This window comes from Cytophagales bacterium (assembly GCA_033344775.1).
In the GTDB taxonomy this organism is placed as follows: Bacteria; Bacteroidota; Bacteroidia; order Cytophagales; family Cyclobacteriaceae; genus JAWPMT01.
In genome coordinates this window covers 1,960,833-2,076,175 of the sequence record JAWPMT010000004.1, presented here as the reverse complement: position 1 = coordinate 2,076,175, position 115,343 = coordinate 1,960,833, and the positions used below count along the sequence as shown (strand labels likewise).

General features: G+C 43.7%; 107 protein-coding genes, 2 tRNA genes and 1 riboswitch (2 of these 110 cut by a window edge). Of the genes, 49 read left to right on the top strand and 60 right to left on the bottom strand.

What is annotated here, in order from left to right:
* On the top strand, window positions 1–1,912 hold the 3' portion of the coding sequence (locus R8G66_17665; protein MDW3194206.1) for a TonB-dependent receptor. It extends 1,289 nt beyond the left edge of the window; only the last 1,912 of its 3,201 coding nucleotides appear in the window; its start codon lies beyond the left edge, outside the window; its stop codon occupies window positions 1,910–1,912.
* Between the two features lie 350 nt (window positions 1,913–2,262).
* Window positions 2,263–2,709: a hypothetical protein gene (locus R8G66_17660; GenBank protein MDW3194205.1), complete on the top strand. Its 447-nt coding sequence runs from the start codon at window positions 2,263–2,265 to the stop codon at window positions 2,707–2,709.
* Between the two features lie 141 nt (window positions 2,710–2,850).
* Here R8G66_17660 and R8G66_17655 read toward each other — a convergent pair whose 3' ends face one another.
* A complete protein-coding gene (locus R8G66_17655) occupies window positions 2,851–3,852 on the bottom strand; it encodes a glycosyltransferase family 2 protein (protein MDW3194204.1) in 1,002 nt (333 codons plus the stop codon).
* 34 nt (window positions 3,853–3,886) lie between these two features.
* On the opposite strand from R8G66_17655, the gene R8G66_17650 reads away from it, so the two are divergent.
* Window positions 3,887–5,512 (top strand): ATP-binding cassette domain-containing protein, encoded by a 1,626-nt coding sequence (locus R8G66_17650; GenBank protein ID MDW3194203.1) that lies wholly within the window; start codon window positions 3,887–3,889, stop codon window positions 5,510–5,512.
* 373 nt (window positions 5,513–5,885) lie between these two features.
* Here R8G66_17650 and R8G66_17645 read toward each other — a convergent pair whose 3' ends face one another.
* The 3 genes from R8G66_17645 to R8G66_17635 are packed head-to-tail and all read right to left on the bottom strand — an operon-like array spanning window position 5,886 to window position 9,423.
* Window positions 5,886–7,016: a P1 family peptidase gene (locus R8G66_17645; protein MDW3194202.1), complete on the bottom strand. Its 1,131-nt coding sequence runs from the start codon at window positions 7,014–7,016 to the stop codon at window positions 5,886–5,888.
* 4 nt (window positions 7,017–7,020) lie between these two features.
* Window positions 7,021–8,646, bottom strand: a complete 1,626-nt coding sequence (locus R8G66_17640; protein ID MDW3194201.1) for an amidase — start codon at window positions 8,644–8,646, stop codon at window positions 7,021–7,023.
* Between the two features lie 60 nt (window positions 8,647–8,706).
* On the bottom strand, window positions 8,707–9,423 hold the full coding sequence (locus R8G66_17635; protein ID MDW3194200.1) for an HAD family hydrolase: 717 nt from the start codon (window positions 9,421–9,423) through the stop codon (window positions 8,707–8,709).
* A gap of 126 nt (window positions 9,424–9,549) precedes the next feature.
* On the opposite strand from R8G66_17635, the gene R8G66_17630 reads away from it, so the two are divergent.
* Window positions 9,550–10,143 (top strand): porin family protein, encoded by a 594-nt coding sequence (locus R8G66_17630; GenBank protein MDW3194199.1) that lies wholly within the window; start codon window positions 9,550–9,552, stop codon window positions 10,141–10,143.
* A 90-nt stretch (window positions 10,144–10,233) separates the two neighbouring features.
* Here the strand turns inward: R8G66_17630 and R8G66_17625 are convergent, their stop codons facing one another.
* Window positions 10,234–10,542 (bottom strand): NIPSNAP family protein, encoded by a 309-nt coding sequence (locus tag R8G66_17625; GenBank protein MDW3194198.1) that lies wholly within the window; start codon window positions 10,540–10,542, stop codon window positions 10,234–10,236.
* 289 nt (window positions 10,543–10,831) lie between these two features.
* Between R8G66_17625 and R8G66_17620 the strand changes: the two genes are divergently transcribed.
* Window positions 10,832–11,350, top strand: a complete 519-nt coding sequence (locus R8G66_17620; protein MDW3194197.1) for a hypothetical protein — start codon at window positions 10,832–10,834, stop codon at window positions 11,348–11,350.
* Window positions 11,351–11,379: 29 nt separating this feature from the next.
* Window positions 11,380–11,901 carry a hypothetical protein gene (locus tag R8G66_17615; GenBank protein ID MDW3194196.1) on the top strand — a complete coding sequence of 174 codons (522 nt, stop codon included), beginning with the start codon at window positions 11,380–11,382 and terminating at the stop codon, window positions 11,899–11,901.
* A gap of 325 nt (window positions 11,902–12,226) precedes the next feature.
* Here the strand turns inward: R8G66_17615 and R8G66_17610 are convergent, their stop codons facing one another.
* The 6 genes from R8G66_17610 to R8G66_17585 form a co-directional block, all read right to left on the bottom strand.
* On the bottom strand, window positions 12,227–12,919 hold the full coding sequence (locus R8G66_17610; protein MDW3194195.1) for a DNA alkylation repair protein: 693 nt from the start codon (window positions 12,917–12,919) through the stop codon (window positions 12,227–12,229).
* A complete protein-coding gene (locus R8G66_17605) occupies window positions 12,916–13,377 on the bottom strand; it encodes a YkgJ family cysteine cluster protein (protein ID MDW3194194.1) in 462 nt (153 codons plus the stop codon). The genes R8G66_17610 and R8G66_17605 overlap by 4 nt, the downstream gene beginning before the upstream one ends.
* 109 nt (window positions 13,378–13,486) lie before the next feature.
* Window positions 13,487–14,200 carry a hypothetical protein gene (locus R8G66_17600; protein MDW3194193.1) on the bottom strand — a complete coding sequence of 238 codons (714 nt, stop codon included), beginning with the start codon at window positions 14,198–14,200 and terminating at the stop codon, window positions 13,487–13,489.
* 350 nt (window positions 14,201–14,550) lie between these two features.
* Window positions 14,551–15,153, bottom strand: coding sequence for a superoxide dismutase (locus R8G66_17595; protein ID MDW3194192.1), 603 nt, complete (start codon window positions 15,151–15,153; stop codon window positions 14,551–14,553).
* Between the two features lie 63 nt (window positions 15,154–15,216).
* Window positions 15,217–15,672, bottom strand: a complete 456-nt coding sequence (locus R8G66_17590) for a nucleoside deaminase (protein MDW3194191.1) — start codon at window positions 15,670–15,672, stop codon at window positions 15,217–15,219.
* Window positions 15,672–16,232, bottom strand: coding sequence for a hypothetical protein (locus R8G66_17585; GenBank protein ID MDW3194190.1), 561 nt, complete (start codon window positions 16,230–16,232; stop codon window positions 15,672–15,674). Before R8G66_17585 ends, R8G66_17590 begins: the two co-directional genes overlap by 1 nt.
* 178 nt (window positions 16,233–16,410) lie before the next feature.
* On the opposite strand from R8G66_17585, the gene aspS reads away from it, so the two are divergent.
* Both aspS and R8G66_17575 read left to right on the top strand, forming a co-directional pair.
* A complete protein-coding gene (gene aspS, locus R8G66_17580) occupies window positions 16,411–18,156 on the top strand; it encodes an aspartate--tRNA ligase (protein ID MDW3194189.1) in 1,746 nt (581 codons plus the stop codon).
* 56 nt (window positions 18,157–18,212) lie between these two features.
* Window positions 18,213–19,112: a glycerophosphodiester phosphodiesterase family protein gene (locus R8G66_17575; protein ID MDW3194188.1), complete on the top strand. Its 900-nt coding sequence runs from the start codon at window positions 18,213–18,215 to the stop codon at window positions 19,110–19,112.
* 1 nt (window position 19,113) lies between these two features.
* Here R8G66_17575 and R8G66_17570 read toward each other — a convergent pair whose 3' ends face one another.
* Together R8G66_17570 and R8G66_17565 are read right to left on the bottom strand one after the other, a co-directional pair.
* Window positions 19,114–20,115 carry a tetratricopeptide repeat protein gene (locus R8G66_17570; GenBank protein ID MDW3194187.1) on the bottom strand — a complete coding sequence of 334 codons (1,002 nt, stop codon included), beginning with the start codon at window positions 20,113–20,115 and terminating at the stop codon, window positions 19,114–19,116.
* 46 nt (window positions 20,116–20,161) lie between these two features.
* Entirely contained in the window at window positions 20,162–21,751 is a 1,590-nt protein-coding gene (locus R8G66_17565) for an amidohydrolase family protein (GenBank protein MDW3194186.1), read from the bottom strand.
* Window positions 21,752–21,917: 166 nt separating this feature from the next.
* Between R8G66_17565 and panB the strand changes: the two genes are divergently transcribed.
* Window positions 21,918–22,736: a 3-methyl-2-oxobutanoate hydroxymethyltransferase gene (gene panB / locus R8G66_17560; protein MDW3194185.1), complete on the top strand. Its 819-nt coding sequence runs from the start codon at window positions 21,918–21,920 to the stop codon at window positions 22,734–22,736.
* A gap of 70 nt (window positions 22,737–22,806) precedes the next feature.
* Window positions 22,807–25,026: an NADP-dependent isocitrate dehydrogenase gene (locus tag R8G66_17555; protein MDW3194184.1), complete on the top strand. Its 2,220-nt coding sequence runs from the start codon at window positions 22,807–22,809 to the stop codon at window positions 25,024–25,026.
* Between the two features lie 139 nt (window positions 25,027–25,165).
* Here R8G66_17555 and R8G66_17550 read toward each other — a convergent pair whose 3' ends face one another.
* The 3 genes from R8G66_17550 to R8G66_17540 form a co-directional block, all read right to left on the bottom strand.
* On the bottom strand, window positions 25,166–25,417 hold the full coding sequence (locus R8G66_17550; protein ID MDW3194183.1) for a hypothetical protein: 252 nt from the start codon (window positions 25,415–25,417) through the stop codon (window positions 25,166–25,168).
* 555 nt (window positions 25,418–25,972) lie between these two features.
* Window positions 25,973–26,443 (bottom strand): hypothetical protein, encoded by a 471-nt coding sequence (locus R8G66_17545; GenBank protein ID MDW3194182.1) that lies wholly within the window; start codon window positions 26,441–26,443, stop codon window positions 25,973–25,975.
* A 112-nt stretch (window positions 26,444–26,555) separates the two neighbouring features.
* Window positions 26,556–27,416: a TIM barrel protein gene (locus R8G66_17540; protein ID MDW3194181.1), complete on the bottom strand. Its 861-nt coding sequence runs from the start codon at window positions 27,414–27,416 to the stop codon at window positions 26,556–26,558.
* Between the two features lie 252 nt (window positions 27,417–27,668).
* Between R8G66_17540 and R8G66_17535 the strand changes: the two genes are divergently transcribed.
* Both R8G66_17535 and R8G66_17530 read left to right on the top strand, forming a co-directional pair.
* Window positions 27,669–29,369, top strand: coding sequence for a GMC family oxidoreductase (locus R8G66_17535; protein MDW3194180.1), 1,701 nt, complete (start codon window positions 27,669–27,671; stop codon window positions 29,367–29,369).
* Between the two features lie 11 nt (window positions 29,370–29,380).
* The gene (locus tag R8G66_17530; GenBank protein MDW3194179.1) at window positions 29,381–29,965 is read left to right on the top strand and encodes a gluconate 2-dehydrogenase subunit 3 family protein; all 585 of its coding nucleotides are present in this window, start codon (window positions 29,381–29,383) and stop codon (window positions 29,963–29,965) included.
* Between the two features lie 135 nt (window positions 29,966–30,100).
* Here R8G66_17530 and R8G66_17525 read toward each other — a convergent pair whose 3' ends face one another.
* Window positions 30,101–30,568, bottom strand: coding sequence for a hypothetical protein (locus R8G66_17525; protein ID MDW3194178.1), 468 nt, complete (start codon window positions 30,566–30,568; stop codon window positions 30,101–30,103).
* 163 nt (window positions 30,569–30,731) lie between these two features.
* Between R8G66_17525 and R8G66_17520 the strand changes: the two genes are divergently transcribed.
* The 7 genes from R8G66_17520 (at window position 30,732) to R8G66_17490 (ending at window position 36,368) form a co-directional block, all read left to right on the top strand.
* Window positions 30,732–31,361 carry an LON peptidase substrate-binding domain-containing protein gene (locus R8G66_17520; protein MDW3194177.1) on the top strand — a complete coding sequence of 210 codons (630 nt, stop codon included), beginning with the start codon at window positions 30,732–30,734 and terminating at the stop codon, window positions 31,359–31,361.
* Window positions 31,362–31,399: 38 nt separating this feature from the next.
* Window positions 31,400–31,867: an NADH-quinone oxidoreductase subunit A gene (locus tag R8G66_17515; protein ID MDW3194176.1), complete on the top strand. Its 468-nt coding sequence runs from the start codon at window positions 31,400–31,402 to the stop codon at window positions 31,865–31,867.
* Entirely contained in the window at window positions 31,867–32,397 is a 531-nt protein-coding gene (gene nuoB, locus R8G66_17510) for an NADH-quinone oxidoreductase subunit NuoB (GenBank protein ID MDW3194175.1), read from the top strand. The genes R8G66_17515 and nuoB overlap by 1 nt, the downstream gene beginning before the upstream one ends.
* A gap of 1 nt (window position 32,398) precedes the next feature.
* Window positions 32,399–32,881 carry an NADH-quinone oxidoreductase subunit C gene (locus tag R8G66_17505; GenBank protein MDW3194174.1) on the top strand — a complete coding sequence of 161 codons (483 nt, stop codon included), beginning with the start codon at window positions 32,399–32,401 and terminating at the stop codon, window positions 32,879–32,881.
* 86 nt (window positions 32,882–32,967) lie between these two features.
* Window positions 32,968–34,182 (top strand): NADH-quinone oxidoreductase subunit D, encoded by a 1,215-nt coding sequence (locus R8G66_17500; GenBank protein ID MDW3194173.1) that lies wholly within the window; start codon window positions 32,968–32,970, stop codon window positions 34,180–34,182.
* Between the two features lie 150 nt (window positions 34,183–34,332).
* Window positions 34,333–35,826 (top strand): NAD(P)H-hydrate dehydratase, encoded by a 1,494-nt coding sequence (locus tag R8G66_17495; GenBank protein ID MDW3194172.1) that lies wholly within the window; start codon window positions 34,333–34,335, stop codon window positions 35,824–35,826.
* 158 nt (window positions 35,827–35,984) lie between these two features.
* Window positions 35,985–36,368: a T9SS type A sorting domain-containing protein gene (locus tag R8G66_17490; GenBank protein ID MDW3194171.1), complete on the top strand. Its 384-nt coding sequence runs from the start codon at window positions 35,985–35,987 to the stop codon at window positions 36,366–36,368.
* 321 nt (window positions 36,369–36,689) lie between these two features.
* Here the strand turns inward: R8G66_17490 and R8G66_17485 are convergent, their stop codons facing one another.
* Together R8G66_17485 and R8G66_17480 are read right to left on the bottom strand one after the other, a co-directional pair.
* Entirely contained in the window at window positions 36,690–37,277 is a 588-nt protein-coding gene (locus R8G66_17485; protein ID MDW3194170.1) for a lysophospholipid acyltransferase family protein, read from the bottom strand.
* A 263-nt stretch (window positions 37,278–37,540) separates the two neighbouring features.
* The gene (locus tag R8G66_17480; protein MDW3194169.1) at window positions 37,541–38,122 is read right to left on the bottom strand and encodes a DUF2911 domain-containing protein; all 582 of its coding nucleotides are present in this window, start codon (window positions 38,120–38,122) and stop codon (window positions 37,541–37,543) included.
* Window positions 38,123–38,314: 192 nt separating this feature from the next.
* Between R8G66_17480 and R8G66_17475 the strand changes: the two genes are divergently transcribed.
* Genes R8G66_17475 through R8G66_17465 form a run of 3 tightly spaced genes read left to right on the top strand, consistent with a single transcriptional unit; the run spans window position 38,315 to window position 40,930 of the window.
* Window positions 38,315–38,980 (top strand): spondin domain-containing protein, encoded by a 666-nt coding sequence (locus tag R8G66_17475; GenBank protein ID MDW3194168.1) that lies wholly within the window; start codon window positions 38,315–38,317, stop codon window positions 38,978–38,980.
* A gap of 1 nt (window position 38,981) precedes the next feature.
* Complete coding sequence (locus tag R8G66_17470) at window positions 38,982–39,911, top strand: hypothetical protein (protein ID MDW3194167.1); 930 nt, start codon at window positions 38,982–38,984, stop codon at window positions 39,909–39,911.
* A gap of 38 nt (window positions 39,912–39,949) precedes the next feature.
* On the top strand, window positions 39,950–40,930 hold the full coding sequence (locus R8G66_17465) for a hypothetical protein (protein ID MDW3194166.1): 981 nt from the start codon (window positions 39,950–39,952) through the stop codon (window positions 40,928–40,930).
* A gap of 3 nt (window positions 40,931–40,933) precedes the next feature.
* On the opposite strand, the gene R8G66_17460 is transcribed toward R8G66_17465, so the two are convergent.
* Entirely contained in the window at window positions 40,934–42,376 is a 1,443-nt protein-coding gene (locus R8G66_17460) for a DASS family sodium-coupled anion symporter (protein ID MDW3194165.1), read from the bottom strand.
* Window positions 42,377–42,468: 92 nt separating this feature from the next.
* A complete protein-coding gene (locus tag R8G66_17455; protein ID MDW3194164.1) occupies window positions 42,469–45,018 on the bottom strand; it encodes a M14 family zinc carboxypeptidase in 2,550 nt (849 codons plus the stop codon).
* Between the two features lie 126 nt (window positions 45,019–45,144).
* On the opposite strand from R8G66_17455, the gene R8G66_17450 reads away from it, so the two are divergent.
* Together R8G66_17450 and uvrB are read left to right on the top strand one after the other, a co-directional pair.
* On the top strand, window positions 45,145–45,891 hold the full coding sequence (locus R8G66_17450; protein MDW3194163.1) for a shikimate dehydrogenase: 747 nt from the start codon (window positions 45,145–45,147) through the stop codon (window positions 45,889–45,891).
* A gap of 6 nt (window positions 45,892–45,897) precedes the next feature.
* The gene (uvrB, locus tag R8G66_17445) at window positions 45,898–47,919 is read left to right on the top strand and encodes an excinuclease ABC subunit UvrB (GenBank protein ID MDW3194162.1); all 2,022 of its coding nucleotides are present in this window, start codon (window positions 45,898–45,900) and stop codon (window positions 47,917–47,919) included.
* Here uvrB and R8G66_17440 read toward each other — a convergent pair.
* The 7 genes from R8G66_17440 to R8G66_17410 all read right to left on the bottom strand — a co-directional run bounded on the left by R8G66_17440 (window position 47,903) and on the right by R8G66_17410 (window position 56,442).
* Window positions 47,903–48,634, bottom strand: coding sequence for a diphthine--ammonia ligase (locus R8G66_17440; protein ID MDW3194161.1), 732 nt, complete (start codon window positions 48,632–48,634; stop codon window positions 47,903–47,905). The genes uvrB and R8G66_17440 overlap by 17 nt on opposite strands.
* Window positions 48,627–49,709, bottom strand: coding sequence for a hypothetical protein (locus R8G66_17435; protein MDW3194160.1), 1,083 nt, complete (start codon window positions 49,707–49,709; stop codon window positions 48,627–48,629). The genes R8G66_17440 and R8G66_17435 overlap by 8 nt, the downstream gene beginning before the upstream one ends.
* Entirely contained in the window at window positions 49,693–51,645 is a 1,953-nt protein-coding gene (locus R8G66_17430; GenBank protein MDW3194159.1) for a TonB-dependent receptor, read from the bottom strand. Before R8G66_17430 ends, R8G66_17435 begins: the two co-directional genes overlap by 17 nt.
* A gap of 35 nt (window positions 51,646–51,680) precedes the next feature.
* A riboswitch (cobalamin riboswitch) is annotated at window positions 51,681–51,885 on the bottom strand.
* Between the two features lie 453 nt (window positions 51,886–52,338).
* A complete protein-coding gene (locus tag R8G66_17425; protein ID MDW3194158.1) occupies window positions 52,339–53,160 on the bottom strand; it encodes an alpha/beta hydrolase in 822 nt (273 codons plus the stop codon).
* Between the two features lie 10 nt (window positions 53,161–53,170).
* The gene (locus R8G66_17420) at window positions 53,171–53,866 is read right to left on the bottom strand and encodes an SDR family oxidoreductase (GenBank protein ID MDW3194157.1); all 696 of its coding nucleotides are present in this window, start codon (window positions 53,864–53,866) and stop codon (window positions 53,171–53,173) included.
* 78 nt (window positions 53,867–53,944) lie between these two features.
* A complete protein-coding gene (locus R8G66_17415) occupies window positions 53,945–55,819 on the bottom strand; it encodes a tetratricopeptide repeat-containing sensor histidine kinase (GenBank protein MDW3194156.1) in 1,875 nt (624 codons plus the stop codon).
* A 17-nt stretch (window positions 55,820–55,836) separates the two neighbouring features.
* Window positions 55,837–56,442, bottom strand: a complete 606-nt coding sequence (locus R8G66_17410) for a hypothetical protein (GenBank protein ID MDW3194155.1) — start codon at window positions 56,440–56,442, stop codon at window positions 55,837–55,839.
* Window positions 56,443–57,455: 1,013 nt separating this feature from the next.
* On the opposite strand from R8G66_17410, the gene R8G66_17405 reads away from it, so the two are divergent.
* Window positions 57,456–58,505: a 6-bladed beta-propeller gene (locus R8G66_17405; GenBank protein ID MDW3194154.1), complete on the top strand. Its 1,050-nt coding sequence runs from the start codon at window positions 57,456–57,458 to the stop codon at window positions 58,503–58,505.
* A gap of 287 nt (window positions 58,506–58,792) precedes the next feature.
* Here R8G66_17405 and R8G66_17400 read toward each other — a convergent pair.
* Window positions 58,793–58,866: transfer RNA gene (locus R8G66_17400), tRNA-Asn, on the bottom strand.
* A 277-nt stretch (window positions 58,867–59,143) separates the two neighbouring features.
* On the opposite strand from R8G66_17400, the gene R8G66_17395 reads away from it, so the two are divergent.
* From R8G66_17395 to R8G66_17375, 5 genes are all read left to right on the top strand, one after another.
* The gene (locus R8G66_17395) at window positions 59,144–59,578 is read left to right on the top strand and encodes an Hsp20/alpha crystallin family protein (protein ID MDW3194153.1); all 435 of its coding nucleotides are present in this window, start codon (window positions 59,144–59,146) and stop codon (window positions 59,576–59,578) included.
* A 165-nt stretch (window positions 59,579–59,743) separates the two neighbouring features.
* Window positions 59,744–61,249, top strand: coding sequence for a Do family serine endopeptidase (locus tag R8G66_17390; protein MDW3194152.1), 1,506 nt, complete (start codon window positions 59,744–59,746; stop codon window positions 61,247–61,249).
* 131 nt (window positions 61,250–61,380) lie between these two features.
* Window positions 61,381–62,916 carry an aldehyde dehydrogenase family protein gene (locus R8G66_17385; protein ID MDW3194151.1) on the top strand — a complete coding sequence of 512 codons (1,536 nt, stop codon included), beginning with the start codon at window positions 61,381–61,383 and terminating at the stop codon, window positions 62,914–62,916.
* Window positions 62,917–63,375 (top strand): 3-oxoacyl-ACP synthase, encoded by a 459-nt coding sequence (locus R8G66_17380; GenBank protein MDW3194150.1) that lies wholly within the window; start codon window positions 62,917–62,919, stop codon window positions 63,373–63,375.
* Window positions 63,376–63,507: 132 nt separating this feature from the next.
* Window positions 63,508–67,149: a PAS domain S-box protein gene (locus R8G66_17375; protein ID MDW3194149.1), complete on the top strand. Its 3,642-nt coding sequence runs from the start codon at window positions 63,508–63,510 to the stop codon at window positions 67,147–67,149.
* A 130-nt stretch (window positions 67,150–67,279) separates the two neighbouring features.
* Here the strand turns inward: R8G66_17375 and R8G66_17370 are convergent, their stop codons facing one another.
* The 3 genes from R8G66_17370 to R8G66_17360 are packed head-to-tail and all read right to left on the bottom strand — an operon-like array spanning window position 67,280 to window position 69,255.
* Window positions 67,280–68,044, bottom strand: coding sequence for a LytTR family DNA-binding domain-containing protein (locus R8G66_17370; GenBank protein ID MDW3194148.1), 765 nt, complete (start codon window positions 68,042–68,044; stop codon window positions 67,280–67,282).
* Window positions 68,045–68,068: 24 nt separating this feature from the next.
* On the bottom strand, window positions 68,069–69,061 hold the full coding sequence (locus R8G66_17365; protein MDW3194147.1) for a histidine kinase: 993 nt from the start codon (window positions 69,059–69,061) through the stop codon (window positions 68,069–68,071).
* Complete coding sequence (locus tag R8G66_17360; GenBank protein MDW3194146.1) at window positions 69,061–69,255, bottom strand: hypothetical protein; 195 nt, start codon at window positions 69,253–69,255, stop codon at window positions 69,061–69,063. The genes R8G66_17365 and R8G66_17360 overlap by 1 nt, the downstream gene beginning before the upstream one ends.
* A gap of 188 nt (window positions 69,256–69,443) precedes the next feature.
* On the opposite strand from R8G66_17360, the gene R8G66_17355 reads away from it, so the two are divergent.
* The 3 genes from R8G66_17355 to R8G66_17345 are packed head-to-tail and all read left to right on the top strand — an operon-like array spanning window position 69,444 to window position 71,228.
* A complete protein-coding gene (locus tag R8G66_17355; protein ID MDW3194145.1) occupies window positions 69,444–70,142 on the top strand; it encodes a hypothetical protein in 699 nt (232 codons plus the stop codon).
* 42 nt (window positions 70,143–70,184) lie between these two features.
* A complete protein-coding gene (locus R8G66_17350) occupies window positions 70,185–70,622 on the top strand; it encodes a YHS domain-containing (seleno)protein (protein MDW3194144.1) in 438 nt (145 codons plus the stop codon).
* Window positions 70,623–70,628: 6 nt separating this feature from the next.
* Window positions 70,629–71,228 (top strand): YdeI/OmpD-associated family protein, encoded by a 600-nt coding sequence (locus R8G66_17345; GenBank protein ID MDW3194143.1) that lies wholly within the window; start codon window positions 70,629–70,631, stop codon window positions 71,226–71,228.
* On the opposite strand, the gene R8G66_17340 is transcribed toward R8G66_17345, so the two are convergent.
* From R8G66_17340 to R8G66_17310, 7 genes are all read right to left on the bottom strand, one after another.
* Window positions 71,229–72,128, bottom strand: coding sequence for a DUF368 domain-containing protein (locus tag R8G66_17340; GenBank protein MDW3194142.1), 900 nt, complete (start codon window positions 72,126–72,128; stop codon window positions 71,229–71,231).
* A 14-nt stretch (window positions 72,129–72,142) separates the two neighbouring features.
* A complete protein-coding gene (locus tag R8G66_17335; protein MDW3194141.1) occupies window positions 72,143–72,907 on the bottom strand; it encodes a phosphosulfolactate synthase in 765 nt (254 codons plus the stop codon).
* 54 nt (window positions 72,908–72,961) lie between these two features.
* Entirely contained in the window at window positions 72,962–74,365 is a 1,404-nt protein-coding gene (locus tag R8G66_17330; GenBank protein ID MDW3194140.1) for a tetratricopeptide repeat protein, read from the bottom strand.
* 94 nt (window positions 74,366–74,459) lie between these two features.
* The gene (locus R8G66_17325; protein ID MDW3194139.1) at window positions 74,460–75,176 is read right to left on the bottom strand and encodes a CpsB/CapC family capsule biosynthesis tyrosine phosphatase; all 717 of its coding nucleotides are present in this window, start codon (window positions 75,174–75,176) and stop codon (window positions 74,460–74,462) included.
* Window positions 75,176–77,581 (bottom strand): polysaccharide biosynthesis tyrosine autokinase, encoded by a 2,406-nt coding sequence (locus tag R8G66_17320; protein MDW3194138.1) that lies wholly within the window; start codon window positions 77,579–77,581, stop codon window positions 75,176–75,178. The genes R8G66_17325 and R8G66_17320 overlap by 1 nt, the downstream gene beginning before the upstream one ends.
* Before the next feature lie 8 nt (window positions 77,582–77,589).
* A complete protein-coding gene (locus tag R8G66_17315; protein ID MDW3194137.1) occupies window positions 77,590–78,276 on the bottom strand; it encodes a polysaccharide biosynthesis/export family protein in 687 nt (228 codons plus the stop codon).
* A 148-nt stretch (window positions 78,277–78,424) separates the two neighbouring features.
* A complete protein-coding gene (locus R8G66_17310) occupies window positions 78,425–79,534 on the bottom strand; it encodes a glycosyltransferase family 4 protein (GenBank protein ID MDW3194136.1) in 1,110 nt (369 codons plus the stop codon).
* Window positions 79,535–79,640: 106 nt separating this feature from the next.
* Between R8G66_17310 and hflX the strand changes: the two genes are divergently transcribed.
* Window positions 79,641–80,786 carry a GTPase HflX gene (hflX, locus tag R8G66_17305; GenBank protein ID MDW3194135.1) on the top strand — a complete coding sequence of 382 codons (1,146 nt, stop codon included), beginning with the start codon at window positions 79,641–79,643 and terminating at the stop codon, window positions 80,784–80,786.
* A 121-nt stretch (window positions 80,787–80,907) separates the two neighbouring features.
* On the opposite strand, the gene R8G66_17300 is transcribed toward hflX, so the two are convergent.
* The 8 genes from R8G66_17300 to R8G66_17265 all read right to left on the bottom strand — a co-directional run bounded on the left by R8G66_17300 (window position 80,908) and on the right by R8G66_17265 (window position 85,238).
* The gene (locus R8G66_17300; protein MDW3194134.1) at window positions 80,908–81,183 is read right to left on the bottom strand and encodes a hypothetical protein; all 276 of its coding nucleotides are present in this window, start codon (window positions 81,181–81,183) and stop codon (window positions 80,908–80,910) included.
* A gap of 350 nt (window positions 81,184–81,533) precedes the next feature.
* Window positions 81,534–81,605 (bottom strand) — tRNA-Arg (locus R8G66_17295).
* A 410-nt stretch (window positions 81,606–82,015) separates the two neighbouring features.
* The gene (locus R8G66_17290) at window positions 82,016–82,396 is read right to left on the bottom strand and encodes a rhodanese-like domain-containing protein (GenBank protein MDW3194133.1); all 381 of its coding nucleotides are present in this window, start codon (window positions 82,394–82,396) and stop codon (window positions 82,016–82,018) included.
* A gap of 4 nt (window positions 82,397–82,400) precedes the next feature.
* Window positions 82,401–82,973, bottom strand: coding sequence for a hypothetical protein (locus R8G66_17285; GenBank protein MDW3194132.1), 573 nt, complete (start codon window positions 82,971–82,973; stop codon window positions 82,401–82,403).
* A 65-nt stretch (window positions 82,974–83,038) separates the two neighbouring features.
* A complete protein-coding gene (locus R8G66_17280; GenBank protein MDW3194131.1) occupies window positions 83,039–83,419 on the bottom strand; it encodes a hypothetical protein in 381 nt (126 codons plus the stop codon).
* 51 nt (window positions 83,420–83,470) lie between these two features.
* Window positions 83,471–84,346: a sterol desaturase family protein gene (locus R8G66_17275; GenBank protein MDW3194130.1), complete on the bottom strand. Its 876-nt coding sequence runs from the start codon at window positions 84,344–84,346 to the stop codon at window positions 83,471–83,473.
* A gap of 3 nt (window positions 84,347–84,349) precedes the next feature.
* Window positions 84,350–84,793: a peptide-methionine (R)-S-oxide reductase MsrB gene (msrB, locus tag R8G66_17270; protein MDW3194129.1), complete on the bottom strand. Its 444-nt coding sequence runs from the start codon at window positions 84,791–84,793 to the stop codon at window positions 84,350–84,352.
* A gap of 82 nt (window positions 84,794–84,875) precedes the next feature.
* Window positions 84,876–85,238, bottom strand: a complete 363-nt coding sequence (locus R8G66_17265; GenBank protein MDW3194128.1) for a hypothetical protein — start codon at window positions 85,236–85,238, stop codon at window positions 84,876–84,878.
* A 206-nt stretch (window positions 85,239–85,444) separates the two neighbouring features.
* On the opposite strand from R8G66_17265, the gene R8G66_17260 reads away from it, so the two are divergent.
* The 5 genes from R8G66_17260 (at window position 85,445) to R8G66_17240 (ending at window position 93,011) form a co-directional block, all read left to right on the top strand.
* On the top strand, window positions 85,445–86,014 hold the full coding sequence (locus R8G66_17260; GenBank protein MDW3194127.1) for a TetR/AcrR family transcriptional regulator: 570 nt from the start codon (window positions 85,445–85,447) through the stop codon (window positions 86,012–86,014).
* Window positions 86,015–86,142: 128 nt separating this feature from the next.
* Window positions 86,143–86,868, top strand: coding sequence for a hypothetical protein (locus tag R8G66_17255; protein ID MDW3194126.1), 726 nt, complete (start codon window positions 86,143–86,145; stop codon window positions 86,866–86,868).
* Complete coding sequence (locus R8G66_17250) at window positions 86,861–89,632, top strand: carboxypeptidase-like regulatory domain-containing protein (GenBank protein ID MDW3194125.1); 2,772 nt, start codon at window positions 86,861–86,863, stop codon at window positions 89,630–89,632. Before R8G66_17255 ends, R8G66_17250 begins: the two co-directional genes overlap by 8 nt.
* Window positions 89,632–90,807 (top strand): DUF4249 domain-containing protein, encoded by a 1,176-nt coding sequence (locus tag R8G66_17245; protein MDW3194124.1) that lies wholly within the window; start codon window positions 89,632–89,634, stop codon window positions 90,805–90,807. Before R8G66_17250 ends, R8G66_17245 begins: the two co-directional genes overlap by 1 nt.
* Complete coding sequence (locus R8G66_17240) at window positions 90,795–93,011, top strand: hypothetical protein (GenBank protein MDW3194123.1); 2,217 nt, start codon at window positions 90,795–90,797, stop codon at window positions 93,009–93,011. Before R8G66_17245 ends, R8G66_17240 begins: the two co-directional genes overlap by 13 nt.
* On the opposite strand, the gene R8G66_17235 is transcribed toward R8G66_17240, so the two are convergent.
* Window positions 93,008–93,925 carry an AEC family transporter gene (locus R8G66_17235; protein MDW3194122.1) on the bottom strand — a complete coding sequence of 306 codons (918 nt, stop codon included), beginning with the start codon at window positions 93,923–93,925 and terminating at the stop codon, window positions 93,008–93,010. The two genes, R8G66_17240 and R8G66_17235, sit on opposite strands and share 4 nt — an antisense overlap.
* A 262-nt stretch (window positions 93,926–94,187) precedes the next feature.
* Here R8G66_17235 and R8G66_17230 point away from each other — a divergent pair, with 262 nt between their 5' ends.
* The gene (locus R8G66_17230; protein MDW3194121.1) at window positions 94,188–95,396 is read left to right on the top strand and encodes a hypothetical protein; all 1,209 of its coding nucleotides are present in this window, start codon (window positions 94,188–94,190) and stop codon (window positions 95,394–95,396) included.
* Window positions 95,397–95,739: 343 nt separating this feature from the next.
* Here R8G66_17230 and R8G66_17225 read toward each other — a convergent pair whose 3' ends face one another.
* Complete coding sequence (locus tag R8G66_17225) at window positions 95,740–96,210, bottom strand: Lrp/AsnC family transcriptional regulator (GenBank protein MDW3194120.1); 471 nt, start codon at window positions 96,208–96,210, stop codon at window positions 95,740–95,742.
* Between the two features lie 205 nt (window positions 96,211–96,415).
* Here R8G66_17225 and R8G66_17220 point away from each other — a divergent pair, with 205 nt between their 5' ends.
* Window positions 96,416–98,485, top strand: a complete 2,070-nt coding sequence (locus tag R8G66_17220) for a thiamine pyrophosphate-dependent enzyme (protein ID MDW3194119.1) — start codon at window positions 96,416–96,418, stop codon at window positions 98,483–98,485.
* A 60-nt stretch (window positions 98,486–98,545) separates the two neighbouring features.
* On the opposite strand, the gene R8G66_17215 is transcribed toward R8G66_17220, so the two are convergent.
* Window positions 98,546–98,908 carry a hypothetical protein gene (locus tag R8G66_17215; protein MDW3194118.1) on the bottom strand — a complete coding sequence of 121 codons (363 nt, stop codon included), beginning with the start codon at window positions 98,906–98,908 and terminating at the stop codon, window positions 98,546–98,548.
* Between the two features lie 50 nt (window positions 98,909–98,958).
* Here R8G66_17215 and R8G66_17210 point away from each other — a divergent pair, with 50 nt between their 5' ends.
* Both R8G66_17210 and R8G66_17205 read left to right on the top strand, forming a co-directional pair.
* Window positions 98,959–99,516, top strand: coding sequence for a Uma2 family endonuclease (locus R8G66_17210; GenBank protein MDW3194117.1), 558 nt, complete (start codon window positions 98,959–98,961; stop codon window positions 99,514–99,516).
* A gap of 3 nt (window positions 99,517–99,519) precedes the next feature.
* Entirely contained in the window at window positions 99,520–100,083 is a 564-nt protein-coding gene (locus R8G66_17205) for a Uma2 family endonuclease (protein MDW3194116.1), read from the top strand.
* On the opposite strand, the gene R8G66_17200 is transcribed toward R8G66_17205, so the two are convergent.
* The 6 genes from R8G66_17200 to R8G66_17175 form a co-directional block, all read right to left on the bottom strand.
* Window positions 100,080–101,156 (bottom strand): glycosyl hydrolase, encoded by a 1,077-nt coding sequence (locus R8G66_17200; GenBank protein MDW3194115.1) that lies wholly within the window; start codon window positions 101,154–101,156, stop codon window positions 100,080–100,082. The two genes, R8G66_17205 and R8G66_17200, sit on opposite strands and share 4 nt — an antisense overlap.
* 3 nt (window positions 101,157–101,159) lie before the next feature.
* Window positions 101,160–101,432, bottom strand: coding sequence for a MoaD/ThiS family protein (locus R8G66_17195; GenBank protein ID MDW3194114.1), 273 nt, complete (start codon window positions 101,430–101,432; stop codon window positions 101,160–101,162).
* A 12-nt stretch (window positions 101,433–101,444) separates the two neighbouring features.
* Window positions 101,445–101,861 (bottom strand): molybdenum cofactor biosynthesis protein MoaE, encoded by a 417-nt coding sequence (locus R8G66_17190; protein ID MDW3194113.1) that lies wholly within the window; start codon window positions 101,859–101,861, stop codon window positions 101,445–101,447.
* A gap of 2 nt (window positions 101,862–101,863) precedes the next feature.
* Window positions 101,864–102,106 (bottom strand): MoaD/ThiS family protein, encoded by a 243-nt coding sequence (locus R8G66_17185; GenBank protein ID MDW3194112.1) that lies wholly within the window; start codon window positions 102,104–102,106, stop codon window positions 101,864–101,866.
* A gap of 17 nt (window positions 102,107–102,123) precedes the next feature.
* Window positions 102,124–102,555, bottom strand: a complete 432-nt coding sequence (locus R8G66_17180) for an iron-sulfur cluster assembly scaffold protein (protein ID MDW3194111.1) — start codon at window positions 102,553–102,555, stop codon at window positions 102,124–102,126.
* 63 nt (window positions 102,556–102,618) lie between these two features.
* Window positions 102,619–103,851, bottom strand: coding sequence for a cysteine desulfurase (locus tag R8G66_17175; GenBank protein MDW3194110.1), 1,233 nt, complete (start codon window positions 103,849–103,851; stop codon window positions 102,619–102,621).
* Window positions 103,852–103,946: 95 nt separating this feature from the next.
* Here R8G66_17175 and moaA point away from each other — a divergent pair, with 95 nt between their 5' ends.
* Together moaA and R8G66_17165 are read left to right on the top strand one after the other, a co-directional pair.
* Window positions 103,947–104,927: a GTP 3',8-cyclase MoaA gene (gene moaA, locus R8G66_17170; GenBank protein MDW3194109.1), complete on the top strand. Its 981-nt coding sequence runs from the start codon at window positions 103,947–103,949 to the stop codon at window positions 104,925–104,927.
* A 1-nt stretch (window position 104,928) separates the two neighbouring features.
* Window positions 104,929–106,119 carry a molybdopterin molybdotransferase MoeA gene (locus R8G66_17165; GenBank protein MDW3194108.1) on the top strand — a complete coding sequence of 397 codons (1,191 nt, stop codon included), beginning with the start codon at window positions 104,929–104,931 and terminating at the stop codon, window positions 106,117–106,119.
* A 27-nt stretch (window positions 106,120–106,146) separates the two neighbouring features.
* Here R8G66_17165 and R8G66_17160 read toward each other — a convergent pair whose 3' ends face one another.
* On the bottom strand, window positions 106,147–110,178 hold the full coding sequence (locus R8G66_17160; protein MDW3194107.1) for a two-component regulator propeller domain-containing protein: 4,032 nt from the start codon (window positions 110,176–110,178) through the stop codon (window positions 106,147–106,149).
* Between the two features lie 163 nt (window positions 110,179–110,341).
* Between R8G66_17160 and R8G66_17155 the strand changes: the two genes are divergently transcribed.
* Window positions 110,342–110,833: a LacI family DNA-binding transcriptional regulator gene (locus R8G66_17155; protein MDW3194106.1), complete on the top strand. Its 492-nt coding sequence runs from the start codon at window positions 110,342–110,344 to the stop codon at window positions 110,831–110,833.
* Between the two features lie 5 nt (window positions 110,834–110,838).
* On the opposite strand, the gene R8G66_17150 is transcribed toward R8G66_17155, so the two are convergent.
* Genes R8G66_17150 through moaC form a run of 3 tightly spaced genes read right to left on the bottom strand, consistent with a single transcriptional unit; the run spans window position 110,839 to window position 112,991 of the window.
* The gene (locus R8G66_17150) at window positions 110,839–111,426 is read right to left on the bottom strand and encodes a nucleotidyltransferase family protein (protein ID MDW3194105.1); all 588 of its coding nucleotides are present in this window, start codon (window positions 111,424–111,426) and stop codon (window positions 110,839–110,841) included.
* The gene (locus R8G66_17145; GenBank protein ID MDW3194104.1) at window positions 111,419–112,498 is read right to left on the bottom strand and encodes an NTP transferase domain-containing protein; all 1,080 of its coding nucleotides are present in this window, start codon (window positions 112,496–112,498) and stop codon (window positions 111,419–111,421) included. Before R8G66_17145 ends, R8G66_17150 begins: the two co-directional genes overlap by 8 nt.
* A 13-nt stretch (window positions 112,499–112,511) precedes the next feature.
* A complete protein-coding gene (gene moaC, locus R8G66_17140) occupies window positions 112,512–112,991 on the bottom strand; it encodes a cyclic pyranopterin monophosphate synthase MoaC (GenBank protein MDW3194103.1) in 480 nt (159 codons plus the stop codon).
* Between the two features lie 95 nt (window positions 112,992–113,086).
* Between moaC and R8G66_17135 the strand changes: the two genes are divergently transcribed.
* The 3 genes in view from R8G66_17135 to moeB are tightly spaced (at most 33 nt apart) and all read left to right on the top strand, a layout consistent with a single transcriptional unit that may run on beyond the window.
* Window positions 113,087–113,833 carry a hypothetical protein gene (locus R8G66_17135; GenBank protein MDW3194102.1) on the top strand — a complete coding sequence of 249 codons (747 nt, stop codon included), beginning with the start codon at window positions 113,087–113,089 and terminating at the stop codon, window positions 113,831–113,833.
* Window positions 113,830–114,837, top strand: a complete 1,008-nt coding sequence (locus R8G66_17130; protein MDW3194101.1) for a S41 family peptidase — start codon at window positions 113,830–113,832, stop codon at window positions 114,835–114,837. The genes R8G66_17135 and R8G66_17130 overlap by 4 nt, the downstream gene beginning before the upstream one ends.
* Before the next feature lie 33 nt (window positions 114,838–114,870).
* Window positions 114,871–115,343, top strand: the 5' end (the start) of a protein-coding gene (gene moeB, locus R8G66_17125; GenBank protein MDW3194100.1) for a molybdopterin-synthase adenylyltransferase MoeB. 664 nt of this gene lie beyond the right edge of the window; only the first 473 of its 1,137 coding nucleotides appear in the window; the start codon lies at window positions 114,871–114,873; its stop codon lies off the right edge, out of view.

Here is a 115,343-nt window from a genome sequence, read left to right as displayed (position 1 = left end):
AGGTGGGACAGTAGCTGATATGACATTGGCTGATTATCAATCGGCCGCAAGTGGTTTGAGTTATCTGGGGGCTGATGTGCTTACTGAGATTGCCGGTTTGGATGTGGCCAATGCAGATGATGTAACGCGGTTGCGTGAATTGTTGGGTACGGATGTAGATGAAGCGGAGCTTGCTGCCCGTGGCCTGACCCGAGAAGATTTCAGATTCAAAATTGGTACAGCGCAGTTGCGTGAAGGAAAAGCCTTTGCGAACATGTCGCTTCCCATTGGTGACAATGGAACAGAATTCTATGCTTTCGGGGGAATCGGCTATCGCCAGGGATTGGCTTCAGGGTTTTATCGTAGACCAGCACAGGGAGATGGACGAGCCAATACTCCGGCGTTCCCGAATGGGTTCTTACCAGGTATTCAATCGGATGTGTTAGATCAGTCTGTGTCCGTCGGGATCAAGAGTAAAATCAATGATTGGAAAGTCGACTTTTCCAATACGTTTGGCAGCAACACTTTTGATATTACCGTCGTGAATTCCAGCAATGGAACCCTGGGGGTTGCGACACCAAGAGACTTTAGGGCTGGGGGATTTGGCTTCAGTCAGAATACTACAAATCTGGACGTTTCTAAATACCATGATAGCATCCTTGAAGGATTCAATGTGGCTTTCGGGGCAGAGTATCGGGTAGAAAACTTCCAGGTTACTGCCGGAGAGGAAGCTTCCTGGGCGAACTACGATGTGAATGGCAACATCATCAATGCCGCCACAGATGATGCTTTGTTGGTGAGAAATAATTTTACCGGAGCGACTCTAGGTGGTGGCTCACAAGTTTATCGTGGCTTTACTCCTCAGAATGAAGTCAATCAATTTCGGAACAGTATCGCTGGCTACTTCGATTTTGAAGCAGATGTTACCGAAGCCTTGATCTTATCTTTCGCCACGCGTTTCGAATCTTATTCTGATTTCGGAGAGACGTTCAATTACAAAATTGCAGGTCGATATCAATTCTCAGAAAACCTGGCGATCAGAGGTGCTCAATCCACAGGTTTTAGAGCCCCTTCCTTGCATCAGAAGTTCTTCAGCCGAAGCAGCACAGTCTTTGTGAATGGAGAGCCGAACGAAATCGGAACTTTTTCGAATGACAGCAGGGCCGCACAATTGCTCGGGATTCCAAATTTGAAGGAGGAAACTTCTACCAGTTCCAGTGTCGGTTTGGTGGCTTCTTTACCTGGCGCAGGGCTCACGTTGACCGTGGATGCTTATCAGATTGATATCGAAGATCGCATCGTAATCTCAGGGAGCTTCAGTGCAGGTGATGACCCTGAGTTACAGCAGATTTTTGAGGCAGCAGGTTCTACCTCAGCGCAGTTCCTGACCAATGCGATTGATACCAAGTCACAAGGACTGGACATTACACTGTCGCAGGTATCGGAATTTGGGAACGCAACATTGAAAAATGATTTTGCAGCCACTTTCTCGAAAACAGAGCAAGTAGGAGACATCAATACGACACCTTTATTGGCTGGGCAAGAGAGCACTTTCTTTGGGGCGAGAGATCGGTTATTTCTGGAAAGAGCGCAGCCCAGGACCAAAGTTTCCCTGACCAACATCTATACGATGAATAAAGTGACTGGCTTGCTGAGAAACGTTTATTACGGATCGGTAATTGATCCTGATTCTCATGCCGATGATGCTTTAGTCGAGTATGGTGGAAAATTGGTTACGGACCTTTCTTTCCGATATGGTTTTTCCGATGTGTTGAGTGCAACGATCGGGGTGAACAATCTATTTGATATTTATCCTGACGAGAATCGGGAAGCCAGTACTTCCGGGGATCAATTTGTGTATTCCAGAAGAACCTCACAGTTTGGGTACACGGGTAGATTCATGTTCCTGAAAGTAAACTTTACTTTGAAGTGAGAGCCAGGTGAATAAATAAGAAAAGGCACTTCAGGGTGCCTTTTTGTTTTTTCAGGGGATGATGAACTGAATCAAGCAACAAGCAAAACTCCCTCATTGTACCCCAGACCAAGTAATACTGTTTTATCTCTTCTCGTTTCCCAAAGGAAAGTGATGGTTCTTTGAATAGCGCATTCCCCCGAACAAAATATACCGTAAAGTAGGTATGTGAAACCTATGAAATGATCAATAAATTGCTTTCCTCAATGAGCAAGGAAAATAGGAAAACGATTGGAAATGGGTAATTGGATTATTGAAGAGAATATGAGATAATCCTACCCTGATATTCGGAACTCTAAAATTATTTGTTGATGAAAGATAATTTAGGTTACAAAATAGCTATATGGCTCTCCTTCAGTGTTTTGATCATTGGAAGTATCGTTATTTATTTTTTAATGAAAATGACGGTTGACTATTTCGAAGCTCTTGATAAGGTTTTGAATGCCCCCTTGTTTCTGGGATTAGCGAGTATTTCTCTCGCAATCGCTACTTTCTTAAAAAATCAGAAAGCAGATATAAAAAATAACGTTAAGAAAATTAAGAAACTTTTAGATACTGTCAAACTAGCCAATAAAGACTCAAAGTATATCAGAAAGGAAGGGATCGACTCTCTTCTAAAACCAAATGAAAAGTTTGAAAAGACAACAAAAGAACTTGATCGAGTTGTTAATCATCTCATCAATGCTTGTATGCTGTTCTTTCTAGGGCTGGTCGAATCTCTTACTTTAGATTTACTGATCAATTCAGTAATCAATTAAATCCTCTGGTAGTAATTGAGTTGGTCGTAGGGTGCGGGCTTATGATTTTCGGATTGATCAATTTGATGAGAGGAGTGTTTGGGTTAAGGTCTGAGGTTCAATTGTAGCCACATAAATCGATAACATAAACATGATTTCTAGTTAAGCGACGAGTAAAAAGTCAACTCCCTCTTTGTAGCCTTTCTCCAATAAGTATTGTTTTATCTCTTTTCTTTTCCCGCGATTAGCTACATAGGAAAGAATGAAGAGCGCTCCAGGTTCTGGGATGTCTTTAAAATCAATGCACGGCAATACTAATTGTCGAGGTTTCACATCGATGTATCCTTTGATTTGAATCCCATGGTCTTCCAGGAGGCTACTCCGTCTGCGACTTAGTTTCCCCGCTCCCCAGATCCAGATGTCTTTGCTTGGTGCTTCTTTTGTCAGCCAACTCGCCAGATATTTGGCTTTTACTTGATAAAAGACTGTATCAGAATATCGGGTATCCGTCCGAGTCAATCGTTCGGGATGGTCATTCCATTTCAGTACTGGACTTTCAATTTTCCCCATTTGCACACCCTTTTCCATCCAGCGTAAGATCATTTCATAGTCCTCAGGAAAGTCTCCATCGGTATACCCTCCATGTTTTTCGAATAGGTGTTTTCGGAACATGATCGTTGGATTCACAATGGGGAGCTCTACAAAACGATTTGTGAAAATGTCATTCGCCTGGATTAAGCTATTGCTCCAATCGACGTAATGACGAAATCCCTCATTGGCATCCGCACCGTGATATTCAACCTGTCCACCCACCAGACCAATGATCGGATGCGCATTTAGGAAGTTAACTTGTTTCTCCAGGCGATCTGGAAGCATTTCATCATCGGCATCCATACGTGCAATCAGGGGGGCGCTGGCCAATTCAAAACCGTGATTGGAGGCATGGGCCACTCCTTGTCTTTTTACTGGTTTTAGACGTACCCGATGATCAATGCTTGCGAAACGTGAAGCTATTTTCTCTGATCCATCAGAACTGTTATTGTTGATCAGGATCAGTTCAAAGTCCTGAAAGGTTTGATTTAGGATACTTTCGATGGCCCTTGCTAAAGTTTTTTCAGCATTGAAATAAGGAAGTACAACAGATATTGCTGGTGTGGGTTGCATTCATCTACCTTTGCGCCCTCAAAATAAGGCAGAAATGATCAGTGCAAACAATGTGTCCCTCCAGTTTGGGAAGCGTATCCTATTCGACGAAGTAAATATCAAGTTTACGGAGGGCAATTGCTATGGTATAATCGGGGCCAATGGCGCCGGGAAATCTACTTTCCTGAAGATCCTCGCGGGAGACATCTCTCCCAACCGGGGGAATGTAACCATGGATCCGGGAGAGCGCATGGCAGTTCTTCGTCAGAATCACTTTGAGTTTGATGAAGAGACCGTGCTGAATACCGTACTGAGAGGCCACGAAGAACTTTGGTCCATCATGCAGGAGAAAGATGCCATCTACATGAAGCCCGACTTTTCGGAGGCGGATGGGATCAAAGCTTCGGAACTGGAAGAGAAGTTTGCGGAAATGGACGGCTGGAATGCTGAACCTGAAGCAGCGGCTTTGTTAAGTGGCCTGGGGATCGTAGAGGCTGACCATTATCGTCAATTACAAGAATTGGATGGTACCCAGAAGGTACGTGTGCTTTTGGCGCAAGCTTTGTTTGGAAACCCGGACATCCTGATCCTCGATGAGCCTACCAACGATCTGGATCTGAAAACTATTTCCTGGTTAGAAGATTTCTTACTCGATTTCAAAAACACCGTGATCGTCGTTTCTCACGACAGGCACTTCCTCGATACGGTATGTACGCATATCGTGGACATTGACTTTTCGCAAATCAAAATGTTTACAGGAAACTACAGTTTTTGGTACCAGTCCAGTCAATTGGCATTACAGCAGCGAAGTTCGGCCAATAAGAAAGCTGAAGAAAAGAAAAAGGAACTACAGGAATTCATTGCGCGATTTGCAGCCAATGCCTCTAAATCAAAACAGGCGACCAGTCGAAGAAAGCTGTTGGATAAAATCAATGTTGATGACATTCAGCCATCTTCACGTAGATATCCGGCCATTATCTTCTCCCAAAACCGTCAGGCAGGTGATCAGATCCTGAATGTAGAAGGATTGAGTAAATCAGTGGACGGCAATGCACTTTTCAACAACCTCGACTTTCGGGTGAACAAAGGGGATAAGATTGCCTTTTTGAGCGACAGCAGCTTGGCTACTACAGCCTTATTCCAGATTTTGATGGGTGAGTTACAAGCGGATGGCGGTGAATTCAAGTATGGACAAACTATCACCACAACCTACCTGCCCAATGAGAATGAGGAGTTTTTCGATGTAGATCTCAACCTCATTGATTGGTTGCGTCAATTTGCCGAAGGCGAGGCGGATGATGTGTATATCCGTGGATTCCTGGGCAAAATGTTATTTTCAGGTGAAGAGACTTTCAAGAAAGCCAATGTGCTGTCAGGTGGAGAAAAGGTACGGTGCATGATCAGCCGCATGATGCTCGGTGAAGGAAACTTGTTGATCCTGGATGAACCGACCAATCACCTGGACCTGGAGTCGATCACGGCATTCAACAATGCCTTGAAGGACTTTCCGGGGACTGTTTTATTTACCTCTCACGATCACGAATTCACACAAACCATTGCTAATCGAATCATTGAGATTTTCCCGAATGGGCAGATGGACAAATTGATGGATTATGATGAATATGTAGGTAGCGACAAAGTTGCCACACAACGCGAACAATTATCTGGACAGGGTGCCTAACAACACTAAATCAGAATGAGATAAAAAATAAAAGGGCTGACTACTTGTCAACCCCTTTAATCTCATTAAGAACCAGCTATGGAAAATAGATACTCACTATTTCTGCCTCTAAGATATATCAAATGATATAAAACACAAAAAAATTATATCATTTGATATAAAAAAGTTATTTGATATAAAGAATTGGAAGTGGGGGAAGAGGCTTTTTTCAGGACCGAAAGCCCAAAAAATTTGCTTGCGAATTTAATAACTATTGGCGGTTCGATCAATTTATTTACCCCGCTTCACACCGACTTTTTTCCGTTTCAGTTATTAGAAAGAGCGAATGGTCTTCATTTTTGTGGCTTAGAGCCACAAATAGGGTAAAAAATCATCATTTAATTTTTCCGGCGGCCTTCAGAAAATCCAGTACTTTATTGACCGGAAGTGCTTCTATTTTGTGATTGTCTCTGCCGATCGTGGTTTCTGCTGCGAACAAAGAATTGATGATGGCTTCTTCCGTGGCTTCAATGGTGGCCAGGAACAAATAGGAGATGTCATCGTTTCTCAAAACATCCCAGGTTTCTTTAGTTCCTTCTGTTTCGTACGCTACAAAATTTTCATTTGCCGTCGAAAAGGCCACGACATAATCTCCAGAGCCATTCGATGCGATTCCTCCGGTTTTTGCAAGGCCCAGCATGGCACGTTTGGCCAGTCGTTTCAAGTTGTGTGGCAGTAAGGGCGCGTCGGTGGCCACCACAATCATGCAAGATCCATCTGCACTTTCAAGCCCAGGACCTCCCCAGGGATAGCCTTCCAGATTTTTAGCCATGGAGACTCCATTGACCTCCAGGGTGCCACCAAAATTGGTTTGTACCAATACTCCTACCGTGTAGCCTCCAAAATCTTCAGGAAGCTTTCGCGAGGAAGTGCCAATACCTCCTTTGTATCCAAAACACACCGTTCCGGTACCTGCGCCGACATTACCTTCAGCTACTTTTCCACCAGTTGCGGAATTAATGGCTTCTAATATGTGATTTTCCTTTACATGTCTGCCCCGGATGTCATTCAAATACCCATCATTGGTTTCACCCACTACGGCATTGACCGAACGTACCTCAGTATTTTTCTCCAAGGAGTACGAGATGACCGCATTTATGGCATTGGCCACATTTAGGGTATTGGTCAGAACAATGGGGGTTTCAATGTTTCCCAATTCTTCGACCTGGGAATATCCTGCCAGCTTTCCAAAGCCATTACCGATATAGATGGCGGCTGGTACTTTCTGTTGAAAAACATTACCAGGATGTGGAATGATTGCGGTTGCTCCGGTTTTGATATGAGCTTCTGAATCAAGTGTGGTGTGCCCAACGGCAACTCCTGCCACGTCAGTTATGGCATTGTTGGATCCTGGGGAAAGAATACCGATTTCAATGCCCAGATCACGAGGACGCTGCTGGGCCACAAGCTGATTGACCATGATAAATGAGAGTATAAAAAAGGCTGATTTCTTAATGAGGTTCATGAGGCTAGAATTTTACCGAGTCGATGAATTCGGGTGCTTTTCGAAGTTGGGTCGCCTGTTCAAAAGCATAAGCGATACGAATGAGCTCGCCTTCAGACCAGGCAGTACCGAAGAAAGAAAGACCTACCGGTAGGCCATGGACATATCCAGCTGGTACGGAAATGTTAGGATATCCTGCCCAGGCCGCAGGAGAGGAGCTGCCGCCACCAAAGTTGTCACCATTGATCACATCGATGCACCATGCAGGACCACCTGTAGGTGCAACAATGGCATCCAGATTGTATTTCTTCATCGTGTTGTTGATGCCATTGCGGGCCCTGTTCTGAACAAGTTTCAATGCGTTTAAATATTCTTTTTCGGTAAGGTCGCCACGTGCTTCTGAAGATTGAAGAATTTCCATTTTGAAAAATGGCATGGCTTGAGCTTCGTTGGCCTCATTGTAAGCGATCACATCAGCAAGGGATTTTACTCCTGTAGTAGGAGTAGCACCTTCGAGGTATTTGTTTACGCCATCTTTGAATTCATATTCCAAAATAAGTCCTGAAGGTCCCCACAACTCGTTCATATTATCGATGATTTCATCCAGATCGATCAATTCTGCTCCTTGTGCTTCCATCGCCGCAAGTGCTTTTTCCAGCTCTGCGTCTACTTGTTCATGAAAGCCAAAGCGACTTCTCCAAACGCCAATCTTTTTGCCCTGTAGTCCATTGGCATCCAGATATTTTGTGTAGTCCGTTTCATAATTGCCTTCACTCTCCAGGGATTTACTGTCTTGCTCATCCACTCCTACTAACGCTCCCAGAAAGATGGCTGCGTCCGTTACGGTTCGGCCCATGGGACCCGCAATGTCCTGAGAAAAGGAGATGGGGATCACGCCACTACGACTGACCAGTCCTACGGTAGGTTTAATGCCTACGATGCCATTGGCCGTGCTGGGACAAACAATGGATCCATTGGTTTCGGTGCCAACGGTAACTGCGCAGAGGTTTGCCGATACAGCCGCACCTGATCCTGCACTGGAACCGCAAGGATTTCTATCTAGCACATAAGGATTGCGTGTTTGCCCTCCTCGACTGCTCCAGCCAGAAGAGGAGCGAGTGGACCTGAAGTTAGCCCATTCACTGAGGTTCGTTTTGCCAATGAGCACCGCACCACTTGCGCGAAGTTGCTTTACAAGGAAAGCATCTTCTGCCGCGTAATTGCCATGAAGGGCTGCAGCTCCGGCAGTGGTCATCATTTTATCTGCCGTATTGATGTTGTCCTTGATCATCACAGGTATACCATGCATGGGGCCACGGATATTACCCTCAGCACGTTCGGCATCCATGCTACGGGCAATCTCCAGTGCGTCCGGATTGACTTCAATCACTGAGTTGAGCTGAGGGCCTTCCTCATCGATGGCCTTGATGCGATCCAGGTAGAGTTGAACTATCTGTTCAGAAGAGAGTACCCCACTATCCATTTTCGCCTGCAGCTCAGGGATGGTCATTTCCAATAAGGAGAATGCATTTGGGTCTGAAGTTTCAGTAGTTACTTCAGGCTCTTGTTCCGGCGCGGTGCTGCAACTACTCAACAGAGCGACAAGTATGAAAATGCTACAGAAAAAATTGAGAGACTTGTAGTAGGTCATGGGATTTTTATTAGCTCAATCTCAAATATACTTTCAATGGGTTCAAATAGGCAGGAGTTCTTATCCCAACTGTCGAATAAAGTCGGGGACTAACGAAATGTCAGATAAGTGGTCATATTTGATGCCATCCAGTTGTTCAGCTGTCACCTCCTCGTGCACCCAGGTAACATGAAAAGGAATGTGAATGGCTTCACAGCCTAGTTTACGCATGGGGAGGATGTCCGATCTAAGTGAATTGCCAATCATTACCACTTCATCCGGTAAAATGGAATGAGCGGTTAAGATCTTTTGATAAGAATCCTCATTCTTTTCACTGACGATCTCTATCCATTCGAAATGTTCCGCTAATCCCGATCGGGCGATTTTTGTTTCCTGATCGAAGAGATCTCCTTTTGTAATGATCATCAAGATATAATCTTCTTTCAGGTCTTTCAGTGTTGCTTCTACATTAGGCAATACATCGATGGGGTGGTCCAGCATCCACTTCCCGAGGTTGATGATCTGTTGGATCTCTGAAGCAGTCACAGATCCCTGGGTGATCTCAATAGCCGTTTCGATCATGGATAGGACAAACCCTTTGACCCCATATCCGAAGTGTTTGATATTCTTTATTTCAAATTCGTACAGTTTTTTCTCCAGATCTTCTACAGAAATGTAGTGGGCCAGGTTTGATTTATAGGTCTGATGTGCTTCCTGGAACATCGACTCATGCGCCCATAAGGTGTCGTCTGCGTCAAAAGCAACGTATTGGATTTTTCGATTATTGGTGATCACCATGAGCCTAAATCTAGCAGGTTTTCTACTTATCCGTCGAGATTACCTATTTTTGGTGCATCGGGACGGTGGATTCTTTAATACAATTATTTTCACCAGCTATTTTGTTCCGGTCAAAAACAGAGGAATATGAAAAAAATTACATTATTACTTGCTTTGGCTTTCGTCGGAGTTTGCGGAGTACAAGCACAAGAATTGAAAGCAGGCCTTAAAGTTGGGTTGAACTTCCCCTCCGCGAGTGCCTTTGGTTTGGATGACTTGAATGTAGGCAACGCCAATGATAAGGCATCAGGTTATCTGGTAGGTGCTTATGCAAGCTTTAAATTCACAGCTTTTGCTGTACAGCCTGAAGCACTTTATTCTTTCACCAGATTTACTACAGTTAATAGTGATAACCTGGATCTGACTTATATCAATATTCCGGTAATGGTTAAGTTTTATCCATTGCCTTTGATTCCTTTGAATGTGCAGGCTGGTCCTCAATTTGGATTGCTGGCTGGAACAGTAGGGAGAATTAACGGGGACAATGCTAGTGATACCTTGAAGGATTCTGATTTGAGTATCGCGATTGGGGCTGGTTTCGATGCGCCTTTTGGTCTCGATATCACTGCACGATACATCATAGGAGTATCTGATAATAATGACGTATCTGCCATTTCTGAATCTATCAAGAACACAACATTCCAATTGTCAATTGGATATGCTTTCCTGAAGAAAGGATAAGCGTTAATTAAATAAGAATATCAAGAGCCTGTCCTGGCCCCATCCCGATAACCATCGGGAATCGGGATGTCGGGACAGGCTTTTTTATTTCTATTTGTTGTCAAGCGGCTTGAGAAAACTACGCTCATAGCTGATGATGCAATTCGTTTCTTCCGCATATTGATAGGCAGCGATACAATCAGGATCTTTCATGCTGTCTGTTCGATACTTTTCATAAGTTGCCAAGGAAGGAAAATTGAATAGGGCATATCCAATATTATTGGCGCCTTCATGTGGCAGGAAATAACCCAGATGCTGGCCGCCAAACTTGTTGACGAGCGGTATCCACATTTCGCCATAGGTCTCAAAATCGTTGATCATAGTGGGATCAAGGACATACTTTACAAAGCAGGTAATCATGTCCTGTCAACATAATGTGAGAAGGAAAAGATTCCCATTGGAGGACATTTACTTGTTAAGCTTGGCAAAGCGGGAGGTGAAAAGATAAAACCGTTATCCTTTCATTGGCAAATCCGTTACTTACATGAAGTTTTTTGATACGTTCATGAAGTTGTAGGTGAAATAGTCTGGTAATTAGCGGAACTTGTGAGTGTATTACACAAAACCGCATGTTACCGACCAAATCAACTAATGTAATCAAGCCCTCTTCGGTGTTATCACCAAAAGGTTTTTTGAAAGGCCCTCTTTTGTGTCTCCACAAAAGATTTTATTCCTGCTAAGTCTCTTATTGATAACCAACTTCACCACTGCCCAAACCACCACCCAGAACTACGTCCAGACCCTGACGGCCAGAGATACGATCTCTGGTGCACTGATCCATGAGCAGAACTATCCTCAAATGGTGCAAACGGATGTGGTGTACGTCGATGGACATGAAGAGGCTCATGCCAGTAGATTTGATGCTGGTGAAGTTTCAAAAATTGATAATAGTAATATTGATTTTTTAAATGATTCTCCTGAAGAAATTACTAACAAGCTCAATGAAAATCTTGAACAACATCTCATCAATGAAGAAAAAGAAGCCTCTCATGTAGAGAATATAATCAGAGCAGAGTATGATCCAAAACAGAAGCGTTTTGGTCTTAGAAAAGTATATTCAAATATTCCTAAATCAAGAGTAGTGAACGGAGTACCAACTATTTCAACACATCCTCCAGTTAATGTAATTAAGGATGGTTATCGTTATTACAAAAAGAAAGGTAATTAGGTATGGTTTTATTAAATATTGTTTTGTTTTTGAATGTATCATTATTCAGTTCTGAAAGTGAATGTAGGATTTTAGAATTAAAGGAACCTATTGTCTTAAATTCCAAAAACTTCAAAGAGTTTGACGAAAAACTGGATGATTTTGCTCAAAGTAAAAGAGACTTAGATATTCTTGTTTTTGAAATTCGATCTGGTAAAACTAATAGGCTTATTAGAGTTTATTCTGAAGACGATGGATTGGTGTTATTTAATTCACAACGAAGTAATTCAGAGCACTTGTTAATTGACAATAAATGTCAGGATAAAGTGCAGAAATTAATCTCTACTATAGACTCTAAAAACTATATGGTTACATGTTTGGACTATTCAAGTTCGATCAAACTAACAGTTTTTATGATAAAGAAAAAAGGCAACAACTTTTTTAGTTTAAGTATAAACTCTGATGATTTTCTGTATAGCCAAGATGGAGCAAATCGAGAAGTAATATTTGACGAAATTCAATTACTGAAAGCGATATATGGAATTGCAAACAAGGACAGAGCAACTAATTAACCTTTCTCTATACATTAAGTGGGAAGCCTCCGATTCACTCAGGGGCTTTTTACATGAAATAGGTCTACCTTAGTATTAATCCTAATAAATACCGTACCCTTAACAAATGCACTCTAATAAAGATTTCAGATAAGTAGTTCAACTGGTTCATAAGTAGTTCACTGGCCAAAATGAACCACCTATCAGTCTTTACAGCTGAAAATCTTGTAATCGCTCGGCTACCAAGGCCGAGTGATGTCTATTTCTAGGGATTGCAGCCGGAAAAACCAGCTCGATCATGACTATCTTGGAAATCAGTTGAGTCGGGTCGAAGGCTCGAACTGAGCTATCCTTCCTTTCTCTCCAATCTTTCTAATACTTCCTTTTTCATCAATTCTCTCCTTACATCACTGATGATCCATATGACGGATTTGCTGGTCGGGTGTTTAGTTGCTATTTGATCGCATTTTTCGAGGATAGTTGTTCTCAATGTCAGGTTGCGTTTGCCTTGGCTTCTCAATAACCAGCTAACGGCTTTCTTGACAAAGTTCCGTTCATCTGTGACGTATGGAGTAGCAGCTTCAATGTATTTTAACAACCATTCGTTGCTGGCCTTTTTATTGTGGATGGACAAGGAGGTCATCAACACCAGACCGCATCTCCTGACAAATTCACGATCATCCATGACCCATTGATAAGCAACCTCTTCAGCCAATGGGCTCCTTCGGAACAAGTGCATGCATAGGTTGTCACAGAGGTCCCAGGAATAAACCTGGCTTGCCCAATGGTCCATCAATTCTTTCGTCAATAGTTTAGGTTCGGCCAGAAAGGCGGTGATCAACTTGGCTTCGTGGTGCGGTTCTTCAAATAACTGTACAGCTAATTCATGGTTCTTGCCAATTTGTTTGGCCAGCTTTTGGATGTCCGGACTTTTTACGCCGAAGGCTTCTGATGCAACAATTCCGAAGCGTGCGAATTGGTTGCGGTGGTGCTCTGTCCCCAATGCTCGGAGTGCCTTGATGACTTCTTGGGTTGTCATGCGTATACCTTTTCAAGCTTACCTAAAATCTCGTCAACCGCCGGGCAAATAGTGGAATTTTTCAGGGTCAGGTTCAGGATCTGATGCATGCGCTTACGATTGGTGTGCGGATATTCGCGGCAGGCTTTAGGTCGAACATCATAGACTTCACAGGTGTTGTCATCTAATAGGAAAGGGCATGGGGCCTGAGTCAATACAAAATCACCATCTTCATCTGTTTTCAAATAGCGATCATGAAATTCCGCAGGTCGAATCCCTAATCTTTTAGAGACCCTTGAAATATCTGTGGGTAAAAAAATAGGGCTGGTCGTTTTGCAGCAGTTGGCGCAGGTCAGGCAGTCTGTTGTTTCAAAAACCTCATCGTGCAATTCACTGAACTGATCATCCAGGTCTTTTGGCTTTTTCTTTTTTAGCCGCTTAATGAGTTGCGTATTCCGTGAAAGGTTTTCGTTTGCCATATAACAGCAAAATTACGAACACCAAAAGGGAAAGGACTTATCACAATGGCGATAAGTCCTGATTAACTCACCCTGTTATTTCAAGTATTTGAGTTAGACTGACATGTGATTAATATGACCAGCCTTTCAATGATGAAATCCAATCATTGAGGTCACGAACGACTGGAGTAACGTTTCCGTTCGCGCTGATTTGGTACCCGATGAGCACATGATGAAGGTTGCTAATATCAGATCGAAACGGATATTCCCCTCCGAAAAAACATGAATGCTCGAAAATGTGCAACTCAGATCTATTGCCTAGACGAAAAGAGGAAATTTGATCATTGTCGTTGCCTAGCCATTGATCCTGAAAGTATCGGGTATTTGTCTTTCGAAGTGCTACTAGCTCGTCGACAAAATTTATGTGACGGTAGAAGTTATAAGAAGCTGTTCCCGGATCGAACCAGTCCGTACACTCCATTCGGCCAGAAATAGTACCTTCATCTTTTCGCTCTGAGGCAGCAATGTATTTGAAATACACTTCTTTCCCATTAGCGCTTACCTGCTCTACCACCAACAGACCTCCTTCGTCCTGTTTGTAGAATTCTTGAAAGCTTTTAAGTCCTTCAGAATCACTATGAGCACTCAATACCTGATGCTCATTATTCAATTCATAGACTATAGAATATATATTGGAATTGAATTCATAGTGATGAGTGACTTCATAGATGTCCGAAGGTTGGTCCAGTATTTCACTGTCTTCGCAGGCAGTGAAAATGGTTGTTAATACAATCACAGCCAGCACTTTTATGCTCAGCTTTTGTTTTCTTAATATTCGTTCCATTTTGATAAATGTGTTTTAGGTTATTTATAGTCAACTATTAGCGTTACAAATAATAATAGATGACTTAGGAACGAAATAATGGAAACTGCACGGGATGCGGACTTCCTAATTTCTGAATTGCATACAGTAGTTTCCTAAAACCAGATCTGGACTGCTAAAGCCGTAAACATGTTCCTGCTGATTAATCTGAGACAGAAAACCTGTTCGATTGAAATGGTACTAGGTGATTACTCATGCTGATTAAAGTACTCTTGAATGAAGCTCAAACCGACAACAAATAAAAACCCAACCCGATATCCCGATAGTGATCGGGATTGGGTTGGGATTAAAATATACTTTACGAAGTGTGCTTACAGCGCCGCCTCGTATCTTTTGGTTACTTCTTCCCAGTTGATCACGTTGAAGAATGCTCCGATGTAGTCAGGTCTTCTGTTCTGATAGTTCAGGTAGTAAGCATGCTCCCAAACATCCAGTCCTAGGATAGGAGTTCCTCCGCAACCGATGCCTGGCATCAATGGATTGTCCTGATTAGCTGAAGAACAAACTTCCAGTTTGCCATCTACTACACAAAGCCAAGCCCAGCCTGAGCCGAATCTTGTTGCAGCAGCGTTGCTGAATTGCTCTTTGAAACCATCGAATGATCCGAATGCAGCATTGATTGCGTCAGCTAGTGCACCAGTCGGTTCACCACCGCCATTAGGGCCCATGATGCTCCAGAATAAGGTGTGGTTCCAGTGCCCACCACCATTATTTCTAACACCTGCATGATCAGTGTTTTCTTTCATCAAGGTGTCCAGGTCTTTGCCTTCCATGTCGGTGCCTGCGATGGCCGCGTTGAGTTTCGATACGTAAGCCGCGTGGTGCTTATCGTGGTGAATCTCCATGGTTCTTGCATCTATATGAGGCTCAAGCGCGTCGTTTGCGTATGGAAGAGAGGGTAATTCAAATGCCATAGTTTTAAGTTATTAATTGCTGATATATGAATTGATATGTGAAGTTAAAATACATCCTGAGAATTAATCCTTATTTCTCATTCTTTGGAAAAATCCGGTGATCAATGACTCACACTCTCCTTTCAACACATCCCATCGCACATTGGTTTTCGGATGGATCAATAATTCTTCATGTCGGGAATATCCGCGCTTTTCATCCCGAGCTCCCACGATAAGCTCGCCGATTTGTGACCAGTACAAGGCACCTGCACACATGACACACGGTTCTAAAGTGACGAACATCCGGCAATCAGACAGGTATTTTGCACCGAGATAGTTCTGTGCAGAAGTCAATGCAACCATTTCCGCGTGTGCGGTAACATCCTGAAGCTGCTCTACCTGATTATGAGCCTTGGCAATGATGCGATTATTAGCGACAATGACCACTCCGACGGGTATTTCACCCGTTTCGCTCGCTTTTTCTGCTTCAAGCAGGGCTTGCTTCATGAAATGTTCATCGCTATGGACGCCTAGTGCCATTACTTTTTGATTCGAATGCTATTCATCATGTCCCTCGCCACCGGTTGCCAGGCTTGCCGGTATCGGAAAGGAGCCGAAAAGTTGAATAAGAGTACCCGTTCTTCTCGTATCGTATAGAGAATGTAAGTGTATTTGGCAATGGGTTTTCCCAATCCCCTGTCATCTACCACTTTGGAATTGAACTCAAAAGCAATGAAAGAACGACCATCAATTTCAATTAACTCCTCCTGAATAAAAGCAACTTCGGTATATAAACTGAGGATATTGGCTTTGTAAAAGTCTTTCAAGATCGCGAGATCACCTGTACTCCAAAGGCTATTGGTTTCGTTGATCCCAAGGTCTACCGTGCGGTCATTGTTGGTATACAATGCAATCGGTTCTTTCGTCGAAAGGTACTTTCGGTTGCGTTCACTTTCCACCATCGCTATGAAATCTGATGGGATCATCATGGAGATTTTGTCCGTGATCTTTTCACGCTTGAGCGGTCCTTGTCCCAGCGTGCTAAAACAGATATTGCAAAAGAAAAAGATGCCAATGCACCGAATAAAATTGTAGGTCATCAACTTGCAGGTCTTGCCTCGCGAATTTAGCAGGTTTCTAACAGGAAAAGGACAATTGTGATGAATGCAAAACAGCTCAATGAAAAACTCCTTTCACAAAAGTGGCTCATGGCATTTTACAAGAACACAGGTTGGATAACTTTGCAGCTGATTTTTAAAGTGCCATTGAGTAGATATTATGTTGAGGACACACAATTGCGGTGAGTTAAGGATTTCAGATCAAGGTAAAACGGTGAAGTTATGCGGTTGGGTACAGCTGTTACGTGACAAAGGAGGGATGGTCTGGATTGATCTTCGAGACAAGTATGGGATCACACAATTGATGTTTGATGAAAGTACTTCTGATGCTGCGGCCATTGCTCAGGCAAGAGAAGTAGGGCGTGAGTTCGTATTGCAAGCTGAGGGAGAAGTGATTGAACGCGTGTCGAAGAATGATAAAATCCCTACCGGAGAAATTGAGATCAAGGTAAAAACATTGACCGTGCTCAATCCGTCTATGGTTCCTCCTTTTTTGATCAAGGATGATACCGATGGAGGCGAGGACCTTCGCATGAAGTACCGGTACCTCGATTTGCGAAGGGCGCCGGTAAGAAAGAACCTGGAGTTACGTCACTTGTTGATGAAAAAGACCCGGGAGTATTTGGATAGCCAAAGCTTCACGGAAGTCGAAACGCCTTACCTGATCAAATCTACACCCGAAGGAGCCAGAGATTTTGTGGTGCCTTCCAGAATGAATCCAGGGCAATTTTATGCCTTGCCACAGTCGCCACAGACATTCAAGCAATTGCTGATGGTTTCGGGTTTTGATCGCTATTACCAGATCGTGAAATGCTTCAGAGATGAAGACCTTCGAGCCGACCGTCAACCTGAGTTTACCCAGATAGACTGTGAAATGTCCTTCGTAGAGCGAGATGATGTGCTCAATCTGTTTGAAGGCATGGTCAAGTTCTTCTATAAAGAAATCAAAGGAATCGAATTGTCTGACTTCCCACATATCACCTATGCAGAAGCCATGGAAAAATATGGATCGGACAAACCCGACCTGCGATTTGATATGGCCTTCACGGAACTGAATGAGATCGTTCAATACAAAGGATTCAATGTCTTTGACCAGGCAGAGTTGGTAGTGTCCATTGCTGCGCCAGGTTGTGCTTCTTATACGAGAAAGGAGATCGATGGCTTGACTGATTTTGTGAAAAGGCCTCAGATTGGAGCGAAGGGACTGGTTTATGTCAAATGCAATGAAGATGGGTCTTTCAAGTCTTCTGTAGATAAATTCTACGATCAGGATCAGTTAAAAAATTGGGCAACAGCTTGCGGAGCTAACCCGGGCGATTTGATTCTTGTTCTTGCAGGAGACAAAGATGCCACCCGCAAGCAAATGAATGAATTGCGATTGGAAATGGGTTCAAGGCTTGGTCTGAGAGATAAAGATAAAGTAGCTGTTGCGTGGGTCGTTGACTTTCCATTGTTGGAATGGGATGAAGAAACAGGACGCTATCACGCCATGCACCACCCATTTACTTCTCCGATACCTGCAGACCTGGAAAAGCTGGAAAGTGACCCGGGCAATGTAAATGCCAATGCCTATGATCTGGTGATCAATGGGGTAGAAGTAGGTGGTGGATCGATTCGGATCCATGATAGTAAAGTGCAATCACGCATGTTCAAAGCATTGGGTTTCACAGAGCAAGAGGCCCAGGACCAGTTCGGATTTCTGCTAGGAGCATTCCAATACGGCGCACCTCCTCATGGTGGTATTGCCTTCGGTTTTGACCGATTGTGTGCGCTATTTGGAGGACAGGATAGCATAAGAGATTTTATCGCGTTCCCAAAAAATAATTCTGGTCGTGATTTGATGATTGATTCCCCATCGGATATTGCAGGAGATCAATTAGAAGAGCTGCACATTAGCCTGAAATAATTGCTTTGTAAGTGATTGCCGGTTTTTAGTAAATTTAAGGAGGTAATTTCCGATTTATGACTAAGAAGTTTCTGCTTTATTCAACGCCTTTCATGCTGATTTTCATGGCATTGGCGCTATTTGAGCCCATCATTTACCAAAAAATATTCGCTAGTACGGATATTGATGGACTTAAGGGGAAGGAATTTGAGATCATTGCTCACAAAGGAGCCTCCGGGATCGCACCGGAAAATACGTTAGTTGCTTTTCAGAAGGCGCTTGACCTGGGAGTGGATATGATCGAATTGGATGTTCGTCATACCAAAGATGAGGAGATCGTGGTTTTCCATGATTCTACTTTGGAGCGCACCACCAACGGAAGAGGCCTGGTGGAAGAAAAAACGCTGGCTGAAATCAAGGAACTGGACGCGGGTTCCTGGTTCCACCCGGATTATGAAGGAGAAAAAGTGCCTACCCTGAAAGAGGCACTGGACCTGATTGACGGGAAAAGTAAAGTGCTGATTGAGATCAAACACATGGATCATCCGCATTATCATGATTTTGCGGAGAAACTGATTGAGATCGTAAAAGCAGAGCGAAATGGATTCGAATGGTGCATTTTGCAATCGTACGAGGACCGTTATATTGAGGAAGCGCATGCCTATGATGATCGAATACAGACCAAGAAGCTTTTGATCGGAGAGGATTCGGCACCTCTAATTGCTTTCTATGTCGAAACGAGAGTACACCTGGGTCGTTCCAAACATGAATCTCGCCTCAATGCCTTAAACCCGCATTACGAAACATTGAGTCCAAGAAGGGTATTTCGGATGCATGCACGTGGGTATGAAGTGTATACTTATCCAGTAAATGAGCGAGATGATATGATCAAAATGCTCAACATGGGTGTGGACGGGATCATTACCGATTTTCCCGGAAGGCTGATGAAGCTTCGTAGAGACATAGAAGCGCTTTAGATTATAAAGGAGCTACATCGAGGTTAGACCTTTCTACCTCACTGGCAATGTATCCGAAAGAATCCCAATTTCCACTGGAAAGTACCTGATCAAAAGTTTCAGTGGCTACCGCGACATCTCCATTCAACACGTACCAGTTACCCAGTCCGTAACCAATGGTAGGGTCGAGGCTTTCATCGCGACGAGAAGCCAGTTCCCTGATGCGTTGAGGGGTCACCTCGTTTTTAAATAACATCAAGATATTGTGGTAAGACCGACTTTCCACGATGCGCATGCCAGGATCAATGGTTTCCAACAGGCGATCTGCTTCTTCCATGTTCCCAATTTGAAAATAGGTACGATACAGCCAGGTGGTGGTAGCGACCTTAAGGTCGTCATTGTCACTTACCTCCATGCATTTTTTGTAGGCAGAAATCGCTTTGTCGAAATTTCCCTGGAGATAGTAGGTCAAACCTAAATGATACCAGATATTGAACTTTGTGCTCCTCAGTGGCTTATTCAGTCGGTTGGGTTGCCCGTCAGGTTCTGGTTCATTCGGTGCTTCTCTGGAGAAGAAGACGGCTTGCTCAAGGTCCTGTCTGGCTTGAGCAAATTGACGAACGGTAATGTGTGCTTCTCCTCGATGGCGTAAGAGTTTATAGGAATTAGGGAAAATCCTTAGTCCATCCGTATAGATGTCCACGGCATCGTAGTACAAACCCAGGTAGCCGAGTCTTCGTCCATACCATATGATGGCTTCCAGGCTGTCAGGATTATTTTCGTACAATGCACGCGCTTCTTCGAGCTGACGTTCACGTTTCTGTCTTTCCTGTCCTTCAAAAGATTTGGGGGGCAATCGCTCTCCGGAAAAAGATAAAATAACCCGATTCCTTTCCGAAGAGAGCGTACTTTGCTGTGTGTCAACCGGCGGTTGCCCATCACTGGACTCTGTCTTGATACACCCGCTCAACAGCGAGATCAAAACAAAGGATAGAACGATATGTGGGTGTATACCTCGATTCACCTCAATTACTGATTGTTTTGATAAATATTTTACGAGGGTATAAAAGCTATTGCTTCCAGTTCGGATACCCCGGTGAGACCAATTCACCAGATTCCTCTTTGGCCGCTTTGACCATCTCCCTCACATCTTTTAATAATGCTTTTGCATCAAAAATAATTCCATCTTTGATGGTATACTTAACTCCTCCAACGCGTTTTACTTCATTCTGTTCTGTTAATTTGATGGCACCCGTGCCATAAAGTGATTTTAGATTCTGCAGCGGGTTCTCTTCTACGATTACTAGGTCGGCCAATTTGCCTACTTCGATGGTTCCGATTTGATCATCCATCTTCAAAGCTTCGGCACCCATCAACGTTGCGGCACGGATTACTTCCAAAGGATGAAATCCTGCTTCTCGCAGCAATTCAAGTTCCCGGATATAAGCAAATCCATAAAGTTGATAGATGAATCCGGAATCAGAACCTGTGGTAACACGGCCACCCCTGTTTTTATACTCGTTGATGAAGGTCATCCACAGGTCATAGTTCTCTTTCCAGGCAACTTCCTCTTCTGTCCCCCAATAATGCCAGTAGCTGCCGTGTGATACTTTACTGGGTTTGTAGAATTTCCAGAGCGAAGGTAAGGTGTAATCTTTGTGCCAATCTGCGTTCATAGAGCGCATCAGGTCCCTACTTGCTTCATAAATATTTAAAGTTGGGTCGAGAGTGAAATCCAGCTCTATCAGCCGATCCATTACTTCATTCCATTTTTCGGTGTACGGTTTTGCAGCTTGTTGCCATAACCTCCCAGCCTCGCCAAAGCGATGTTGTTCATTTTGATAGTTGTAATCTAAAGGATAGTCCTGTACCACCCGGTCGGTAAACATGGCTTCAGGCAAACCATACCAATGTTCCATGGAAGTCAGGCCAGCTTCCGCGGAGTGCATCACATTCCACCACCCTACGTTTAGCTGTGCGTGGTGGCAAGCACTTCCGAGGCCTAATTTTTTGTTCTCATCCAAAGCAGCCGTCATGATGTCGGGACGGGCTCCGAAGAATTTGATGCCATCAGCTCCGGCTTCTTTATTTTCACGTACCCATTTTCTGGCCTCTTCTGTGGAATTGATGCCGTCACTTCCTTGCCCAAAGAACGTATAAGCCACAATCCGAGGTGCCGTTATTTTATTTTTAGCACTTTTCTTTTTATGATCCAGCGTCCAGTCTCTTCCATTGCCAGATCCGGGTTCCCGAATGGTGGTTACGCCATGAGCCAGCCATAGTTTGAATACGTACTCGGAAGGTGTACCCTGACTCGCTCCCCCGATGTGTCCATGCATATCCACAAATCCAGGAAGCAGATACATGCCATTTGCATCCACTTCCTTTCCTCCTGATTTTAGTTGAGGTCGGCGATCATCATCGATTTCAACCCCAGGATAGCCAACGATCCTGATTTCGGAAATTTTGTTTTCTTCCACCACCACATCTGCTGGTCCGATCGGAGGGGCCCCATTCCCATTGATGATGGTCACGCCTCGAATGATCATTTGATCGAAAGGCCCTTCACCTTCAGCTCTATCAGGAGCCGGTTTTACGCCATCCTGGGCAATCAAGGAAGTAAAGCAGAATAAAAAGCAGAGGTGGAAAAAGTATTTCATGAACTAGGTTTTTCTAAATGCACTTATATAAAGTGCGGATCTTAACAAAAATATAAAATACTCCGGGTATGCGCCTGAAGGTAGGATTTCCTTACATGATCGGTCAATTTTACTTCAGTTGCTTATTTGTTATTTTTCCGCTCCTTTATTGTCACCCGCAAAAGCTATGAGTACCGCAAAAGGCCAGTTTAAGAAGATTACCACACATAGGCTTCAAGAGATGAAAGCCAAAGGCGAGAAAATTGCCATGCTCACGGCCTATGATTATTCCATGGCAAAAATCATTGACAAAGCAGGCATTGATATCATCCTGGTAGGTGATTCTGCATCCAATGTGATGGCAGGGAATGAAACGACGCTTCCGATCACACTGGACCATATGATCTGGCATGCGACCTCTGTGGTAAAAGCCGTGGATCGTGCTTTGGTAGTGGTTGATGTGCCTTTTGGAAGCTATCAAGGGAATTCTTCCGAAGCGCTTCGGTCTTCCATTAGGATCATGAAGGAATCCGGGGCACATGCCGTGAAAATGGAAGGGGGTATGGAAATTAAGGAAAGTATCGAGCGTGTATTAACCGCCGGTATACCGGTCATGGGCCATCTGGGGCTCACCCCACAATCCATTTACAAATTCGGTACGTATTCCGTACGGGCCAAAGAAGAAGCAGAAGCCAACAAACTGATTGAAGATGCCCAATTATTGCAAGAGATCGGTTGTTTCTCTCTGGTACTTGAAAAGATCCCGGCTACATTGACTAAAAAAGTAGCCGAATCAGTGGATATCCCTGTCATCGGTATAGGGGCAGGTCCGGATGCCGATGGGCAAGTTTTAGTTGTTCATGATATGCTGGGCATTACACAAGACTTTAAACCTAGATTCCTCAGGGCCTATGCTGACTTGAATCAGGTCATCACTGGAGCGGTTGAAAATTACATTCAAGATATAAAAGATCGGACTTTTCCTAACGAGGAGGAGAGTTATTGATCAAAATTCCATTATTTCGCGCTTATTGGGCTAAGCGCTCTTGTTGAACCTTACATTTCATTATTCTTTCATGACGCAGACAGCAAAGATCATTTACACCAAGACGGACGAAGCGCCAGCCTTGGCTACCTATTCTTTTTTGCCCATTATCAAGGCTTTTGCTAAACCTGCAAATGTCACGGTGGAAATTAGTGATATTTCCCTGGCGGGAAGGATCATTGCCAATTTTCCGAATGCCGTAACGGATGCACAGCGTATCCCTGACCACCTTTCGATCTTGGGTGAATTAACTCAGGACGCTGCAACGAACATCATTAAGTTACCGAACATCAGTGCGTCTATTCCACAGATCCATGGAGCGGTAAAAGAATTGCAATCACAAGGTTATGCCTTGCCTGATTACCCTGAAGAGCCTAAGACCGATGAAGAAAAAGCCATTAAGGCGACTTACGATAAGGTGAAGGGTAGCGCTGTAAACCCGGTATTACGAGAAGGGAACTCTGACCGAAGAGCGCCAAGAGCGGTAAAAAACTACGCCAAGAAAAACCCACATTCGATGGGAGCGTGGAGTGTAGACTCCAAATCACACGTGTCTAGCATGTCTGGCGGTGATTTTTACGGAAGTGAAAAATCGTTTACCATTCCTGCTGCCACCTCAGTGGATATCATTTTTGAAGGAGCTTCAGGAGCAGAAGTATTGAAAAAAGGAATTGCGCTTGAGGCTGCTGAGGTAATCGATGCTTCGGTAATGAATTTCGAGGAATTGAAATCCTTCCTGGAAGCGGAAATCGAAGATGCCAAGGCACAAAATGTATTGCTTTCTGTACACATGAAAGCCACTATGATGAAAGTGTCTGATCCGATTATTTTTGGTGCTGCAGTTGCGGTTTACTACAAAGATGTCTTTGAGAAATATGCAGATCTTTTCGCTGAATTGGGTGTAAGCCCCAATAATGGTGTTGGTGACGTTTACGCCAAAATCGCAGGCCATCCTCAGGAAGAAGAAGTAAAAGCAGCAATCGATGCGGTATATAAAACACGGCCTGCCATGGCGATGGTGAATTCTGACAAAGGAATCACCAACCTGCATGTGCCTAGTGATATCATCATTGATGCCTCCATGCCAGCTGCCATCCGAACTTCGGGCCAGATGTGGGGACCTGACGGCAACTTGAAAGACATGAAGGCGATCATCCCGGATCGTTCATATTCTGGCGTTTATCAAGAAACTATCGACTTCTGTAAAAAACACGGAGCCTTTGATCCTACGACGATGGGAAGTGTGCCTAACGTTGGGTTGATGGCCAAGAAAGCAGAAGAATATGGTTCACATGACAAGACCTTCCAAATGAGTGGAGCTGGTGTTGTGAAAGTGGTAGATGCTGCTGGTAATGTTTTGATCGAGCAATCCGTGAGTACTGGAGATATCTTCCGTATGTGCCAGGTGAAAGACGCTCCGGTACAGGACTGGGTGAAGCTGGCTGTGAGCAGAGCAAGAGCTACTGGGTCACCCGCTGTATTCTGGTTGGATAAAAACCGGGCGCATGATGCAGAATTGATCAAGAAAGTAGAGGCTTACTTGCTTAATTACGATACCGATGGACTTGAGATTCACATCAAGTCTCCTGTAGAGGCGACAAAATTCTCTCTGGAGAGAATCAAAGACGGATTGGATACCATTTCTGTAACGGGTAACGTACTGCGAGACTACCTGACTGACCTTTTTCCAATTTTAGAATTAGGGACCAGTGCTAAGATGTTGTCCATCGTTCCGTTGATGAAAGGTGGAGGATTGTTCGAGACAGGAGCCGGCGGTTCCGCGCCTAAGCACGTTCAGCAATTCGAAAAAGAAGGTCACTTACGATGGGATTCACTGGGTGAATTCCTGGCATTGGCAGTTTCTTTCGAGCATTTGGCAAACAGTTCCAATAACGATAAAGCCAAGTTGCTAGGTGAAACATTGGACGCTGCTACGGAGAAATTCCTGGCGGAGAACAAGTCGCCATCCAGAAAGGTAAATGAGCTGGACAACCGAGGTAGTCATTTCTACCTGGCCATGTATTGGGCAGAAGCTCTCGCAGCACAGGACAAGGATGCTGATTTGAAAGCTACTTTCGGACCTGTGGCAGCAGCCTTGACTTCCAATGAAGTGACCATTGTTCAGGAATTGAATGATGCTCAGGGAAGTGCCATGGATATTGGTGGATATTACAATCCGGACGAGGCGTTAGCATCTAAGGCCATGCGTCCAAGTGCTACGCTAAATAATATCATTGATGCTGTAGACTGATCACTAGTCTCAGAAGTAAACATACAAAAGGTCGTTTCGGGTAATGAGACGACCTTTCTTATTTATTGTTGATAGCTATTTGAATTCAGCTTTAATAAAAGTGTGCAAAAAAACGAACGGGCAAGTTTTTCGACATTTCCTAATTTGGCCCATTGATCCCATCATTCTCTGATTCGGTTACGTCGCCGCTAGTTGGTCCTGAAACTACGCCATCGGCCATTGGACAAAAGTTGCTGCGATCGGTTCCTCCGGTATTATTACCAGTGCGTTGCATGCAGACTTCACGTGTATTGGTTTCCAGCCCTTCGGCAAAATCTGGTGTGCAGCTAAATATGGCTATCCCCAATACAAATAGAAATGAGAGTCGTTTGATGTTTTGAAATTGCTTCATATGAATTTTTATGTTTAATAATGTAAGATTAGCTGATTTGTGTGAGGCTTAACAAGGGGCTTTTCGAATTACCCTTATGTTTTTATAGACATTGATATTTCGGATCAAGCAATTTTTCTGGGGAGCCCCTTAACTAAATGTAATTTTCAAGATCAAATATTGAGTTGTCCCACTTGAATAACTTTCTAAAGGACCATCAAAGCAAGAAGCATCGTCTTTCCTCCCACTTTTCCATCGATGAAAAGTGGCAAAAACCTAGGCCAGGATTCATTTTTTCACGCTTTTTGACTCAAAAGAACAGGAACAAAATAAACTCGCCATATTGTCTGTTGACTGAAAATAGTGATTTCTAGGCTCGAACAGAATTTTGTTCTTTTCGCTCTTTATTGAATCAAAAACCTAAAATGAATCAAGGCCATTCCTAGAAGGCAACTCCAATTAATACAAGTAATCCACAGGTTTTTGGATTGATCCGATATTTCTCTAGAAATATTAGAAAGCATAAAAAAAGCCAGCACCTAAGCGCTGGCTCTCCTTTTGTATTCGATTTTAGATTTACAAGTTTGAAAAGGCAATTTCGTCGCCAATCAATTCGTGTGGTTGTTCACCATTTCCTTCTCCTTCGCTTGTACTAGCTTGTCGGAGGAAGGTGCAAACAACTAGATTATCTTTTTTCGGAAGATCAGTTAATTCAGCAGAGAATGACAACTTTTCAGTAGTTTCTCCTAATTCGATTCTCGTGATTTCCACATTAGGATCATTGGCATCGTACCACATAAAGCCATAAGTGACCAATATGGGTTCCTTCATTTCAATGATCTCCCCTTTGAATTCTACTTTTTCTTCCTGCACATCAGGATTATAAGTAGTTACAAAAAGGCTGCTGTAAAAAGTCTCTCCACTTACAACGTCGAGGACTTCTCCAATTCCTTCTCCCAATTCGTTGATTTCTACATCAATCTGATCGGAACAAGCGATAAAAACAAAAACGGCTAGACCTAAAAATAATTTCGCGGTAGTTCTCATGAATAGGTGTTTTAGTTGGAAAAACGCAAATGCACTTCTTTTTTTAATGGCATTAGGTGGGGTTTCCAGTTAGTATAGTAATATACAGTCTTTTGAGCAAAAACCCTACCAATTACACATCACATATTTCTACGGCCTTTTTCAATGAGTCCAGTGGCTTGTCTGATTTGGGAATAAATTCCTGTGCTACAAACCCATCATACCCTGTCGCTACAATCGCTTCCATGATGGCTTTGTAGTTCAATTCCTGGGTATCGTCAATTTCATTTCGGCCTGGAACACCCCCGGTATGATAATGGGCTATGTATGGTTGATTGTCCCTGATGGTTCGGATCACGTCACCTTCCATGATCTGCATGTGATAAATATCGTAGAGCAATTTGAAATGTTCGCTCCCTAATTTTTCAGCCAAAGCCGCTCCCCATGAAGTGTGGTCGCACTGATAATCTTTATGATCAATCTTGGAGTTGAGCAGTTCCATACAGAGTGTGATGCCATGCAGCTTTGCAAGTTTCACCAATGGATCAAGTCCAATGGCGCAATTTTCGAGTCCTTCCTCATCCGAAAGTTCATTTCGATTTCCGGAAAAGCAAATGATCTTGGAGAGTCCTGCTTCTGCAGCCTGAGGGATCACTTCTTTGTATACCTCTTGTAGTTCCTGATGTTTGGATGGATCGTTAAAGCCTTCTGTCAGGGAAAATGTCTCCGGATTACCCATGGCACAGTTGAGTCCGTATTTCTGAACAATTGGCCATTCTTTGGGACCTAATAATTCAATGGAAGTGATTCCAAAGTCCTGCGTTTTCTCGCACATTTCTTCCAGAGGAATATCTGAGTAGCACCATTTACAAACGGAGTGATTGACTTTTCCTGCCAGTAAGGTGTTTTCGGTTTCGGAGGAAAAAGCAAGGTTAGGTAAGAAAGGAAGCAGTGAAGCTCCCGAGATTTTTTTAAGGGCATCTTTCCGATTCATCGGGCAGGTGTTTTTATTAAGGATCAAGTAAAATCTCAATCAATCTAATAGAATATTTTCAAAAGCGTGCAATTGAAATCGATTGCAGTTTCCCTTGAAACAATAGCCCTCCTATTTGGTAACAGAAATTCATTAGCTTGGAGTGACTTCTCAGTAAGATTGTGATAAGAAGTTCCGATATACTGAGAATTGGAAATTCTGTTTCGCACGGATCACAAGGATCGGTGCCAGTGAACGCTACTACTTCTACGAATGAATTTAAATATCAAAGCGCAACAGCAACAGACTTATGATGCCATCGTCGTTGGAACCGGTATCAGTGGGGGCTGGGCTGCAAAAGAGTTAACCGAAAAAGGATTGAAAACCCTGGTGTTGGAAAGAGGACGTCAGGTGGAACACCTGAAAGATTACCCTACCATGAATACGCCACCCTGGGAATTGCCTCATGGGGACCGTGTGTCTGCGGAAGAAGCGCAGCACTACCAAAAACAAATGCGTACTGGTTACACGATCAAAGAGTCGACCAAACACTGGTGGGTAAAAGATACAGAGCATCCTTACACGGAAAAGAAACGATTTGACTGGATCCGAGGCTACCATGTGGGTGGCCGGTCCTTGCTTTGGGGACGACAGAGCTATCGCCTTAGTGAGATGGATTTCGAGGCCAATGCCAGAGATGGGGTCGCTGTGGATTGGCCGATCCGATACAAAGACCTGGCGCCATGGTATGATTATGTAGAGTCTTTCATTGGAGTTAGTGGACAGAATGAAGGATTGCCGCAACTTCCGGATGGTAAATTTCTGCCACCTATGGGCATGACTTGTGTGGAAACACACTTGAAAGACAAGATCGCTGAAAAGTACAACGATCGGATCATGACCATAGGTCGTACTGCGAATTTGACACAAGACCATAACGGTAGATCGAAATGCCATTATCGTAACATGTGCATGAGGGGTTGCCCATTTGGGGGATACTTCAGTTCACAGGCTTCTACACTGCCTGCGGCCATAGCTACCGGAAACATGACACTTCGTCCCAATTCCATCGTAACAGAAGTGATTTACGATTCGGAAACGAGGAAAGCCAAAGGAGTACGTGTACAGGATGCTGAAACGGGTGAGGTTCAAGAGTTCTTCTCTAAAATCGTATTCTTAAATGCGTCTGCTCTCGGATCTACCTGGATTCTCATGAATTCGAAGAATGCGGATCATCCGAATGGTATGGGTAATGCATCTGGCGAACTAGGTCACAACCTCATGGATCACCATTTCCGTGTGGGAGCTTCTGGTACTGTTGATGGTTACGAAGATCAGTATTACAAAGGAAGACGGCCAAATGGTATTTATATACCGAGATTCCGCAACATCAAAGAGAAGCACCCTGACTTTTTGAGGGGATATGGTTACCAGGGACGTGGAAGTCGCGAAGACTGGAAAGCAGGTGTGCGTGAGTTAGGCGTTGGTCCTGAACTGAAAGAACAGATCACTACGCCCGGAGAATGGAGAATGGGATTGATGGGATTCGGCGAGTGCCTTCCTTATCATGAGAACAAAGTAGAACTGAATCCAGAAAAACTAGATAAACATGGCCTGCCTACGTTTACCATGGATTGTGAGTTCAAGGAAAATGAACTCAACATGCGCAAAGACATGAAGCAGCAAGCTGCGGAAATGTTGGAAGTAGCCGGATTCAAGGACATCAATACTTACGATGATATGGGAGGTCCCGGATTAGGGATCCATGAAATGGGAACTGCACGTATGGGAAGAGATCCTAAAACTTCCGTATTGAACAAATGGAATCAATTGCATGAAGTGAAGAATGTTTTCGTCACGGACGGAGCAGCAATGACCTCAGCGGCTTGTCAAAACCCATCGTTGACCTATATGGCAATGACGGCCCGTGCGGCAAATTATGCAGTTGATCAATTGAATAAGAATAACCTGTAAATCACTCAGAAATGGCAATTAACAGAAGAGAAGCGATCAAAAAAGCGACGTATTTCATGGGGGGCACTTTGTCTGCTCCGGCTATTTTAGGTGTGTTGAATGGATGTGCTCCAGATCCCAAGCCGGGATGGACACCCACTTTCTTTGATAATGAGCAAGCGCTGACTATTCAGGAACTTGCGGAAACCATTTATCCAGCCACGGATACCTTAGGAGCCAAAGATTTGGGTGTACCCAGATTCATTGAAGAAATGGTGTCTACGGTTTATGATGAAGAGGCCAGAAACAAGTTCGTGCAGGGCTTAGCGGCTTTCATGGAAGAAGTGGTCGATAAAGAAGGCAAAAGTTTCCGGAAACTGGAAGCTGCCCAGAAGTTAGCTATTGCTAAGGAAAAGAATGATTACATCAATAGTCCTGAAGGGCAAGCGAGTGATGGCCCATTTTTCTGGAGCGTAAAAGAATTAACCCTGTTAGGTTTTTTCACTTCAGAATACGGTGCCACCAGAGTGATGCAATACGAATTGGTACCTGCCGTTTGGGAACCCTGTAAACCCTTGTCTGAAACAGGCACAGGCGTGACCTGGGCTACGAGTTGATAGAATTAAAAGCGTCATTCCGGAATTTTTAGTCGTAAATTTTCGAATGGCTAAAAATATCCGGAATCTCTTTTTTGCGCTTTTACAAAGAGATTATGAATTGTAGCCTGAACTGTTGCCGGCCAGGCAGGATGGCTACTCCTTCCTCACCTTCAGCCCCAATTTTTTTCCAATAGAAGCAGCCACTGTCATCCCATCCTCACTATTATCACGGCTGATGACAAAAACCTCATTTCCATCTTCAATTTTCAAGAACACTTTCCAGGGATAATTTCCGGGCGATTTTTGTTCATGGCCCATTCTTCGCAGGATGATTGCTGTTCCTTTTCCATGCTCCGTACGATGCTGCGCCTTGAAACTGAGTAACCAATAGTAATGATTGAAAGTCGCGGTATTGTGATCATATGCAAATACCCTGCGTGTACTCCAAATGGCATGCACAAAGGTTGATCCTACGACTATAGCAAGGGTGAAAACAAAATTCGGATTTTGTGCCTGATCCATCAGATAGATGATCAATGCAACGATTGATCCGGTGATGAGCAGTCGGGGCAACATGGGAACTACTCTGCCCTGATCTATTTTTATTTGCTTGTTTTCCATCTCAAAAGCGAATGTACCTTAGTTGATCAGTACTCGAAAACTTGAGGATCAGAATGTGTGAAACCTTGATCCATTCGGTATGTTTGACCCTTATTGTCAGGAACAACAAGGAGAAAATTTTGAAATTGCGAAACTTCATGAACAAGAAATGGTTTAGACTAACATGGAAGTAGAAATTCCACTTTTTCCTTTGAACCTGGTTGCTTTTCCGGGGGAGCAGTTGAATCTGCACATTTTTGAGCCTAGATATAAACAACTGTTAAAAGACTGTTTGGAACACCAAATGAGTTTTGGTATCCCTTCTTATGTGCTCAACAAAATTGATTACGGTACAGAGGTAGAGATTGTGGATGTGGTGAAAATGTATGAGGACGGTCGCGCTGACATCAGTGTACAAGCCACTCAGGTATTTCGAGTACAGGAATTTAAAAACCCATGGAAAGACCGGGATTATGCGGGAGGAAGCGTGGAGTATGTGGAAATGGACTTTCATGAAGACATGGAGTTGAAGCTACGAATGCTCGACTTATGTCAGGAGCTTTTTTCCTGGTTGCAGATGGAAGATCGAGTACCCCTTGATCAGGACACTACTGTTTTTACGGTAGCCCATAAAATCGGGCTCAAACTCGAAGAAGAGCTTGAACTGATCAAACTGCCCAGAGAAGTAGATCGGCAGCACTTCATTATCAACCATTTGAAGAACATTTTGCCTGCTTTGGAGCGAGCAGAGCGTGCAAAGGAACGAATTAGGCTCAATGGTCACTTTAAGCACCTTGATCCACTGAAATTCTAACGGGATCAGTTGTATCTTCGAACCGGAATTAATTTTTTATGCCCGAGATATCTGGTTACGGTATTATTCTACTCTTTTTGATCGGCGGATTGGGTTTCATTCTGGCCACGGTTTTCGCTAGTTGGGTGTTGCGACCTAGTAGGCCCAATGCAGAAAAACTAGCTACTTATGAATCTGGAGAAGAGCCTGTTGGCTCAGCCTGGGGAAATTTCAATATCCGGTTTTTTGTCATTGCCCTGGTCTTTCTGCTTTTTGAAGTGGAGTTGGTATTTCTCTTTCCCTGGGCCACGGTTTTTGCGAATGAGGAACTCAATACTACGACTCAGGGGTTATGGGGGAAATTTGCACTGATAGAAACCTTCATCTTTATCGCGATCCTGGCCATTGGGTTGGTCTATGTATGGCGAAGAGGCATGTTGGATTGGGTGAAACCAGAGCCGAAATCATCTGATTATCAATCTAAAATACCAGAAGAAGCTTACCAGCAGATCAACAAAAAATACTAATGGGACTACTGGATCAGGAATTTACCAAAGGGGGGGTGATCGTCACCAAAGTAGATGATGTGATCAACTGGGCAAGACTGTCCAGTATCTGGCCGATGGGCTTTGGTTTGGCTTGTTGTGCGATAGAAATGATGTCCACCATGTCCACAGGCTATGACCTGGACCGCATGGGCGTATTCCCACGATTCTCGCCGAGACAATCTGATGTGATGATCGTTTCCGGAACGGTGACCTTCAAAATGGCGGATCGAGTTCGGAGGTTGTATGAGCAAATGGCTGAGCCACGATATGTCATTTCCATGGGATCATGCTCCAACTGTGGAGGTCCCTATTGGGAGCACGGCTATCATGTCGTAAAAGGGGTAGATCGGATCATTCCTGTAGATGTGTATGTGCCAGGCTGTCCCCCAAGACCGGAGGCTTTGATCGGAGGCATTATGAAATTGCAGGAAAAAATCCGAGGCGAATCCCTGATGAAACCCACTGCCATTCAGAAGTTGTTGGAGGAAGAAAAAACAGAAACAGTCTAGTATGACTCCACAAGCACTAAAATCACTACTAGAAGCCGAAATTTCAGAACTTGTTCTCACAGAGCGTGAACAAAGTACGCCTGTTGCTTTTGTGGTTCCAGTTGATCGGCTGAAAGAGGTCATGATCTTCCTGCACCAGGACTCCCGATGCTATTTTGATATGCTGTCCTGTTTGACGGGTGTTGACCTGGGAAAAGAGGCCAATCAAATGGAGGTAATCTATCACCTTAATTCAATACCTAAAGGAATGAGCATCGCTGTGGTGGTGCAGCTGGAGCGTGAAAACCCGGTGGTAGTGACAGTTTCCGATATTTGGAGGACTGCAGATTGGCATGAACGGGAAACGTATGATTTATTGGGCATTCGATTTGAAGGACATCCCGACTTGCGGCGAATTCTTTTGCCCAATGACTGGGAAGGGCATCCGCTACGGAAAGATTATAAAGAACAGGAATACTACCACGGCATGAAAGTGGAATATTGATAGGAGCAGTTCGGCTTAGGGATCGTTGGCAGTGCGCTGACTAGTGTGGAGAGCCCGGCCGGAGGCAAGCCCCAAAAAGACATAGATTGAAAGAAGTACAATACCAATATCACCCGGATCATCTCCAAAACTCAGAACCGCTGAAATACAGTGCAGAGAACCTGAATAGAGGCGAAATGATCATCAATATGGGCCCTCAGCACCCGTCAACGCATGGTGTGCTACGTCTTGAAATTGTGACGGATGGGGAGATTGTACGAGAGGTCGTGCCGCATCTGGGCTATTTGCACCGGTGCTTTGAGAAGCATGCCGAATCCATGCCATACAATCAGGTGATCCCATTTGTGGATCGCATGGACTACATGGCAGCGATGAACAATGAGCACGCTTATGCCATGGGAGTAGAGCGTATGCTAGGGATCGAAGGAGACATCCCGAAACGCATCGAATACATACGGGTGTTGGTGGCCGAACTCAATCGGATCGCTTCGCACTTTGTGGCCATTGGTACTTATGGGTTGGATATAGGTGCAATGACACCTTTTTTCTGGGTGATGCGTGACCGTGAACACCTGATGCGCTTGCTGGAATGGACCTGTGGTGCAAGGATGCTTTACAATTACATTTGGGTTGGTGGCCTGTTCTATGACCTGCCAGTAGGTTTTGAAGAGAAGTGTACGGAATTCATCAACTACCTGAAGCCCAAATTAGATAACCTTCAGGACTTGCTGATTTCTAATCAGATATTCATCGATCGTACCGCTAATATTGGTGTACTACCCATGGATTTGGCGATCAATTATGGCGTTACTGGACCCATGTTGCGAGCAAGTGGCCTGAAGTATGATTTGCGCCGTGTAGATGGATACAGTGTCTATCCGGAATTGGATTTCGACATCCCGATCGGAACGGGTGAAGTAGGTACTACTGGCGATTGCTGGGACCGAACCTGGGTGCGGATGCAGGAGTGTAGGGAATCGGTGAAGATCATCGAACAGTGCCTGAAACAACTCAAAGGGGATCACAAACGGACCCGGGATTTTGATCCTCGGGCTGTGGTGCCCAAAAAGATCCGTCCGAAAGCACAGGATTTTTATGTGCGTGCAGAGAACCCGAAAGGAGAATTAGGCTTCTTTTTTCGTGCGGATGGACGCTCAGATCAACCATTCCGTTGCAAAGCCCGAGCTTGTAGCTTTGTCAATTTGAGCGTTTTGCCTGAATTGAGTCGAAATGTCATGATCTCTGATCTGGTCGCCATTGTTGGGTCATTGGACCTGGTGATGGGAGAAGTGGATCGTTAAATTCATTTTCCTGGTTTGTGCGCGACTCTGCCTTAGTTACGTGACCTTAGTGACTTTGCTCTGCCGACTATTGTATTGCGGTCGAAACCTTTAAGGCATTTTTAATGCCAAATCCATATCAGACTTAAGTAAATTGTACATCTGAAAACTATGAAAATCTTAACGGCTGAACAGATCCGTGCTGCGGATGCATATACCATTGAAAATGAACCCATTTCTTCTATCGACCTGATGGAACGGGCTTCATTGGCTTTCGTGAATTCTTTTTGCGAGTACTACGATGAATCCTGTGCCGTGACCATCTTTTGTGGTACTGGTAATAATGGTGGAGATGGGCTGGCCATTGGGAGGTTGCTTCATGAAAAGCAATACGAGGTACAAGCATGGGTTGTCGGAAATGAGGAGAAGGCCAGCATGGATTTCAAGCTGAACAAGCTGCGGGTTCAGTATCCTATAAAACAGCTAGAGGAGATTTCTGAGATCCCGAAATTTTCTGAAAATACCATCATCATCGATGCGATGTTTGGCTCAGGGCTCAATCGGTCGTTAGCGGGGTTCCCTGCCCAGCTAGTGACTTTTTTGAATCAGTCCGGAGCTGAGATTGTTGCTGTGGATATTGCTTCTGGGCTATTTTCTGAGCAACCTATGAATGATACGGAGGCCATTCGCCCAACCAGAACCATCAGCTTTCAAGTGCCAAAATTGGCTTTCTTTCAGACGGAATTGGCTATGTATGTGGGAAATTGGGAAATTCTGGACATTGGACTGGATGAAGATTTTATTCAACAACAGCCTTCTTTTTTCCAGCTTACCGGATCAGTTGATATCGAATTATCGATACGATCACCTTTCATGCATAAAGGAGACGCAGGTAGAGTTCAACTCTGGGCCGGAGCCAAAGGAAAAATGGGTGCGGCGATCCTGGCGGCGAAATCCTGTCTTCGAGCGGGGGCAGGGCTGCTATACATGAAATCTCCTGCTAAAGGAACACCTATTCTACAACAGACGGTGTTGGAGGCCATGGTTACAGAAGATGAAGGTGAAACGGAAATCATTTCTTCTACCTATTTGGAAATTGCGGATGTCATTGGGATTGGTCCTGGGATCGGAACGGCTGAAGCCACTCAGCAAGCTGTAACCGAATTACTGACAAATCATGACCATCAAAAGCCCATGGTATTTGATGCAGATGGGTTAAACATACTTGCAAGTAATCCACATCTCCTCGAAAAATTACCCAAAGGGTCGATCCTGACACCACACCCGGGTGAGTTCAAAAGACTGGTCGGTGCCTGGCGTGACGATTACGACAAATTGCAAAAACTTCAAGCATTGTGTCAAAAGTATCAATTGAATGTGGTTTTAAAAGGCGCCTTTTCGATGGTTTGCAATGAGCAGGGAGAGGTGTTTTTCAATCCGACAGGTAATGCGGGTATGGCCACAGCAGGAAGTGGGGATGTGCTTTTTGGATTGGTATGTGGATTGTTGGCTCAGGATAAAAATCCTTTCGATTCATTGAGGAGTGCGGTGTATATCCATGGCCTTGCAGGAGATTTTGCAAAACAAGACCTGGGGATGCGAAGTATGATGGCCTCAGACCTGATTGAGTACTTGCCAGAGGCTATTCAGTATGTGGAGAGTTAACTATTTATAAATCAATACTTTATTGAAATAGTAATATCGTCTTGAATTGCCATTTGTTATAGCAATTAACCATGTTAACCGTTTTTAACGTTCAATTCACCGAAAAATTTTATGATGTTTATCAAACATTGAGAAAAATTTTACGTACTTTGTAATCAATGAAACACCGTCTGTCCATATTGTTACTTGGATTCCTGTTCGCAGGAACCTTTGCCTTTGCGCAAGAGGGTAACAATACGCCTAATCCAGACGAGAATGACATCATCGTTCAGGACTTCCTGGACAAAGCGAATCGCATTGATGTTTATCCAAACCCTGCACAGGAATTCTTGATCGTTCAAATCTCGAACAGCAATGTTCAGGAATTGAAATTCGAAATCAGAAGTTTGTTGGGCCAAAAGATGCTTGTCGTTCCTGAAGATTTAGGTAATGGAAAATACCGATTCCCGGTCAAAGACTTTGCTGTCGGTTATTATTTCATGATTGTGAAAGACAATCAGGGAGTGGTTAACGTAGCCAAAAAATTCCTCAAGGCTAATTAGGCCCAATTCAATTCCTTAATTTCATGCGTTTTCTTATCAATTACTTGATTGGTTTAATGCCTATTACATCTTGACGAAATCGTTCTTTGGATCATTACAATCATAGCACTTACCAAGATCAACAGGTCAAATCGTATTGCTGAGAATTATCGAATGTTAATCTTAAAGATGTAAGGTTGTATTTAGTCGGGTGATCTCTCACCAGAGCGTTGCCATATTCTTTTTCAAAACAGACGAACCAAATAACTTATTAACTCTATCACCAAGGATCATTGAGTTAATATTATCGCCGTTCAGTACTTCTGCATGATGCATTTTAGCTTAACCCTCCTTCAACGCAAGCATCGATGCTTTGGTACTGTCCATGAAACTTTGGACATCTGAGAAATCACTGCTGGATATGGGCGTCCCGATGGTCATTTGAACTTTACCCGGTTTTATGCTCAACGAGTCACTGGGCATGACATGATTGGTGCCTTCCAGGTGAACAGGAACTACGGACAAGCCTGAATTATACGCCAACATAAAGGCTCCCTTTTTAAAAGTCTGAAGCGACCCTGTACGGCTTCTGGTTCCTTCGGGGAATACGAGGACAGACTTTCCTTTTTTGATTAATTCCCCTGCACTGTTCATGCTATTGATAGACTTTTGACGACTACCGCGATCCAGAAAGATCATTTTGGTAGCCATCATGAAAATACCTACAAAAGGAATTTTCTTCACTTCCGCTTTCGCGATGAAATAAAGATTGACAGGTAGTCCGGCAAACAGACATGGAATATCCATGTAAGAAGAATGATTGGCGACATAGATCCTTGGTTGGCTGAAGTCGAGCTCAGATTGCCCTTTAATGGAGAGCTTCAAGCCAGCGATCCACAAGATCACTTTGCCCCATTGATTTCGGGCCATGATCAGTGGAATTTTATGATTCAGGAAAATGAATCTAAGTATTAACGATAAGGGGACCATGAGGCCGGTCCAGATAAAAATGAGTACAATCCTTATTACAGGCATGATCTTCGAAAAGGCTTGTTTGGTAGTATTGAAGCTCTGTAAGCCGCAAAGAAATAGAAAAGTACTGATTTGGCTGCCTCAAATGTTTTTTGGTGGTTTTCAAATGAAAAAGCCCGGACTGTAATAGCCCAGGCTTATTCCTATAGTTAAGTTCTTGCTTAGAACTGAAAAGGTACACGCACCATGGTGTTGTCCCACCCGATGACCATATCAGCACCAGCATCACTCTTTTCAAAGAAGATACCTAATGACTCAACGGTTTCAGCAGTAGCTTGTGTTTTCACGGAAATGCTTGCCACAGAAGTAGATGAGGGATCATTTCTGAAGTTGTAAGAACCCCAGCTATCCAGTTCTGTACTGAAGTGGATTTCCCAGGCATCTTTCTCGATTTTTGCATGAACGCTGTATCTACCTGCTGCCAATTTGGTACCATTCACGGTAACATCTTTGAGCAACAGCAACTCAGTTGCCTCATTCGCTCCGATTCTCCACCAGGTTCCGAATTTTTCCAGGCCACCGAAGATATCTCTTCCTTTTTTCTGTGGTCTTGAGTACAAAACTCGCATAACCGGCTCTCCGGCTTTCTTTTCAGCATCAGTTTCAGCAAAATATCTGAAAGCAGCTCTTGGTGGGTAGTAGGCAGCATCCATGGGACTTCCGTCCGTTTTAGGAAAATCCTGTGAATAAGATGCGCTTACAAAAAGGCACATGATAACTGCGCTTAGTAATAAATTTTTCATAAGTGGGGATTTAATTTCGTAGTGATAATAGGTTTACATTCGAAAATGTTCAAACCTAAAACGTTGACAAAAAGTTCCCGTTGAAAAAAAATGGATAAGAAAGCGGTAATTGAGGATAAACGGAAGCAACCGACAACTATTCGCTGCCGGTAAAGGGAATTATACTTAAATTTTGGGAAGTGTTGATTTATTATGCACAAGACCTACATATGGATCATTGTTTTGTTGTGCTTCGCTGGATGCGAAGGGATTCCTGATACCCGGGCGGAATTTACCGTCACGATCGAGAATCTGTCGGGAACAGAAGCAGCCCCGGAGGTGATACTGTCCAGAGGAGTATTTATGACCCACCGAGGAGGTCATCCTTTGTTTTTCAATTTTTCATTTGAATATGGTCAAGGACTGGAAGAACTCGCCGAAGATGGCATCAATGATACATTGTTTAATAACCTCTCGGTAAGAAGAGACGTGATTGAAACGGGTGTTTTTCCTGATATCCTGCCAGGAGAGTCTGTATCATTCAGTTTTTCTGCTTCCTACGGAGATTCATTCAATCTGGCGAGTATGTTTACCGAATCCAACGATGCTTTCTATGCCTACAATGACGATGGTATAAGCCTTTTTCACCCGGATGGGGAACCCATTTCAGGGGACTTTACGCGGAAAGTATTCCTCTGGGATGCCGGTACAGAGTTGAATGAAGAGCCATATGAAGGCCCTAACCAACCTGCCAGGCAAATGAATTTGAATCAAGGAGAATTCACTGCTTTTGAACGAGTACGGTTGATTGATGATGGATTTTCTTATCCTGCGAAAACGTCAGTTCTTCGGATCACTTTTTCACCTACTACCCGTTGATATGCGCGTAATTCTAATCTTGTTTATGTGGGTAATTTCCTTGAATGTTTTTTCGCAAGGATGTAGTGATGCCGGGTTTTGTACGATGGGAGCGATGAAGCCGGACCAGAGCTTCAGCCGCCAGATTAACTTCAAGTTACGGAGCGTTGAATTTAGCTATTATCGGGGCACGTCTACTTTATCTCCGGTGATCTATTCGGTTACGGCAGATCTTAACTTTGGGATCAACGACCGGCTGGGCTTTCAGGTCAAGGTGCCCTACCAATGGGTGAAAGGAACCCTGGGAAATACGCAAAGTGTCGGAGATATTTCATTTAGCGTGACTCAGAACCTCTATCGTACGGAGCAGATCGATCTAAATTTCACCCTTGGTGGAAAGATTCCCACTAACAATTCCACACATGCCAATGCCAATGGACTAGACCTGCCGATGTATTACCAGACTAGCCTTGGGAGTTATGACGTAATCGCCGGATTTTCGATGCTAACAAAAAAATGGCTGGTGGCTTTTGGATACCAGCAAGCTCTAACTTCGAACGATAATGAGTTCCGATATGGCGAATGGATTCGGTTTCGAGATCAGGAATATGTTCGTAGTTATGACTCTGGCGTTGGTTTACGTCGAGGAATTGACCTGATGCTTCGCACAGAGAGAAGCTGGCGATTTATCAATTATTCCTTCAGTTTGGCAGCGTTGCCCATTTATAGAATTACACCTGACAGGGGATTGCAGATAGCCGCGAATGAAGATCGGGGTGAGGTAAGGACCACAGGTCTTGCATTGTCTGTATTGGCTGGTTTTACCTATCACTTAAGTACCTCGTCGGGTTTCAAAGTACTATATGGTTATAAGCTGTTGGATAGAAAAACAAATCCCGATGGACTAACACGTGATGATGTTTTTACCATGGCATACTTATTGAGGTTTTAAGAAAGTTGCTGATTTTTGCCTAAATGTTTGGATCTGCTATGAATTTGCTCAGGATGATACTGCTGATGGCGGTGGCTTTTGGCATGCTTTGGTTGCAGGGCTGCAGAAGTGATGACGATGATGTGAGTGAAGTCGCTTTTCTTGAATTCAGAGAAATTACGGCTATTCAGGGAACCAATCTGCGTCAGGCCACTGGCTTTCTTGGTTCCGCCGAGGAAAATGCGCTTTTTATTGCACATCGGGAAACCAATCCACAAACCGGATTTCTATCTGAGAAGATCATACGTTATGATTTGGCGACCGGTACAGGGATATTTCGGTATTTTGATCGGGAAGATTATATCACGAAACGCCTGCATATCAGAAACAATGAATTGATCGTGATCGGAGGTAGTTTTCTCAATACCTATTCCATTGATTTAACAGAAAACCTTACGAATGTCATTCACGGACTATCACTGACACGCTTTGGCAGCGCGCTATACAATGATGAGATCTACGTTTGGGGGGGTGACATCAATGCTGAAAATTCGGATAAGGTCTATCGCTGGAATGAAGCGGATCAGGCATTTGATATTGTGGCTACCTTGCCTGGACCTAAGGCCTGGGCAGAAGGAGAAATCATAGATGGCCACCTATACATATTCGGTGGGCGCGATGAGTTTGAGAGTGAGAATATCCAGGATGAGATTTACATTGTGAATCTGGCTACCGGAGCTACCAACATACAGCGGCTTCCGGGACCGATATCAAGAACCTTTACCATCAATAATAATGGTGTAATCTATGTTTCCGGGCAAACCTCAGATAGTGATCCGGCTACTCAGGATTTCAATATCTTCTTTGGAATCTATAACCCAAGTTTGGGCCTCTTCAATGAATTTACGACCAGTCTAAACGATGATGGCTTTCTTGCCGTCAATGCCATGACCAGGATCAATGATAAGGTTTATGTGCTTTATGGGCACGCCCTGGATGATGAGGCATTGATGAGTATAATGGAAGCAGATCTTCCCTGATCATTAAAAGACCAGCGGGATCAATGTCCAACTCATGATGACCAGTAAGACAATGGCCAGTAAATTCAGGATAATGCCGACCTTCACCATTTCAAAAACCTTAATGTAGCCACTGACAAAAACAATGGCATTGGGTGGTGTTGCCATCGGTAACATGAAAGCACAGCTTGAGGCCAAAGTGATAGGGATGGCCAGGTGAAGAAACTCCATACCAAGACCTTGCGCGATACCCGAAACCATTGGTGCAAATACAGCAACGAGCGCCACATTACTCATGAGTTCAGTCATAAACAACATGACAGAGATCAAAAATGGAGAAGTCGTTTGCTGGCTGAATTGCTCTTGCTCCACATATTGACCTATGGCGTCAATAATTCCTGTCTGAGAAAGTCCTTTTGCGAGGGCCAAACCCCCTCCGAATAAGATCAATATGCCCCATTGCAGTTTCTGAGTGTCTTCCCATTTGATTGCAAAGTCGCCTTTCCCAAGGCTGACCGGGACCGTAAATGTCAGTAGTGCACCAATGATTGCAATTTGCGCATTGCCCAGATTAAGATTGAGCAGATCATTGACGTAGGGACGGAAGATCCAGAGCAAAGCCGTCAAGGAAAAACAGATCAGTACAAGATTTTCTTTCTGACTTCTTTTTCCCAATTTATCCAGTTCCGAGGTAAGCACTTCTGATGAAATACCCAGATTACCAAGTCCGTTTTTATAAAATCTGGTGAGCACAAAGTAGGCAACAAACAGCATGACCCCCGCAAAGGGAAAGCCGATACCTGCCCATTTGATGAAATCCATTTCAACACCGTATTCGCTTTCCAGAAAGCCGATAAGCACCACATTTGGAGGCGTGCCGATCACAGTGGCCGTACCACCGATGTTGGCAGCATAAGCAATGCCCAGCATGGTGGCCAGGGCGAAGTTTCTGCTTCCTTTCTCATCAATGACCCGGTCTTTGATCAGGAAATCGATCATGGTCAAGGCGATGGGGAGTATGACCAAAGCAGTAGCTGTATTGCTGATCCACATACTCAGTAAGGCTGTGGCCAGCATGAAGCCCAGGATCACGCCATTGGCACTGCTACCTGTCAACTTGATGATGTTGAGTGCGATGCGTTTGTGAAGGTTGACCTTCTCCATGGCTAATGCCAATATGAACCCTCCGAAGAAAAGAAAGATGATCGGGCTTCCATAATTTACGGCGACATCAGCAAAAGTCATGATGCCCAGCATAGGAAATAAAAACATGGGCAATAAGGCCGTAACAGGAATATCTACTGCTTCGGTAATCCACCAGGAGACCATCCAGGCCGCGACGGAGATTACCTGCGTTGCTTCTTCACTAATGATATGAATGCCCGAAATATTAATCAGTATGAATATGATCGGACCGGCCAACAAACCGATTTTTTTGGAGATGGGATAAGAAGGAGTTCTTGCCATGGGTTAATTTCCTATGGTCATTTAATTCATAAAAGAAAGCAAGTAAACAAAAGGCCATCAATTGACGGCCTTTTTCTTATCTATTTCCTTCACTATTTGGTAGCACGTCGATCAATCAGATCACCGAAGTAAATGGCGTTTAGGAACAGGCGGTTGGTGCCGTACCAGAAAGCACGAAAGTTCGGGTTGAAAGACATGGAAACTATTTTTCCAGCTCCCATTTGGGAGACAATCACTGCTGCTTTGTCTTTAATCCTCTCATAATTTTCCTCACTGACGTAGCCACTCATGAGTGGATCGCTGGTGAACTGTACCGGATAGGCATATGGATTTTCGGTCACTTCGAAGAACGTGTTGCTATTGACGAATATGGGTAGACTCCTGTCTCTATAGCCATACCCCAGCGGATTCGTGATGTCGATATTTGTTTCGAATATGGTACCTCCGGTCACTTGTGCTCCTCTTACATTCGACAGGTTGGAATAATCATCTCTGCCGTCCTTAGGAGTTTTGGAGCGACTAAAATCCAGCTTGATAAATTCCTGGCTATTCAGCCAGTTGTTCGCGCTCTTCATGGCGATGATGTTACCGCCATTTCGAACCCACGTTTTCAACTGTTCTACTTTATTGGAATTAATGTCCGAATAGCCGCCATTGACCAGAATGATGGTATTGTACCGTCCCAGGTCTATGCGATTGAAGATGCGCATAGGTACAAGGCTAAGAGAGATATCAAATCGATTGTCCAACAAATGCCAAACTTCTCCGACATCATATTGACTAGTTCCTCCTTCTACCACAATCGCAATCTCAGGCTTTTCGATGCTCCTGACCGTAGGACTGCCAAGATTTACACCCATGCTGTTACCCGTACTTGAAGCATAAACATTTACAGGAACATCTTTCTGAGTATTCTGAAGTATCGCGAATAAAGCATCTCCATCCATGTCTTGTATTTGAGTAGGAACAATGATCGTTCCTCGATCAAAGGATGCCCCATTCAATTGAAATGGTGTTGTAGCTACTTTGACACGAACTTCAGATTCGAACAGACGATTCAGGAATTTTGGTGCCATATAATCGTCCCAACGAAACAAATAGGCATATTCAGCTCTTTCAATGCTTACTACCGGACGATCATCAATTACATGCAGGTCTCCTTTCGAGACAGATGCGGCTTTTCTGGCGTCAACATAGGTGAATTCCAGGTCAAATGCCAGAGGAAGTGTCCAGGCTGAAACATCATAAAACAGGCTGTCCTGAAATTTTGTGACCTTTTCGAACATGATGTGTGCCAGCCTTGCTTGCGCTTGCTCCGTGGGTACAAAATAACTGGTGCCTGCTTCAAAACTCTGACCATTGGCGCTGGTGTTATTGGTGACAGGATAAACTTCGATCTCGTGACGGGTCATCACATTGGCCAATTCCCTGGCTCTGTTCTGATCACCTTTACTACCAAATAACAGACCTTTTTGACTATTCTTTTTTGCATCGGCAATCGCATCTTTGAAAAACTGTCTTTGATGGGAAAGTAGGTCTTCTCTGAGCGCCACTGCGGCTTTAGCAGTAGATAAAATCGTGGTGAATTGATTTCTGATCGTGAAAGGAAACTTCAATATGCCATTGACACTTTCTTGCGCATGGCCTCTGGAACTGGCCTGCTCAAATAGAATGCCAACTGCGCCATTGATGTCCGGGAAGGTAGAGCCTTTGCCATAGTAGAAGTCATCAAAACTTTCTTGAGAATAGTATAATGATCCAATTTCATCGAATGCAGCTTTATGATACTCCGCGATTCTTTCGGTCAATCGGGTGTTGTTTGCAGGTGTGTTTGGGTTATTCCTTGAAGGGATTCCGGGCTGAAAGAAGAAAGTGGAATTGGTGCCCATCTCGTGATGGTCGGTCAGGATGTTTGGTTTCCAACGATGGAATTGGTCAATACGATTTTTAGATTCCGGTTGTTGTACCGGTAACCAATCTCGGTTCAAATCAAAATGGTAGTGATTGGTTCTGCTGCGTGGCCAGTATTCATTTTGTTCCCGGTTATTAGGGTCAGCGACCAAGTTCTTGGATCGATTGCTGTTGGCCCAGTTGGCGAATCGGTTAAAACCATCAGGATTGAAGCTTGGATCGAGCAGGATGATGGTATTGTCCAATATTTCCTCGATCTCACTCCCTTCGGCCGCTGCATAATAGTAAGCAGCGAGTACGGAAGCATTACCTCCACTGGGTTCATTGCCATGGATACTAAATCCTTGCCATACGACCGCCGGTAGATTCGAGATGTCCACCTGATCCGAAACATTGGGATCGGTTAGTTTTTTGTGTTCTACCCTTAGTTCTTCGAGCCGAGCCTGATTAGCTTCAGACGTGATGGCAAGCAAAAGTTGCGGGCGGTCTTCATGGGTTTTTCCATTTTCGATCAAGGTAACACGTGGCGAAGCTGCGGCCACGGCACGCATGTAATAGACCAATTTGTCATGGGTAATGTGCCATTCACCGATTTCATGACCAATGATGGCGACGGGAGTAGGTATATTTGAATTGTAGGTTCCTTCAGGAAGGTAATAATCGAGTTGGGTTTGCCCCATGGATGATAAGGAGAAAACCAGAAAGAGTATGAACGCGCTTGTTTTTTTCATTGATCAGTTGATTTAACCGAGACCAAAAATAGCAGAAGTACCATGTCAGCTAGACTATTATTACTTTTTCGGTTTAATTTCGTTTTTGATTCGAACCCACTTTGATACGTAACCCCGTACGCACGCATGAATAGGTATGGTTTGATAGGTTTTCCGCTTGAGCACTCTTTTTCGAAGAAGTACTTCGCTAAGAAGTTCAAGAAAATGGGACTAAGCGGTACACATGTCTACGAGTTATTTGAAATTGAATTCCTGAAGAACTTCCCGTCCATTTGGGACAGGTATCCGGATTTGAGAGGAGTGAATGTTACAATTCCTCACAAGATAAATGTCATGAACTTTCTGGATCAGCTTGATAACAGTGCTCACAAAGTGGGGGCCGTAAACGTCATCAAGAAAAAAGGAAATAAGCTCATCGGCTATAATAGTGATTACTACGGATTTAAAAAGTCACTAAAAAATTGGATCAAGGGCCAGAAACCGGAAGCTTTAATTTTAGGTTCAGGGGGTTCGTCACAATCTGTTCAGGTGGCCCTGGATGAATTGGACATTGATTACGACGTGGTTTCTCGAAGAAAGGACAAAGGAGATCTCTTGTATACACAATTCTATAAGGACGAAACATTATTCGAGCAATACAAATTGATCATCAATACCACTCCAATTGGTATGTTTCCTAATGTTGATGATGGTCCTCCGATTCCTTATGAGTCCTTTCATGAAGGGCAATACGTTTATGACCTGATCTATAACCCGGAAAAAACATTTTTGCTATCAGAGGCCGAAAAACGAGGTGCTAAGATCAAAAACGGCGCTGAAATGTTGGAATTTCAGGCAGAACGCGCCTGGGAGATTTGGACAACTCAGGATTAATAACAGATGGAATTTGGACTTACTGCAGCCTATCAGCCGACGGGCGATCAACCACAAGCCATAGTGAGCCTGGTTGAAGGGATCAATAACAATGAGCCGTCTCAGACCCTTTTAGGGGTAACCGGTTCAGGAAAGACCTTCACCATGGCCAACGTGATCAAAGAGGTGAATAAGCCAACTTTGGTACTAAGCCACAACAAGACGCTTGCGGCCCAATTGTACGGTGAGTTCAAGAGCTTTTTCCCTGAAAATGCGGTTGAGTACTTCATTAGTTACTATGATTATTACCAACCGGAGGCTTATATCCCAACGACCAATCTCTACATTGAGAAAGACCTTTCGATCAATGATGAGATCGAGAAACTTCGTCTGAGTGCAACGTCGGCACTGCTATCAGGAAGAAGAGATGTCGTAGTGATCGCATCTGTTTCCTGTATCTATGGTATTGGCAATCCGGAAGAATTTGGGAAGAATGTGATCAAAATTCAGGAAGGAGATGTGATTCCCCGCAATAGATTCCTGTTTGATCTGGTAGATATTTTGTACAGCCGTACAGAAGTGGAATTCAAGCGCGGGAACTTCCGTGTCAAAGGGGATACGGTAGATGTGTTTGTGGCCTATGCGGACTTTGCTTACCGCTTCATTTTTTGGGGCGATGAAATTGAGGCCATCCAGCGTGTAGATCCGATAAGTGGTGCCAAGATCAGCGATGAGCGTATTGTGACCATCTTCCCGGCCAACTTATTTGTGACAGGAAAAGACCTGCTGAATACGGCCATTCATGAAATTCAGGATGATTTGGTATCGCAGGTACAATTCTTTGAGGAAGAACGTCGGTTCATGGAAGCCAAGCGCCTGAAAGAAAGAACGGAGTTTGACCTGGAGATGATCCGGGAAATTGGCTATTGCTCTGGAGTCGAGAATTATTCCAGGTACTTCGATCGTCGTGAGCCAGGTATGCGGCCCTTCTGTTTGCTGGACTACTTCCCGGATGATTTCCTGATGGTGATCGACGAAAGCCACGTGACTATTCCACAGGTTCGTGGCATGTGGGGGGGCGATCGCGCACGCAAAGTCAACCTGGTAGATTTCGGCTTTCGATTGCCTTCTGCCATGGATAACCGACCACTGTCTTTCAATGAATTTGAAGAGATGCTCAATCAGGTCGTATTTGTCAGTGCGACCCCAGGTGACTATGAATTGCGAAAATCGGAGGGGGTAGTTGTGGAACAGCTGATCCGGCCAACAGGATTGCTTGATCCGATCATTGATGTGCGGCCTAGCCTCAATCAGATAGATGATCTGATGAATGAGATCCAGGAGCGCATTGAAATGGAAGATCGCATTTTGGTGACCACCCTGACCAAGCGCATGGCGGAGGAATTGACAAAATACCTGCAACGTGCGAATGTGAAAACCAAATACATCCATTCGGAGGTGGATACATTGGACAGGGTAGAGATCCTACGTGAGCTGCGACTAGGCGTTTTTGATGTGTTGGTGGGCGTTAATCTACTCCGTGAGGGACTTGATCTGCCAGAAGTGTCTTTGGTGGCGATTCTGGATGCAGACAAGGAAGGTTACTTGCGTAACGAGCGTTCTCTCGTGCAAACAATCGGTCGTGCAGCACGAAATGATCGTGGAAAAGTGATCATGTATGCGGACAAGATTACTGGTTCCATGCAGAGTGCGATTGATGAGACCAATCGAAGAAGAGCGATCCAGGAGGAATACAACGCCGAGCATGGTATTATACCGAAGACGGTGAAGAAGGACAAAGAGGCCATTCTCAAACAAACGGGAGTGGCAGACAAGAAAAAAGGTGCTCGTCCTTATGTGATGGAAGAAGAGCATACGTTAGCGGCCGATCCCGTAGTAGCTTACATGGATAAAGATCAGCTCAAGAAAATGGCCGATGAGACTAAGCGGAAAATGGAGAAAGCGGCCAAAGACCTGGACTTTATGGAGGCTGCTAAACTCCGGGATGAGTTCATGGAGATCGAAAAGCTGATCAAAGAGAAGAAGTAGTGGTTTCGGCCATATTTACTTCTACAAATTCCATTCGGCTGGTCTGTTCATTGCCCTGATTATCTTTGAATTGATATTCGTGCACTTCGACCTCACCAAGCGTAATTTTTAAGGATTTTTTGTAAAGCGGTCCATCATAAACAAAGGAATGGAATTCTCCATTTTCCCCGCAAGCATCTACGTCAATTGGAAATTGATCCAGTAGTTCTTTGCTGTAGTTTTTTCCAGCTACATGAAAATCAAATTTGTCTGGATTCGCAGCACAAATGAGCGTCTGAAAACTCAGATCCAGGAATTGATGGGCCAGCTTCAGAGTGTCTTTTTGCCAAAGTGGGTAAATCCCATCAAGACCGTGTTCCGACAATAGTTCATCGCGATACTTTTTCAGGTCTTCCAGAAAAATGTCACCAAACAGGACATGATGGATATCTCGGTCCTTTAGGCTTTGATAGTAGGCTCCAGTGACTTTTTCAAAGCTGGCATTAGAGGTATCCTTGTTCAGCTCCAGGAAATGAACAGGCAAGCCTAATTGGTTTGCCTGTTGTTCAATGAGTGTTTTCTGGATGCCATGGAGGCCTACACGCTGTGTGTCTTTATTGATCAACGTATGAAGTTCAATTACCTCGAACTGCGTGTCTTGCAATATGTGCCACAGTGCCAGCGTGGCATCTTTGCCTCCGCTCCAACTCACACTTATGGGAATCTTCTTACTCAAATGCGCAACCATTGGGCCCAATACCTACCGCGTAAGAAGCCGTTTCGTTTCCTTCAGAATCGTAGAAGATCATATTTCCTGCAGCACTAAAGTCAGGCGCCTGCAGGCCAATCAATTGACCGTTTTCAGGATCAACCGCAAAACCATACAGTGACTGCTCCACGAATCCACTTGCGGGCAATTGGGTGTCACTGACGCTCATGCGATAGACCTCTCCATCGTAGGTGAAGTAAAGGGTATTACCAGCCGAATTGATGTTTAGGTTACCAGCATTGCTAAAGGTGATTTCGGGAAAGTCCAGTTGGAATTCCACTTGATTATTGCTGATTTTACTTAATGAGGAAGGAGTACTTTCTTCAACGATTAGGTTGAATTCGGCATCAAAGGCAAAGGCTCCTGCAGACAAGACCCAAAGTGCACCTTGAGCATCCTGAACAAGGCCGATCGGGTTGTCGCCTACGGTGATTTCACTGGTAACTTCGTCAGTATTCGTGTCAATGATGCTCACGGTGTTGTCAGTTCCAAAGCCGCCGCGATTGGCGACATACAATTGCTCACCTACGAGTAACATTTGATTGGCTCCGGCTCCTGTTTCAATGGTTTTAGTTACCGTGTAAGAATCCAGGTCGATAACTTTTACAGATCCTGAAAACCCATCTCCCCAATCGGAAACGTATCCTTTTGAAATGTTCAGTCCTACAAAGTATCTGGGGCTGGAGATACCATCTTCGATGGTGGCCAAGGAAGTAAAATCTTCTACGTCGATCACTTCAACCTTGCCGGAGTTTTGTACCTGAATGAACCCTTCTCCTTCGAATATGGCCATGGATTGTGTCTGATCACCCAAAGGTCGTCCGTTTACTGCTTGAAAGACATTGTTACTGATCGTCATATTCTCTTCATCGAAATAGGAAAGCGAGGTGTTTGAATTACCAAAACCTCCTTCATTTACGATGAAAAATCCATTGAGCGAATTGTCAATCATTGGTTCATCTTCCGAGCATGAAGCCAGGAAAAGTACGCTCGCACAGATGGTTGTGAAAACTAGTGTTTTGAATCTAAAAATTTGTTGCATGTTGAGAAAGTTTCAAATTAAGTCCGAGATTGATATGAAACCCAGGCATAGGATAGCCCGCCCGGGCAAAATAATGCTGGTCCAGTAGGTTGTTTAATTCTAACCGCACAGACCCGTGTATTTTATTGAGAGTCCCCTCATAGGAAATTCTCATATTGGTAATCCAATAAGGATCAATGGAAAGAAATGGGTTGTTGTCTCCTGTAGTAAATTGTTCACCTACAAAATTCATCTGATACAACACTTCAATATCAGTCCATCGGGTGATCAGAGAAGCCCCACCCTGATGTATGGGCGTATAGATCAACTGCTGATCTAATTCTTGTGTATTGCCAAACTCGTTAATGATTTCGTTGGTAGATCGTGTGTATTGATAGCTACCGTTGACTCTCACTTCCCAAAGTTCACTCCGCAATAAGGTAGATCGAATTTGAACCTGAGCACCTCGCGACCATACTTCCTTGATGTTGTCAGGCGACCAGATGGATGCAGTAATAGGAGCCCAGAGAATCCAATCATTGATGTGACTACTGAATAGTGACAGAGAAACATTGAGACGATCCTGATTTGGTATCATTTCCCAGTCCCCCCCGATTTCCCAGGACCAGCCTCGTTCAGCTCGAAGGTCAGGATTACCCTCTCCACCAGGGCCATTCCAGAAGAGGTCATTGAATGTAGGAACGCGGTACACCCTTGATGCATTGGCATTGATGACCAGATTCGGTTGGAATGCTTTAATCAATACCAGTGAAGGGATGATCGGAGCCCATAGATTACCTACCCGTTCCTGTCGGATGTCAAAGGTGTATTTGAATAAATCAGGTATATTTTGTTGGAGGCTGACATGTGCACTGGTGCGATGACGATTGGCTGATTGCCCTCCTGAAAACCCAGTGGAGGTGACCCACTCATAGCGATGAGAAATTGAGCTTTTAAGATTGACCTGGCCGGAGGAAAAATTTCCCTGTATCTCATTGTGCCAGTTATAAAAGTCGGTTTCTGAAATCAGAAGGGCTCCTGGATCCTCGTATAGGAGTTGATTGGAGATCAGTGCTGTATTGATCTTGAAAGTTTGGTGCTTTTGTTTCTTATCCCAGGAAAGTAAAACACGATCAGACAGGTCTTGTTGCGTGGCTTCCCCTGGAGCAGAAACGGTAGCCGGATTAGGGATTTCCAAATGATTATCCTGATGCCACCACAATAGCTTCAATTGAGAAGACCTGGGCCGATAAATATAACTTGCAAGAAACCCTTGTCGATCAATAGCTGCATGTTCCCATTTTTCTTCAGGGGCTCCTCTTCTTGCAGTATTGTTAAAAATAAAATCATTGTCCGCGTGCTCATCGAACCATGAAAAACTCCAGAAATGATTTTTGGTTGCATACTCTGCTTTGTAATGCTGATATTGCCTTCCAAAACTACCCGCCAGTAGGCTCGCTGTAATTTGGTAACCAGAATCCAGGTTAGGTTGGTTGTTGAGATGAAGCGTGCCTCCAATGGCTCCGCTGCCAAAAGTGCCTGCGGATCCTCCAAATTGGATGGCGACATTATCCAAAAGACCAGACGTAATTTGACTCAGGTCGGTCGTGCCATTCGAAGGGCTTTCGAGGCTGATCCCATTCCAAAGAACTGCTGTGTGTGAAGAGCCCGTTCCTCGAAAATTTGCTGTAGCAAGACCGGATGCTCCATAGGTTCGTATGCTTCCCGGAGCTTGCCGACTCAGTAACTCTGTGAAGGATACCCCTTCGTTGGTCCGCAATTCTTTGGATGTAAGCCGATGGGTTTGATAACCCAATCCCTGGTCAGGGTAAGTAACTTCCTCGACCAAAATTTCATTCAGCCATATGACCGGGTCTCGATAGACGGAATCACGGTCTTGCGCGATAGTCCAAATGCTCCATAAAAGAGCCCATAAGAAGATAAACTGCTTTTTCAATTCTTCACGATTTGTGTGTTCTATTCCCGGAACACGCCATCCAAACTTGTATTGGCAGGTCTCCTGACTTTCCTTTGTTTTTCAGCCTTCCCAATCTTGCAATCAGTGGCGCGAGGGAGAAAAACACTCCTTTCGGATCGAGGATTTACAGTTGCGGGGACAGTTCCGGATTTTCACCGGATTCCCTTTTAATCCAGGCCAAAAAATCTTTGACCCGGAACCAAAATACGAGGCAAAGCTAGCCAAATATTATTTGGTGTGATTGCAAATTCTGTTTTTTCAGGAATAATGTTTTGATAAATATCTGATAACTATACTGGCTATCAGGCAGTTACTTTTTAGGGGGAGCACGCGGTATGTATACGAGATTAGTTGACTTTGGACTTTTTGTGTTGATTTGGATGGTTCAATTGATAGCCTATCCAAGCTTTAGGTACTTTCAAAAATCCGATCTGTTTGTTTGGCATGAATACTATACCAAGATGATCACGCTGTTTGTTGTGCCGCTCATGTTTGGTCAGCTTGGGTTGCATTTACACGGCATGATCAGGTCAACTTTCGCGTGGACACAGGTATTGGCTTTTTCTATGATCATAGTTGTTTGGCTGATCACCTTTTTAAAAGCAGTTCCTCTACATGCTCAGATTGATTCAGGTGAAAATTTGCAGGCATCGATCGAAAGTTTGATTCGAGTCAATTGGATGCGGACGGTGCTATGGACCCTGGTTTTTTTGATATCCCTCTGGAAGCCCCAAGGAAATCTATGACCAGTCGATTGAAAAATTTTGGCTTTTCTATGTTGCAAATGTGTCCGGTAGCAGGAATTTCAACCAACTGCGCATTGCCATGGAGTCGCTTATAGTCCCGGGCTCCTTTTAGAAAGATATAATCATCTTTTCCCATGACAATCAGGGTAGGAGTAGGGAAGGCAAATCGGTAAAATCGACTAAGCAATCGGAAGAATTCTCCATAAAGGCCGATCCACTTCAGGTACTCTTGTTGTGTTAACTTTTGAGATTGGATTTGATAGATGCGTCGTGCTTTTTGGTTGCGTTTTCTGGGCATGAGCAGGTAGGAAAACATCCGATACATCTGCGAGTAAGTGAGAAATAGATTGAATACCCTTGCCAGCTGGACAAACGTACGGATCATTAAATTCCCTTTGAAAATGCCACCGGCCATCACAATATGCAAGAGGAGTCCTGGGCGTTTCATGGCCAGGTCTTGCAACAATACGCTGCCAAAAGACAGAGTGATGAAATGAGCTTCCTGAATTTTGAGATGATCGATGACTTGAAGAATGTCAGAGGTAATATGTGCGAATTTGTAAGAATCATGTTCAGGTTCCCGGTTTTTGGAAGAACCATGATCCCTGAGATCGATGAGGAGTAAATTAAAATGATGGGCAAGGTCTGACCTTTGATAACCCCAGCTTTTCATAGAGCCACCAGCCCCATGAATGAAAACTACCCATGTTTTGTTCTCTCCGAGTATGTCGGTTTCGTAGTTAAGCATGGATGTTTGCTTACATCATTTTCACAGAAGAAAGACCTCCATCAATGTGCAAAACCTGGCCAGTTATCCATTGTGACTGATCCGATAGCAGGAAGGACGTCATACCTGCAATATCTTTAGGTGTGCCAACACTGGCCAGTGGATGTCTTTTTGCGGAAGCCTCGATTTTTTCAGGAGTGGATAACAGTTTACTAGCTAGTGGCGTGTTAACGATAGAAGGGGCAATACAATTGACTCGGATTTTCGGAGCCAGTTCTGCAGCTAATGACCGGGTCAATCCTTCTACAGCACCTTTGGCCATTGCAATGCTGGTATGAAATCCCATGCCCTGACCTACTGCGACCGTGCTAAAGAAGACTATGGTAGCTTCTTCCGCTTTTTTCAAAAAGGGTAAAACTTGTTGTAGGATTTCGACAGCTCCCAGGACGTTGATGTCCAGATCAGCTTGAAAGTCCACCCTTTTCAATCGGTGAAAGGGCTTCAGATTAATAGAACCAGGACAATAAACGAACCCGTCAATTGCGTCGGTTTTTAATTCAATAGGTTTTGGTTCATTAATATCATAGGAGATAAAATTTACCTTTTTAGTCCAATTGCCCTCCGTTCTTGAAAGGGCAGTCACTTGATGACCTTGTTCCAGAAGGTCATTGGTAAGTTGTAAACCTATTCCGGAGCTCGCCCCTACAATCAAATAATGCTTTCCCATCTATCCGTTTTTATGACTCCAATAACTCCAAGGTGACAGGAAATGTTTAGAAACAAGTGTTGGAGAGGTGGATACGTCTTATTGCTGGTGAAGTGGCAGTTCCACGGTGAAAGTAGAGCCTTGACCAACAGTACTGGCCACGGCGATTTGTCCTTTGTTGATGTTAACAAAGTCATTGACTAATTGTAAGCCCAGTCCAAGTCCGGATTCCCCGGAAGTACCTTTTGTTGATTTGCCCTCATTAAGTTCGAACAAGTGTTGTACTTTATCCTTAGGCATACCAACGCCACTGTCTTGAAACATGATGTGCCCCATATGCGAGCCATTTAGTTCAGCGGTCACCGAAACTGTTCCACCTTTTGGGGTGAACTTGATCGCATTGTTCAGTAGGTTTCTGAAGATAGCAGACGAAGTGTTTTTATCAACGTAGATATCAAAATCTTCGGCCACGTTCACATCGAGTTGGATGTTTTTAGAAGCGGCCATGTCGGTAAAGATGTCTTGTGCATCTGAGAGTAAGGATTTTACGCTGTAAGAGTCCGGCACATAAGGGAAGTGCCCTTGTTGTTGGAGTGCCCAATGCAGCAGGTTGTCCAGCAATTTTACCAATCGGTCAACAGAGTGCTCCATTTTATCCATCATCTCCCGGAGCTGATCCGTTTTCTTATCATCGATGAAATACTTCGTGATGCTGACTAGACCACTCAATACACCTACAGGTCCGCGTAGATCATGAGAAATGATCGAGAAAAACCGATCCTTCGTATTGTTAAGTGAGATGAGCGAGTTTTTCTGCTCTTCCAGTTGTGTATTCAACTTTACCTTGGTCTTATAATAGATAAAGACAATGATCACCAGGCAAATCACGATAAACAAGGTGATGCCACCGATCACCATGATCATTTGATTGCTACGTCGTTGTTGGAGCAAGAGATCAACTTCGCCTTGCTTCTGGCCTACTTCAAACTCTGTCCGCAGATTCGCGATTTCCTGAGTAGTTTCCAGGTTTTGAATACTGTCTCGATAGGCGTAGTGCTGAATCAGATAGTCTGCAGCCAATTCATGTTCGCCAACACTGCGATTCAGTTGAAATAATAGAAAAGAAGCATCTCTAACTTGTTCTTTAAGTCCTTCTTCTTTCGCCAGTTCTAATCCTTTAGTTGTGAATTTGATCGCCTCTATTTCATCTCCTTCTTCCTGGAAAATGTTGCCCAATTGATTGTAATAATCTGCCACACCATATCGGTCTCCAAGAGGTTCGAGCATATCGATGGCTTTGAATAAATCTTTCTTAGCGATCTCATTGTTGCCTTGTTTCCAAAACACCAAAGATCGATTTCCGATCACATAAGCCAACCCCAATGTCATGTCGCTTTCCTGAAGAATGGATTCTGATTCATTGTAATAAGCCATGGCCGAATCATAGTTCTCAATCAGATAGTAATCGTACCCGAAATTGAGGAGGGTAAGTGCAAGTTGATTCGTCTTTCCAAGACTTCTTAAAATTTGGATGGTCTTGGAGCCATATAATAGTGCATTTTCCGAATCACCATTTAACGTGTAGCAGGTCGAAATTTCAGCGTAAATTGTGCCTAAAAGAGAAGTATATTTTTCTTTCTCAGAAGCTACATTGGCTCCATCGAATAATGATGTAAGTGCAAGTCTTAAATTGCCCTGTAGCCTCTGACCAACTCCTAACCTCAAGAATCCCCTAATGATGTACTCTTCGTTTTGAAGTTGTCTTGCAAGTTCCAGAACTTTCTCACTTGAAGAAATCATTTCTTCAGGTGAACTAGTGTTCTCAGATAAAATAAGATGCGATATGAGGGCTTGTTCTTTGTCAAGACTGCCCTCTTCTACTAACTTTCTAACACTGTCGGCCCTGGATTGATTTTGTGATAATCCAACAGTAACTACACTAATAAAAAGATAGAGGCTGACTACAATTCGCATTAGCGATGGTCAACATTTTATATTGATGGAGGTACGACAACAACTTTTGGGTCCAGTCGGATCGGACCTTCACCATCGTTTCTGATATCGTAAACAATGTCGTACTTGAGTGTCACGTCTTCTGGTACGGAAGGAGGAATAAAGGTGATCCACCAGTAATTTCTCCAATATTCAAAATTATTTGCAGCGCCAATCATGTTACGTGAAGCTTCATCGAACTCGATGGCATTGAGTGCTAATAAACCACTGCCTCTGAAGTGACAAATGATCGTATTGGGTTTGACGATTGCCGTAACTTCTTCTTCCGTAACTTCAATGTACCCTTGTCTACGTTCATCCCAGGCATTGTAGAGTAATTTTCTCCCATTATTCCCATTGCCATTTTTAAATTTGTATAGAATACACAAGACATCAGGTTTTTCCCATTCAGACCGGGACACTTCAGGAACCGTAGCTTCCAGATCGGAAACATATTGATCAGCTTGGGCTAATGCTGTATTCAACAGGGCTTGATCATTCTGTTGATCTAATGTGCTTACCTGTGTTGATTCTTGACACGAAACAAATACAGTGAGAACGATCAGGAAGATCGTAGGGATGGATAAATAGCGGTGGTGTTTCATTTCTTTCTTGTGGTTGTGACCTCTAGTATATCTACCATCAAATGATAAATATCCCTCTAAAATACTATCAAATGATGAATTCTAAAAGTATTTGTGGCAATAAGTCACGTGGCGAAAAGGCTACGTTAGATTGTATTAAAGGATGGTTGAATCATTGCAAAAAATGGTCGCAATTAAATGTGAATTGAATACGTGAATGTCTTGAATGAGGAGTGTTATTTTTAATTAATATCTCATAAAATACTGATAATCAAATATATATAATTCAATGGGATCAATCAAAAGGTCATGTTAACCACAGGGTGTTTCTTGCTTAAAGTGGAGGCATTTGTTGCTCACAAGATGAACATTTTTTATGATATTCATTAGCCTTACGGTCATTCAGTAGCAATCTGTGTTTTCGACAAAAGCGCGATTTTCGTCGTTTACCTGACATGCATGTGATGTCAGTAAATATTAAGTTAACTGACTGCATGGTGCTTTGTTATAAAACTCCGCAAAATATCAGATAACCCTTTGAGTGAGCGACGGTATATTATTCTGTGAAGATGTTTCTGAAATGCAGGGTAGTGACACTTAGTTCGTGCTGTTTATTGCATCAATACAGCGTATCATTCCGGATTGATGCTGGAAAATAGTAGTACCTGAGGCTGCTGATAAATGGAATTTAGTTACTCCTCTTCCTGGGCTTTCATCCATCCATCGGGATAAACTTCTCGTCCATCGATTATAAATGCAAAAACCCCGACATACGTGGTGAAGTCCATATTAAGAGTCTAAATTCAACTCAAACCGTATATTCGGACTGTGCAGTGGCCACGATTTATCATTCCTGGGGGAATTAGGAAGGCCATATAGATGCTACCTCAAAGTTTGAAAAAGTCAGGACAATGAATTCAATGTATAAAACTAATCATAAGCTGGTGCCGGCCACAAGCTCCTTGTTAATATTGGTAGCTATAGTGCTTTGCGTAAGTAGGTGCAGTACAAAAGATACGAGGACATTTTCAGAGGTGCCGGACCCCATTCTCATCAATGTAGGTGATGTTGGGGCTAATTCATTGCATTCATATTTTGAGGTTGATGCAATTCCACTCGAAACGTCAGACAACTTACTGGCACAGATCAGTCGGTTAGAAGTGTTTTCAGAGCGCTACTATATTCTGGATGATAAAAAAAAGACTGTAAGTATTTATGGCGATGAAGGCGAATATCTCGGGATTGTCGGGAGCAGAGGCACAGGACCAGGAGAGTACTTAATGCCGACGGACCTTCAGGCAGACAAAGATGGCATTCACGTTTTGGACAATCGAAGCATTTCTTTGATCTCATATGACCATGATGGTCAGTTTTTGTCTGCGATGAGATTTAGAGATCAGTATCCCCAATACTTCAGAAAACTGGGCCTCAATTATGCCACATACGTAGGCTTTAACTCTGACACTCACAACCTGAAGATTTTGGATGCGAATAGTAGTTTAGTCCAGGAGCTATTTCCTTATGATCAAGAGAATTACCCGGTGAGTTTCGCCATGACAGGAGGTTTGAGGGAAGGTCACAACGGGTTGCTGTACAGTAACGTTGCGGATCCGAATATCTACTTTCTCAATGAATCGGGCAATCCATACAAGAAGTATACTTTTGATTTTGGAAGCACAACCTGGCCCGAAGGACGGAAGGAGGATATTGATGCATTTATCGCATCCATGCACGAATTTAAGACCTCATTTCTTTCGGAGCAGTTCTATGAAAATCGGCATGCGCTCGCATTTGGTCATGCGGATCCAAAAGGTGGAGGGTTCGGCATTTACCTTAAGCAGCAGGATATGGTGCTAAAGAAATTTAGTCTGGACGAAACATGGACAAACTATTTGATAGGCCCTATAGGAGTAGATCAAGACGGCTTCTATTTTTATATCAATGCTCCACGAAAGAATGATACGAAAAAAGCGAATGCCTTGAAAGATGAGAATTCCAGGGTTTACCAGGATTTGATAGGAAAGTCTCTGGAGGAGAACAATCCAACGATCATATATCTTAAAATAAAAGAAACCCTGCTATAAGTTCCTGTTCGCTGCCGCTTTCGTCCTGAGGGCTGGCGGAGGTTGTTACATCATGTCCGGCAAGTTAGCTACCCTCGAATTTCTTTGAAAATAACCGTCTTCTAGGAGCTTGTCTTCTTGGGGCGGACGGCTAGCCCTCGAACCGGCGTGTGCCCCAAGTGTAAATACAAGATAAAACTGGTAAAAACCGGCTTAATTGCTCCTCTTTCCGGGCTTCCTTCCATCCGTCGGGATAAACTTCTCGCTGGAATGCATAAAAAAAGCCACGACGAATCGCGGCTTATGGGCTCCTCTTCTTGGGCTCGAACCAAGGACCCTCTGATTAACAGTCAGATGCTCTAACCAGCTGAGCTAAAGAGGAATTTTTATTTGTTTTTCCGGGCTTCTCTCGGAAAAGGATTGCAAATGTATTTGGTCTCTATTGAATCTGCAAAACAAGCTGCTGAATTTTTTTTCAAAGTTTGAGTTTATTCCAATTTACAATCTGTATAAGACAAAATGACATATAAATCCAGTAAATAATTGCAAAACATGCCAAAGTGACAGTTTTATTCTTGTAAATGAAAGGTTTTTGGGGTTGGCACAGAATTCGATCAATGCCTTCCTGAATTTAATGTTCGACTTAAACAAAAAGAATCATGGCATTAGTTAAATATAACCCCTCGAATTATTCACCTGTAACTTTCAGAAGTTTCGTTGATCGTTTTTTCAATGAGGACATTTATAATGGAGGAACAGCTCCTTCTCAATTCGCTCCTAAAGTGGATATAGCCGAAACTGATCAACAGTTCGAAATTGATTTTTATATCCCTGGTGTTAATAAAGATCAGGTGAACATCGACCTCAATGACGGAAGATTGACTGTAAGTGGCGAAAGGAAACTCGAAAAAGAAAATAATGGCAAGAATTATCGTTCGGTAGAAAGTAGCTACGGTTCCTTCACCCGATCGTTCCAATTGCCTGATAATATTGATCAGGAGGCAGTGAGCGCCTCTTTTGAGAATGGCGTTTTGCGTATCACAATCCCAAAAGATGAGAAGAAAATCGCCAAAAGAAGCATTGCGATCAAGTAATAAGTGAGTGATAGATTGAATAGTGAGGAGCGGGATGAGAGTCCCGCTTTTTTCGTTAAATGATGTTAAGCATGAACACCCGGAGGGCTTTCGTACGTTAATCTAATCAACTACGCTCGGGAACACCATCCCGAAGGGGACGTTATAAGGATAAACTCGAAATAAATGAAAACAAGGAATTTAGTATTGGCAATGATCTTTTCCTCAGTAATGGGTGGGGTGATCGCCATTTCAGGATACTCAATTTTTGTAGGAACTGACGGAGGTAAGGATGTCCTACCGGTAAACTACACTTCACCAAATCCGGTGAGCTTTACGAATTACACCGTTGACACAACTGATATTGCAGTATCGGGAGGGTTGAATTTTGTACATGCTGCAAAGCTTTCTACACCTTCCGTGGTACACATCAGGACGACCTATAGTTCGGCAAGGTCCAGAAACGCGGACAATCCGTTTGAGGATTTTTATAGGAGATATTTCGGAGAGCCCGCTCCACGGCAGGATAACCAGCCTTATTCCAGAGGCTCCGGTTCAGGGGTGATCTTCACGGAAGATGGGTATATCGTTACGAATAATCATGTGATTGAAGAAGCCGATGAAATTGAAGTGCTTCTCAATGATAATCGTACTTATATAGCAGATGTAGTAGGCGTAGACCCTACAACGGATTTAGCCGTGATCAAGATCCAGGAACGTGGATTGCCACGAATCTCATGGGGTGATTCAGACAATATTCTGATAGGAGAGTGGGTGTTGGCGGTGGGAAACCCCTACGAATTTCGCTCTACAGTAACTGCAGGTATCGTGAGTGCGAAGGCCAGAAGTATCAACATACTTCGATCAAGAAATCGTGGTTCGAATCTGTCTATTGAAGCTTTCATTCAAACAGATGCAGCAGTAAATCCTGGTAATAGTGGGGGTGCATTGGTCAATCTGAAAGGTGAATTGGTAGGGATTAACACTGCCATTGCTTCGCCTACCGGGACATTTGCAGGATACTCATTTGCAGTTCCCGTGACTTTGGTTCAAAAAGTAGCACGTGATTTGGTGGAATTCGGGACGGTACAACGGGCCTTGCTTGGGGTAAGTATCGTCACGGTAAATGCAGAGTTGTCGGAACAGGAAGACCTGGGAGTATTAAAAGGAATTTATGTGGCTAATGTGCAGGGCAATAGTTCGGCGGAGGATGCCGGAATTGAAGTAGGAGATGTTATTGTAGCGGTGGATGGCCGTGAAGTAAACAGTGTTTCCGAGTTACAGGAGCAAGTGGCACTTAATCGTCCTGGTGATCAGGTGGAAGTGACCTACCTGCGGGATGGTCGACGAAAGACTACCCGAGCTACTTTGAAGAATTCATTTGGCACCGAAGAAGTAGTAGCTGCTAATGTGGATGTATTTTCTACAGAAGGCGCTGTGTTTGTCGAGTTGACAGGTGAAGAGAAGGAAGATTTGGGAATTGAAAATGGCGTCCGATTGGAAACGCTTGGAGATGGAAAATGGAAAGATTCCAATGTCAAAGAAGGATTCGTGATTGTGAAGATCAATCGTGATCCGATAGAAGACCTGGAAGATCTGAAATTGGCGTTAGCACGTTCTTCGAGCGAGGGAATGTTGATAGAAGGATATTATCCTGACGGTGAAAAAGCCTTTTATGGTATAGGTTGGTGACGGTGAAAGTTTTTCATCTTAAGGAGGCCGCTCTTCAATCGAGGAGCGGTTTTTTTATTTGTCATAACATGTATCACCCGCTCGCCTTTGGTTAGCTTTGCGCGAAATTTATAATTGCAACTTTTTTACCCATGAGTGTTGATAACTCTTTCTTAAAAGAACTTGATATTTTGCCTGATAATCAGGGCGCAGCCATTGGAGGTAAATGGCTCAATTCAAGTGGAGCTACCATCGAATCCCGATCACCCGTTGATGGTCAGCTAATCGCAAGTGTTACATTGGCCGATGAGGCTGCTTATGAATCAGTGATTGAGGCAGCACAAAATGCTTTCAAATCATGGAGGTTAGTTCCTGCTCCTAAAAGAGGAGAAATTGTTCGTCAGTTGGGTGAGGCACTCCGAAGGAAGAAAGAACCACTAGGTAAGTTGGTTTCTTATGAAATGGGTAAATCCCTGCAGGAAGGCCTGGGTGAAGTACAGGAAATGATCGATATCTGCGACTTTGCAGTAGGGCTTTCCCGACAGCTTTACGGATTGACGATGCATTCTGAGCGCCCCTCTCACCGAATGTATGAGCAATGGCATCCCTTAGGAATCACGGGGATCATTTCCGCGTTCAACTTCCCGGTAGCCGTATGGTCCTGGAATGCGGCCATCGCCTGGGTATGTGGAGATGTTTGCGTTTGGAAACCATCCGAAAAAGTGCCTCTCTCTGCCATAGCCTGTCAGAATATCGCTCAGGAGGTATTCGAAGCAAATGGTGTTGATGGTGGTATCTGCGGTTTGGTTGTAGGCGATGCCGAAATAGGCAAGCGCATGGCTGATGATGGACGTGTGCCTTTGGTTTCAGCTACAGGATCTACCCGAATGGGAAAAGCTGTTGGCGAAGCAGTAGGTCGCAGATTGGGTAAAACCATCCTCGAATTAGGAGGAAACAATGCGATCATTGTTTCTAAAAATGCGGACCTGGATCTGGTAATCCCCGGTGCAGTTTTTGGAGCCGTAGGAACAGCTGGTCAGCGATGCACTTCGACCAGAAGACTCATCGTCCACAATGATATTTTTGATCAGGTACGTGACCGTTTGGTAAAAGCCTATGCACAACTCAAAATCGGTAGCCCTTTGGATGAGAACATGCATGTTGGCCCACTGATCGATACCGATGCAGTAGCCATGTACGAGCGTGCTTTGAAGAAAATTGAAAATGAAGGTGGTGAGGCCATCATTGAAGGCGAGGTACTTAGTGGCGAAGGTTATGAATCAGGCTGCTATGTGAAACCTGCGATCTACGAAGTACAGAACGAATACGATATTGTGTGTAATGAGACCTTTGCACCAATCCTTTATTTGATCCGATACAATGAGCTGGATGAAGCCATTCACATGCAGAATGATGTGCCTCAAGGGCTTTCTTCGGCGATCATGACCACCAACATGAGGGAAGCAGAACTTTTCCTTTCACATCAAGGATCTGATTGCGGGATAGCTAACGTGAATATTGGTACTTCAGGAGCGGAGATCGGTGGTGCTTTTGGTGGAGAAAAAGAAACCGGTGGAGGAAGAGAATCTGGTTCTGATGCATGGAAGGCTTATATGAGACGCCAGACCAATACCATCAATTATTCTACTGAATTGCCATTGGCACAAGGCATTAAATTCGACTTGTAATTGGAAGGTCTTGCTTTAAAAAAGGCTTTATTAGATCATTGTAAAGAGGTTGTGGACGAAAAATTCCACAACCTCATTGCTTTAGATAAAGCTGCCCAGTCTTCTGCCAATAATGAAACCAAAAGCAGCGCCGGAGATAAATATGAGACCGGTAGGGCCATGATGCACCTGGAGAAGGAGCGACTTGCATCTCAAATGAACGAAGTAGCCAAGCTCAAGAAGCCACTGGAAATGATCAATCCTGATAAGGAGTCTCCATCTGTTGAACTAGGTAGCATCGTACACACAGAAGATAGGAATTATTTCATCTCCGTTTCATTGGGAGAAATCACCGTAGCAGATCAAATTTTTTTCTGCATTTCCCCTGTAACACCTATCGGCACACTCATGCAGGGAAAACAAACTGGAGAAACCTTTCAATTTGCCGGTGAGGCTGTAATTATTCAGCAAGTCATCTAGATTTTATTTTCAGGCGCTTAGGCGATTTTCACTTATTTTTTAGGATGTTTTAGCGAAACTTAGCTGCGACTTGTCGAAGATGCCTTTCGAAATGGCAGAAGATCAATATCTTTAGCTAGATTAGAAGGAAGCATGAAGATTCCAGAACCACCGGAAAATGAAGCCGAACGACTAATTCAACTGCGATCTTACAAGCTATTGGATACGGCAAAAGAGACAGCCTACGATAATTTAACTCGTTTGGCTGCTACGGTATGCGGTGTTAGGATGTCCGCTATTTCTTTTATCGATGAAGATCGGCAATGGTTGAAGTCCTGTTTTGGTGCGGAGATTACGGAACTACCAAGGTCACTTTCTCTTTGTGCGCATACCATTAAATTGCCGGAAGGTGAGCTCCTCGAGGTACCGGATACCCGCAAGGATGAGCGCTTTTTCGATAATCCACTACTACAGCAATATCCGATTTTCTCTTTTTATTGCGGAATTCCCATTCATGACCAATCGGGTTTTGCATTGGGCACTTTGTGTGTGGTAGATGCTTCACCCAGATCGTTGACTGAACAGCAAAAAACGTCCTTGCAGATCATCGCACAACAAATTTCTGATCAGTTGAAATTGCATCGATCTAGGATGCAGGCCCTGCGTAGAGAAGAGCAGCACATGGAATTGCTCAACAAAGTGGACGATGCCATTTATGAATTGGATAGCTGGGGGAATTATTTGTTCGTAAATGCCAAAACCTGTGAGTTACTTGGTCATTCGGAACAAGAGTTGGCAGATAAAGTAGCCTTTGATTTTGTGCATCCCGAGGACCTGGAACAAGTTGATCGCTATCATCAATCCTTATTTGAGTCGAAGGCTACGTCAGGCTACTATGAGATGCGTATTCTACCTAAAGGAAAAGATCCTATCAGGATTGCGCAGAAAGTGTCCCTGGACTATCATGAAGGAAAGTTGGTCAAGATCAGGGCTGTCGCACGGCAGGTTTCGGAAATAAAAGAGTTGAGAAGAGCTCTTCAGGATAGTGAGGATCAATACAAAATACTTTCAGAAAATTCCAGGGATGTTATTGGTGTTCATTCCATAGACGGTACCTATAAGTACATCTCACAGGCTGCTCAGGTAGAAATGGGATACCCACCAGAGGAGATACTGGGGAAAGCTCCTAAAGATTTCATGCATCCGGATGATTGGGATGAATTGAAAGGGCGGCTGAGTCAAATGGTGAATGGAGGTGATGCTTCTTCTAATGTAGAATGCCGGATCAGAAAGTACAACGGGGAATACATCTGGATGGAGATCTACACCCGTGTGATCTTTGATGAAGACGGGGAGATCAATGGCTTTCATAGTTCCGCTCGAGATATTTCGGAAAGAAAACGCACGGAAGGTAAGATCAGTATGCTTATCGAGAATACAACAGATGCGGTCTGGGCGGTAGACAAGGATTTGAGGTTTATTTATTTCAATTCTGTTTTTCAGAACCTTCATGTTCAGCGAACTGGTTTAGAAGTCCGAATAGGAGCGAGAATTCAACCAGAGCGTGTAAACGCTACCTGGGAAGATGAGTTTGCATTTATTTTAAAAGCACTTTCTGGCACCAAGTGCGCGCAGGAGATTACGTTCGAGATTGACGATCAGCTTGTTGTTATGGATAGTTCGGCCATGCCGATTTGGAGTGATGCCGGGGAAGTAACCGGTGTGTCCGTGTTTAGCCGGAATGTAACCCGACAGCACAAAGAGCAGGAGCGAATTTATAATTATCAAGTTGGCCTTCGCTTGCTGAATGATCTGGCGGTAAAGTCGTTACCTACGGCAGACTTACTGGAAGATGCCTTGCAAGCTATCTGCAATTACCTGAATATGCCTGTTGGGATCATCAGCTCGATCAAAGATGATACTTACGAAATCAAGTACCTCGCTGATCAGCAAAGTATCATTAAGACAGACAAAGTAAAAAAGCCCTTGGGAAACACTTACAGTCATTTAGCCTATCAAAGCCGATCCGTGGTGCTTTTTCACCGAGAAAGTGATGCCGAATATGCGGGGCACCCTTGTTGTGAACACCCACAGGAAGTACAATCTTATCTGGGTGCTCCGATCAAAGTGGCGGATGAATACTTTGGTGCGGTGGAGTTTCTATCTCCGAATGGCAGAACCGAGAAGTTTGGCGATCATGAAGGGGAATTCATGAGACTCTTTGCCAACTGGCTCGGGTCCGTAATGACAAAGGAGTCTGCTTACCGATCGCTGGAGCGTGCCAAGGAGAGTGCTGAGGAGGCTTCATTGGCCAAGGCAGATTTCCTGTCAATGATGTCCCACGAGGTAAGAACCCCGTTGAATGGGATCATCGGAACTACCCATCTGTTGCTAAAGAAAGACCCACCCCCAGAGCAATTACAAAAGCTCAATATCCTGAAGAAGTCGAGTGATCATTTGCTGGCGATTGTTACGGATATATTGGACTTTGCAAAAATCGAGGAAGGTAAGATCCTGCTGGAAAATGCTGAATTCAATATGCGGGAATTGCTGGATGCGATCCGGGTCAATTATGAAACGCTTACGGAGGAAAAAGGAATTCAGCTAAAGCTGGAAATCGACGATAAGCTAAAAGCCAATTATTGGGGAGACCAGGTTAGGCTCAATCAGGTCTTTCATAATCTGGTCAATAATGCGATCAAGTTTACGGAAAGAGGAGAGGTTACCATCAGATGTAAGCGACTGGATAAGGTCAATAATTTCGATCATATCCTTTTTGAGATTGAGGATACGGGGATAGGTATTTCAAAAGAAAATCAGGAGGCTATATTTGGTGTCTTTTCACAAGCAGATAAGTCTATCACCCGTCGTTTTGGAGGTTCAGGATTGGGCCTTTCTATCACTCGGAGACTGCTGGAACTGATGGACAGTAAGATTGAAGTAGAGTCTGAGAGAGGGGCCGGCACGGTATTCCGTTTTAAACTGGTGTTGCGGCGTGGTTCCAGCCTTGATATGAAGCAATCGGCTTCCAAAGAAGAGAAAAAAGAAAGCCTGAACGGCAGTGTCCTGATCATAGAAGACAATATTTTCAATCGGGTCATCGCCAAAGACTTTTGTGAGTCCTGGGGACTCAATGTACTGGAAGCTGAAAATGGGAAAGAGGGAATTGCGGTTTTGAAGGAACATCAGGTGGATATCGTCCTGCTGGACATTCAAATGCCCATTATGAATGGTTATGAAACCATAGGTTGGATCCGCGAACAGGAAGCAGCTTATTTTCAGGACCTACCCGTCATCGCATTGACAGCTTCAGCTATGGTAGAGGTGCAGAATAGAGTCTATCAATGTGGGATGAATGACTTTCTTACTAAACCATTTGTGCCAGATGAATTCTACAAGAAAATGGAATTACATCTGTCCATGCGAGAGAAAGCCAATGATGAGATTTCCTTGTCATATCTACAGAATATTTTACAAGATGACAAGGATAAGATGCGACGATTTTTCGATCTGTTCATTGAGTCTGTTACGCATGATTACAAGGCCTATGAGCGGGCACTTACTGACCAGGAAGTCATTGATGTTTATCAGCTAACGAGAAAAAACCGGCCTACCTTAAAATCACTTGGGCTCACAATTCTGGCAAAGCAGGCACAGATCATTGAGCACATGATCGAGAATGATAATCCGAAGAAAATGATCATCAGAGAGGCGAGCAGACATTTGGAAACATTGAAGACGACAGTGAGCCAAATGCGCGTATATCGCGAAAACCTGCAACAGACAGAAGCATAAGAAAAAAGCCCTTCGAGAGAAGGGCTTTTTTCAACCAACCAAAAAAACTCAAAACAACCTAACTAGTATTTCACTACTAATACTTGATGTTAAGCAATAGTGATGCCAAAAATGGTTGGGGCTAAAGTTTTTATCTATTGAGCCACCTTTTAAAAGCTCCTGAACGTTCTACGCTGACTACTACTTCCATGGAATTAGGCGGTGCGGGCTCCAGGTCGATCTTAACGCGGCTCTTGCTGTAAGCCACCATGCTTTTGATGGCACGGTAAGAGATGATATATTTTCTATTGATACGATAGAAGTCCTTAGGATTTAAGGTGCCTTCCAGATCTCCCAAATTGGTATTTAGAATATGTTGTTTTCCTGTTTTCTCGACCAGATAAGTGTATCGGTCTTCGCTGAAGAAGTAGGCAACATTCTCTTCCGGGATGCTGATGATCCTTTCACCCAAAGTGACGATGAATCGTTCCTGATAGGTAGGTCTGATTTCTGGTTTTAAGGCATCCAGGAAGTTTTCCAGATCAAATTCCTCTTGTGATTGCTTCCAGCTTTTGAATTTATCGATAGCCGTCGAAAGCTCTTCTTTGTCGATCGGTTTAAGCAGGTAATCAACACTGTTTTCTTTGAATGCTCTGATCGCGTATTGATCAAAAGCAGTGGTAATGATGATGGGAGCCTTGGTCTCTACGTTACTGAAAATGTCGAAACTAAGACCATCACCTAATTGTATATCTGACAAGATCAGGTCTGCATCATTCTTCTGGAACCACTCCACGGCGGAAGCTACACTGTCCAGCTTAGCTGTGATTTGAATTTCCTCGTCTAATTGAATGAGGGTTTGCTCCAGATCTTGAGCAGCTAAAGGCTCGTCTTCGATGATTACTACTTGAAACATACGGTGTTTTTGACAGAGAGGAAGTTATGATATTTTTTTCAATAAAGGAACCTTGGCATAATAAAACTCACCTTCCTGATAAAACTCCGGTTCGGCTTCCGAGAAGAAAGCGAGCCTTTTTACCAGGTTGGATTGCCCGATGCCCATGGATTCGGCACCATCTGGCCGAGGTTGATAGTTGTTTTTGACGACTATGGAATTTTCTTCGTCGTAGATGTCGATTTTAAGCGGCTTGTTCCGACTGGCAGCATTATGTTTGATGGTATTCTCCACCAAAAGTTGCAAGGCTCCTGACGGTAGAGTCCAGTCCCTTCGTGCATTCTCAATGTTGACAGAATAGTCCAGTGCCTCGCCAAAACGTACTTTTTGAAGGTATATATAGTCCTCTGCGAACTTCAATTCATTCTCCAGATGAGAAAGATTGGAATCCTGATGATCCAGCATGTAGCGATAGGTGGAGGACATGTGCTTAATGAACTGCCGCGCATTTTCATTGTTAGGGATCATCGCCCGAAGGGTGTTCAGACAGTTGAATAAAAAGTGGGGGTTGATCTGATTTCTTAATGCGATCAGCTGCGAAGAGATGCGTTCTTTCTCTTTTCGCTCAGCCATGATCTGAAGCTCTTTGTTCTGTACCCGCAGTTGATGCGTTTCAAGAGCTTTTTGGATGACGATTCGCATTTCATCATACGACCAGGGTTTGTGAATGAAGTAATAGATGTTGCCATGATTAATGGCATTGATCACTGTTTCCATGTCCGAAAATCCTGTTACCAGAATGCGTATGGCTTCTGGGAGTATTTCCATGGATTTCATGAGAAATGAGACACCCGTCATCTTGGGCATGCGCTGGTCAGTGAGAATTACAGGTATATCTGGGTTTTCCTGGAGAATTTCCAGGCCTTCTGCTCCCGAACCGGCAATAAGTACTTCAAACTCTCGTCTAAACGCAGACTTGAAGTAGTTTAAGTTACCCACTTCATCATCCACGTAGAGTATCTTGATGAGGTCACTCATTACCCACCGATTCCTCTTTTTCTCACCATGTAAAAGATCAATAATAATCCTACGCCAAAGGTCAGGAATAATTCAATATTCACCAGATATTCAACGTCGTACTTGGGTTCATTCTCTAGCAGCATGATCACCAATCCTAGTGCTATGATGACAAGGCCTCCTACAAAGACCAGAAATCTAAGAGTTTGTAACATTTTCAGTTATTAGAATAAGCGAAAGTAATGAACTTCCTCAACCCCGCAAATTCCAGAAAGAACACCGGATAAAATTTCAAATTGACAAGTACAATACAAAGGGGCTAAATTAAATTCCTGAGATTTCAACATATTTAGGTAACACAGCGTTAATCTTCTAGATTTTTTCAATGTCAAGTTCAAATTAGATGCTTCCTGAGCAAGAAAATATCGGTTTGGCACCAGATGGAGGTCCTTTCTACGCAGAAACAGACCTGACCATCTTATTCAGTGAGCCGTGGAACGCCTTCTCTTCTCTGGCCATTGTGTTGCCTGCGGTCTATTGGGCCTTGAAACTCAAAGGAGACGTTAAGAAATATCCATTCATCTTTTATTGTGTACCACTTCTGATTTTGGGAGGCACAGGAAGTACACTTTTTCATGCTTTTCGGAATTCTGAATACTTATTGTTGATGGATGTGTTGCCTACCGCAATTCTTATGTTTTCAGTTGGAGTATATTTTTGGTTGAAGATCATTCCCAATTGGTGGGGAACAGTCAGTATCGTTATTCCGGGCACTATCCTTCGTTATGCAATGCATGAGCTATTTCCAGAGGAAATGGCAACGAACCTGAGCTATTTTATTGCAGGAACCCTCGTGTTTTTTCCTTTGATCTTTTATCTGGTAAAGACAAAATTTGAAAAGGGGCAGTTTATCATCCTTTCGGTATCTTTTTTGATCTTATCATTGGTGTGTAGAGAAATGGACCTTCGAGTAACAAATATCTTACCGATGGGCTCACACTTTCTTTGGCACATATTTAGTGGTTTTGGAGCATTCTTTCTGGCGGAATACCTCTATTTCATTCGCACAAAGGAATTGTCCAGTAGTGCTGCAAAAGCCTGAACTTTTTAATTTACTGACGTCAAAAATTACATGCGTAGATATATGAAATCCCTATTCACTTTTTTGCTATTGATATGCTCAAGTATTGTGGTAGCGCAAGAGGCCTATCCCGTAGAAAACGGAGAGGTTTTGCTCGATGGATATGATCCGGTAAGTTATTTCCTTGGAGAAGCAAAAAAGGGAAGCTCTGATATTTTAATCGAAATTGATGGACGCCACTTGCTTTTTTCTTCTGAGGAAAACAAAAAGACATACGAGCAATCCCCTGAAAAATTTGAGCCGGCATATGGAGGATGGTGTGCCATTGCGATGGTGGACAAGACGTTTGTAGTTCCTGACTACACCTTATACAAGATCCAGGACGGTGCTTTGATGTTTTTCTCGATCCGGGCATTTTTTAATGGGCTTACAGAGTGGGATAAAGATCCGGATAAGAATAAGTTATTGGCGGACACCAATTACACGGTATTATTTGATTAATAGTAAATGGGACTTGTTCAGAAACTCCAAATTAAGGACCTCCAGCACTTTTTTGTTGTCAATTGCCCGGAGGACTTGACTGAAGCTTTAAAAGAAGAAGGTTTGGAGCAGCAGGTTAGTTTCAATGATTATAAGCAAGGGGGTGTGCTGTTGTTTATTCGACACAAAGCAGAACTTGGCGCCATGATCTCCGGATTTATTCAAGATCCATCTTCAGATAATCACTGGGTGGCATTCCCGAAGCGGAGCTCAAAAATTCCTACGGATATGGGAAGAGATCATGGTTGGGATCAATTTATCTCTGCAAATTGGATAGCCGTTCGTCAGGTATCCATCAATGAGCAGTGGTCCACTTTGAGGTTTCGGCCAAGAGCTGTGGTAAAGGAAGTAAGGAGAGGTACAGACTATCCGGGAATCGATAGCAAGAAAAAGACCGTCACTATTCCTGAGTCACTGGACAGTCGTTTACAGCGGGAAGGCCTGAAAGAAGTATTTGAAGGCCTGAGTTTTACTAAACGCAAAGAAGCAGTGATCAGCATTCTCCAGGCTAAGAAGCCGGAAACACTGGAGCGTAGGATCATTAAGATAATCGAGTCTTTGACTTGATTACTTCGCTGGTTTTTTCTGGCCTGTGCGCTCAATGAAGAATACTAGTCCGAAACCAATGAGTATCAGTAAGAATGCGATAGCAAATGCGCCATTCAGTTCCGGCATTTCCCACGTATAGCCGACTACTTTTTCCTTATCTTCTATCGTGATTGTTTCAGCCGTTTTCCAGGGCCAGATGATTACCAGTGAGCCAGTAACAAATCCTGTCAGCAAAGCAATGGTTTGTGATTTGTAGTGTGCGAAGAGATAGGAAAGTAATCTTGAGAACAGTAGCAAGCCTACAATGCAACCCGCGGCCATTGGAATGATCACTTTGAATTTAAATCCACTAATTGCCTGCAGCACGAGGATGTAATTGCCCATAAGCAACAGGATGTAAGAACCCGAAAGCCCGGGTAAAATCATGCTGCAAACAGCGACCACTCCACATAGAAATACGTACCAGATGGCATCATTAGCATTGGCCGGAGGTAAAAATGCGATGCTGATCGCAATTGCTGTTCCTACGATCAGAGCAACGACAGTTGAGGAGTTCCAGGACTCAATCTGAGATCCTACCGCAACAATCGAAGCGATGATCAATCCAAAGAAAAAAGCCAGCGTTAATGTCTCGTAATTGAGGAAAAGGAATTCCAGCAGCTTGGCCAAACTCAAAATACTGACGGCCACACCACCAAGTACTGACAGCAAGAACCAGAAATCGATCTTTATGATCAATTCCTTGATTTTTCCTTTGAAGAGCAAGCTTACCGCATCCAGATCAAGGCTTTTAAGGGCATTGATGAACCGTTCATAAATGTTGGTAATGAATGCGATGGTGCCTCCAGAGACACCTGGGATCACGTTGGCAGCTCCCATTGCCAGGCCCTTCAAGAACCAGCTCAGGTAAGGTTGCATATATTGATGAGGGCTTAAGCGTTATCCAGGAAGTGACTAAAAGTATCTCCTCTTAGACCCAAGCGAATGGTTTCCAAAGGTATTACTTCATTTGGCGCAATATTACCCAGGTTGACATTGGATCCGACTAATTTGATAAACCAGACTTGTTGTGCTTTCTGAGGGGCTTCCCAAATGATCTTATCTGAAGGTATCTGAGTCAGGATCTCTTCTACTAGTCCTTGTCGGACTTCTCCAGAATCCCTGAATAAACCAACATTACCAGCTTCTCGAGATTCGCCGATCACCTTCCATGCACCAGCCTCGAGTTCTGTTCGCATTTGCTCGATCCACTTGTATGGAGGTATGATCTTTGCGGCATCTTTAGAGCCAACTTCACTCAATACCGTGACTTGACCAGAGAGTTGGCTGATGTATTCGCATTTGTCGTCGTGGTTCATTTCGATAGAACCATCACTTACTTCCGCATATTCCACACCGAACTTGTCCAGCACTTTTCTGTAATCGTCCAATTGATTGCGAATGACAAAAGCTTCAAATAATGTTCCGCCGAAATAGAAAGGAATGCCAGCGTCTTTCAATAGCGCAATCTTTTCTTTTAGTTTGGGTGTCACATAAGATGTTGCCCATCCAAATTTGATGATGTCGACAAATTCACCGCAGGTCTCAATCATGTCTTCCATTTCACGAAGTGAAAGGCCTTTGTCCATGACCATGGTAAAACCAGTATTGCGAGGTTTTGAGGTCCTGTCAGGTAGTTGCGATAGGTCGTAATTCATAGGTTTTCAAAAACGAAGCCCCAAAAATCAATAATTATGGTTAAAAAGAAACCCTTAGCGTTCGTTTTTTCGATACTGCTCGATTATTCTGAACAGTGCTGTCTGGGTTTGGGGATTTTGAAAAAAATCAAAAAGCAACGTGTGGCCCTCAAAATCAAGGATTAGCGCGATTTCCAGTTTACTAAATGCTTCTTTGTATCGATTCGCAGATACGAGATAAACAACACTCCGATACAGCAGTTCGGTGTTGTCTGGAAGTTCGTTGAGCCCACCTTCTACGATTGCGTAGGCATTTTCATAGTCTCCCTGTTCGTAATATACCTCGGACCAGTCCAGCCAGGTCTGAGGATCGGAGGGATCCAGCTCACTCGCTTCAATGTAAGCATCTATTGCAGAGACGATGTTACCTGTGCTATTTTCCGCATATGCCAGTGACTTCCAATACAAGGCATTTTCAGGTTCCAGCTTGGTGGCTTTGGTCAGGAAATGAACTGACTCATAAAATTTCTTTTGAATGGACAAAACAACTCCCAGCCCAAACCAGGCCTCATGGTAGAGTTGATCGAGCTTTACGGCTTTTTGGTAATACTTCACTGCCAGGTCAAATGTCTCCATTTTTTCATAGCATGCCCCAGTATGACAATAAATCTCAGCACTTGCTCCTTCTATTTCCTGGGTGCGATTGTAAGCGTTCAAGGCCTCGTTGAAACGGCCCGCATTCATGAAGGCATTTCCCAGATTGAAATGAGCACTGCTAAAACCGTCTTCAATGGCAATGGCGAATTCATAAGCCTCTATGGCCTTATCGATTTCGCCGATCTTGTTAAAAACAATCCCCAGATTGTACCAGGCAAACTCCGAATAAGGATCTCGATCGATGAATTCCTGATAATATTTTATGCTGTGCTCTAATTCGCCATTTAGGTCCAGACAGTAGGCCAGCTCATAAAGAACACCTTCATTCGTTACATTGTGTTCCAGGGCTTCTTTGTAGCTTTCTATTGCTTTCGCATAATCCTGAAGTCCCTGATAACTAAGGCCAATGTTGTACAATACCTCGTCTTTTTCCTCTGCGGAAATCAAGGCGATCCTGAATTTCTCAATGGCTGCTTCATATTTGGAAAGCAAGGCCATGATCGTTCCTAGCTGCAGCAATAGGTCGGGATCATTAGGTTGAAAGATCAGGGTGTTTTCCAGAATTTCAATCGCTTGGTCAGGCTCATTTAGCTTAATGAGTACGTCGGCTCTTTCAGCTACCAGATCTGTGCTGTAAGGGTATTGTTCCAAAGCAATTTTAGTTGCCTTGGCTGCCATTTTCAATTTATCGTGCTCCTGATAGTATGCTATGATCTCCAGAAAAGCATCTTCGTTGAAATAGTAGCTCTGTTTGTTTTTAAGGAGTGCTTCAAATTTTTTGATTAACTCCCTCTGTTCCTTTTTTTTATAGTCTTCCTGCATGGAAAATTCTGGTGGATACGTTACAAACGTTTAAATCAATTTACTGTTTTTTTAAAATTTTCGCTTGTTGATAACAGTAATTTTATCCACAGTTCTAAGCCAGTGAATGATTCAATAAGATTGATTTTACCGCTTTTTTATAATGTTTAGTGGTCATGCCTGCTTTCAATCCTGCCAATTGCTTTGGGGTGTGTAGGTCAGACCCTAGCATGTTAACGATATTCATGTCAATGAAGTTTCTTGCCAGCTTTTGAGGTCCTTTCCCGTAGATACCAGCCAGTGAACCACTGGTGACTTGCATGAGTATTCCCTGGTCATGCCAATCCCTAGCCAGGGAGGGTTGTTCAAATAAATATTGATAACGCTCAGGATGTGCTAACACAGGGTGATAGCCTGCGGTTTTTAACTCGAAGATTACTTCTTCAAAAATCTGAGGTTTTGCCAGAAAAGAAGTTTCTACCAAAATGTGATGCTTGCCAAATGTATTTAATTGGTGACCTGATTTTACTTTTTCCAGTAAACTGGAATCAATGAAGTACTCTCCGGCTGCGATCAACTTAAAGTCCAGTGATCTTTTTTCAATTTCACGAGCAACCTCTTCGCCCAGTGACAACACCTCGCTTTCCTTGTTGGGATAGAATTCCTCGTAGAAATGAGGCGTGGTGACACACCCTTTAAATCCCAACTGCATGAGTCCTTGAATGGCCTCCATACTCTCCTCCATCGATTTCACACCGTCATCGATTCCTGGTAGCAGGTGCGAGTGAATATCAATCGGTAAGGACTGATCAGGTTTTTTCTGAAAGAACATTAGAATAAGGAGCTAATGATCGAGGCAATTTTGCCTTTGGGTTTAGCGCTTTCTTCATAATAGCCGTAACCATATCCGCCATAGCCATATCCGCCGTACCCATAGTTACCATACCCGTAACCATACCCATACCCGCTTTTAACGCCATTGAAGATCACAGTGAGGGAGGAAAACTTATTCACTCTGACCAGATCAGTGATCGTTCTGGTGAATGCTCGTCTGGAATACTGTGATTTCACGACGTAGAATTGCAGGTCCGTTTTTTTCATCACAAGGATCGCGTCTGTAACCAGTCCAACGGGTGGGGTATCGAAAATTATGAAATCAAACTCTTCTTTGAGGCGTTGTAAAAACTCATCGAATTTGTCACTAAGCACCAACTCCGAAGGGTTGGGAGGTGTGGGGCCTGCAGGAAAGTAAAAAAGGTTTTCTACAGCTGTTGTCTCGATGCAATCTTCGAACTTACTTTTTCCGATTAGATAAGTACTCGAACCGTAAGGTCTTGCTTCTTGTTCGAAAGCCATATGCACCTTCGGTTTACGGAGGTCAAGATCAATGATGCAGACTTTTTTATTCGTTGAGGCGATGATAGCGCCAAGGTTTACCGCGACGAATGTCTTCCCCTCTCCACTGATTGTTGACGTGATGGTCACGGTCTTAGCTTCTTTGTCGACATTTAGGAAATCCATATTGGTACGGATGGTCCTCAAAGATTCACTGAGTGCAGATTTAGAGCCTTTATTGACGATCAATTTAGTCAATGGGAGTTTTTCTTTAGTATAGAAGGGGACCGTGCCCAATATGGGTACAGGGATTAATTTTTCAAGCTCTTTCGCACTCGTGATGTGATTGTTTAGTAAGTATCTGATCACCAGGAAAAGCATAGAGATGGTAATAGAAATGACGAAACCGGCTCCTAGGATAAGTAATTTTTGAGGTTTGATTGGTGTAGCGGGTGATGAAGCAGGACTTAATAGCGTTCCATTGGTGACGGTACCCGCTTTAGTTAATTCTAGTTCCATTTTGCTTTGCCTCAGCCCCATGAGGAAGTTTTCCTGCATGTTAAAAAGGCTCCGGATTTTGTTGTATTCCCTACCCATGGACGGTAGCTGAGAAAAGCTGTCCTCTAACCTGAGACGTTTCACACTCAGTTCTAAAAACGCATCATCGAGTCCTTTTTTAAATTGATCCAGAGATTGCAGTAAAGTTTTTCTTTGTATGGAAATACGGTGATCGATCTGCTCAATCACATAGGTGTTTTCATTGTAGGAAGATAGTTTTTCTGACCGGTTCGTGATTTCTTCTTGATATGCTTTCACGGCAGACTGTAAGAAACCCGGGAATTGTTCGAGTGTATATGCATCTATTCTTATACTCTCGTCACTAATGAGATTAGTGATCAACTGATCCAATGCCTCTTTTTTGGATTCTATGTTTAACTGCTGTGAGTCCAGTAAGCTAATTTCCTGAAGTGTGCGTGCAAGATCCCCTTCCAGACTGAGTGTTTTATTCTCAATGATGATTTCTTCAAAGTAATTTTCGTATTCCTGAATCTGGTTTTCAGTTTCTGCGATTTGTTCATCCAGAAATGCAATCTTCTGGTCAATAGTCTTATTTTTCTGGTCTTTTGTGTACTCCAGGTAGAGGGTGTCCATCGCGGTGAGAAATGCCCTGGCTTTGACACGATTGAAGTCTTTTAGGCTGATCCTTATGGTTTGTGCTGAAAAATTTTCAGGCTGAACAGTGCTGTTCGCTTGCAGATATTTGATCAGCGCGTTATCGCTATTGATGATAAAAAAATAGGTATCACCGATAAGACTCTGGTCGTAAAATTTGGATTTTTCGACCAGCAAATTCAGGTCTTCCGTAACAATATCTTGTCCAAACCTGCCTTTGATGATGCTTTCCCCATCTTTTGAAAGCTTAATTTCAAATTCTGCGTCACTAATTAACGTAATGTCTAAGGGACGATCGTAGAAGCTGGCATTTTTGACTTTATGAGAAATAATGAAAGGCGAATTACCAAACCGCTCATCAGAAAGGTACCGACCATAGTAATGATAGCTCACATCATAATCAATGGCCTCTACAACCTTACGCAAGAAGAGGTTAGATCGAAGAATTTCTATTTCACCAGAAATTCCCTTATCCTGCTGTAACTGTCCATTGGTGACGAGTCCGAGGGTATTGGCTTCACTTTCGAAATCCAGTTTAATGACTGAAGATGATTCGTAGAGGGGCTTGGTGTACCTAACAATGAGGTAGGCTCCGGTGATTCCCAGTACTACAAACAGAATGATCCAAATGATGCTTCTCCTCAGCGTAAAAAGCATCTTGCCCAGATCGAACGAGTCTACTGGATTGGAGCTATCTGCTGAAGTCGATATCGGATGATTGGGTTCCAAATCTGAAATTAAAGGGTCCTTATTAAAACGACTAAGGCGACGACACTTGTTGAAGCCTGAAAAACAGGTGAAAGGTCACGCAACACTTCAAAGAATGGCCTCCTCCATGGCTCAACATAGATGATGTCTCCGGGTTCTATTGGAATAACCGATTGCCTCATGCCATCTACGGTATTGAGATCTATTTCAAACACAGTAGGACTAGATAGTGGTCCTCGAACGATTCTTACATTGTGAACTTTGGCCCCAAACTCCACACCCCCGGATAATGCAAGTATTTCAACGAGGGTCATATTCTGATTAACCAATGGGATCACTTGTCCTCCAGGGGCTCCAAGTACAATGACGCGTTTGTTTTCAAATGCCAACTTTACAAAGACATCTTTGTAAAAGTGATTATAGAGCTCTTCCAATTTGGTTTCTGCTTCATCGATCGTCATACCTTTCAAATCGACCTTTCCGATCATTGGTAACTTGGTCTGTCCGTCTATCTGTACCAGGTAGTTGAACGTGAGGAGATTTTGATTATTTAATGGAACATCTCGCATCAATTCGAAATCAGGATCTATGATCCTTTCACCATCATTGGTGAATACATCGATTGTCAGGAGATCGTCCTCTTGAATAACATAATTACGTTCGGCCATGTCTACAGATTTCTGAAGAGCGCTTGCTCCTTCATCCAGTCTGAACATGATATCCTGCTTGTATACATTGCAGGAACTCAGAAGTAAAAGAAAAATAACGCAAAAATGTGGCGGGAATTTGCTGTTCATTGACGCACTTAAATCCTTGTAAAGTTAAAGTTAAAGTTCCAATTCAACTACTTAGGAGCTGATATAATCATTTTACTACAATGGACGAGATTACTTCTTGATAAGCAATGATCACCTTTTTTTCATCATAGTTACTTTCCATGTAGATGCGGCTGTTTTTCGCTAACTGTAATTTCTCTTGATTTTCTAAGACCAGGTACTTTCGAATGGCATCAGCTAGTTGCTTGCCGGACTTTACTTCACACAAATATCCATTGAAACCATCTGAAACCACATGCCTGCAACCGGGGACATCTGTTGCAATCAGAGGGCGGCTCATCGCTCCCGCTTCTATTAATGTTCTGGGGGCTCCCTCCCGGTAAGAAGGAAGAACAACCACATCTGCTTCAACGATCATGGTTTTGACATCATCTGTCGTGCCTTTGTAATGAATGAATCCTTTTTCTTGCCAGTGATCAAGGTCTTCCTGTTTTACTGATCGTTTGTCTAGCTGATCCCATTTCCCGAGCATCCAAAACTGAGTAGCTGGAAATTCTTGTTTAATGATTTGAGCCGCTTCTGCGTACTCATAGGCCCCTTTTTCAATTATGAGACGTCCGATCATCAGAAAAACAGGTGCCTTTCCGGGTAGCTTTGGTGCCGCTGAAAAAGATTTAAGATCGATTCCTGAACCATTGAGCAATCCCACATTGTTTTCCGGAACTGGCACTTTGCTCAGAAATAGTTCCATGTCCTCAGGGTTCTGGAAAAACACATGGGACGCTTTTCTTACGGAAACATTGTAGAGGAAGATGGCAATTTTTGAAACCAGATTGTTCCAAACAAAAGTGGTTCCCAACCCACTGATATTGCAAATGACTGGCGTATTGAGTAGACGACCTGCGATAGAACCATATACATTGGGCTTGATGGTGTATGTGAGAAGTACGTCCAATTTTTCATCTTTGATGATCCTTCTGATTCGCCATAGCAGCAGAAGGTCACTAAATGGATTGACGCCACTTCCACTCATGGGTAAATCCCTGAATCTGCAGCCCATAGCTTCAAGTCTTTCAACGTATTCATCCCGTGGGGCAATGGCCACAACATCGTGCCCTTCATTAATGAAATGTCGGATAATGCTACTTCTGAAGTTGTAGATGTTCCAGGCTTTATTGATGATAATGCCGATAGTCATATTGAGAATTGATATTGCGTTTTCAACATCGAGCGCTTAGTGTTATCAAAAAATTGACAGAAACATAGCAGTTTTGCAAACTGGGCTGAAAAACTTGCCGTTTGCCATGGGAAAGATGATTGACACGAAAATAGAGAATGATACTGGTATTTTGGTAACCGTGGCGCCAAAGCAGGAGTCTGACTTGAAAATCAAGGAGTTTCTTGATGAGTTGGAGTTCCTGGCACAAACGCTGAACATCGACACCAAAAAACGTTTTGCTCAAAAACTACAATTCCCGGATACCCGAACTTTTGTAGGCAAGGGCAAATTGCAAGAAATTAAAGAGTACATCACGGTTGAAAAGATCGATGTGATCATTTTTGATGATGACCTGTCTCCTTCACAACTGAGGAACCTTGAAAAAGAACTCAAGGTAAAAATCTATGATCGGAGTTTGTTGATCCTGGATATTTTCCTGAAGCGTGCCAAGACTTCCCAGGCCAAGACGCAAGTAGAGTTGGCCAGATTTCAATATTTGCTTCCAAGGTTGACCCGGATGTGGACCCACCTTGAGCGACAAAGAGGGGGAACGGGTACTCGGGGTGGAGCCGGAGAGAAAGAAATTGAGACGGATAGAAGAATCATTCGGGACCGCATCACTTTGCTCCGTAAGCAGTTGGATAAAGTAGAGAAGCAAGCCGAGACGAGAAGAAAGTCCAGGAGCAATATTGTACGCGTAGCGTTGGTGGGTTACACCAATGCCGGAAAATCTAGTTTAATGCGATCCTTGAGTAAGGAGCAAGTGTATGCCAAAGACGAACTTTTTGCGACGGTAGACTCCACTGTGAGAAAGGTAGTGATCAATCAGGTGCCTTTTTTACTTTCCGATACCGTTGGCTTCATCCGAAAATTGCCTCACAATCTCATTGAGTCATTCAAAAGTACACTAGCGGAAGTGCAGGAAGCGGATCTGCTACTGCATGTAGTGGATGTGAGCAATCCTGCCTACGAAGATCACATTCGGGTTGTCGAAGAGACCCTAAATGAGATTGGCGCTTCAGATATTCGGACCATCAAGGTGTTCAACAAAATAGACATGCTTCCCGATGAGGAGGCCGTAGAAAAAGTTAATGCGCACAGTATTCCTTCCATTTTCACTTCCGTAAAAACTAAATTCAACCTGGAAGAATTACGAAAACTGATCTTCGATGAAGTGGCCAAAGCCCACTTTAAGATCTATCCGAATTATGTGATGCCACAGGAGTACTAAGCACCTTACGAGTGCCTCAAGGTGCTTTTCTATGAAACATTCCAAGAAAAATCCCCGTACCCTGAGGTCCTCGAAGGATGAGGTTCACCCCTGCCTGCCGGCAAGGCAGTGCGTAGCACAATCACAACAACCACGAAACCAGTAAATACACCAGATAAATAACCAACAATGTTTTCCAGATCGTTTGTAGCGAATAATCGCCATTACGATCGAAGATCTTGATGATCAAAAAAGAGATGAACCAGGAAACGGCAAGTACAACGATCGTTCCAATGATTGCTGAGAAGAAGGTAAGCTTCAAAAACTCAATGACGAAAATCGCAATGGCGATGATCAGGATTTGAGTTTCGTGAGACTGTACCCGGAAGATGTTTTTGAGGCGATTCAGCAAGGACATTTGATGTTACGATTTATTCTCCACTTATTGGAGCAAATTAAGCAGAACCCACGACGTTTGACCCAGTGTTGGTAAAGTTAAATCGGCGACCATCACTCTTAATGCCGGCCTTTATCGTGATTAGTTTATCAGGATCAATTTTTTTCATAAACTTTTGGTTTTGACGCCCGATTAATCCAATGAACGAGGAGTGTAAAGCACATTAGAAAATAAGGAGCTTATGTTTCCAATGGTGTTGGAACTTGCTTTCACACAGGACATTTGTTTAGGTGTCAGTTTTTTCATAGCAATTGTTATTTAAGACAATCTAATGAAAAAATAGCTCTTAAGGTTTTTGGGAGAGGGAAAAGTGGCCTCACCAGGACTCGAACCTGGATCTAAAGTTTAGGAAACTTCTATTCTATCCCTTGAACTATGAGGCCAATTGGGGTGGCAAAACTAGAAAAATCGCGCATCTTTTCAACTCATTGAAGTGGTTTCAGTTGCTGTAATTGAGTTTAGGAAGGAAAAAACCAATTGGACAAAGAATATCATACACTTGGCCAAACGCCTTCCGACGCTGTTAATTTAAGGGATATGGATCGTCATTGCGATGGCACCGCAGTGGCGGATCGTCGGCCACCGGTTTACGTGGCAATCTCAATTAAGCTTTCGTAGTACGGATACTGATCAGACTGCCGCGTCGGTCCGATTCATTCTTCGCAGTGACCGGGTCGTAGACGAATCTTAATTTAACATCATCTTGGCGGTCATTAGGTAAGTATAGATCGACATTTCGATCAATTTCTTTGATTATCTAATTTCTAAACTTGATCAAGTCCGAAACAGATCTTTACTCCTCCGACACAGGCATACCGGCCGCTTTCCAGCCGGTAAAACCGACTCCCAGATCATAGATCTTTTTGAACCCCAGTTCACTCAATTTTTTGGCAGCACCTGCACTTCGGCCTCCCGCAGCACAATAAACAACCAGGGGCTTGTCCTTATCCAGCGCCTGCTCCATTTGATACAGGAAATTGTCATCTCGATAATTGATCTTTTTGGCGTTGGGAATGATGCCATCTGACCACTCGCCGGGTGTCCTTACATCGACCAATTGTACCTCGGGATTCTTGAGCAACGCTACCAGTTCATCATTGGTAATGACCTTTGTGACAGAAGGCTGTTGACAAGACAGCATCAGCAGGCCAAGAAGTGGGATCAGAATTTTCATCGACTTAGGGATTGGGTGGAGTGATCATGATATGCGCTCGATGTGTCCCGGGATTCATCAACCAGGGTGCTCCTGCACCAAGTGGCTTTTCTGATAATCCGGTGGTTTCTCCCGTTGCGAACGGAATGTATACCACATATCGTGTGTGAGCATCTCTGATAAAGCCAGTTTCAGGATCTTCATCGCCTGACAGTACCATCAGCGTGCTGTTTTGAGGAAGCGGCAACTTTCCTGATTTCACTTCTTCTTCCCGGGTGTCAAAGATGGTTTTGAAATCCAGACCTTGAGCTTTGAGTTCGCGACCTCTCGCCATGAATGGTTCCAGATCTTTGTGGTAACATGCCACACTGAATTTGGAGGCACTTGGATTGTTGGCCAGGCATACCAGATCTCCACTGCCTTCTCGCAGAAGTACCACTTCTCCATTGACGTTATAACCCAACACAGTGGCATCAGGACGTTGGTCCTGGGGTGCCGCCATGACGGCTTGTGATATCTGTCGGTCTTGATTGGGAATGTCTTGCGCCATCACCAAAAAGGTGCTCAGGCAGCATATCAAAAGGAAAATATTTTTCATGTGATCAGTCTGTACCAGGTTATTCTAAAAGGTTAAAGATAAACAGGACAGATGTTAAAAACGGATCAGCCGTACTTCTTTGTATTGAAATACCGGACTCGATCGCGTTGTGCTTTTGTGATCCCCTGATAAACCAGGACTGGCGTGACCAGCAATGCGGTAAAATTGGCAATGGCCCAGATGTCGGATGTTCTGGTGATGTATTTCCAAACCAAAAGGTACAAGCCGATGGTTCCTCCGATCAAAATGAGCATAGCGATTAGGCCAATGCCTTTACTTTCTTCCGCAAAGATTTCGTTTGGCTCGTAGCTGCTTTTAGTTCCGCAACTTTTGCAGTCCAGGAATAGCTGTTTGCCGTGTTTACGCACAAGCCTGAAGCGATCAGCACTGAAGGACGTGAAGTAGATGTCTTCCTTACATTGTTTACATCGTGCGTACAGTCTCATGTGCCATTTTGATCAAAAACACCAAGATAAATAGATGTGCTCGATTATCCTTCAGGATTTCTTTTTGAAACCATAGGTATTCTGTCCCACAAAACCCTTCGGGAATTCTTCTACTCCCGGAAAGCCCAGTTTGATGTCACGGCCATCGGAAGGAATGTAATTGGTGCCGAATAGGTAGTCCCACAAGCTTAAGGTAATCCCGAAATTCACGCCTGTTCTCCGGTCTTCTGGCAAGTCATACGCATGGTGCCAAATGTGCATTTGGGGATTGTTGAAGATGTATTTTAGAAAACCAATATTCAGCTTGAAATTGGAATGATTCCAATGCCCAACGGCTAATGTGAAAATGTGGATGATGAAGAAGTCACGTAATCCGATCCCGATCAGAGCCAATGGCAAATATTCAAGGGTTCTGTAAACGACATTTTCCATCCAGTGATACCTCAGGTGAGCGGCAAAGCCCATTTGAGCGACAGAGTGATGCACTTTGTGAAACTCCCATAAGAAAGGAACCCGATGTAATAGACGGTGTACCCACCACTGTACAAAGTCACGTACCAGAAAACCAATTAAAAAGTGCGTCCAAACCGGCCAGGACATCACTTCAAATGCTAACAAATTATGGATACCTATTTCTGCCAGACCATCGTTGAAGAAATTGACCACTACATTGGAGGCTGCGTTATAGATCAACAGGGAAAACAGGAAAAAATTGAAGAACATGTAGAAAGTATCCATCCAGAAGTCTTTCCGGAATTTCGGCTGATCTTCTCTCCACGGTCGTGCCCATTCCAGCGCCAGGAAAAACAAAGAAACACCAATAAGCCAGTAGAAATAGTTGTGCCAACTGGGATGCAGGATCTCCTGAAGCAAATAATTAGCATAACCCCGATAGCTATTGACGATGATGTTCCAGTAGTGTTCCATGGGTTATTCCTCTTGCAACTTTATCGAGGCAGAGTTGATGCAATAACGCAACCCACTTGGTTCTGGGCCGTCAGGAAACACATGCCCGAGGTGGCAATCACAGACATTGCACAAGACTTCTACTCGCTGCATGCCATGGCTGAAGTCGGCCTCATAGTTGATCGCATTGTCTGTAACCGGCTCGGTAAAACTTGGCCATCCGGAATGTGATTCGAATTTTAAATTAGAGTCAAAAAGCAATTCGCCGCAGCACCGACAGCCGTATTTTCCTGGTTGGTGCGCTTCACAATATTCCCCGGTAAAAGCCCGTTCTGTTCCTTTTCTACGAGTGATTCGAAATTCTTCTGGCGTAAGAACTTCCGCCCATTCTTCTTCCGTTTTGTTGACCCTGCGAGATGGTGCAGGAACACCATTTTTAATGTAGCTCAATATTTGATTCCAATTCATAGTCACTCACTTTCAAGTAGAATACCTCAAATATGAACGAAAGGTTCAATAACACGAAAAATACGAGCGGGAAGGTAGGGTGTCAGGCAGAAATGCTTGTAGGTAATGTAGTTGACCGGATTTTTTTCAGGGTAACTTGAAAACGGTCGCTGGTGAGGGTGGACTTGTCCAGCATGTCGGTTACATGGCTTTCGAATACTTCCGAAGCAAATTTCTCATTGGCCGAGAGAATGACCAGCATCGGATTGTATGGATACATATTCAGGATTTCCTCAGGAGACATGTCGACAAAAGCAGGGTCGAAAAAAATAATGTCAGGAGAAACTTCGGTAATGTTTTGCACAGATTGCTTGTCATCCACAGTCGAATGAAGTTCAAGGTCAGCACTTCGCATAATCAGTTCTTCCAGAATTTTCTGAAAGAAAAAATTATCGTCTAGGATCATACAAGAGTATTTCTTCATGCCGGTTGTGCAAGGAGTTGAATGCTAAAGTACGGCTGTAGGCCATAATTAGATGTCCTTTTTCGGTGGTTGGGGGCAATACATCGATGATCCGAAAACCAACTTACGATCTGGGTAGATTCCGCGTGATGGAGTTAATGTTTTGTGTATGCGTCCTAGTTTTGCGCAAGCCCCATTAATTTCACGCTGTGATATCAAAGAAAGAACAGATCTTTCTGGCTGCCAGAAAATTATTTCGACATAAAGGTTACGTGGCTAGTTCCATGCAGGACATAGCTGCCGAATTAAACATCAAAGCCGCCAGTCTTTATAACCATATCCAGTCCAAGCATGAAATCCTGCAAAAACTACTTGTGGAAGGAGGGGAATTATTTGCTCGTGGTATGTCCGAAATTAAAGGATCTTCTTTGGCCGCCATGGAAAAGCTGGAACGGTTGATTGCTTTGCATGTAAGAATATCGATAGAACATACAGATCTGATGGCTTTGATGATGGTAGAGTGGCGCCATTTGGAGGAGCCTGCTTTGACACAGTATCGCACGCTGCGCGATGACTATGAAAATGACTTTCGTGAAATTCTGAAGCAAGCCATCGAAGAAGAACAGCTTGAAGGTGTGCATCAGGAGATCGCATTATTTTCCATGCTTACTACCCTTCAGCGATTCTATGCCTGGTATGACAAGCGATCCAATATGAACGCATTGGATCTGGAAAAGCACACCATCAAGTGCCTTCTTGATGGCATAAGAAAGGATTAGAAACGGCAATGTTGAGCCGAACTTCAAGGGTGATCGTTCAAATGGACATGGAGTATTGCGCTTTTAACATATCCTTAGGTCGTTTTTGTGGGTTATACCGCTAAATTCCTTTGCAATCTTAGCTGTACATGCGCACGCTCACTTTTTCCATGCTGTTGACCTTGCTTGCTTTTCATTCGGAAGGGCAATATGCTTTAGCTGGCTTCAGTCTGGAGGACTCTGTCGAGCATTGGTTTGATCAGCAAATTGGGTTGCAGGCACATGAGCTTTTTATTGGTGGTTACGAGTCTCTGGAAGGACGACCGGCGATCGAGGAGGCCACCTGGGGAAACAGCATATGGCTTGTAGGGAATCTATCTTATCGTGGCGCTCAATATCAGGAAGTCTATCTTCTGTATGACCTGGAAAAGGACGCATTGTTGACTAAAAACCACCTGAACAGTGCGATTCTGGATCAGCCCATTCGCCTGAATCAAGAGCAAGTCGATTGGTTTGTCATAGATGGTGAACGTTTTGTTCAGCGAAGTTTTCCTGAGATTAATGCACCTCAGGGATTTTATCATGAACTTCATGCCGTTGGATCATTTGGTTTCTACGCCAAAAGAAAAAAGGTACGAGACCTGGATGTCAATCAAATCAACTTACTATCAGATGATTCCTTTTACCTGTTGGTGAAAGGTAAGACCTATCGTGTAATCAAACCGTCTTCATTTTACCGGCTCTTTCCAACATTGAAAGTGCAATTGAAGCTCGTTTTCAAATCTTTGAGCATTCGGAAGTTTGAGGATGCTTCCATTCGACAACTAAAACAAATGGCCCGTCGTTGTGAGCCAATCCTAAGTCAGCATGAGTAGATACTTTCTATTGATATGGGGTGTGCTGCTCGCAACTCAGATACACGGACAGGAGCTGCCAACTGTGACGATAACGTTTCAGGATACGCCATTAAAGGAAGCGCTCGGCCAATTGGAAAGTCGATCAGGCGTCCGGTTGTTTTGCGAGTTAGGAGAAGTGGATTCATTGACCGTATCTGCCAATTTCAATGAACGTCGTATTGATCAGTTGATAGACGAACTTGTAGTGCCCCTGGGATTTCAGGTGTTAGTTCATGATGATCAGCTTTTCTTGATGCTAGATAACCGGATAATGACGGAATTGCCTTTGGTCAATGCCGCGTTGAATACCGGGAAGTCGACCGAGGCAATTGCGCAAGGTCTCATTTTCTCACAGGATTATGCCGACCAACAGGCCGCCGAGAACCTGGAACAAACGGTCATGGAAATTGGTCAACGCAGCAAGATGGTTTCCGGTGAGCGCTCGACGCTGGTAGGGTATGTCCGCGAAAAAGAAACTGGGGATCCCGTGGCAGACGCGGTGGTTTATGTAGAAAATCCCACCACGGTTGTAAGTACCGATGAAAATGGATTTTACTCCATCAGCTTGCCCAATGGTCGAAATGAACTGAAAATTCAATATGCAGGATTAAAAGTCACTCGACGCAACATTGTCTTGTTTTCAGAGGGTCAACTCAATGTGGACATGCGCGTTGATGTAATCGCTTTGCGTGAGGTGTTGGTAGAATCCGATCGTGATGCCAATTTTAATGCGGTGAAAATGGGCGTCACCAAGATCGATGTGAAAGGCAGTAAAAATGTTCCAATCGTTTTAGGAGAAAGAGATGTGATTAAAGTGGCCACTACCTATGCCGGAGTGCAGACCTTAGGTGAAGGTGCAGCGGGATTTAATGTGCGTGGGGGTAAGTCAGATCAAAACCTGATCCAATTCAATGGCGCCCCGATTTACAATGCCAATCATTTTCTCGGATTCTTTTCCGTCTTCAATTCGGATGTCATCGATCGGTTGGACATTTACAAAGCAAGTGTACCTGCCAAATATGGGGGGCGTTTATCATCTGTATTTGATATTCATGGTAAGCCGGCGCAAAATGAAAAAATCACGGGTCGGGGTGGTGTTTCACCGGTTACTTCCAAGCTGGCGTTAGAAATTCCTGTTATTAAAGGTAAATCTGGCCTGGTTTTAGGTGGTCGCTCTACCTATTCTAATTGGATACTTCGCCAGTCCAGCAATGCCAACTTCAACGAAAATCGCATTTCTTTCCGGGACCTGGTTTTGCAGTACGATCATAAAATTGCTGAAGGTAATGAGTTGAAGATTTCGGCCTACAGCAGTGATGATGAGTTTAGGTTGAATTCGGACACCCTATTTTCTTTTTCCAACCTGGAATATCGCAATCGCTTGGGGAGCATCGCATGGAAGCGAGTAGTAAACGAAAAGTTTGATCTGGACCTGAAGGCTTATGGCTCCTATTATCAATATCAATTGACTTTTGATCAGTCTTTGGAGAATGCATTTATACAAGATTTTGACATTCGTGATCTGGGACTCACTGCGGACGGGACATATTATTGGGATGATCGACATACGATTGTGTTTGGGACTTCTTTCAAGCATTATCAGATCAATCCGGGAAGCCGGGTTCCATTGAATGACGATTCTGAGGTTGCGGAGTTATTTCTGCAACCAACACAAGGTCGGGAGTTTGTCTTACATGCAGAGGATCAGGTAGAGTGGAATGAAAAAATGGCTTTCTCGGTAGGACTGAGGTATACTTTATTCCAGGCCCTGGGCGCCGGGACGGTGAACCAGTACGCAGAGAATGGCCCTAAAAACCGGGTAACAAGACAGGATTCTGTTTCCTTTGGTGAAGGTGAAGTGATCAAAACGAATGGAGGTCTAGAATACCGATTATCTGCACGCTATACACTGTCAGAATCCTCATCACTTAAATTCGGACTCAATCGTTCTCGACAATACATCCATACCCTGACCAATAGTGCCACGTTATCGCCAACGGATACCTGGGCATTGACCGGATTCCACCTCAAACCCCAAATTGCTGATCAGATTTCGTTGGGCTATTTTAGAAATTTTACGGAGCAACGAGTTGAGGCAAGTATTGAAGGATATTACAAGCGACTTCAAAATCTGGTGGACTTCAAAGTAGGTGCGGATTTCTTACTGAATCCTACAATCGAAACAGCAATCCTCCAGGGGCCAGGGAGGTCTTATGGTGTAGAGTTTTCATTGAAGAAGAAAGGGAAACTCAATGGCTGGTTCAATTATACCTTTTCCCGAACACTGTTGCAGCTGAGTAGTGACTTTGCGGAGGAAATCATCAACGAGGGGGAGTATTTTCCTGCAAGCTATGATAAGCCGCATTCCATCAATCTTGTTGCGAATTATAAGGCTACTCGTAGATGGAGTTTCTCTTATAACCTCAATTATTCTACTGGCCGACCAGTCACTGCACCGGTGGGATCTTACGATTTTAAAGGGCAATCCGTCGTGCACTTCAGTGACCGCAATACGTTTAGAATTCCGGACTATCTGCGGATGGATATCGGGATCAATTTGGAAGAGGGCCATTTGCTTAATAGGTTCAGTCATGCCTATTGGTCTTTTTCAATCTACAATGTGTTGGGCCGAGACAATCCCTATTCGGTCTTCTTCGATTCTCGAGAAGGAGAGGTGGAAGCCTTCAAATTGGTGGTTTTTGGAGATCCTATTCCTACTTTATCATTCAACTTCAGGTTCTGATGCGCAAATTCTGGCAACATATCGCCCTCGTTTTTCTACTAGCCTGTGTACAGCCGTTTGAATTCAAATCACAAGAATATGAGCGATTGCTAGTGGTCGATGGCCTGCTTACCAATGAATTGATGCAGCATGAAATCACGCTTGCTTACACAAGGCCTGTCGATCAAAATGTCTTAATTCCCGCTACGGAAGCACGTATTTTGGTTGAAAATGATCGTGGAGAGCAGTTCACTTTTAGTGAAGTCGAATTTGGTCTTTATCGATCCGTAGTGGCTTTTGCCGGAGAAGCTGGCGTGACCTACACCCTACGGATCACTACATCGGAAAATGATGAGTACATTTCGCGTCCTTCGACTTTACTAGAGGCGCCGCCTGTCGATGCTATCACTGCGCGCTATGCAGAATTGCCTTCGGAAGTATTAGAGAGGAACGAGCCGGGCATTCAATTTTTTATGGATGCTGATCCAGGTGCAGATGGTAGTGCCTTTTTTCGGTTTGACTGGAGTGAAACAGCTCAAATTCGAGTGCCTTATCCTTCTAATTGGGAAGTCTTTGGTTCTTGTCCGGATGATTGTAGTTGGCAACTGCGCACTGAACGCGTCAGTATTTGTTACGAAACCAATGAATCAGCGGGGCTCACACTTGGTACCACGGCATTCAATGCCGATGGAAAACTTTCTGAAATACCGCTACGCTTTGTAAGTCTGGAGACCGATCTGTTGCGAAACAAGTATTCCCTGGAGGCAAGCGTTCATGCCATAGATGCTGAAGCATTTGAGTACTATAGTCAACTCAAAGAAGTCAATGAATCAGGAGGTTCTTTGTTCGATAACCAGCAAGGAGCTGTGATTGGGAACATGGTTTCAGTCTCAGATCCGGATGAGCCCGTCCTGGGGTATTTTGAGGTGTCTGGTGTAAGTCGGCGCAGGGAGTTTTTTACCTCTGAAGATTATGGAGAAGAATTCTCGGTTCCACCGTTCCGCTTTGCTTGTCGGGGCGGAGATGTCATCATCGAAACCACGCCGGATAGCATTCGATATTATCTTGGCCTCTTTCCAAGTTATCAGATTGCAAATGTGTCTAATATCCCACCAGAGGCAACGCTCGGTCCCAGATCATGCACCGACTGCTCGTGGTATGCGCCAACCAAAAAACCAGACTTTTGGGAAGATTGAGAACCAAAGTTTACATATTGATCGTGTGCAGCCTTTTGGTTGGTCACTTTGGCGGATTGGCACAAAACATCCAGGAAAGGGTTTACCTACATCCTAATGCACAAGTTTTTGTTGCCGGAGAAACATTACGTTTTTCGGCGTTCACATTGAGCCATCAAACAGGAGAAGTAAGTGCGCTAAGTAAAATTTTATATGTTCAGTTAGTTGGTGAGGAAGGCCCCGTATTTGAACAGAAGCTGCAATTGGAAAAGGGAAGAGGAAGCGGTGAATTTTTTGTGAATTCCTTAATTCCGACAGGAAGATATCAGCTGCTGGCTTATACGCAATGGATGCGAAATTTCAATGATTACTTTCAGTTACCAGTCACCATCATCAATCCTTTTGAAACGGAACTTCCTGAAGTTAGAAAAGACAGTCTTGTCCAAATATCATTTCATCACCCGAACAACTACCTCATCACCGGAATTGAGACACAAGTAGGCTTTCGCATTTTTGCGCCCGCTGGCACTGCCGAGATTCAAAATGGAAAAGTCATTGATTCAGAAGGAACCATCATTCAGAAATTCGAGCCAGATCAGCAGAGTACAGGATATTTCAATTTTGAACCGAAGGCACGGGAGCTTTATCGGGTTTTGCTTGAAGACGAATCTGGTAAGATCAGCTTTCATGAATTCATGCCGGTGGAGGAAGGTGGTTATGATATTCAGGTTGAAAGACAGACTAACGGGTTCGCCTTTATTCCACAAGCAGTCAATCGCCCTGATGAGCAGCTGACCCTCGAAGTTTACTATGCCAATACCTTATGGACTTCACAACAGGTTTTTTTGGATGAGGTGCAGGCATTAAGGAATGATTTGCTTCCTCCTGGCTTGTGTCATTGGGTACTTACCGCATTAGGTAAACCAGTACATATTCGAACGATTATCCCCTCCGTAGAGGCGAACAATAAAAGGAATTACCAGGGCCTCAATCCGATTTATGGCGTACGGGATAGCCTGAACCTTGCGATCGATCTCCCTGCTGGGCAATATAGCCTTTCCATTCATCAACAAATGCCTGAGATTGATGAGGTAACGCTATCTGCTGAACAGAGCAGGTTATACTCCGAATTATCTGATCCTTTAACGAAAAGATTAGCTACTCCTCAGCTATCAGGACCTTCGGAATTGATCACGGCTCTTCAAAATTTCAAATCGCCAAAAGCAATTCCAGATTCGGTCACTAGGCTGCCTGAAGTTCGAGATGAGCTGCTGGCAGCAACCTTGCAAAGTACGAATGGAAGTGCTGTGAATAATGTGTCTGTGAGCTTGTCTTTTCCGGGTGAAGAGCCACAATTCAAGACCGGATTCACAAACGCGGAAGGAAAAGTGCTTTTTCATCACCTTTCCCTGCATCAGAATCAGGTGGCTTATTTGTCCGTGCTGGATCATGCGTCAGGTTGGCAATTTGTTGTTGAAGATAAATTCATGACGGAGTTCCCTTCCTTTGATTATTCATTAAATGGGTTGGACTCATTGGCTGCCATCGAAATTCAGCAACGGAGCATCGATAATCAACTCTTGAACGCCTTTCAGGAGAAGAACGTCTTACATGCTAAATATTCGACCAACTTGTGGCCCCAATACACGCAATGGGATTTTGAGTATGCATTTGATGATTATCAGCGTTTCCCTGATTTTAAAGAATATTTTGTAGAGTACATCATCGGTGCTGGCATTAAAAATGGAGGTATTCAAATCAGAAAAGAACATTTTGGGTCAGGGTTTAACGAGCAACAATTGGTCTTGTTGGATGGTGTGCCCGTGTCTCCAGGCCGGATTTTGGAATTAGATCCATATCTTGTTGAAAGTGTGCGATTGACCATGAATAGGGTGTATTTAGGCCCTTCAGTTTTTGATGGGGTCGTACTGATTGAGACGTATGAAAATGACCTGGCAGGGTATGATCCAATTGCAGCTACAGAACTAAATTATCAAGGTATAGCACAGGGTTCGTCTCCTTTTGATGGTCCGACACTAAGGGCGAAACAACCTGATAGACGCATACATCTCTATTGGGATCCCTTAGTTGATTGGAGTGGCGGTATGTATCCATTACAAAGCATCACATCGGATGTCTCCGGCGTTTTTGAGGTACAAGTAGAGGGCTTTACTACAGCAGGTGAACCAATCTCGATTCGTGAAACTTTTCAGGTAAATCATTAACCTAAAAGTATCGCAAGTAAGACAGGCATGGTGACAAACGCTACGAGCGTTTCGATCGTAATAATGGAGGCCATCAGTGGTTGATCACCGTTCAGATGCCCTGCAAGGATATAGGAGGATATGGCACAAGGGACCGTACAAAATAACGTTCCTACGGCCAGAGAGAGACCATCTAATCCCATGTATTGCAAAAGCAAAAAAGCACAGATGGGCATCAAAACCAATTTGCAAATATTAGCAATGATGATTGGGATCAATGTTTGTCGTTGTTCCAGCGCACGCAATCCTGTCCCGACAGAGATCAATCCAAGCGGAAGTGCGGCGCTGGCAAGTATATCGAATAAGTCGTAAGTGAAAAATGGTAATCCAATGCCTGTCAGGTTCAGGCAGATCCCTATGATGCAAGCTATGACCAAAGGGTTTTGAAAAATACTTTTCAGCACACCTCCGAGAGTCCTTTTGCCATTGGGAACATAATAGGCGAAAGATAAAATGCAGAGGATATTGACCAGAGGTATTACACCTGCTAGCGGGATTACAGCCAGTGCCAGTCCTTCAGAGCCATATAGTGCCGTCGCTGAAGCGAGAACGACATAGGTGTTGGGGCGAATACTACCTTGAAATACTGAGGTAAGGGAGCTGGCCCGGATACGGAAAATGGATCCCAGAGCCAGAGCAAGCATTCCCATGACCACTACACTGCCGCATAAAACCAGATAGAGCTGACTAACAGATGAGGAGGAGAAATCGGCTACAGCTAGTTTTTGGATGATCAGTGCGGGCAATAGTACAAAATAAGTAAGGCGGTCTGCTGATACCCAGAAGTTATCTGATGGAAATTTCCACTTTCGAAAAACAAAACCCATCATGATCAAAGAGAAGATGGGTAATAGCGAATAAATAATGGCAAGCATGGGCAATTTACAGGGCGGTCAAGTTAATCATTCCCCGGATTATCCGGGTTTCTTCCATGCCCATTTGTAAGGGTGTTGTCCAATTGGCGAAATATCCATAATTTGCTGTTTCCAGCTGCAGATAATCAATCCGGAAACATTGTATTAACTGAAAATTAAGAGCCTGCTCATGCTCAAGGTATTTTTTACTCAGAAAGGCCCATTTTTTTTACTCCTACTTACCAGTTTGTTATTGGTAACCTCTTGCAGGAATCACTACGATATGAAATTGCTGGTGTCCATTGAGGACGCACCTTTGATGCGAGAAATCATTGAAGACATCAATAGCCACTCAAAATTTGAGATTGAGGTCGTGCCAAGGGACTCTCTGACGGAAGTAAAGGCCATTGAATCTATCCTTAATGGAGAGTTTTCGATCACCACGGTAGATAACACCCTGGATTATCGACAATCTAAGCGGGACATTCGGACAGTTATTCCATTTTTTCATGAGGTGTTGGTTATTCTATCCAGACATCAGATGTCCCAGGCTAAAATTGATTCGCTCTTGAGGGCAGGAGACTATCTGGTGCTGACCAAAGAGATCGAGGAGCTTCAATTTTTTCAGAAGCTCATTCCAAGGTTTACAGGGGATTCCTCCATCAATTACAGAATAGAAGATCACTATGATCTGGAAAATGATTTGGAAAGGAATGAATTGTTGCTGTTTTTCTCAGGAAAGGAAAACTACGATTTAGGGCGATTGATCCATTCCAAGAAAGCCTATATCTATTCTTTTGATCCGGTAGATTCGAAAGGCAATGGCTCATTTATCGAAGGGTTTTGTCGTGAATACAAAAAGACTACTCCCTATGTATTGTCCAGGGATGCATTCGGAATTGCCCTTGAAAAACCGATCTATACATTTGCGGTGCATGAATTGCTGGTCACGAGACGTGATTTTCCTGCAGATGTCATTTACGACTTGATCGAGACCATTCATCACCATCATATCGTGCCGATTTTTGGTTCGTCCAATAGTTATACGTTTGAAGTAAACCAACAGGACATCAACCTGATTTTTCCCTTTCAACAAGGAACCATAGATTACCTAAATAGAGATCAACCCAAGTTTGTGGAGCGCTATGCAGAGGTGATGGGATTTGTTTTGTCTGCCATGGTGCTACTTATTGGTTTGGTCGCCAGTTTGAGAGCGACGATCAATCAGCGGAAGAAGGATAGGATGGATGAGTACTACAAGGAATTGCTCACCCTGAAGGAGAACATGAGCACTTATGACAGCCAATACCTTTTTGATCGACTCAGAAGACTTCAGAAAAAAGTATTTGAGCTGCTAATTGATGAGAAATTGAGTGCCAACAACGAGTTTGTCATCTTCATGATGCTGTGGGACGAGATTTATCATTCACTCGATCACTCGAAAATCATCAATGACAAAAAACCGTCAGATGTTGATGTTGAAGAGGAATAAGACAACTGAAAAGTAAATAGCGACACAAAGTACATAAACGAATGTGCGCTTGTGGCTCTTGATGCGGTGGGTGGTGTTCATATCGGTTACTTATCGACCTCAAAGAAATGAACAAGTTCTTTAAATGGCAATATTTATTCGATGAATAGTACAAAATTCCCGAAGAAATAATTTTAAATTGATTTTCAAGACATCTCAATAATTGTTGCTGGATTCCAGGATCGAAGGGTTATCATTCCCTTAGCGGCTTGTAAGTAGGTTTTGTATCTACTAGTAATGAAGCAACTGTCAATGCTTTCTAGCTGATTTTGAATAGGGGTCGTACTATGTAGTTCATCCCTATTTACTTCCCCATTTGCGCAGGTTTCGTTTTAACCTGCAGCGAAAGAAAAGATTCAATCCGGGCGATATTCGGGATGCTGAATAGTTTTTCAGTGATAAATTCTTTGTATCGTTCTATATCACGGACCAGAATTTTGATGATGAAATCAGCCCCTCCCGTGACGTAATGACATTCTTGTACTTCAGGTAATGCCAGAATTTTTTCTTCAAAGGCAGAGATCAATTCCTTTGAATGGTCCTTGAAGGAAATATGAGCAAATGCAGTCAATTTCTTTCCCAGAATTTCCTGATTGATCACTGCTGTGTAATGATCAATGATCCCGCTTTTCTCCAGCTTTTTGATACGCTCGAAAATAGGGGTGGTAGATAGGTTGAGCTTCTCGGACATTTCCTTCACAGTCATGCGCGCATTTTGCTGCAAGAGATGCAAAATCTTGTGATCTGTATCGTCCAGTTTTCGAGGTAAACTCATGATAGAATTATTTTCTGCTTTCGAATCGAATTGTAGGGTCTGATTGCCATTTATTCTATTGAAATGTAAATATATAGTGAAATCATACTAATTGATTTGATTTTAATATTAAAGCACTGGTAAAGCGTAACTTTATGGTTTAAAATCCCATTATATATACATCAGTCTGGCGTAAAAAGCAGGCATAACCCCAAGCGTGTATCATATGCAAAAAGTAACGGAGCCCATATCGATTGAAAATGAATTATTGACAGGTTTTGAGCTCATGAGCGTCGCCAAAAACATGGCTGAGTGTTATGAGGAGAACTTTAAGGTGGCTTCAAAATATGTGCATGCTACTTCAAGAGGGCATGAAGCGATACAGCTGGCGGCCGGCTTGACCCTTACACCGGAAGATTATGCTTATCCCTACTATAGGGATGATGCCTTGCTGCTTGGAATGGGATTGACCCCTTATGATCTCATGTTGCAATTACTTGCAAAGAGGGATGATCCGTTTTCAGGAGGAAGGACCTATTATTCTCACCCGAGTTTAAGGGATGCCGATAAGCCGAAAATTCCGCATCAATCTTCAGCTACAGGTATGCAGGCAATTCCTGCTACAGGAGCGGCGATGGGGTTGCAATACAAAGACAAACAGATAGGCGATCAGAAAGGGAGTCCGATCGTACTTTGTTCTCTTGGTGATGCCAGTGTGACGGAAGGTGAAGTGGCCGAAGCTTTTCAAATGGCTGCATTAAAGCAGTTGCCAATACTATTCCTGATTCAGGACAATGGATGGGATATTTCAGCAAGTGCCGATGAAGTTCGGTCACAAAATGCTTTTGAATACATCAAGGGTTTTTCAGGCATTGAAGCGCGACAAGTCAATGGATCTGATTTTCAGGAATGTTTGCAAGTGACACAAGATGTCATTAGCACGATCCGAAAAGAAAGAAGACCGTTCCTGATTCATGCGAAAGTGCCATTATTGAATCACCATACGTCCGGTGTGCGGATGGAATGGTACCGGGATGACCTGGATGAGCACCGTACACGTGATCCTTATCCATTTTTGAAATCCGCATTGATAGACGCTGGTGTTTCGGAAGTAGATATACTGGAGATAGAGTCTCGTTCCAAAGCATTGGTTCAGGACGATTTTGATCGAGCACTGTTGGCAGAAGATCCCAAGCCGGAAGACCTGTTCAAGCATGATTATGCACCTACGCCTGTTCTTAAAGAAGAAGGGGAAAGAAAACCTTCCGGAGCAGAGAAAAGTGTGATGGTGGACTGTGCTCTGCATGCCATGGAAGACCTGCTGAAAAATGATGATTGTTTGCTCTATGGTCAGGATGTTGGCGGAAGATTAGGAGGGGTTTTCAGAGAAGCAGCTACACTTGCAGGAAAGTTTGGTGACGATAAAGTATTCAATACCCCAATTCAGGAGGCATTTATTGTGGGTTCTACAGTGGGTATGGCAGCTGTTGGGCTGAAGCCTGTGGTAGAAGTGCAATTCGCTGACTACATCTGGCCAGGATTGAATCAGCTATTCACCGAAGTAAGCCGATCTTACTACTTGAGTAATGGTAAATGGCCGGCCAGTATGATTTTGAGAGTTCCTATTGGGGCTTATGGAAGTGGCGGACCTTATCATTCTTCGAGCGTAGAGTCTGTCGTTGCCAATATCAGAGGTGTGAAAATTGCTTATCCTAGTAATGGTGCCGATCTCAAAGGGCTTATGAAAGCGGCTTATCATGATCCGAATCCAGTAGTCATTTTTGAACATAAAGGACTGTACTGGTCTAAGGTTCCGGGAACGGAAAAAGCGAAGACGCACGAACCTGACGAAAATTATGTGCTGCCATTCGGACAAGCGGCCATCACGCAAAAAGCAGATCCGAAACATGTCAATGAAGGCACGGCCTTAACCTTAGTTACTTATGGGATGGGTGTTCATTGGGCACTCAATGCTTCCAAGGCATTTGAAGGCCAGGTGGAGATTGTCGATTTAAGAACACTGAATCCAGTGGATTACGATACCGTATATCAATCGGTCAGAAAGACGAGCCGATGCCTTGTGCTAACAGAGGAGCCTAATTCGGCAACCTTTGCAGGAGCCTTGGCAGCCAATATTCAACAACATTGCTTCAAAGATCTGGATGCGCCGGTGGTAACAATGGGATCTGAAAACATGCCGGCTATTCCACTGAATAGTACTTTGGAGAAAACGATGTTGCCTTCTGCTGAAAAAGTAGAAGATCAGATTCGGGAAATCTTCAATTATTGGAGCTAGGCTTCGACAAGCCTGTCTACCGACAAGGCTCGCTCAGCTACCTGTTTTGGTTTATCAATCTCATGTTTTCTTAGTTGGTTTGGGTTTTAAGGAGCATATATAGTCATAGCTTTTCTTGAAGTATTCGGCTAATTCATCAGTGTCCCATAACGACGATGGAACTATTGCATATTCCTTCATTACTGCACCGTAAGAAACGGGTCGTTCCGTTTGATGAGTATTCAGGAATGCCTCTAAATCTTGTCTACCCAATCTAAGGCAAAGTATACCTTTCGGGTCGAGGTAAGAAAACATGTGACCATTGTGAGAAGTGTAAGGGTTTTTAGCACCTTTCCGCTTTTGTTCAGGAAGTTTGGCGATGTGCCGATCATACTTTTCAAAAATTGCTTCAGGTATCGTTGGGTGAGGTTTTTTCGTAGGCATAGTTATTGACCTTTGGTAATTGAAAGATAGGAATTAATTAAATTGCTTATATGGATGCAGTTGTTTCAAAGCGAATGATCACCGCCTCGGAATATCACCAAATGGGTGAGGTAGGGATCATACGTCCGGAGGAACGAGTAGAACTGATCAATGGAGAAATCATAACCATGTCACCTAAAGGAACAAAACATGCTAAGGTGGTCCGACAACTAACTAAATGGTTCTATCATAATCATGTTGATGGACCCTTTGAGATTATTGTTCAAGACCCAATCGTATTAAGTGACCACAGCGAGCCTGAACCAGATTTGGCAATTACGAATAAAACCGACGGTTTTGAACATCCAAAAGCCCAGGATGTTGTGCTTGTTATCGAAGTAGCAGATACTTCTCTGTTATACGATACAACGACCAAATTGGAACTATACGCTGCAGAAGCTATTCCTGAATATTGGGTAGTTGATATTGAGAATGTCCGGGTTTTTGTTTTTTCAGAACCAGCTCAAGGTACCTATCAAAAGTCAGCGACTTATTATAGTTCAGATACAATTCAATATCAGAGACTGACTTTGGAGGTCAGAGATATTATTCCTCAAAAACAAGTTTAAACGATGAATGCAGTTGTTTCAAAGCGAATGATCACCGCCTCGGAATATCACCAAATGGGTGAGGTAGGGATCATACGTCCGGAGGAACGAGTAGAACTGATCAATGGAGAAATCATAACCATGTCGCCAATCGGAAGCAAACACGCAGCAGTTGTCAATAGATTAATGGGTTGGTTGTTGAAAAACTATTCAGATCAATTCGACGTAAGTGTTCAAAACCCTCTTCGATTAGACAATCATACTGAGCCAGAGCCAGACGTGGCATTGCTCAAAAAGCATCCAACAACCTATTTCGAGGAATTGCCAACAGCTTCAGATGCTACTTTGGTTATTGAAGTTTCCGATACAACTTTTCTGTACGACACCACCACCAAGCTCGAATTGTATGCGAATGCAGGTATTCCTGAGTATTGGGTAGTAGATATTGAGAATGCCAGAGTATTTGCTTTCTCTGAATCTGCAGAAGGAACTTATAAAAAGTCACAGACTTATCTGGGAACTGATGCTATTCAATATGAAGGCTTGACCTTGAATGTCAGCGACATCATTCCTCAAAAACAAGGCTAAACGATCGTCAGAGCATTGACTTTGGTGAGATGAGAAGAGATACATGTCCATTTTTCACTTTCTGATCTTAAAAAGAGATTGCCGTTAGTGGTGCCAAAAACCTGAATTCCATCTTGCCGATCAAATGCTTGTCGCAAAACAATATCAAAGCAATTTTCTTGTGGCAACCCGATACTGTCATCTTGCCAGGTGGCACCAAAATCTTCCGTTTTAAAGACTTGCATTTTGAGCTCCGGAGCAATTCTTTGCTCATCACTTTCCGCTGGAATCACCCAGGCCCTGTTTGGATTGCTGTGATCAATGGTCATGGCAAAGCCATAATGGGGGAGTGAACCTTCCTTCGAAACCAACTGCCATGCTTTACCCCCGTTCTTTGAATTGAAAATGCCACAATGATTTTGTTGCCATAAAATGGCTGAGTCAGAATTGGCCAAGTGCAGGATATGCGGATCGTGACCAACTTCTACATTAGGATTCGGTAGATAGGCTGCAATTAAGCCTTTGTTGATTGGCTCCCAGGTTTTTCCGCTGTTCCATGACTCAAACACACCCGCACAACTCACCGCAATCAAAATATGATCGGCATTTTGAGGATCAACAACAATGGAATGAATGAAAGGAAAATCACTTCCTGCTCCAAACCATTGTCCTTCTGATTGTCGGCTTTCGTGATCCCATAATGTTTCTACTAGCTGAAAGGTCTGGCCATTGTCTTCACTAAGGAATAATGCGCCTGGATCTGTTCCCATCCATAGCCGATTTGAATATTTGGCACCTCCTTGAGCAAAACACCAAACTTGTCTGAGTTTTGCAGGCCTCCCATTCGGAAGGATTTTTCCTTGCAATTTGGGTAGAGGTGTTTCATTCCAGGATTGACCACTGTCCTCGGTATAATGAAGCTTTTGCCCCCAGTGTTTGTGCGAAATACCTGCCCAGATACGCCTGTTGATCGGGTCATGATAAACATTGGTGACATTAAAACCCATGAAGTGGACCTTATTCCAACGCAGTGGATTACCAGAAGCATCGAATTGTACCAGGCCTTTTGCTGTAGCTACAAACAGGTTCTTCATGCTTTATCCACCAGATAATGCCTGGAAAATAAGAACTTCATCCGTAGGTTTTACCGGATCGGACAGTTGATTGCGGTCCCGGATCAGTTCTTCTTTCAAAAAAATGTTGACGTGTTTTCGCAGACTACCATCTTCTTCTAAAAGGTAGTCTTTCAACCCTGGGAATTGATGGTTAATGCTTTCTAATACCTCCATTACGGTTTGCCCGTCTGTTTCCATGTTTTGGAGACTTGGGAAAAATCGTTGCAGTGCAGATGTGAATTTTACCTGGGGCATTGTTCAAATTCATTAGGGGTGTGCGGCGACCCAAACTTCACCGTCTTCAAAATACTCTTTTTTCCAGATTGGCACAGTTTCTTTTAGCGTGTCGATCGCATATTGGCAAGCCTCAAAAGCAGCTTTTCGGTGAGGTGTGCTTACCGCAATGATCACCGGGATTTCACCAATTTGTAAGGAACCAACCCGATGATGAATGGCCACATGAAGCGCATCCCATTTTTTAGTTACTTGTTCAGCGATCTTTTGCATTTCCTTGATCGCCATGGGTTCATAGGCTTCAAAGTCTAGCTTAACTACCAGTTTGCCTTTGGTTTGGTTTCGAACTGTGCCAATAAAAACTACGGTGCCGCCTGCAGCATCGGATGCTACAGCTGCTTCACAAGCTTGCGTGCTCAGTGGGGCACTATCAATTTTTACATCAATCATAATTAGCCGCCGCTCACTGGTGGTATGATCACAACTTCATCGTTAGCGGACAATTGGAATTCATCATTCTGATAAGATTCATTTACTGCAAATCGTAAACTCGCCAATCGATTAAGGTCGGGAAATTGATTCGCCAACATAGACCTTACTTCCTTTAAGGTTAGGCTATTGGCAATTTCCAAATCCATTTCATGAGACTGGAGGATTTCCTTGGCAATGCCGTATGCAACTACTTTTATCTGCACCGATTTTTTTGATGAAATTAATGTTTTTCTTCGAGGTGGGCCAACAATGCTTCCCAACTAAGTTTTATGCAATCGGAACGGCTCCCAAGGTCATTTAGTTCTACCATCACCTGTAGTTCCTCCTGATCAAACGTACATTCGTTACCTCCATTTATGGCCGCAATGAACGATTGACAGAAATCAATGATCTCTTGTGGCGTCTTACCTTCAATGGCTCTTAATAATGCTGAAGTGGACGCCTTGGACAATGCACAACCGAATCCATGGAAGTATCCTTCCTTGATGCGACCCTGATCCTGCTCGATCTGCAGCTTATATTTATCACCACACATCGGATTATAGGCCAATACTTCTGTGCCAAGTTGTACCCCTTTGTTAAAATGATAGGGTTCCTTACTTTCCTTAATGACAGTCGCGTGATAAAGACGTTTGAGCTGCTCTTGTTCCATAAGCTTTCTTTTTTAGTAACATCGATTATGGCGTATAGTTCGCAATAGGATCAAATCGAAGGGTTAATTTTTCCAGAAATCTACAATTTCCTTCAATGAAGCACCCAATTGCTCTATTTCCTTTTCGGTGTTATAAATGCTCAATGATACCCTGACCGTAGCTGGTTGCTCGAGGTGTTCTAAAAGTGGCTGAGTACAATGCATGCCTGCACGCACAGCAATATGACTGCTATTCAGAAAGGAGGCTACATCATGCGGATGTACTTCATCGATGTTGATGCTGAGTATTCCATGAGTGATGGGTTCCGGGGAAAGAATGGTAACTCCTTCAATGGATTGGAGCAATGCAAATGCTTTTTGTGAAAGTGTCTCAAGATGTTGCCTGGCTCCTTGCAGGTCCAATGATTCAATGTAGTGGATGGCTGCTTCCAAGCCTAAAACTCCGGCAACATTTGGGGTTCCTGCTTCAAGCATGGTCGGGTATTCCTGAAAAGAAGTTTCGTCTATGGTAACTTCTTGTACGATCCCGCCACCCACTTGAAAGGGTGCTATTTCTGCGTGCCTCGTTGGCTTAGCATACAATATACCAATACCCATCGGGCCGAAGGTTTTATGTCCCGAGAAGGTCAGGAAATCACAATTGAGTTCATCGATATTTAGGTCATGCAAGGCAGCACTTTGCGCGGCATCAATTAACAAAGGCACGGCTAGTGGTTGAATGATCGCATTGATCTTGTCCAGGTCGGTTAACGTACCCAGCGTATTCGAGAGATGAGTGATAGCGACTAATTCGGTTTTCTCATCGATCAATTCAGGGAGTTTTTCGTAATCCAGATGACCTTCGGACGTCAGAGGAATAACCCTTAGCTCAGCTCCTGTGTCTTTGCAAACTTGTTGCCATGGAATTAGATTAGCATGGTGTTCCATGAGGCTTATGACTACATTACTGGATGCATCCAGTTGCTTTTTTAACCAGGATTCTGCCACGATATTGACAGATTCCGTCGTGCCTTTGGTAAATGCGATACAATTGGAGGATTCCGCCTGAATAAAATTCGCTACGGTCAAACGGGCATTTTCGTAAGCTTGTGTAGCCTGATGTGACAGATCATAAATGCCTCGATGAATATTGGCATTTTCAGTGGAATAGAATTGAATGATCCGATCAATGACCTGCTTTGGTTTTTGAGCCGTAGCTGCACTGTCCAGATAGATCAATTCGGGGTGCGCCTTGAAAATGGGAAAATCATCCCTAATCGATTGAACATCAAAAACAGGAGTTTGAACCGGATTCATCAATTACAAGTTGTAAATATTAATTAACGCACAAGTTAGCGAGTAATCGTATTTTAGCTTCATGAGCCTATCATCCAACAGCAAAACACGCAAGAATGTTGTACGATAATCACGGTCGAGTCATCAATTATGTCCGATTGGCGGTTACAGACCGGTGTAATCTTCGGTGCTTTTATTGCATGCCTGAGTCCGGCATCAAATACATTAACCGGAAGGACCTCCTGACCTACGAGGAAATGGAGCGGCTCATGCGGGTGTTGAGTGAAAATGGTATTTCTAAATTACGGATCACCGGAGGAGAACCTTTCATTAGACGGGGGATCATGGACTTCCTGCATCGCTTGAGTGATATTGATGGGTTGAAGCAAATGCACATCACTACGAATGGCACCTTTACCAGGGAATACATCCCTCAATTCAAGCAGATCGCTATGAAGTCGGTGAATCTTAGTTTGGATTCTCTGGACAAGCAAAGATTTTTTGAGATCACCAGAAGAGATGCCTTCGATCAGGTTATGGAGACTTTCTACGGATTGTTGGATGCGGAGATCAATACAAAGATCAACATGGTGGTCATGGAAGGTAGAAATACCCAGGATATCATCCCGATGCTTGAGTTGGCGAGAGACCATAAAATAGGTGTTCGATTCATTGAGGAAATGCCTTTCAATGGGACACTAGGCCAGGGCAATGCGACCTTCTGGCCAGCAAGAAAAATATTAGATCACATCAAGGAAGTCTATCCCGAAGTTGAAAAACTGAATGACCCGGCTAATTCGACCTCTCAGAATTATCAGATTCCAGGGTTCAAAGGAACCTTCGGCATCATAGCTGCTTATACACGTACTTTCTGCGGTTCCTGTAACCGCATCCGACTAACCCCAAAAGGTGAGTTGAAAACTTGTCTATATGATAATGGTTTCGTGAGTTTGAGAGATGTGATCCGATCCGGAGCCTCTGATGAAGAATTAATGGAGGTGATCAGAAAATCCTTAAACAATCGTGCGAAAGACGGATTTGAGGCGGAGAAAAGAAGGGCTCCGGTTCATGAATCCATGGCGACCATAGGCGGCTAATATGATTACTGTAGAAGAAGCACTCGAATATATATTCGATAATCAGACTGATTTTGGCATAGAACAAGTTCCTCTGAATGAAGCGGCTGGTAAAGTATTGAGAGAACCGGTCGTTGCGGATAGAGATTTTCCTCCGTTTGATCGGGTGACGATGGATGGCATTGCCATTCACTATGAGGCCTTTAAAAATGGGGCGAGTAGTTTCCGCATAGAAGGAGAAGCCCCTGCGGGTGCACCGATGGAAACACTGAAGGATGATGCACAGTGTCTGGAGGTCATGACCGGAGCAGTACTACCTCGTGGAACAGATACAGTCATTCGGTATGAGGATGTGGAGATCAAAGAAGGAGTAGCCCGCATCATGATTGAGCAGATCAAGTTTCGCCAAAATGTGCACTTTCAGGGCATTGACCGGAAACAAGGAGATCATATTTTAAACGAAGGGATCATTCTCGGACCGGCTCAACTAGGCGTTTGCGCTACAGTTGGCGTAGATCCGGTGAAGGTCACCAGGGTGCCGAAGGCTTTGATTATTTCTACTGGAGATGAATTGGTAGAAGTACACGAAACACCCGCACCACATCAGATCAGAAAGAGCAACATCGCCCAACTGCAAGCCTTGCTTGGAGATTTTAAGATCACTCCTGATAAGCTTCATTTGACGGATGATTACGACGAAATCCTCACTAAACTGAAAGATGCGGTCAATGACTATGACTTGATTCTATTGAGTGGCGGAGTATCAAAAGGGAAATATGACTTTCTGCCTAAGGCTCTGGACGAGTTGGGTGTAGCGAAGCTGTTCCATAAGATCAAACAAAGGCCTGGTAAGCCGTTTTGGTTCGGTCGAAAAGAAAATTGTTTTGTGTTCGCCTTCCCAGGAAATCCGGTTTCCTCATTCATGTGTGCTAATCGCTACCTAAGGCCCTGGTTAGCGGAGTGCCTTCAACAAAATATCCAACGTCCTGAATTTGCCAGATTAGTCGAAGAAGTTGCGTTCAAGCCTGATCTGACATATTTCCTGGAAGTACAATTACGATCCAATACCCAAGGCGTACTGGAAGCACATCCGGTCAAAGGAAATGGCTCTGGTGATCTGGCCAATTTGGTCGATGCAGATGCATTTATCCAATTACCACAAGGGAGAGATATCTATGAAGCTGGAGGAGTCTATCCGGTTTGGAGGTATTGAGAACATTTCATCTAAAGCTTACGATTGTTAGATTCCTGAAGGGGGTGTTTTTATTTTGACACCCTGCTTCCTGTACTCAGTAGGCGACATCTCATAGACTTTCTTAAATCGCTCCCGGAAATACTTAGGGTCATTAAACCCTAGCTGGTAGCCAATTTCTGAGATGCGCTTATCAGTCTCAATAATTTGTTTCGCTGCTTCTTTGATTCGTATTTGAGAGATTAGTTCCACCACCGATTTGCCGATGAGGAACTTTGTTTTCTTATACAATGCCGACTGGCTCATGCCCAGCAGATCAGATAATTCACTTACCCCAAAGGTGGGTTGGTGAAGATGGGATTGAATCATTGCAATTACTTCCGAAATAAATGTTTGTTCCTCCGAAGGCGCTACGTCAGGCGATTCATCAGATTCCTTCAATTGGTTCAGATAATGCTCCGTGTAGTTTTTGCGAACCTGAATGAAGTTATCAATTTTGGCAATGAGACTGTCTAAGTTGAATGGTTTTATGATGTAATCGTTGGCTCCTGCGTTTAGCCCTTCAAGTTCATGTTCGCTCAGACTTCTGGCGGTCAGTAATAAAATAGGGAGATGACTGTTTTCAGGATTTGACTTCACCTCTCTGCAAAAAGTAATGCCGTCCATTTTTGGCATCATCACATCACTAATGATCAAATCTGGTTGGTACTCGTTCAATGCCTGTAGTCCTTCAATGCCATTTTCTGCAGTGATGACTTGATAGAAATGACTTAATTCTGTTGCCAGGTATGTCCTGAGATCAGGATTATCTTCAATCAATAAAATGGTATAATCACGCTTGAGTTCAGGTCGTTTTTGAACAGCCTCAGTACGGGATGAAGTAGCTGATTCAAGAGTTGGAATATCGATGATTTCACTATTGGATAGGTGTGCGAATCCAAAAGGCAGCCGTATGGTGAATGAAGTGTTTTCATTTGGGGTGCTCTTCACCGTTAGGGTGCCATGGTGCAATTCAATCAGATCTTTGGCCAGTGCCAGCCCAATTCCGGTGCCAACCATAGAGTCCTGATGTTTTGCCTGATAAAACCGATCAAAAACCATCGGAATATCTTCCTTGCTGATTCCTTCGCCATTATCTGAGATAGAAATTTTCAGGTAATTTTTCACAGGTCTAAGGTTTTCAAACAGGGTAGCTTCTTCTGGATCACCATGAACCTGGGCCTCAATGGTTACCCGACCTTGCTGAAATTTGAATGCGTTAGAAAGTAGATTCATCAGCACGGTTTCCAATTTTGCGTGATCGAAATACATCTTGAGAGATGTCTGGCTATGCTTCAATTCAAAGTCCAAAGCCTTCTGTGCTGCTTCGAAGTGAAAAGCCTGAAAACAAGCCTTGATCAATGAAATAATGTCCTGATTGCTGGCCGCCAGGGCCATTCGGTCCATCGATACTTTTCGAAAGTCCAGCAACTGATTAGTAAGCTTCAGTAGTCGTTCCGAGTTGTCTCGGATAAACATCAGCTTTTCATGGTAGGCAGGTGCAGCTTTTTGGTCAATTAAATCTTGAACAGGACCCAGGATCAAAGTCAGAGGTGTCCTTAATTCATGAGATACATTCGTGAAAAACCGAAGTTTAAGACCGTTGAGTTTGTTCTCACTTTCACGATTATATTCGGACCGCTCCAAATCTTCCCGAAGCTTTTTTCTCTTGTTCATGAATAAGAAAATCAGATACCCCAGTGAGGCAAGGAAGGTGAGGTAAAATAGCTGCGCAATGGTTGTATTCCAGAACGGCGGGAAAATGGTCAGTTTTAAGGTAATTGATTCCGGAGCAGACAGTTCTCTAACCTGAATTTGGTATTCCCCCGGGGATAAGTCAATTAAAGAAATGTGATTTGAATTGCCATTAAAGACCCAATCCTGATTGATCTGGTCAATGAAGTAGGCGTATTGTGGATCATCATCGATTCCTAATTTTAAGGAGGAATAATATAAGGTAAGATTGTTTTGATCGTGTGGAAGTGCTACCTCTCCATTTAAGGGTTCCCATTCCTGAGTTTGCGACAGATTGTCAGGAGAAGTGTCCAGAATTTCCAATCGTGTGAATAGCAGTTGACTTTCAGGTTGTTGAATGCTGAATTGATTAAGGTCTAATACGGCAAACCCTGCTTCCCCACCCACGTACAGCTTGTTTTCTTGTTCAAGAATGGCATTGATGTTGTCTCCGGCAAGCCCATCTTCGCTTGTGAATGTTTTAAACTTGTCGAGTTCATTGAGGTAAAGACCAAGCCCTTTGGAGGAACCCGCCCAAACCTGTCCCTTGGAATCGATGGTAATGCGACTCACTCGTTCGCCAATCAAGCCATCGCGATCACCGTAAAAGGTGCTCAGTTGAAGATTAGGATCAAACTTGACCACTCCACCACTCGTGGCAATCCATACGTCATTTCCATCATGGCTTTCGGCTACATCCCATAGGAACTTGTAGGGCATTTGCTCGGGATCAAGGAAGTTTTTGAAAGTCCCGTTTTTGAAATAGGATAATCCACCTCCATAGGTAGCAATCCATAGTCCTCCATCCTTGCCTCCCGAAATATCTCTGATTTGATTACTGGGAATCGAATTTTGATCAGATGAGTATTTGAACCTGATGAATGTGCCCTCTTGAAATAGATTTAAGCCATCTCTCGTGCCTATCCAGATGCGATCTTGCCTATCCTGAAAGATGCTTTCGATGAAGTCGCTGCTAATGCTGTTGGGGTCGTTTTCGATGTGAGCATAGTGTTTTAATTCTCCATTTTTCAAATATTGAAGTCCGCGGCCAGTACCGATCATTCCCATCCATAGACCACCTTCCCGGTCCTCATAAATTTGATTGATGTCGTTGAATTTCAAGTGCCCTGAGGCTTCTGAAAATGTCTCGAATGAACCATTGTGATATTTGTTGACCCCATCATTGGTACTTAGCCAGATGCTCCCGTCGAGAGAAAGGCTCATGTCCGTTACCCGGTTTTGCAGCATCCCTAAATTCAGGTTTTCCTGATTGTTGTAGGTGATAAAAGTTTGCTGGTAGTACTTATTGATGCCTCCTTGATAGGTGGCGATCCAGAGGTCTCCACGTGAATCTACAAGGACGTCTTCGATTCGGTCAGATCTAAGCGTAGAAGAAGCGCCCTCATCAAAGCCCGACACAAAATTTACCCCATCGAAAAAATTGAGTCCGCCACCCCAGGTCCCAATCCAAAGCCCGTCACTGTCGTGATCTTGCTCGATCGCAAGGATTACATTGTGACTGATTTGATTCCCAGTTTGAGCATCGTACTGGTAGGAGTTGAAAGATGAATCCTGCTCATTGTACAAATTGAGGCCACCATCTACTGTTCCAATCCAAATGTTCCCGGTTTGATCTTCATATATTTCGTGGGCATAATCATGACTAAGTGACCCTGGATCATCGTCTTGGTGCCTAAATGACGTTTGTTTTCCATCCTGAAAATAAAGATGAATGCCCTGTGTGGTTCCTTCCCAGATATTTCCTTTTCGGTCTTCCATCAAGGCGTAGGTTTCATGATTTGTCATCTCTGACGCGAAAGCGGATAGTCTATGGGAGTGAATTACCTCTCCATTAGCGATGGCATTGATTCCTGCGTCGATGGTACCTACCCAAAGTGTACCTTCGTGATCTACCATCAGGCATTCAGCGAGATTGCTGGATAAGCCGTTCTCAACAGTGATCGCATTCGTGACTTTCCCATTCACGATGGCCCTTACACCACCTCCTCGAATAGCGACCCAAAGCGTATCTTCTCCCTGAAGGATCAAATCTCTTACAAATAGATCCGTCAAGCCTTCAACAACAATGGGGAAATCGACCAACTCGTCACCATCAAACCTTTGGAGGCCGGTTTCAGTGCCTATCCAAATAAAACCCATGGAGTCCTCCAACATGCAATAGGCATCGTCACTTAAAAGACCCTCTTTCGTGCCAAGATGGGCAAAACGAAAATTTGACTGGGCTTGTGACACGTACAAACAGCCGCACAAGAGGAAGAACAGTAAGTAACGGATCGGAATGCGCAAAGCTTTCTCTTTGGAAGTATTCTGTCTTATAAGGTCAATATTAGGCTACTTCCAGGCTTTATTGTCTATTGAATACAGAAAATTCCCTCCTTTATTACGGAAAAATACCCGCTGACTATGAGGCGTCTAGGTCTTCTTTGGATAAGTCAAAATCAAAGAAGTCATGAGCATAGGTACAACCCTTCAGCCGCTTCACGGGAAAGTGACCCAGCGGTTTATCTCAAGAAAACTGGATGTTTCAGTCTCTACGGTATCAAGGGCATTAAACAACAACCCACTGGTCAACGAAGAGACCAGGAAAAAAATCCTGGAGATCGCGAATCAATTTAACTATTCGCCTAATGAAGTGGCCCTGAGTTTAAAGAACAGGAAAACTAAACGAGTAGGTGTGGCTTTTAGGAATGACTATCCTCAGGTACAATTGATGTCAATTGTGAACATTATTTTGGCCAATGATCACTGGCCAGTCTTGGCCTCCATAGAGCAGGTGTCAGAACTGGTTCGTAATGGACTTGATGGTATTATCCTTCTTGGACGATTGGATTTAGAGCACCCCCTCAATATACCTTATTTGCAATTGGAAGAACCGGATGAAATCGGTATGCAGGCATCCTTCCCAGCGTTTTTTGATTTAATGAAAGAATTGGATAATTGACCCGGTTATGAGCTGCTGATCTGTTTGTAATCGGTCGGTGTGTCTATGTCCTGAAGGACGTGGTTAGTGGACATTTCTATGGCATGGACATGTTGTTTGTTTGACTGAATGATGCTTTTGCAACCTTCAGGCTCTTCGTGATTTAATATCACTTCTTTGAATGTAAAGGGGAACACAACAGGGTTCCCCTTTTTTCCTCCGTATGTTGGTGCAATGATGCTACTAGGGTTATCCCTGAAATTTTCACTGAACGCATTTACGATGTGATCGTAATCTTCAGTCTGTATCAAAGGCTGATCTCCCAAACAAATCATGTAGCCCTCTGTATGTGCTGATGCCGCCCGTACTCCCGCTTGAATCGATGAAGTCATTCCTGTTTGATAATGCTCATTCAGAATGATATCATGGTTAGGGAAGAGGTCTTGAGATACTTCGCTCGTGACAATGATGGTCTCAAAAACTGTACTTTTCGTTAGTTGATCAATGACATGATGAACAATGGGTTTCCCTTGATACATCAAACCCATTTTGTTTTCCATACCCATGCGACGTGACAGGCCTGCTGCCAGCACAATAGCTGAGACCTTAGCCATGGATCATTTGCTCGGCGTGCTCTTTTTCTTCCGGAGTATTTACATTGAGGAGCACCTGTTCATTTGGTACTTCAATTTCTTTTACTTCACTATTGATGAGCACTTTTCTTGGACAGCTATATCCCAAGGTCAGAAAATGAAGTAATACCGGATATGCCCTTGGTTCCCATAAAGTGATCAAAGGTTCTGGAAAATTGGTTTCCGGATTGTGAAAGCACGTGGCCAATTTAGACGGGTCACGTTGTGAGATCAATAAGTTAATTGTATGGTCATCGACGAAAGGAACATCACAAGCCACTGCCAGCCAGGCGCTATTGGGATTTTTTCGGAACGCGGATAAAATTCCTCCGAAAGGTCCAAGATCCAAGAAAGAATCAGGGATTTGCGGAATGACTGAATCTATTTCGGATAGGACGGATAAATAAGTTTCCTGGCAGTTTTTCGACAGGAGGTCCGCCATGTATTCGCGCTGGGGCTTATCATAATAAGTGATGGCACCCTTGTCATGTCCCATACGGGTGCTTTTTCCTCCGGCCAGAACCAGGCCATTGACAGGAGGCACTTCGTTGAGGAGGTTTTCGATTAATACGGCAATACTTTTCAGGTCATCCAGTCGGAAGACCGGCACTTGCTTTTCACCCAAATGTTCCATTAAGAAATCGAAAGGCTGATCGATGCCTTCGTCCAATAGAATGGCCTTGACATCTGTGAGTCGATCGAGTTTGCGCTGTAGCGAATCGCGTTTCTTTTCATTGACAATCACGATTTGGGCTTCCGCCTTAAAGTGGTTGCCATTCACAATGACGCCATCCGTATCATTGAATACTTGCCGGAACTGATAAGTCAAATCTTCTGCATGAAAGGATAATTGGTGATGACTGATCTTATCCGTATAAACCTTTCTAAATTCTCCTTCAAATTCACTGGCCTGATGGTCTGCGTCTACATAGCCCATCTTTAAGTGAGCCAAGGACGGTTGAATATCTTCCACCAGTTGGTGAATGATGCCACAAGGTGCGCCGAGAATGGCTACTTCATTACGGTGAAACTTGCCTCCGGTGGGTTTCTGCACGAAAGCGTGTTTTTTATGTGTGTTGGAAGTCACTTTTTCCTCCTGTCTTTTTGATCAATCGGGTTTCTTTGATCACGATGTTGTGCGAAAAGCCTTTACACATATCATAGATCGTCAGGGCAGCGACAGAAGCGCCAGTAAGTGCTTCCATTTCTACTCCCGTCTTTGAAACAACTTTTGCGGTACAAAGGATCATTATTTCTTGATTTTCATTAATTGAAATATCAATTGATGCTTTGCTCAACCCCAATGGATGACAAAGTGGGATCAGGTCACTGGTCTTTTTACATGCCATAATACCTGCCAGAATAGCGGTTTGGAACACTGGGCCTTTCTTGGTATGGATTTCTTCGTTTTCCAGTTGATCAATGATCTCCTGATCCAATACCACGATCGAACGCGCAACAGCTACCCGTTCAGTTACTGCTTTTTCAGAAACATCCACCATGGTAGGGTCACCTGTTCCAGTGAGGTGTGAAAACTTCTTGTCCATAGATTACGTACCAATTTTGAACGAAAATAAAGAGAATAACTCAAAGCAAATTTTCGTTTAGGTACAAAGTATTGATCACCAAAATCAACGCCTGTTTGAATCTGAAACATTTATTACTTGCTCTGATTGTTTTCTTTAGTGGCGAAGTATCGGCCCAATCGGACCCGCCAGAAAAGAAAAGAGGGATTACGCTGGGGTTTGGTCTGCAAACATTCCTCGTCAATGATGAGATAGGTTCTAATCTCAATTATAATGGGAATGCGCTTTCACTCCATATACAACATGATGTGTATAAGAAACGGCAATCCAGGGCCTTTAATTTTTTTCTGGTAACACCCAATATTGAAAATGATTTCAATAACAATGTGCTCGATGGGGTGTCTATTGCACTAGACTTTCATTGGAGGTACCAAATGAACATGAAATTGCCCTGGGACCTGGTGTGGTACATTGGTCCTTATGCCAAGGCACAGGGATTTGCACGTACGTACAATTTTGAAACCAATGGCGTGGAAATAAATACTGGCGAAGTTTTTGGAACAATAGGCCTTAGTAGCCTGATGCGAAAAGAATTGACTAATGAGAAATACCTGCTATTTGCTGTTCGGGGACCAGTGGCTACTTACATGATCAATCGGGAATTCATTGGATCCACGACGCGTGAATGGATGTTCCCTGATCGATTTGCTGATTATCAATTACGCTTGTCTTTGTTCGGGAAAACGCTGAAAGCCGCAGAATGGATGGTGGCTTATCAATATCAAATTACAGTCATTGATCGGGCTTCCCGAGTCGGATATGAAGGACATTTATTCGAAACTGGATTAAAATTTACATATTGAAAACACGGAACTACTTTATGCTAAGCCTGATTGTGCTGCTTACTGCATGTAACTCCTTGTTCATTGAGGATGATCCGGAGAATTCCTTGGAGCAAAATTTTGAGATTTTTTGGAGTGAATTCGATCGGCATTACTCCTTTTTCGACATCAAAGAACTGGATTGGCAGGCTGCCTATGATACCAATATTCAGCGAGTAAGGGGTTTTACTACGGAAGATGAGCTTTTCACGTTATTGGTCGAATTGACTTTGGCTTTTAGGGATGGGCATGTGGATCTATATCGCTCCGATCGACGGATTTCACATGATTTTATCACTGGGTTTCCTCCAAATGAACCCATTGGAGCAGCTAATTATTTGGAATCCGTCGAAAGCCCCAATAGTACGATTCAGTATGGCGATATCAGTGATACCAATCTGGGCTATATTAGGATTTTTTCATTCGGGGCTCCAAGAAATCATTATGAGCGAATTGATGATGCCATTGCTGCATTTTCAGAAAAAGATGGCATTGTCATCGATGTTCGGGATAATGGAGGGGGTAGTGATACTAATGCGGATCGCATCGCCACAAGATTTATGGATCAGGAACGGACATTCCGCTGGGTTCGGTACCGTAACGGAGCAGCCCATACGGATTTTAGCGAATGGCGAAAAGGCACGATTGAACCGGAGGGAACGACTTATACCAAACCCGTCGTGATCCTGACCAATAGAAAGTGCTTTAGTTCTACAGAGAGTTTTATTTTATCCATGAAAGTAAGACCGGACGTTACGACAATGGGCGGAGTTACCGGAGGTGGTTCGGGGAATCCAATTTTCCGGGAATTGCCCAACGGCTGGACGTTTCGCTTGTCTTCGTGGCAAATGGTAGATGCTAATTTCAATTACATCGAAGAGGTAGGAATAGCACCGGATGAAGAGATATTTAACCCTACCACATTTGCCAACTCCGGAATTGATCGGATTTTGGAGCGCGCGATCGCACTTCTTGAGGGGAATTGATGTTACCTTTCCAAACGGAAATTGATCACTTGAATGGAGCTTTCATTAGAAGAACTACAGCGATACAGCAGACACCTGAACCTTCCCAATTTTGGCTTAGCCGCTCAGCAAATGCTGAAGAAGGCTAAAGTACTGGTTGTTGGTACTGGAGGATTAGGTGCTCCAATGTTACAGTACCTCACTGCTGCAGGTGTAGGAACCATCGGTGTGGTAGATTTTGATGAAGTTGACGCCTCCAATTTGCAACGCCAGGTTCTTTTTACTACTGAAGATATCGGTCGATCTAAGGTAGCGGTAACCATTGAGCGGTTGAGCCTGCAAAACCCGAATACCACGTTCATTCCTTTCGAAACCAAACTGGATAGTTCCAATGCCCTTGAGATTATCAAAGATTTTGACGTGGTGGCCGATGGTACGGACAATTTCCAGACTAGATATTTGGTGAATGATGCCTGTATTCTTTCCGGGAAAGTGAATGTTTACGCCTCTATCTTCCAGTTTGAGGG

What these genes read in the sequence shown, in the direction of transcription:
- R8G66_17660 (MDW3194205.1), top strand. Translation starts at nt 2,263, where the DNA reads ATGAAAGATAATTTAGGTTACAAAATAGCTATATGGCTCTCCTTCAGT.
- R8G66_17655 (MDW3194204.1), bottom strand. Translation starts at nt 3,852, where the DNA reads ATGCAACCCACACCAGCAATATCTGTTGTACTTCCTTATTTCAATGCT.
- R8G66_17650 (MDW3194203.1), top strand. Translation starts at nt 3,887, where the DNA reads ATGATCAGTGCAAACAATGTGTCCCTCCAGTTTGGGAAGCGTATCCTA.
- R8G66_17645 (MDW3194202.1), bottom strand. Translation starts at nt 7,016, where the DNA reads ATGAACCTCATTAAGAAATCAGCCTTTTTTATACTCTCATTTATCATG.
- R8G66_17640 (MDW3194201.1), bottom strand. Translation starts at nt 8,646, where the DNA reads ATGACCTACTACAAGTCTCTCAATTTTTTCTGTAGCATTTTCATACTT.
- R8G66_17635 (MDW3194200.1), bottom strand. Translation starts at nt 9,423, where the DNA reads ATGGTGATCACCAATAATCGAAAAATCCAATACGTTGCTTTTGACGCA.
- R8G66_17630 (MDW3194199.1), top strand. Translation starts at nt 9,550, where the DNA reads ATGAAAAAAATTACATTATTACTTGCTTTGGCTTTCGTCGGAGTTTGC.
- R8G66_17625 (MDW3194198.1), bottom strand. Translation starts at nt 10,542, where the DNA reads ATGATTACCTGCTTTGTAAAGTATGTCCTTGATCCCACTATGATCAAC.
- R8G66_17610 (MDW3194195.1), bottom strand. Translation starts at nt 12,919, where the DNA reads ATGACAACCCAAGAAGTCATCAAGGCACTCCGAGCATTGGGGACAGAG.
- R8G66_17605 (MDW3194194.1), bottom strand. Translation starts at nt 13,377, where the DNA reads ATGGCAAACGAAAACCTTTCACGGAATACGCAACTCATTAAGCGGCTA.
- R8G66_17600 (MDW3194193.1), bottom strand. Translation starts at nt 14,200, where the DNA reads ATGGAACGAATATTAAGAAAACAAAAGCTGAGCATAAAAGTGCTGGCT.
- R8G66_17595 (MDW3194192.1), bottom strand. Translation starts at nt 15,153, where the DNA reads ATGGCATTTGAATTACCCTCTCTTCCATACGCAAACGACGCGCTTGAG.
- R8G66_17590 (MDW3194191.1), bottom strand. Translation starts at nt 15,672, where the DNA reads ATGGCACTAGGCGTCCATAGCGATGAACATTTCATGAAGCAAGCCCTG.
- R8G66_17585 (MDW3194190.1), bottom strand. Translation starts at nt 16,232, where the DNA reads ATGACCTACAATTTTATTCGGTGCATTGGCATCTTTTTCTTTTGCAAT.
- aspS (MDW3194189.1), top strand. Translation starts at nt 16,411, where the DNA reads ATGTTGAGGACACACAATTGCGGTGAGTTAAGGATTTCAGATCAAGGT.
- R8G66_17575 (MDW3194188.1), top strand. Translation starts at nt 18,213, where the DNA reads ATGACTAAGAAGTTTCTGCTTTATTCAACGCCTTTCATGCTGATTTTC.
- R8G66_17565 (MDW3194186.1), bottom strand. Translation starts at nt 21,751, where the DNA reads ATGAAATACTTTTTCCACCTCTGCTTTTTATTCTGCTTTACTTCCTTG.
- panB (MDW3194185.1), top strand. Translation starts at nt 21,918, where the DNA reads ATGAGTACCGCAAAAGGCCAGTTTAAGAAGATTACCACACATAGGCTT.
- R8G66_17555 (MDW3194184.1), top strand. Translation starts at nt 22,807, where the DNA reads ATGACGCAGACAGCAAAGATCATTTACACCAAGACGGACGAAGCGCCA.
- R8G66_17550 (MDW3194183.1), bottom strand. Translation starts at nt 25,417, where the DNA reads ATGAAGCAATTTCAAAACATCAAACGACTCTCATTTCTATTTGTATTG.
- R8G66_17545 (MDW3194182.1), bottom strand. Translation starts at nt 26,443, where the DNA reads ATGAGAACTACCGCGAAATTATTTTTAGGTCTAGCCGTTTTTGTTTTT.
- R8G66_17540 (MDW3194181.1), bottom strand. Translation starts at nt 27,416, where the DNA reads ATGAATCGGAAAGATGCCCTTAAAAAAATCTCGGGAGCTTCACTGCTT.
- R8G66_17535 (MDW3194180.1), top strand. Translation starts at nt 27,669, where the DNA reads ATGAATTTAAATATCAAAGCGCAACAGCAACAGACTTATGATGCCATC.
- R8G66_17530 (MDW3194179.1), top strand. Translation starts at nt 29,381, where the DNA reads ATGGCAATTAACAGAAGAGAAGCGATCAAAAAAGCGACGTATTTCATG.
- R8G66_17525 (MDW3194178.1), bottom strand. Translation starts at nt 30,568, where the DNA reads ATGGAAAACAAGCAAATAAAAATAGATCAGGGCAGAGTAGTTCCCATG.
- R8G66_17520 (MDW3194177.1), top strand. Translation starts at nt 30,732, where the DNA reads ATGGAAGTAGAAATTCCACTTTTTCCTTTGAACCTGGTTGCTTTTCCG.
- R8G66_17515 (MDW3194176.1), top strand. Translation starts at nt 31,400, where the DNA reads ATGCCCGAGATATCTGGTTACGGTATTATTCTACTCTTTTTGATCGGC.
- nuoB (MDW3194175.1), top strand. Translation starts at nt 31,867, where the DNA reads ATGGGACTACTGGATCAGGAATTTACCAAAGGGGGGGTGATCGTCACC.
- R8G66_17505 (MDW3194174.1), top strand. Translation starts at nt 32,399, where the DNA reads ATGACTCCACAAGCACTAAAATCACTACTAGAAGCCGAAATTTCAGAA.
- R8G66_17495 (MDW3194172.1), top strand. Translation starts at nt 34,333, where the DNA reads ATGAAAATCTTAACGGCTGAACAGATCCGTGCTGCGGATGCATATACC.
- R8G66_17490 (MDW3194171.1), top strand. Translation starts at nt 35,985, where the DNA reads ATGAAACACCGTCTGTCCATATTGTTACTTGGATTCCTGTTCGCAGGA.
- R8G66_17485 (MDW3194170.1), bottom strand. Translation starts at nt 37,277, where the DNA reads ATGGCCCGAAATCAATGGGGCAAAGTGATCTTGTGGATCGCTGGCTTG.
- R8G66_17480 (MDW3194169.1), bottom strand. Translation starts at nt 38,122, where the DNA reads ATGAAAAATTTATTACTAAGCGCAGTTATCATGTGCCTTTTTGTAAGC.
- R8G66_17475 (MDW3194168.1), top strand. Translation starts at nt 38,315, where the DNA reads ATGCACAAGACCTACATATGGATCATTGTTTTGTTGTGCTTCGCTGGA.
- R8G66_17470 (MDW3194167.1), top strand. Translation starts at nt 38,982, where the DNA reads ATGCGCGTAATTCTAATCTTGTTTATGTGGGTAATTTCCTTGAATGTT.
- R8G66_17465 (MDW3194166.1), top strand. Translation starts at nt 39,950, where the DNA reads ATGAATTTGCTCAGGATGATACTGCTGATGGCGGTGGCTTTTGGCATG.
- R8G66_17460 (MDW3194165.1), bottom strand. Translation starts at nt 42,376, where the DNA reads ATGGCAAGAACTCCTTCTTATCCCATCTCCAAAAAAATCGGTTTGTTG.
- R8G66_17455 (MDW3194164.1), bottom strand. Translation starts at nt 45,018, where the DNA reads ATGAAAAAAACAAGCGCGTTCATACTCTTTCTGGTTTTCTCCTTATCA.
- R8G66_17450 (MDW3194163.1), top strand. Translation starts at nt 45,145, where the DNA reads ATGAATAGGTATGGTTTGATAGGTTTTCCGCTTGAGCACTCTTTTTCG.
- uvrB (MDW3194162.1), top strand. Translation starts at nt 45,898, where the DNA reads ATGGAATTTGGACTTACTGCAGCCTATCAGCCGACGGGCGATCAACCA.
- R8G66_17435 (MDW3194160.1), bottom strand. Translation starts at nt 49,709, where the DNA reads ATGCAACAAATTTTTAGATTCAAAACACTAGTTTTCACAACCATCTGT.
- R8G66_17425 (MDW3194158.1), bottom strand. Translation starts at nt 53,160, where the DNA reads ATGCTTAACTACGAAACCGACATACTCGGAGAGAACAAAACATGGGTA.
- R8G66_17420 (MDW3194157.1), bottom strand. Translation starts at nt 53,866, where the DNA reads ATGGGAAAGCATTATTTGATTGTAGGGGCGAGCTCCGGAATAGGTTTA.
- R8G66_17415 (MDW3194156.1), bottom strand. Translation starts at nt 55,819, where the DNA reads ATGCGAATTGTAGTCAGCCTCTATCTTTTTATTAGTGTAGTTACTGTT.
- R8G66_17410 (MDW3194155.1), bottom strand. Translation starts at nt 56,442, where the DNA reads ATGAAACACCACCGCTATTTATCCATCCCTACGATCTTCCTGATCGTT.
- R8G66_17395 (MDW3194153.1), top strand. Translation starts at nt 59,144, where the DNA reads ATGGCATTAGTTAAATATAACCCCTCGAATTATTCACCTGTAACTTTC.
- R8G66_17390 (MDW3194152.1), top strand. Translation starts at nt 59,744, where the DNA reads ATGAAAACAAGGAATTTAGTATTGGCAATGATCTTTTCCTCAGTAATG.
- R8G66_17385 (MDW3194151.1), top strand. Translation starts at nt 61,381, where the DNA reads ATGAGTGTTGATAACTCTTTCTTAAAAGAACTTGATATTTTGCCTGAT.
- R8G66_17375 (MDW3194149.1), top strand. Translation starts at nt 63,508, where the DNA reads ATGAAGATTCCAGAACCACCGGAAAATGAAGCCGAACGACTAATTCAA.
- R8G66_17370 (MDW3194148.1), bottom strand. Translation starts at nt 68,044, where the DNA reads ATGTTTCAAGTAGTAATCATCGAAGACGAGCCTTTAGCTGCTCAAGAT.
- R8G66_17365 (MDW3194147.1), bottom strand. Translation starts at nt 69,061, where the DNA reads ATGAGTGACCTCATCAAGATACTCTACGTGGATGATGAAGTGGGTAAC.
- R8G66_17360 (MDW3194146.1), bottom strand. Translation starts at nt 69,255, where the DNA reads ATGTTACAAACTCTTAGATTTCTGGTCTTTGTAGGAGGCCTTGTCATC.
- R8G66_17355 (MDW3194145.1), top strand. Translation starts at nt 69,444, where the DNA reads ATGCTTCCTGAGCAAGAAAATATCGGTTTGGCACCAGATGGAGGTCCT.
- R8G66_17350 (MDW3194144.1), top strand. Translation starts at nt 70,185, where the DNA reads ATGAAATCCCTATTCACTTTTTTGCTATTGATATGCTCAAGTATTGTG.
- R8G66_17345 (MDW3194143.1), top strand. Translation starts at nt 70,629, where the DNA reads ATGGGACTTGTTCAGAAACTCCAAATTAAGGACCTCCAGCACTTTTTT.
- R8G66_17340 (MDW3194142.1), bottom strand. Translation starts at nt 72,128, where the DNA reads ATGCAACCTTACCTGAGCTGGTTCTTGAAGGGCCTGGCAATGGGAGCT.
- R8G66_17335 (MDW3194141.1), bottom strand. Translation starts at nt 72,907, where the DNA reads ATGAATTACGACCTATCGCAACTACCTGACAGGACCTCAAAACCTCGC.
- R8G66_17330 (MDW3194140.1), bottom strand. Translation starts at nt 74,365, where the DNA reads ATGCAGGAAGACTATAAAAAAAAGGAACAGAGGGAGTTAATCAAAAAA.
- R8G66_17325 (MDW3194139.1), bottom strand. Translation starts at nt 75,176, where the DNA reads ATGTTCTTTCAGAAAAAACCTGATCAGTCCTTACCGATTGATATTCAC.
- R8G66_17315 (MDW3194137.1), bottom strand. Translation starts at nt 78,276, where the DNA reads ATGTTCAGACTGGATGAAGGAGCAAGCGCTCTTCAGAAATCTGTAGAC.
- R8G66_17310 (MDW3194136.1), bottom strand. Translation starts at nt 79,534, where the DNA reads ATGACTATCGGCATTATCATCAATAAAGCCTGGAACATCTACAACTTC.
- hflX (MDW3194135.1), top strand. Translation starts at nt 79,641, where the DNA reads ATGGGAAAGATGATTGACACGAAAATAGAGAATGATACTGGTATTTTG.
- R8G66_17300 (MDW3194134.1), bottom strand. Translation starts at nt 81,183, where the DNA reads ATGTCCTTGCTGAATCGCCTCAAAAACATCTTCCGGGTACAGTCTCAC.
- R8G66_17290 (MDW3194133.1), bottom strand. Translation starts at nt 82,396, where the DNA reads ATGAAAATTCTGATCCCACTTCTTGGCCTGCTGATGCTGTCTTGTCAA.
- R8G66_17285 (MDW3194132.1), bottom strand. Translation starts at nt 82,973, where the DNA reads ATGAAAAATATTTTCCTTTTGATATGCTGCCTGAGCACCTTTTTGGTG.
- R8G66_17280 (MDW3194131.1), bottom strand. Translation starts at nt 83,419, where the DNA reads ATGAGACTGTACGCACGATGTAAACAATGTAAGGAAGACATCTACTTC.
- R8G66_17275 (MDW3194130.1), bottom strand. Translation starts at nt 84,346, where the DNA reads ATGGAACACTACTGGAACATCATCGTCAATAGCTATCGGGGTTATGCT.
- msrB (MDW3194129.1), bottom strand. Translation starts at nt 84,793, where the DNA reads ATGAATTGGAATCAAATATTGAGCTACATTAAAAATGGTGTTCCTGCA.
- R8G66_17265 (MDW3194128.1), bottom strand. Translation starts at nt 85,238, where the DNA reads ATGATCCTAGACGATAATTTTTTCTTTCAGAAAATTCTGGAAGAACTG.
- R8G66_17255 (MDW3194126.1), top strand. Translation starts at nt 86,143, where the DNA reads ATGCGCACGCTCACTTTTTCCATGCTGTTGACCTTGCTTGCTTTTCAT.
- R8G66_17250 (MDW3194125.1), top strand. Translation starts at nt 86,861, where the DNA reads ATGAGTAGATACTTTCTATTGATATGGGGTGTGCTGCTCGCAACTCAG.
- R8G66_17245 (MDW3194124.1), top strand. Translation starts at nt 89,632, where the DNA reads ATGCGCAAATTCTGGCAACATATCGCCCTCGTTTTTCTACTAGCCTGT.
- R8G66_17235 (MDW3194122.1), bottom strand. Translation starts at nt 93,925, where the DNA reads ATGCTTGCCATTATTTATTCGCTATTACCCATCTTCTCTTTGATCATG.
- R8G66_17230 (MDW3194121.1), top strand. Translation starts at nt 94,188, where the DNA reads ATGAAATTGCTGGTGTCCATTGAGGACGCACCTTTGATGCGAGAAATC.
- R8G66_17225 (MDW3194120.1), bottom strand. Translation starts at nt 96,210, where the DNA reads ATGAGTTTACCTCGAAAACTGGACGATACAGATCACAAGATTTTGCAT.
- R8G66_17220 (MDW3194119.1), top strand. Translation starts at nt 96,416, where the DNA reads ATGCAAAAAGTAACGGAGCCCATATCGATTGAAAATGAATTATTGACA.
- R8G66_17215 (MDW3194118.1), bottom strand. Translation starts at nt 98,908, where the DNA reads ATGCCTACGAAAAAACCTCACCCAACGATACCTGAAGCAATTTTTGAA.
- R8G66_17210 (MDW3194117.1), top strand. Translation starts at nt 98,959, where the DNA reads ATGGATGCAGTTGTTTCAAAGCGAATGATCACCGCCTCGGAATATCAC.
- R8G66_17205 (MDW3194116.1), top strand. Translation starts at nt 99,520, where the DNA reads ATGAATGCAGTTGTTTCAAAGCGAATGATCACCGCCTCGGAATATCAC.
- R8G66_17200 (MDW3194115.1), bottom strand. Translation starts at nt 101,156, where the DNA reads ATGAAGAACCTGTTTGTAGCTACAGCAAAAGGCCTGGTACAATTCGAT.
- R8G66_17195 (MDW3194114.1), bottom strand. Translation starts at nt 101,432, where the DNA reads ATGCCCCAGGTAAAATTCACATCTGCACTGCAACGATTTTTCCCAAGT.
- R8G66_17190 (MDW3194113.1), bottom strand. Translation starts at nt 101,861, where the DNA reads ATGATTGATGTAAAAATTGATAGTGCCCCACTGAGCACGCAAGCTTGT.
- R8G66_17180 (MDW3194111.1), bottom strand. Translation starts at nt 102,555, where the DNA reads ATGGAACAAGAGCAGCTCAAACGTCTTTATCACGCGACTGTCATTAAG.
- R8G66_17175 (MDW3194110.1), bottom strand. Translation starts at nt 103,851, where the DNA reads ATGAATCCGGTTCAAACTCCTGTTTTTGATGTTCAATCGATTAGGGAT.
- moaA (MDW3194109.1), top strand. Translation starts at nt 103,947, where the DNA reads ATGTTGTACGATAATCACGGTCGAGTCATCAATTATGTCCGATTGGCG.
- R8G66_17165 (MDW3194108.1), top strand. Translation starts at nt 104,929, where the DNA reads ATGATTACTGTAGAAGAAGCACTCGAATATATATTCGATAATCAGACT.
- R8G66_17155 (MDW3194106.1), top strand. Translation starts at nt 110,342, where the DNA reads ATGAGCATAGGTACAACCCTTCAGCCGCTTCACGGGAAAGTGACCCAG.
- R8G66_17150 (MDW3194105.1), bottom strand. Translation starts at nt 111,426, where the DNA reads ATGGCTAAGGTCTCAGCTATTGTGCTGGCAGCAGGCCTGTCACGTCGC.
- moaC (MDW3194103.1), bottom strand. Translation starts at nt 112,991, where the DNA reads ATGGACAAGAAGTTTTCACACCTCACTGGAACAGGTGACCCTACCATG.